Source organism: Exiguobacterium sp. R-17 (assembly GCF_049913315.1).
In the GTDB taxonomy this organism is placed as follows: domain Bacteria; phylum Bacillota; class Bacilli; order Exiguobacteriales; family Exiguobacteriaceae; genus Exiguobacterium_A.
The window spans coordinates 1,806,753-1,922,095 of record NZ_CP184372.1 but is presented as its reverse complement, the minus strand read 5'-3'; the positions used below and the strand labels follow the sequence as shown (position 1 = coordinate 1,922,095).

Sequence of the window (115,343 nt, the reverse complement as noted above, 5' to 3'; positions counted from 1 at the left end):
TGGCACGTGCCGTCGAAGCAGCAGGTGCAGACGGGCTGACGATGATCAACACACTCGTTGGGATGCGAATCGATGTCCGAACGGGACAGCCAATCCTTGCCAACCGGATTGGTGGATTATCCGGTCCATCCATCAAGCCAGTCGCGATTCGGATGATTCATGATGTCGCACAAGCTGTCTCGATTCCTATTATCGGGATGGGTGGCGTGATGGAAGTCGATGACGTCTTAGAAATGATATACGCTGGGGCTTCCGCTGTGGCCGTCGGTACCGCAAACTTCGTCAATCCATATATCTGTCAAGAATTAATCCAGCAGTTACCGGATCGCATGGATGAACTCGGCATCGACCATATTTTAGACATCAGGGGGAAAGCATATGAATCAACTTTACATCGCGCTTGATTTTCCGACCGAAGCAGAAGCGTTTTCGTTCCTCGAACAGTTCGAAGAGACACGACCAGCCGTAAAAGTTGGGATGGAATTATTTTATGCTGCAGGGGGATCGTTCGTCCAAAAACTCGTCGAGCGTGGGCACGCTGTATTCCTCGATGTCAAAGTCCATGACATTCCAGAGACGGCGCGCCGGACGATGCGCATCATCGGGCAATTAGGTGTTGAATTGACGAACGTCCATGTTGCCGGTGGGAAAGAGATGATGATCGCAGCGCGAGAAGGACTTCGTGAAACGAATGCTAAGACACAACTAATCGGCGTGACGCAGTTGACATCGACGGATGAAGCGATGTTACGCGACTTAAAGGTTGAAGGAGCGATGCCAGCAGTCGTTCGTGAGTATGCGCAACTGGCAGAAGCAGCCGGACTAGATGGTATCGTCTGTTCGGCGCTCGATCTTCCTGAACTAATCGAAGTTTGCCGAACGGACTTCCGTTTTGTCACACCAGGTATTCGTCCTTCTAGTAATGAAGCAGATGATCAAAAGCGAGTCGCGACCGTTCTTGATGCGCGTCGAAATGGAGCGACGGATTTAGTGATTGGTCGCCCGATTACACGTGCCAAACAACCAGAACAGGTCTATCAGGCGTTACTCGAAGAATGGAAGGGGCAATTATCATGGTAAATCCAATTGCAAATGCATTACTCCATATCAAAGCCGTCACGTTATCTCCAAACGATCCGTATACGTGGGCGAGTGGGCTCCGTTCTCCGATCTATTGCGATAATCGGTTGACACTTTCGTACCCAAAAGTCCGCTCTTTGATTGCCGATGCCCTCGCTGAGAAAGTGAAGGATTTAGGAATCGAAGTCGTTGCCGGAACAGCGACAGCAGGTATTCCTCACGCGGCATTCGTCGCGGAACGATTAGGGTTACCGATGGTCTACGTGCGTAGTGGCAGTAAGAAACACGGGAAAGGTAATCAAATCGAAGGTGTTATTCAACCAGGCCAACGCGTCGTCGTCATCGAAGACTTATTATCAACGGGGATGTCTGCGATCGAGGCAGCGGAAGCACTCCAAGCAAAGGGAGCGAACGTCATTCGGATTCAAGCGATTTTCTCTTACGGGATGGAACGCTTGAAGAACAATCTCCGAGACGCGAAGATTGACGCGGATGCATTATTGACGTTCGAAGCGTTACTCGAAACGGCACAACAACAAGGGGATATCACGGTAGAAGAACAGGAACAATTGGCAGATTGGTCGAAGGACCCAGTTGCTTGGAGCGAACGTTTTACCGCAAACGTGTAAAAACAGATAGATTCCGTCGGACGACCTACGATTTCTAGTGAATGATTTGGTACACTATAGAAATAAAGGAGGTCGTCGACTATGGTGACGCATTATCGTGATTATGAACAATTCAAAATGGTCGTCCTCCCGTTTCTGCTTGAACGTCCAGATACGCATCAGTTGATTCTAGGTATATTAGAACGTGGGGATGAACCGCTCTTGATGGCAACGGCACAAGAAGGCGATCATCGTCTCGTCATATTGCAAACGATACCGGAGCAAGTCATCGTCGCAGGGGATATGTTCTCGCAAGAAGGGATTCGAAAGCTTGCGCGAATTCTGGATAGTCCAGGATTCGTCGGAGAACAGGCCATCTTAGCGCCGCTTTTACTCCCACATTCCATGTATGAGGTACATATGGAACAAGGGATGTATGCATTGACGAAGGTCGAGATGCCACATGTTCCGGAGAACGTCGTCTTCCGACCGGTTTCGAACGATGAAGGACAACAAGCCTTAGAATTTGCGTCCGGATTTTTATATGAGGTCGAAACGCGTCCATCTGATCGACAGCTTACGCAACTCCATCAGTCAATGACGCGACACATTCAGCAAGGAAGCTTGTTCGGATTGTTTAGCGGAAATACGCTCGTAGCGATGGCGGCAGCGACACGTCCCACGCAAACTGGGATTACGATTTCTTATGTCTATACGCCGAAAAAACTACGTGGGAATGGATATGCTTCTTATCTTGTCGCAAAACTATCTGAACACCTCCTACAGTCTTATCCGGTCGTGACGCTCTATACCGATTGGTCGAACCAGACAGCGAATAAAATCTATCAGCATGTCGGTTTCGAGTTAGTCGGACGATCCTTACATATCAAAAAACAAGAACGCTACCGGTGAACATGGCTGATGCTTTTTCAGTCAACGTTCAGGAATTAAAAAATAGAGTACGACAGCAGCCGACCGTCCTATTATCTAAGGACAGTCGGCTGTTTTGTGCCGCGGCAAGTATTAGTTAAATTTAGCGATGATTTTACCACGGACGTGACGTTCAGATAGACGTTGTAATCCTTTGACGATGTCCGCTGCTGGAATCTCCTCTGTGACGAGTGGATCGAGTTCTTTCGTTGCGACGAGTTGTAATAATTCACTTGCCATATGACCAAGGTTTCGGATCGCGCGGTCATCTTCGCTTGCATAAGCAGCCGCAAGTGCTACTTCATGGATCGAAGGGGAGAGCGTGAATGGCTTGACGACCGATTGATCAGGACCGCCGGCGATGAAGGCGAGTTGACCCGAGAAGGCAAGACGTCCGAGATCTGCTGTTGCTTCATTTCGACCGACCGTATTGAAAATCAAGTCAGCGCCGCGATCATTCGTCCAATCGCGAATGACCTCGGTTACATTTTCTTTTTTGTAGTCGATGGCAAGATCGGCACCGAGTCGCTTGACCCACTCATGGTTTTCCGTTGAAGCAGTCGTCGCGACCTTAAGACCCAGGCGTTTTGCGAGTTGAATGCCGATGCCACCCACACCACCTGCACCAGCATGGATGAGAATCGTCTCTTTACCTGTCGTATTCATCTTTTGGACGATCGCTTCATAAGCTGTCATGCCTGCGCAAAGAATCGCAGCGGCTTCAGCGAATGAGACGTCTTCTGGAATCGGGGCAAGAGCACGTGTATCAACAAGTACGTATTCAGCAAAAGCACCATCGCGTTGCAGGTTCGTATGAATCGCTACACGATCGCCGATTTTCACTTCTGCGCCGGGTCCGATTTGTTCGACGACACCCGCTAGGTCAACGCCCGGAATATGCGGGAACGTCCAAGCTGGATTTTTGGTTGCCTTATAGTCGACGGGATTCAGTGCGACCGTCTTGACGCGAATCAAGGCTTGTCCTTCTCCTGGCGTCGGTGTCTTGACCTCTTCGAATGTCCATTGATCAATGGCTGTACCTGAGTGGTTTAACCATGCTTTCATGTTTAATAAGCTCCTTTCGAATACGTGAGTTAATATGAGTGAGAGTAAATTTCGACGAGATTACCAAATGGATCCTCACAGTAGACTATCCGGTAAGGTTTGTCTCCTGGATAGTATTCGCAGATCGACATCCGTTGTTTACCGCCGTGAGGACGATTTTTTCGACGAACCCTTCGACATCTGGGCCTTGAACCGTATAATGCAAGATACCTGTTTCAGGAATTCGCAATTACTCTCGGATTGTTCATTGTTCGGGAATTCAAACAACTCGATGTCGATGCGATCATCTGACGCCATGTGGGCGATCCGGAACTTGTCCCATCATGTACCAAAGACGTCTGTGTACATGACACCGATGGTAGAATCATCTTCGAGGACATCAAATGGTTCCATGATAATATACCAGTCCTTCATCTCTTGATAAAAACGAACAGCTTCGTCGAGATTCGGCACGGAAAGACCGATGTGCGAAAAATTATATGGATACGTCATGTCTAACACTCTTTTTGCAAAATGATTTAAGCATACTTTAACCTGCGCTACACTCCATTTCATAGTACGCACTTTGAAGTAACGACTTTGGGGGAGAGAACAACATGTCGACTGAACAATTTCCGGTCAATCGGGAGCTCGCCATCATCGGCGGAAAATGGCGTTCACAATTATATTGCACGTTAGAGAAAGATACGAAATATTTTTAAGTTACAACGTGCCATTCCCGGGATTTCTCGGAAAGTCTCGACTGATCAGTTGTAGGAACTTGAACGACTCAAAATAATTGAGCAGATTGAGTATGATGAAGCCGTTCTGCACGTCGAATACAAATTGACAGAGGCGTCATTTACACTACAACCGGTTATGAAAGGTTTATGTGCATGGGGGGAAGGGAATCAATTATCCGAATCCTAATCGAGAGGCAGTGAACTAGATGAAGCTAACTTATCATGGACAGTCAACAGTAACGATTGAAACGAATGGTCACCATCTCGTCATCGATCCCTTCTTTAGTGGTAACGATAAAGCGACGACGAATCCCGATGACGTCAAGGCGGACTTCATTCTTTTGACGCATGCGCATGCCGATCATATGCTTGATGCAGAGCGGATCGCGAAAGCAACGGGGGCGACGATCATCGCTACGCATGAGTTGGCAACGTATTTAAGCTTCAAAGGATTGAATGTCCACCCGATGAACCTTGGCGGACAGTTTGAATTCTCGTTTGGTAAAGTAAAGATGACACAGGCATTCCATTCATCAAGCATCATCGATGAAGAGAAACAAACCATTACGTATATGGGGATGCCGGCTGGATTCTTGCTGACAATCGAAGGCAAAGAAATCTATCACGCAGGCGATACGGCACTGTTCGGGGATTTAGCCCTTTATGGCGCTCATCACGCAATCGATTTAGCCTTCTTACCGATCGGTGATAACTTCACGATGGGTCCGGATGATGCGTTGATCGCTGCAGATATGTTGCAAGCGAAAGCAGTCGTACCGATCCACTACGATACATTTGATTTAATCAAACAAGATGCGAACGCATTCTGTGAACAAATTGAAGCGCAAGGTCAAACTGGTCATTTACTCGCGATCGGCGAGTCACTCGAATTATAATCCGTTCTTAAGCAAAGGAGAGGAAACGTCAAGGTTCCTCTCCTTTTTGTCGATTATTCTTCTGGAATATCTGTAGTTCATCCGATTATGCTTCCTTCTTCCGCCCGATGGCGAAACGGTGAACTTCTTCTATGATAAGAAGGGGCTGTTGACAGCCGATTCAGATATTCGGAATAATGGTAGACATGAGATGGAGGGACTGACATGGAAGAGCATAACAGTAGGAGTGTGCGGAAACGAAAACAATCGTCGTTCACACGCTTAAAAAATAAACAAAAACAAAAGATGGATGCACGGTTGAACCGCATTGGAGAAAAAGGACCAGTGAAGCGACCGCTTTATTTATACGGTGGTGTCGTTCTCGGACTTGTCGTCATCTATTCGATTACATTGCTCGTCTCAACGGAATTGTTATCGCGCGGCGAAACATTCAAGACGACGAATCGCTATAAGTCTCTCGCCATCGAGGCACCGCACGCAACGGTACAATTCGTTCGAAGCACAGACGGAAACGTCCAAATCAAACTCGTCGATAGTGCATCGAGTGGAAAACGACTGAAAATCAGTACATCGACGAATACGGTAACGGTGACAGGACGAGATGGTTGGCTGTCTCGACTCGGCAATCGTCCGAGCGAAAAAACAGCAGACTATACGATTCAAGTGGGACTACCGAGTTATATGAACCGTGTCGATGTCGATGCAGGAACACTTAAAGGAATGGGCATCTACGCAAAAACGATCGAGATGGACGGAGAAGCAATGAGTCTCGATAAAGTAAAAGGTGATGAGATTACACTGAATGCAACACGTGCGATTTCCATCAAAGAGATGGATGCCGTCCATGCGCAAGTGATAGGTGAAAGTGTTTCTCTTGCGGAATATGTGGCGAAGTTGAGTCTCGACGTCACAACGATTGACGGCGCGACGAAGCTAAAACCAAATAAATCAGCCGGTACGATTACGATTGACACAGGAGGCGATATTAAAGCCTCTGACCGATATACGAAACAAAAGAATAAGGATGAGACAATTTATGAACTGTCGAAACAAGAAAAACCGGAAGTGACAGTCAATAGTGAAGTCGGGCAGGTGACGCTCGAGTGAAATTAAAGTTTCGGATTGGACTACGAACGGTCAAGACCGGTATCGCGGTAGCTCTTGCGCTTAGTATCTCCTGGTATGTGTTCGATATTTATTCGGGAATGGGGGCTGTCGCAGCAATTGTTGCCATGCAACCGACGATTCATCGGTCGTTTAAAATCGTCTTCAACCGGATTTTCGGAACAGTACTTGGATTAATGTGTGGTCTTGCGATTGTTGCGACACTTGGGGCGAATCCGCTGACGATTGGACTCGCCGTAATTGTCTCGCTCGTCCTTAATTCGATGATTGGAAGAACGGATATGTCGACGTTCGCGGCCTTTGCCATCGTGTTGATGTTCGAGAGTCCGACCGCCGACTACGTCCACTATGCATTATCACGTTCGTTGTTGACTGTCGTCGGTGTGTTATCTGCTGTCCTCATCAATTACATCGTCTTCCCGCCACATTATGAGGATCGTTTACTCTTGCTTGTCAAAAAAACGACGCAACAGTTGATGGAAGATTGGCGGAGTCTTGTGCAAGATGATACGAGGCTGCTTGCCGTTCGGAAACAAATTCTCAAACATGAAGAAATGATGTTGATGCTTCAAGAAGATCAAAAATATCCATTGATGGCAAGCGGTCAAAGTGAAGCGTTCATCCGACTGAAGGAGCTTGTCGATCTTGAAGACAAGTTGCTCGTCTTGCTTGAAAGCATTGCCAGTCATCGGGATATCCCGATGACAGAAGAACAGGAAAAGACGCTCGGCCAGGAAATTGATTTCTTACTCAGCCATCATTACGATGTCATCTTCTCCCACGAACGAAAACAAGCGATGTTCTCATTCGATCAAGAATTAAGCGAGGCGAAGGATATCATCCATGGGCATTTGCTCGATTACCGGGAACAGTTAGAAAAAATGAAGTGAAGATGAAAAAGCGCTGTCTCTCCTAAGTGATATTTAGGAAAAACAGCGCTTTTTTGTGTAGCGTCATTGACGTAAGGATTGGACGACATCTGGATCAGGTGTGACGTAAAGTGTCGTTTGATCCGTATAGATGACGAAGCCGGGTTTTGCACCACTCGGTTTTTTGACATATCGTAACTCCGTAAAATCGACCGGGACTTGGCTCGATTCACGTGCTTTCGAGTAGTAGGCGGCAACAATCGCTGCTTCTTTTAACGTTGTCTCATCCGGTGCATCACTTTGAATGATGACGTGCGATCCTGGGATATCCTTCGTGTGTAACCACGTATCGGACCGACGTCCAAACTTGAACGTCGCGTAATCATTTTGTTTATTGTTCTTTCCGACGAAGAATGGAAGGCCGGTCGAAGAACGATATTCTTCGAGTTGTGGGAGTTGTGGTTTCTTTTTCTTCTTTTGTCGTTCGCGCAGATAACCTTCTTCGACGAGTTCCTCGCGCATTTCCCGGATATCTTCCGGGGATGCGACATCGAGTTGGGCAAGCAAACCTTCGAAGTACGCAATCTCGGCTTGGTTCTTCTCAAGCTGGCGCGCGACTTCGACTTTGGCGGTTTTTAATTTGTTATACCGTTTGTAATAACGCTGTGCGTTCTCGTTTGGCGAGAAGCGGGGATCAAGCGAGATCGTGATTTCAGCACCGTCTGGATCATAGTAATCGACGACGGTTGCTTCCTTCATCCCGCGTTCGAGCTGATAGAGATAAGTCGTCAGCAGTTCTCCTTTATGCTTCCATTCATCCATTCGTAACGTCGCTTCTAAATCTTTTTCGAGTTTTGAGCGCTTTAAGATATTCTTATCGTACTCACTCTTGATGAACCGTTCGAGATCGGCCGCTTGTTGTTTGACACGATCGCGGTTTGCTTTTTGATGGAAGAATGCGTCGAGGACTTGACCACTCGTCGCGAACGTCTTTTCGTCAATGATTGAACCTTCCGTTAAGCGGACCGGTGCAAAGCGTTCCTTGCCGCCTTCCATCCGTTGCAATACATAAGGACCGTTTAGTTCTTTTAAGACGTCCTGGAAAGCGGTAGCAAGATTCGTCCGGTTCGCAAGACCTGCCCGCGTGACGACTTCCTTAGCAATTTGTGGAGACAGACCACTGAAGAGACCAAGTAACTGGCGATCCAGTTTCCCAGCGTTCCAGTCGATTCGGTGGAGTGCCTTTTCGATATCTCCTGTGAGTGGATCCACTTTATCCTGTGCTGGTGGAAGTTGATAGGTCATCCCTGGCATGATCGTCCGGAATGTATTTTGACTGAGTGGTAAGTGTTTGATCGCATCGAGGATCTTATCTTGTCCATCGGTCAAAATGATGTTCGAGTGTCGTCCCATCAACTCGACATAGATTTTTTTCGCTTCCTCATCGCCAAGTTCGTTGCGGGAACGGACACGTAAGACAATGATCCGGTCGCGTTCGAGTTGTTCGATCGATTCGATGAATCCGCCTTCGACATGCTTGCGAAGCATCATACAGAAGAGTGGGGGTTCACTCGGGTTGCTGACCGCTTCCGACGTAATGTGCATCCGTGCATACATGGCATTCGCAGAGGCGAGCAACAATACGTTTTTTCGCTCGGCCCGGACCTGGAATACTAAATCCAATGTATATGGTTGGTATACCTTATTGATCCGTCCTCCGACGAGCGGTTGGAGTTCTTTGACGACGCGTGTCGTCATCAATCCGTCAAAAGCCATACGATTACCTTCTTTCTTGATTTCGTTCTCACTTTCTAAAGGTAACAGAAATGGCATCGTTATGGTATGATAAAGCAGTCGAGCTAAAAAAGATGACTTGCGAACTTCCTATCTCTACTGCTAATATGAAACAATGTGAAGTTTGTGAGATGGAGGGGTTTTGAAGTGATTTTCAAAGAGCGTGGCTTATTACTCGTATTATCTGGTCCAAGTGGTGTCGGAAAGGGAACGGTCTGTCGTGCCTTGCGCGAAGATCAGGATAACGATCTGCATTACTCGGTATCCTGTACGACGCGCCAACCGCGTGAAGGAGAAGTAGATGGTGTCCACTATTTCTTTAAATCGCGTGAAGAATTCGAAGAGATGATTGCGAACAATCAACTCTTGGAATATGCTGAATTCGTAGGGAACTACTATGGAACACCTGTCGAATGGGTGAACCAGATCCTAGATGAAGGAAAAGACGTCATTCTCGAAATCGAAGTTCAAGGGGCCATGCAGGTCAAAGAACATTTTCCGGAAGCTGTCTTCTTATTCCTTGCACCTCCAAGCCTCCAAGAATTACGGAACCGCCTCGTAGGGCGTGGAACGGAATCGGAGGAAGTCATTAAGCAACGTCTTCTCGTCGCTAAGGAAGAGATCGAGATGATGGATGCCTATGACTATGTCGTGACGAACGACGAAATTCATAAAGCCTGTGACCGGATCCAAGCGATCGTCACGGCGGAACATTGCAGTCGGGAACGTGTCGCGTCCCTATATAAAAAAGCCATGGAGGTTAAGTGATATGTTATATCCATCAGTTGATAAGCTTCAAAAGAAAGTACCGTCGAAATATACAATCGTTACAGTTGCCGCTAAGCGTGCGCGTCAAATCCAAGACGGGAAACGCGTGAAAGTCACGAACCCAAAATCGCATAAACCGGTCGGGAAAGCTTTAGAAGAGCTTTATTTCGAAGAAGTATCCGTCACGAACCAACCGCAAGACTAATTTTGAAGCAGCCACTTGTCATCGTGGCTGTTTTTTTCAATAAGGAGGACACCTACATGTTAACCAACCGAAACATTCTACTGTGTGTCGGCGGTGGAATCGCTTCCTACAAATCAGCAGCACTCGCTTCAAAGCTTGTTCAAGCAGGCGCACATGTTCAAGTCGCGATGACGCGTAATGCGCAACAATTCGTCGGTAAGACGACGTTTGAAGCACTGACGCGAAAAGCGGTCTATGATGACGTCTTCATCGAGCATGATCCGTCAAAGATCGCCCATATCGATTTAGCGGACGAAGCGGACCTGATCGTCGTCGCACCAGCGACCGCGAATTTGATTGCAAAACTCGCGCACGGGATCGCGGATGATTTCATCACGACGACGATCCTTGCAGCGACATGTCCCGTCATCGTCGCACCAGCGATGAATGTCAACATGCTCGAACATCCGGCGACAGTCCGCAACATCGAACAACTGAAGCAGGACGGTGTCCAGGTGATTGCACCGGGAGTCGGAAATCTCGCATGTGGTTGGGTCGGGAAAGGTCGTTTACCTGAACCGGAAGACTTAGTCGCAACACTCTCAACGTTCTTTGAAGAGAAGTATCTAGCCGGACGAAAAGTCTTGATCAGTGCGGGACCGACCGTGGAACGGATTGATCCGGTTCGTTACTTGACAAATGATTCTTCCGGAAAGACAGGAATTGCGCTAGCAGAGGCGGCAAGAGACGCAGGTGCCGATGTCACGCTCGTCCATGGACCACTTCGGATCGGATTACCGACCGGGATAGCGACGATTGCTGTTGAATCAGGAGAAGAGATGCTTGAAGCCATGTTACGTGATTATGAAACGCAAGACATCGTCATCATGTCCGCTGCCGTAGCTGACTATCGACCGTCTATCCAGTACGATCAGAAGCAGAAAAAAATCCACGGACCACTTCGAATTGAACTCGAAGAGACGACCGATATTCTGAAGACGCTTGGTGAGCAGAAACAACATCAGCTATTAGTCGGATTTGCGGCTGAGACGACGGATGTCGAGACGTTCGCTAAACAAAAACTCGTCCGAAAGAAAGCCGATTTCATTGTCGCGAATGATGTGTCACGATCTGATATCGGATTCGTCAGTGATGAAAATGAAGTCGTCGTTTTTGGAAAGAACGATTCCGTTACGCGATACGATCAACAATTGAAATCGACGCTCGCCAAATCGCTCATGCGCCAATTCGCGGAGGCATTGGCATGATAGCCGAAGTCATCGTTGACGTCGCAGCAGCAACGGTCGATCGTCCGTTCGATTATGCCGTTCCAGAACTCTGGCAAGAGCTGATCGTTCCCGGTATGCGCGTCGAAGTACCATTTGGTCCACGGGCGTTGCTTGGAATCGTCGTCGGAACGAAAGCAACGTCTGATCTGACGAACGTCAAATCGATCGTCCGTGTCTTAGATGAGACCCCGACCTATACACAGGAATTACTCGAGTTATCGGCGTATCTATCGGAAACGACTTTGTGTTTTCAAGCGACGGCATTGCTTGCGATGCTGCCGGCTGCCTTAAAGGTGAGTTATGATAAACTGGTCATAGTCGAGTCGGGCCCACTTCGGGCATATCATGGCAAGAAAATGAGTCAATTGCCAACGGAAGTCCAACAAATCGTCTTAACAGCGGCGAAACAAGCTGACGTGACGCTTCAACCGGTCATTCGCGAGAAAAAGACGTCTAAGATCGATAAACGGATTCGTCTTCTAGAGGAGCAAGCAACTTTTACGAAACAAGCGAGCCAACAAGCGGCACTTTACTCGTATATTCAAGAATTTCCGGATGCGCTTTGGAGTGAAGTCAAGCAGGCAACGGGCGCAACGAGCGCGACGTTGAACGCCCTCGAGAAAAAGAGCATCATTCAAGTCGAGACGATCGATGTTCGGCGAAATCCTTATGAACATCTCGTCCAAGACATCTTTGTGCCGTCCTCTTTGACGGAAAAGCAACAGGAAGCTGTCTCGGCGATTACGGCTGAAGCTGAGACCGGAACGTTTTTGTTACATGGCGTAACAGGAAGCGGTAAGACGGAAGTGTATCTTGAATCGATTCATGCACAACTCGAACGCGGTAGACAAGCGATCTTGCTCGTCCCAGAGATCAGTCTGACGCCGATGATGGTCAAACGGTTTAAACGCCGTTTCGGAGAACGGGTCGCTGTCTTGCATAGCGGTCTATCGCTCGGAGAAAAGTATGATGAGTGGCGCAAAATCGCCCAAGGCGAGGTCGATGTCGTCGTCGGTGCACGGTCTGCTGTGTTTGCGCCGCTGACGAACATCGGAATCATCATTCTCGATGAAGAACATGAAACAACTTATAAGCAGGAAGAGAATCCGCGCTATCATACGCGCGACGTCGCAAAATGGCGGGCAGCCTATCATCGTTGTCCCGTCGTGCTCGGAAGTGCAACACCGTTACTCGAGACGTATGCACGGGCACAAAAAGGGGTTTATCGTTACTTACCGCTTCGTGAACGATTCGGTGGGGAACTGCCTCCAGTCGACATCGTTGATATGCGTAAGGAACTCGAACGGGGCAATCGTACGCCGTTCAGCCTCGCGCTAGTCGAAGGCATCAAAGAACGCATCGAACGTGGGGAACAGACCGTCTTACTCCTGAACCGTCGCGGATATACGACCTTCGTCTTATGTCGGGATTGCGGGGAGACGCTACAATGTCCGCATTGTGCCGTGAATTTAACCTATCACCAACATGAAGATCGCTTGAAATGCCACTACTGTGGGTTTGAAGCCGCAATGCCGAAAACTTGTCCGTCCTGTGAATCGACGAAAATTCGTCAGTTCGGAACGGGTACGCAAAAGATTGAGGAAGAATTGGCACACTTGATTCCGGAGGCGCGAATCATCCGGATGGATCAGGATACGACGTCGCGTAAAGGTGCGCATGAGAAATTACTCGATGCCTTTGAACGCAAGGAAGGAAACATTCTGCTCGGAACACAGATGATCGCAAAAGGTCTCGACTTTCCGAACGTTACACTCGTCGGAGTGATTGCTGCCGATGCGACGCTTGGTATTCCGGATTTTCGAGCAAGTGAGCGCACGTTTCAGTTGATCACCCAAGTGTCGGGTCGTGCCGGACGGGGTCAACTCGCTGGTCAGTCAATTATCCAGACTTACAACCCGGAGCATTACGTCATTCAAACGGCCAAACAGCATGATTTCGAAACGTTTTATAAGCGAGAGATGCAATTGCGAAAGCTCGGTGGGCATCCACCATTTTGGTTCCTTGGTCTGATTACAGTTTCAGCAGCGCATCCGCTCGAAGCACAAGCAGAAGCGCAGCAAATCGCTTCCGAGCTTCGTGCCTTTGAATCTGAGGATTTAGTCGTCAATGGACCGTTTGATGCACCACTCGCTCGACTCAAAAATATGTACCGGCAACAGGTCTTAATTAAACATAAAGGACAGGAGGATGTCCGGACACATCTCCGTGATATCTTATCCCGTCGTCAAAAATCAAAAACACAAGTCGCGATTGACTTGAATCCATTTGTATTCATGTGAGGTGTCTGTATGTATAAAGTAGTAGAAGTACCAAATGATGTATTACGACAGGTGTGTGAACCTGTCACGAAGTTTGATAAAAAACTCGGTAAAATGATCGACCGGATGTTCGATACGATGTACGAATATGACGGGGTTGGTTTAGCCGCACCGCAAATCAACCAGCCGATTCGTGTAGCCGTCGTTCATACCGATGATGAGACGGGACCAATCGAGCTGATCAACCCGGAAATCATCGAAGCGGACGGTTCGCAAATCGATGATGAAGGATGTCTCAGTATGCCGGGCATCTTCGGACCGGTTGAACGGTTCGACCGAATCGTCGTCAAGTCTCAAGATCGTCTTGGGCGGACGGTTAAAATCAAAGCAAACGGTTTTTTTGCACGTGCCATCCAACACGAGATGGATCATTTAGATGGTGTCCTGTTCACGGATAAACTCGTCGAGCAAGAAAAACCGCGCGTCGTTTTCATGGGTACGCCTGAGTTTGCGGCAGGAACGCTGCGTGAAGTCATCGATGCTGGGTATGACGTCGTCGGTGTCGTCTCACAACCAGATAAACCAGTCGGACGAAAACGGGAAGTCAAACCGACGCCTGTAAAACTCGTCGCGATGGAACACGACATTCCTGTGTTGCAACCGAAACGAATTCGAGAGGATTATCAAGATGTTCTCGATTTAAAACCAGATCTCATTATCACGGCAGCTTACGGTCAGATCGTCCCGACCGCTATTCTCGAAGCACCACGTTTTGGGGCGATCAACGTCCATGCGTCACTCTTACCGAAATATCGTGGCGGTGCACCGATTCATCAAGCGATCATCGATGGAGAAAAAGAGACAGGTGTGACGATCATGTATATGGTCGATCGGCTAGACGCAGGTGATATGTTGTCAAAAATCATCGTTCCAATCGAAGAGAACGATACAGCCGGTTCGATGTTTGAGAAGTTAGCGGACGCAGGAGCGCGCCTGTTACTTGAAACGTTACCACGTCTGTTAGCAGGTGAATTGACACCGGAAGCACAAGTCGAGGAAGAAGCGACATTTGCGCCGAACATTTCACGTGAGCGGGAACGACTTGATTTTACGCTACCGGGTGAGACACTCTACGATCAAATTCGTGGGATGAATCCATTCCCGAGTACGTATACGATGCTTGGGAACGATCGCTTAAAAGTCTTTTTCGCAACGAAAGTCTCAGGAACGGGACGACCGGGTGAAATCATCGCATTAGAAGCGGATGGTCCCGTCATCGCGACAGGTTCCGAAACAGCGTTGAAGCTGATCGACTTACAGCCGTCCGGCAAAAAACGGATGGATGGTGCCACGTTCATGCGCGGGATTGGTCAATCGCTTGAACTCGGACAACAAGTAGGTGAGAACGCATGAATGTACGCGACGCAGCAGTAACGACACTGATGAAAATCGGACAAGGTGGCGCCTTCTCAACAATTACGGTCCACCAAATGCTTGAAAAACGCGCCATCTCGGCGTCAGATGTCGGCTTGTTCACGGAACTCGTTTACGGGACGCTCAGTCGTGAATTGACGCTTGATTATATTTTAGAACCATATTTAGCGAAACAGAAAAAACTTGATCCATTCATGCGCCCATTGTTAAGAATGAGTGTCTATCAGTTGTTTTATCTCGATCGTGTACCGGATCATGCCGTCATTCATGAAGCCGTTGAAATTGCTAAAAAACGTGGGAAAGTCCATGTCTCGAAAGTTGTCAACGGAGTGCTACGGAATGTATTACGGGCGGGAATGCCTCATTTCGCTGAAATTGAGCCTGCTGCAAAACGAATCAGCATTGAAACGAGTCACCCGCAGTGGCTCGTCGAACGTTGGATCGAACTGTTTGGTCCGGAAGAAACGCTTCAGATCTGTCAATTAAATAACACACCGGCACCGGTCACGGTCCGCATCAATCGCACGAAAACGACGCGGGAGGAAGCAATCGAGCTTCTACTCGATCAAGGTGTGACGGCAAAACCATCTACGGTCGCGCCGGACGGTCTCGAAATCGAACGAGGAAGCGTCCAAAAAACTGATCTGATTGACCGTGGGTATCTTTCTCTTCAGGATGAGAGCTCAATGCTCGTCGCCCGTGCGCTTGGTGCAGAAGCATCCGATCATGTACTCGACAGCTGTGCCGCACCTGGTGGGAAAGCGATGCATATTGCTGAAGGTTTGACGACGGGTACACTACAGGCACTTGATCTTCATCCACATAAGATTAAATTGATTGAACAGCAAGCGACACGATTAGGTCTTACGACTGTTCGAGCAGAAGCGTTAGATGCCCGTAAAGCAGGGGAACGCTTCGAAAGCGAATCCTTTGACCGGATTCTTGTCGATGCACCTTGTTCAGGACTTGGTGTCATTCGGAGAAAACCGGATATCAAATGGACGAAACGTCCAGAACAACTCGAGCAACTCCCAAAAATTCAACGAGACATCTTGACATCTGTCTTACCACTCGTTAAAAAAGGTGGAATCTTCGTCTATTCGACTTGTACGATTGATCCGACCGAAAACGAGGAGCAGACAGCGTTCATTCTCGATCAGGGTTTTGACTTTGATGCATCTTTCGCGGAACGCATGCCAGAATCCGTGCGACATCTGATTGGGAATCGAGCAGAACTCAAGTTGTTACCGACGACAGTCGGAACGGATGGCTTCTACATTGCCGCGTTTAAGAAACGAGAAGATTGATACGAACGGAGGACTGTCATGGAGTTAGCTCACCTTTCGACCACTGGGAAAGTCAGGACTAAAAATGAGGATACGGTATTACTCATCGGGAACGCTGAACGTGGTCTTGCTGTCGTTGCGGATGGTATGGGAGGTCACGCTGCTGGCGATATCGCAAGTGCGATCGTTCGCGAGGTATTTGAAGCATCCTTTTCCCTCATGCCAAATCGCCCGATGGAATTGTCCGAATGGATAGAACAACGTGTAGCCGAAGCGAATGCCCGGATTCTTCAGTTTTCAAAAGAAGAACAACTTGCGATCGTCGGAACGACCATTGCCTGTGTGTGCTGGGTCGAGGATTTGCTCGTCATCGGTCATGTTGGAGACAGTAGGGTCTATGCTCTTGAAGGTACGGCGTTAAAACAATTGACGGATGATCATTCTTACGTCAACATGTTACGACAAATGGGAGAGCTTTCGGACGAGGAAGTCGAAAATCATCCACGTAAAAATGTCATCACACGATCGGTCGGCTCGAACGAAACGGTCGAAGTCGACATTCAAGTAAGAGATGCTCCAGACTATGACCTCGTCCTTGTGTGTAGCGACGGGTTGACCGATGAAGTGCCAGATGATGTCATTGAACAAATCATCTTACGGGATGATCCGCTTGATGAGATCGTCGGACAATTGGTGAAAGAAGCGAATGCTCGAGGAGGCGCGGATAATATTACGATTGCCGCCATCCGGTTCAAAGAAAGAAAGAGGGTCTGAATATGCGATACGGAGATCGATTAAATGACCGCTACCGCATAGAACGGCTAGTTGGAAGTGGCGGGATGGCGAATGTCTATCAAGCCTATGATGAGATTTTAAAGCGTCATGTTGCCATTAAGATTTTACGGACTGAATTTTCGCATGACGAACAGTTCATTCGTCGATTCGAACGTGAAGCGCATGCTGCTACCAGCTTGAATCATCCAAACATCGTTGCCGTCTATGATGTAGGCGAAGAAGATGCCATCTATTACATCGTCATGGAGTATATCGATGGTATGACATTAAAGACATTTTGTGAAAATCAAGCATTACCTGTGCCGCAGGCCGTCGATATCATCGCTCAAATTTGTGATGCGATCGATCATGCCCATGCACACCGAATCATCCATCGCGATATCAAACCGCAAAACATGTTGATTCGAGAGGATGGTACCGTCAAAGTAACGGATTTCGGAATCGCTGTGGCGATGTCGAATGCGACTCTGACGCATACGATGTCGGTCCTTGGGTCTGTCCATTACTTCTCGCCAGAACAAGCAAAAGGTAAATTTGCCGATGAGAAGTCGGATATCTATTCGCTTGGTGCTGTCTTATACGAACTTGTGACAGGACAAGTCCCGTTTGAAGGTGATTCACCGGTTGCGATCGCTTTGAAGCATCTGCAAGATACACCGCGTCGTCCATCCGTCTTGAATCCGAAAGTGCCACAAGCGCTTGAGAACTGTATCATGCAGGCGCTCGCAAAAGCACCGCATGACCGTCAGCAGTCCGTCGCAGCCTTTAAGGCAGATATGGTGACGGCGTTGTCTGACGAACGAGCAAGTGAAGGCATCCGAGGTGCAGAAGAGGATGAGATGGAAAAGACGATGGTCTTATCACCTGTACAAGTGCCAGAAGAATCAAAAGCGGAACCGGACACACCTGTCGTCACGACCGTTCAACCGAAACCGTCAGAAAAGAAAAAGAAAAAACGCTGGTGGGTCATCCTATTATTACTTGTATTACTCGGTGGAGCGGCTACGACGTTTGCGATGTGGCCGGATCCTACCGTTACGGTACCGTCCGTCGTCAAAACGGATGGAGATGAAGCGGAAACGAAGCTTGAGAAACTTGGATTTGTTGTCGAGACGACAGAACGAAACAGTGATACGGTCGATGAAGGAGACGTGATCAGTCAGACACCGCGTGAAAACGCGCAGGTGAAAAAGGGCTCAACAGTCAATTTGGTCGTCTCAACCGGCAGTGCTCCGGTCGAAGTGCCAGATGTAACGGATGATGTTGAAAAAGAAGCAATTGCGACGTTAAAAGAAGCTGGATTTGCTAAAGTCGAGGTCGAACGTGAAAAGTCGGATGAAATCGAGCGAGGTAATGTGATCCGGCAATCGATCTCGGCTGGTACGGAGGTCATCGCGAAAGAACAAACGATTACGATCACCGTCTCGGAAGGAACATCTTCTTTCGAGTTGAAGGATTTGACGAACTTATCGAGTGACGAAGCAAAAGCCTACCTGGACGAAAAAGGGCTCGATGGAACGTTCGAGCAAGAATTTTCTAGCGACGTGAAACTCGATCAAGTTATCCGTCAATTCCCACAAGCAGGGACTCAAGTCGAACCGAACGACTCCGTGACGGTCTTCATCTCAAAAGGTGAGGAAGAAAAAACGTTGACAGCGACGTTCCCTGAAAAGGTCGTCTATGACGCGGTCAGCGAGAACGAGGACGAGGAACCACCGAAACAAGTCATCCGGATTGAGACGGAAGATGCGAAAGGGAAGCGGACCGTCATCGAGGAATCAATTGACCAAGATGAGACATTCGACGTGCCGGTGACGATTGATCCGGGAGAAGAAGGCAAGATTACGATTTATAAAGACGATACGGTGTATCGTTCAAAAACCATCACGTACAATCAAGCAAAAGACGCACAGTGAATGTGATGAAAAAGGAGTGCATAGGATGACGGAACAACGCATCGAAGAGAATCGAGAAGGAACGATCATACGCCTGCAGGGTGGCTTTTATGATGTCATGACACCAGAAGGAGAGGTCCGTTCACGGGCAAGAGGGAATTTCCGAAAACGCGGCATCAGTCCAGTCGTTGGAGACGAAGTCGTTCTTCATATCGAAAGTGAGACCGGGTATATTCTCGAAGTGAAGGAGCGGGACAACTTTTTAGTACGCCCGCCTGTCGCGAATATCGATCAAGCGTTGCTTGTCGTCTCGGCTGCAGAACCTGATTTTTCAGCGCACTTGCTCGATCGTTTCCTCGTCTTGATCGAAGCGAAGGAAATCCAACCCGTCATCCTGTTAACGAAGATGGACTTGCTTGATGATGTCAAAGGTCCTGCAGTTAGAGAGGCAATTGCCGCTTACCGGAAGATTGGTTATACGGTCATCGAGACATCAAGTGAGACATTGACAGGTGTTGAACAAGTCCGTCCGTTACTGGCCGGGAAAACGAGCGTTCTTGCCGGACAATCCGGTGTTGGGAAAAGTTCGCTCTTGAACGCACTTGAACCAACACTCGACTTAGAGACGAGTGCGATTTCGAAATCACTCGGACGTGGACGGCATACGACACGTCACGTCACGTTGATGCCACTTGCCGAAGGCTTGATTGCTGATACACCAGGTTTCTCGAACCTTGATTTTCCGTATGATATGGAAATCGAGGATGTACGGTGGAGTTTTCCTGAATTCGTGGCTGTACAGGACGAATGTAAGTATCGAGGATGTTTGCACTTGAATGAACCCGGATGTGCCGTCAAGGAAGCCGTCGAAGCACAAGAAATCATGTCCTCTCGTTATGAGAACTATGGTATGTTTATAGACGAAATCAAGAATCGAGCCCGGAGGTATTGAAGATGATTAAAATTGCACCATCTATCTTATCAGCAGATTTTGCGAATCTTGAGCGTGATGTCAAAGCAGTCGAGGCAGCAGGCGCGGACTATATCCATTTCGATGTCATGGATGGTCAGTTCGTACCGAATATCTCGTTTGGACTACCTGTGCTCAGCAGTTTACGTCAAAAGACGGATATGGTCCTTGATGTCCATTTAATGATTGACCAGCCAGAACGTTTCGTTGAAGATTTCGTTAAGGCAGGGGCAGATATCGTGACGTTCCACGTCGAAGCGACGAACCACGTCCATCGTGTTTTACAACAAATCAAGCTAGCTGGTGCAAAAGCAGGGGTCGTCTTGAATCCTCACACGCCATTATCAACGATTGAACACGTCCTTGAGGATGTCGATATGGTCTTATTGATGACGGTCAATCCGGGCTTTGGTGGACAAGCCTTCATCGAGAGTGTCATGCCAAAACTCGCATCACTTGCACAAATGAAAGCAGATCGTGATCTGACATTTGAAATCGAGATTGATGGTGGCGTCAACCCGGCAACAGCAAAACTTTGTATCGAAAACGGTGCGAACGTTCTTGTCGCGGGATCAGCAATCTACAATGCACCAGATTATGCGGAAGCGATCACTAGCATTCGTCAAGGGGCTGCCGTATAATAAGAACGAGAAAACGAAATATGATGACCGCAAGGGGTGTCGCTTGAAAAGCGGCTGAGAGGAGTCTTTTAGACTTTAACCCTTCGAACCTGTTCCGTTCAAACGGACGTAGGGATGTGGCGCACGCAGGCAGTACGGCGTTCGTCGTACTGCCTTTTTGCGTCCTCTCGTACAATGAAGGAGGAAAATAGCATGAAACGGTTACAAATGATGATGGAAATTGCCATCTTCGCCAGTCTCGGAGTCGTCTTTGATTTACTGATTCCATTCAAAATGCCACAAGGTGGCTCGATCAGCTTAGCGATGTTACCGATCTTCGTCATGGCATTTCGCCACGGGGTCGTCGGAGGGGTCGTCACGGGAGCGCTTGTCGGTACGATTCAATTGATGTTCGCTCCACAAGTCTTGACGATCGTTCAACCGATGCTTGACTATACGATTGCGTATGGTGTCGTCGGATTAAGTGGTCTGTTCGCGCGTCAAGTCAGACTAGCCGCACGCAATGGACAAAAGAAAAGCTTGATGGCGTTCGTTCTCCTGGCGACGTTATTAGGCGCAGGACTCCGTTATATCTGTCATGTCATCAGCGGAATCGTGTTCTTCGCGAAATATGCAGAAGGTCCAGTCGTGCCATATTCATTAGTTTATAACGCGACATACATGGTACCATCTTATGTTTTATGCGGTGTCGTCGCGGGTCTCCTCTTTACAACTGCGCCACGTTTACTACGTTATTCAGCACGAGGCGTCTGAGATGCGGACGATTCTCGTGTGCGCCGGTCCTCAAGAAGAAGTGCCGGATTTACGGACGTTTTGTCAGCCAGGTGACTTTATCGTCGGTGTCGACGGTGGTGTTCAGACGATTGAATTGTTTGGGCTGACATGCGACCTGACGATTGGTGATTTTGATTCGCTTGGTTATGTACCTGAAGGGGCAATCGTTCATCCGGCCGAGAAAGATGAAACGGATCTCGAACTGGCACTTCGTACAGTTTCAGAGAAGAAACAGTTTGAGGATACCTTCATTATCGGGGCGACAGGTGGGCGGCTCGACATGACCGTCCAAAATGTATATCTATTGAAGCGATACCCAGAGGCACGACTCGTGACGAAACGAGAAGAGGTACGATACTTGGCTGAGGGAACGTATGCAGTCGAAGCCGAAAGCTATCATTATCTTTCGTTCATTCCACTCGTACCATCGACTTTAAGCTTATCCGGAGTCAAATATCCACTTGATACACATCCAGTACCGGTCGGAGGTTCCTTGACCGTCAGTAATGAATGGAGTACGTCAGAAGCGACAGTAGAGCTCCATCAAGGAGAACTATTGATGATGCGGACGCTTAAGGAATAGAACAATCATACAAAAAGAGGCCGTGGATGACTCCGCGGCCTCTTTTTAGATGAAATTATTCTTCGAGTTGAGAAGGGGCGACACGGATGTCGCTTTGAGCGGATAGATGTTTTCCTTTGACGAAGAGATGATAACTTCCCCACATGACAAGGAAGAAAGGAACACCGATGTATAAAGCAATCCGTTGATCCGCTTGAAACGCAAGACTGACGAGGACGACGACATTAAGTGTCAACGATATCAACGGTAATACTGGATAGAATGGCGTCTTGAACTTTAGTTCGGATAGATCATGTCCGTTTCGGATGAACTGACGGCGGAACGCAAGTTGCGAAGCGGAAATTGAAATCCAACCGACTTGAGCGCCGAGTCCAGCTAAAGACAAGAGCCAGATGAAGACGGTATCCTCTGCGAAAAATGCTGTCAGAAGCGATAACATTGCAAACATCATCGTAAAGAGTAAAGCGCGCATCGGCACACCACGTGCATTAACATAAGATAATTTCTTTGAAATCATCCCTTCTTGTGCCATTGCCCATAACATTCGGGTCGCGGCATACAGTCCCGAGTTCCCGACGGATAATAGTGCTGTCAAGACGACGATGTTCATCAAGTCAGCGGCATACGGGATGCCGATCGCATCAAAGACCATGATGAATGGACTACTGACTCCGCCAGCCGTCTCATACGGAATCAATGCACCGACGATCGTGATCGATAAGACAAAGAAAATGAACGTCCGCCAAACTGTATTCCGGATAGCTTTTGGAATCGATTTTTCAGGCGTGTCAGACTCCCCAGCCGCGACACCGATCAATTCCGTTCCCTGAAAAGCAAAATTGACAGCAATCATCGTCGTCAAGACACCGAGAATTCCGTTTGGAAACCAACCGCTTGCCGTGAAGTTCGCAAACAATGAGGATGGACGATCTGCTTCCATCGGTAACCAGCCAAACCAAGCTGCGCCACCAAGAATGATGAAGAAAAGAATGGCGAGTACCTTTAAACTTGAGAACCAGAATTCCGCTTCCCCGAACGCTTTGGCGGAGACGGCGTTTAAACCGAATAACAAGACCGTAAAGACGGTACACCAGACAACGACCGGCACATTCGGAAACCAACGGTCCATCAAACTACCGGCAGCTGTGATTTCAAGTGCCACCGTCACAGCCCAGCCGAGCCAGTAAATCCAACCGACGGCAAAGCCGATACCTGGTCCGATGAAGCGTGTCGTATACGTTTGGAATGATCCTGAGACTGGCAAGAAAACTGCTAACTCCCCTAAACATAACATCGTCAGATACATGATGGTCCCACCCACGATGTAACTGAGGACCGCCCCGAGAGGTCCTGCTTGTGAAATCGTTAACCCTGATCCTAAAAATAAACCTGTTCCGATAATTCCACCGAGTGAGATCATGAACAGGTGTCGACTCGTCATCTCTCGTTTGAGTTGCATGATGACTTCCCCCAATTCTGACAAAATAAAGTACGTTCCTATCGTAAGCGTTTTCAATAAAAGCGACAATTAGTTTATGAGAAAAATAAATGAGAGAATAAAAAAACCGGAAGGGAAGATTCCCATCCGGTGGTTGCGCCTTATACGCGTTCGACTTTACCTGATTTAAGAGCTCGAGCTGAAACCCAAACCTTTTTCGGCTTACCGTCGACGAGGATACGTACTTTTTGTACGTTGACTCCCCAAGTACGTTTTGTTTTGTTCAATGCGTGTGAACGGTTGTTACCCGACTTTGGCGATTTCCCAGTAACGTAGCATTTACGTGCCATGCGTTCCGCCTCCTTTTATGTTGTTTTGCGTTCGTCCTAATAGACACTTTGCTATCTTAGCATGGTGTCAGGGCGGTTGCAACATAAAAAAAGTAGCTGACAAGAAAAAAACTTGACAGACAACCTCGAAATTTAAAATAATAAATGAGGATGATGGTAAAAGTTCATTTGACCGCTACTATTTTTCACTTATTCATTGTATAGTCAGTACGGCGACTTTTCAATAGTAGGTCCTTATAGTAGAATTATGAGAAGAATACAATATTCAAAGGGGGCTACTCAGGTGGCGATCGAGATGAAAACGACCTATGGAAAGATTGATGTAGATAATGATGTCGTCGCGCAACTTTCGGGCGGCGCAGCAATGGAATGTTTTGGTGTCGTTGGTATGGCATCTCAGTCTCAAATCAAGGATGGTCTTGCTGAACTCTTAAAACGTGAGAACTTTGCACGCGGTGTCATCGTTCGACAGGCTTCAGAGCAGGTCCATATCGATATGCATATCATCGTAAGCTATGGAACGAAAATCTCAGAGGTGGCGAACAACGTACAGAGTCGCGTGAAATACACGCTCAGTCAGGCACTAGGTCTTGACGTGACATCTGTGAACATCTTTGTCCAAGGAGTCCGCTTGACGAATGTCTAAGGCGGGAATAGAGGAGGAAACTTTAGTGAGTGTAGATCGTTTAACAGGAGCGCAGTTAGTCAAGATGATTCAAAATGGCGCGGCGAATCTCTATCAAAACGCAGATTTCGTCGATTCATTGAACGTCTTCCCTGTGCCAGATGGTGATACGGGAACGAACATGAATTTGACGATGACTTCAGGTGCGAAAGAAGCAGGTAAATCCACTTCGGATTCTGTATCGGAAGTCGCAAACGTCTTCGCACGTGGATTATTGATGGGGGCGCGCGGAAACTCTGGCGTCATCTTAAGTCAATTGTTCCGTGGATTCTCGAAATCAATCGAAGGAAAAGCAACGATTGATACGAAAGAGTTCGCTGATGCGTTACAAAAAGGTGTCGATACAGCATACAAAGCAGTCATGAAACCGGTCGAAGGAACGATCTTGACAGTTGCCCGTGAGACAGCTGTCGCTGCTATCGCACAATCTGAAACGACGACGGATTTCTTAGAGTTGATGCGTCAACTCGTCGAAGCATCGAAAGTATCGCTTGACGGAACTCCTGACCTTCTTCCTGTATTAAAAGAAGTTGGTGTCGTTGATTCAGGTGGTCAAGGTCTCGTCTGTATCTATGAAGGATTCCTCGCGACACTCGAAGGAAAAGAACTTGATAAGCCACATGCGCCAGTCATGGAAGCACTCGTCGAAGCAGAGCATCATAAATCGGCTCAAAGCTTCATGTCGACAGAAGAGATCCATTACGGCTACTGTACGGAAATCATGGTTCGCTTCCAAGATGACAAGTTAGCAAATGCGCCGTTCAGTGAAGAAGCATTCCGGAACGAATTAGCGGAATTCGGTGATTCGTTGCTCGTCGTCGCGGACGAAGAGCTCCTTAAAGTTCACGTCCACGTTGAAACGCCAGGAGAAGTCATCACAAAAGGACAACGTTTCGGTGAGCTCGTTGCTGTTAAGATTGAAAATATGCGTCAACAACACTCGACGATCCTCGAAGAAGAGGGCGCGAACCAAGTCACTCCAGTCGCTGCACCGAAGACAAAAGCGAAAGCAGCCCTCGTGACAGTCGCAATGGGTGAAGGTATCAGTGAACTCTTTAAATCACTCGGTGTCAGTGTCGTCATCGAAGGCGGACAAACGATGAACCCGTCAACGGAAGACATCGTCAAGGCGATCGAGGATGCACACGCTGAACATGTCTATGTTTATCCGAACAACTCGAACATCATCATGGCCGCTGAACAAGCAGCTTCTGTTGCGAATTGTGGCGTAACTGTCGTGAAATCAAAGACAGTCCCACAAGGTTTGGCGGCGACGATCGTCTATAATCCGGAAGCGACTGTTGAAGAGAACGAAGCACACATGGAGGATGCGATCGCAGCTGTGAAGTCGGGTCAAGTCACATATGCCGTTCGTGATACGAATATTGATGGTGTTGAAATCAAGAAAGACGATCACATGGCGATTGCTGAAAAACAAATCGTTGCTACGGACACTTCGAGTCTTGGTGCTGTCAAGAAACTGGTCGATACACTCGTCACAGAGGACGACGAAATCATCACAGTTCTTTACGGTGAAGGCGTTTCGACAGAAGAAGTCGACGACCTCGTCGCGTACATCGAATCGGTTAATCCGGATGCTGAAGTGGAAGTCCACGACGGCAAACAACCACTTTATTCGTACATTTTAAGCGTCGAATAAAACCATCATACTGAAAAAGGGCGACTAGCCTTTTCACGAATCCCACCATCTGCGATAATAGAGGTGGGATTTCGTTTGTTTCATAGAGAGGGGAAAAGAAATGAAATATCGTAGCGTCTTTGACATCATCGGACCAGTCATGGTTGGTCCATCGAGCTCGCATACAGCAGGGGCTGCACGGATTGGATTGATGGCGGGTAAATTATTCGGGGAAACGCCTACTGTCATCCACATCACGTTTTACGGTTCATTCGCTGATACGTATCGTGGACATGGAACGGATGTCGCCATCATCGGCGGTGTTCTCGGATACGATACGTTTGACGACCGGATTCCGCAATCGATCGATATCGCGAAGTCGAAAGGGATTGAGATTCATTTCGAGACGAGTGAAGCGTTGACGGATCATCCAAATACGGCTCGTGTCCATTTGACGAATGGAGTAGAAGAGTTTGAATTGGTCGGTATTTCAATTGGTGGGGGAACGATTGAAATCACGGAATTAAATGGCGTACCGCTTCGTTTGTCCGGTGGGGGACCGGCACTTGTCGTCTTACACCATGACCGGTTCGGAGCAATTGCAGCTGTGACGAGCATTTTGGCTGATTACGAAATCAACATCGGGCATATGGAAGTATCACGGCACGAAAAAGGAAAACAAGCACTCATGGCAATTGAGATTGATGACCGGATTACGGCAGATGTGTTAGAAGAAATCGATCGGTTACCTCAAGTCGAGCGTGCCGTCATGATGGGAGAGTGAAGAAATGTTCAAATCCGTTAAAGAACTCGTCGCCATCGCGACGGAACGAAATATTCCAATTTCGGAAGTCATGATCGAACAAGAGATGACGGTTCGTCATTTGGAGCGAGATGAAGTCTATGCGATGATGGAACGAAACCTACAAGTGATGGAAGATGCGGTCGCTCGTTCACTTGATGGCGACGGTGTGCAATCGGTGACAGGTTTAACTGGTGGAGATGCTGTCTTACTCCAGCGGTACCGTGCTTCAGGTAAAGGATTATCCGGTGATTTATTACTGGACGCCGTTAGTAAAGCAATCGGAACGAATGAAGTCAATGCTGCGATGGGAAAAATTTGTGCGACACCAACGGCAGGGAGTGCCGGCGTCGTGCCAGGTACGTTATTTGCGGTCAAAGATCGCTTAAACCCAACGCGTGAGCAAATGCTACGCTTCTTATTCACATCCGGTGCGTTCGGCTTCGTCGTCGCGAACAATGCGTCGATCTCCGGAGCGGCTGGTGGCTGTCAGGCAGAAGTTGGTTCAGCAACAGCGATGGCAGCTGCTGCCATCGTTGAGATGGCGGGCGGAACACCGGATCAGTCAGCACATGCCTTTGCGATCGCACTGAAGAACATGCTCGGACTCGTCTGTGATCCTGTCGCAGGACTCGTCGAAGTGCCATGCGTGAAACGCAATGCGATGGGCGGGGCGAATGCTGTTGTCGCTGCCGACATGGCACTCGCAGGAATCACGTCACGGATTCCGTGTGATGAAGTCATCTCAGCCATGCATGAGATTGGTCAGATGATGCCGTCTGCGCTTCGCGAGACAGCAAAAGGTGGACTCGCGAATACGCCGACGGGTCGCTGGCTCGAAGCGAAAATCTTCGGAGAGTTATCGAATGAATCCATCACGTGACGTCAAGACATTAAAAGGTGTCGGACGGGATTTGGCGAAAAAACTAGAAGAGATGAATATTCTCACCGTTGCGGACGTGCTCGAGCACGTCCCGTTTCGTTATGACGACTTCGTGACGGGAAGTCTAACGGAAGCAATCCATGAGGATAAAGTCAAGTTCACGGGTCAAGTCCAGTCTGAACCACTTGTGCGCTATTATGGCAAAGGAAAGAATCGTTTAACGTTCCGTCTGCTCGTTGAAGAACGGTATAGTGTGACCGTAACGATGTTCAACCGGGCATTCTACAAAGACCAATTGCAACTCGGAGCAGAAGTGACGGTCAGTGGCAAGTGGGATTTACACCGGATGACGATCTCTGCGACGGAATTGCAATTCGGGGCAATCGAAGGCGAATTGACACCAGTCTACTCGCTCCGGGGTGACATGCGGATGAAGACATTCCGACGCGTCGTCGACTTGGCGTTCAAGGAGACTGAGGCATTAGCTGAACGAATCCCGGATAGCATCCGGAAGACGTATCGGTTGCAAGACCGGATGACGATGTTGAAGTCGCTTCATTTCCCAACGAATCGACAAGAGTTGACGGCTGCTCGTCGCAGTTATGTCTACGAGGAGTGCCTCTATTTCCAACTGAAATTACAGGCGTTACGTCTTGGACGACGGAAAGGTCGAGGGATGGCCTTGCCTTTACATGAAACGGATATCGCGAATTTCATCAAGAGCCTGCCGTTTCCGCTGACAGGTGCCCAGCAACGTGTGACAAAAGAGATCCTAGACGACATCGGTCGCGGCGAACGAATGAATCGGTTGCTGCAAGGGGATGTCGGAAGCGGGAAGACCGTCATCGCTGCCATCGCCTTGTTCGCGACGGTTCGTGCGGGAAGACAAGGCGCTTTGATGGTGCCGACCGAAATTTTAGCGGAACAGCATGCAGCGTCGCTCGCCCCATTGCTTGAACCACTTGGAATCCGAGTCGGTCTACTGACGAGTTCCGTTAAAGGGAAAGCGCGTGCTCACTTGCTCGAAGCTCTTGTAACAGGAGAGATCGATGTCTTGGTCGGAACACATGCGCTGATTCAAGACACCGTCCAGTTCAAGGCATTACACCTCGTCATCACCGATGAACAACATCGCTTCGGTGTCGAACAACGGAAACGATTGCGTGCGAAAGCTGAACAGGCAGATGTATTATATATGACAGCGACACCGATTCCGCGTACGCTTGCGATATCGGTCTTTGGAGATATGGATGTTTCGATCATCGATGAGATGCCGGCGGGACGAAAGGAAATCGAGACCTACTGGGCGAAACCGCAACAGATGGAACGCGTTTTCGGGTTCGTCGAGAAAGAATTGTCGCAAGGTCGACAAGCCTACGTCATCACGCCATTGATCGAGGAATCCGAATCACTCGAAGTTCAAAATGCGATCGAATTACATGCGACATTGACTGAGCGGTTCAAGCCCTATCATGTCGGTTTGATGCATGGGCGCTTGACTTCTTCAGAAAAAGACGAGGTCATGCAGGCATTCAAGGAGAATACCGTTCAAATCCTTGTTTCGACGACGGTCGTCGAGGTCGGTGTGAACGTTCCGAATGCATCGATCATCGTCATTCATGATGCAGAACGCTTCGGTCTTGCGCAATTACACCAATTAAGAGGACGCGTCGGTCGAGGCGATGCCCAGTCTTACTGTATTCTAATCGCCGATCCCTCTTCCGATACGGGAAAAGAACGGATCAAGACAATGACGGAGACGAACGATGGCTTCAAGCTAGCGGAAAAGGATTTAAAACTGCGCGGAGCCGGAAATTTCTTCGGTACCGAACAAAGTGGATTACCGCGCTTCGTCTTGACTGATCCTGCGCTCGATATACAAGTCATGGAAACCGCGCGACAAGATGCAGTCCGATTACTGCGATCGGATGCTTTTTGGCAAGCGCCGGAATACGATGTCTTACGTGAATATATCGAACGGCAAGGGCTTCTTGAAGGAGAAAGAATCGAATAATACTTGAAAGTGAACAACAAGGGATATATACTACTGTTAGTACCAGGTAATAATAGTAGTCATCCTTCTTGTGGGAGGAACGTACATGCGGGTACCTAAAAAACAGAGACAACAAGAATTATTACAGACGATCGAGCAAAATCCGTTCATCACGGATGAAGCGCTGGCGACACGATTTCGTGTCAGTATCCAGACGATTCGTCTGGACCGGATGGAATTAAAAATTCCGGAATTACGGGAGCGAATTAAACATGTCGCGACTGAACGCCTGGATGATGTGCGTACGTTGACTGAAAATGAAGTCATTGGTGATATGATTGACCTGAAACTTGATACATCTGCCATCTCGATCCTTGAGGTTTTGCCGGAACATGCGTTTAGTCGAAATGCAATCGCCCGTGGACATATCTTGTTCGCACAGGCGAACTCGCTTGCGATTGCGCTCATCGATGATGAACTCGCGTTAACGACCCGTGCGAACGTTCAGTTCACACGCTCCGTCCACGTCGGAGAACGCGTCGTCGCGAAGGCATTCGTCAGTTCCCATCGCCAAGATGGGCGTTCTGACATCACGGTAGAGAGTTATGTCGGTGAAGAATGTGTCTTCATCGGCGAATTCACAGTGTATCGAAGTAGTAAGGAGGAATCGAAATGATTTTAGCAGTTGACGCCATGGGGGGCGACCATGCACCCCGTGCCATCGTAGAAGGGGTCGTTGCCTATCTGGCAGAACGTCCAAACGACAACATCGATATCCGACTAGTCGGAGATGAGTTGAAGTTACGCTCATACACAATCGAGGATCCGCGCGTGACGATCGTCCACGCAGCATCCGTCATCACCGGAGAAGATGAACCGGTACGTGCCATTCGCCGCAAGAAAGATAGCTCACTCGTTGTGGCTGCAAACCTGGTGAAATCAGGAGAAGCAGATGCCTTGATTTCAGCAGGCAACACGGGAGCGCTCATGACTGCCGGATTGTTCGTCATCGGTCGGATCGAAGGAGTTGACCGTCCTGCACTGGCCCCGACTTTCCCGACACGTAATGGGAAGGGTGTCGTCATCTTAGATGTCGGCGCCAACCCGGATGCGAAGGCAGAGCATTTGCTCGATTATGCCATCATGGGGTCTGTCTACGCAGAACAAGTTCGCGGCATCACACGTCCTAAAGTCGGGCTCCTGAATATCGGATCAGAAGCCGGTAAAGGGAATGCATTGACGAAGGAAACGTATCCGCTACTTGAGACAGCACCGATTCATTTCGTTGGGAACGTCGAGGCGAGAGAAGCGATGAGCGGTGACGTCGATGTCATCGTTACGGAAGGTTTTGCCGGCAACACGTTACTTAAGAGTACTGAAGGGGCAGCCAGTATGATCATGGGTGTCATGAAAGAACAATTCATGAGCTCGTGGACATCAAAGCTCGCCGCTCTCGTACTTAAACCGAAGTTGAAAAAAATGAAGCAGTTGCTCGCCTATGAAGAATATGGTGGTGCCGGACTATTCGGTATTGCGGCTCCGGTCATCAAGGCGCATGGATCAAGTAATGCCTATGCATTCAGCAGAGCGCTCGTTCAAGCTGAAAAGATGGTCGAACAAGAAGTCGTTGCCAAAATCGTTCAGGCGAAAGCAACTGAAGCACGTTAAGAAGGAGTGAGACGAGATGGGGAAAACAGTTTGGATGTTTCCGGGACAAGGGTCACAGACGCCTGGAATGGGACAGACGCTCATCACGCAAGACGAGACACGCCAAGCACTCGCTGACCTCGGAACGCGAATTGGTCTGGATCTGACGACGCTGATGACGACAGGGACGAAGGATGAATTGAAAGCGACGGATATCGCTCAACCAGCCATCGTCGCACACAGTGCATTACTCGCACAGCAGTACGCAGCACAAGGACATACACCTGATTTCGTACTCGGACACAGTGTTGGAGAATATAGCGCGCTCGTCGCAGCTTCTGTCATCACACCGTCTGAAGCCGTCTATCTCGTCCGCGAACGCGGAAAACTCATGAATCAAGTCACGGGTGGAACGATGGCAGCAGTCATTGGCATGAATGATGTCGAGGCAGCCCATCACGCGGTTGAATCAATTGCGGCAACGGGAGAAATCGTTCAAATCGCCAACTACAACTGTCCTGGACAATTCGTCATCTCTGGACAAATCGCGGCGGTCGAATCTGCCACAGCGAAGTTAAAAGAGCTCGGAGCAAAACGTGTCTTACCGCTTGATGTATCAGGTGCGTTCCATTCGTCGCTCATGACACCATTCGCACCACGATTCGAAGATATTCTCGTCTCGTCACCGTTTGAAGCGGCGAAGACGAAATTCATCTCGAACGTCGACAGTTCGTTCCATGATCAACCAGACGAATTGATTCGTTTGCTCGTTCAACAGCTCTATTCGCCGGTCCGGTTCGAATCATGCGTCGAGCGTTTAATCGAAGAGGGTGCGGATACATTCATCGAGTTTGGTCCATCATCTCCACTTAGCGGTCTCGTGAAACGAATCAAAAAAGATGCGAAGATCATCAGCATCACGACACTTGAGCAATTGGAAGCGGAGGGAATTCGTTGAGTAAAGTAGCACTCGTCACTGGCGCGTCACGCGGCATCGGAGCTGCCATCGCGAAGCGATTGGCAACGGATGGTTTCCGTGTCGTCGTCAACTATGCAGGAAGCACGGACAAGGCGGAAGCTGTCGTCCGTGAAATCAAGGAAGCAGGCGGTGAGGCACTCGCGATTCAAGCGAATGTCGCTGAAGCGGATGCTGTCAAACAGATGATCAAACAAACGATTGATGCGTTTGGTCAACTGGATTGTGTCGTCAATAATGCCGGCATTACGCGTGATGGTTTACTGATGCGTATGAAGGAAGCAGACTTTGATGCCGTCGTCGATACGAACCTGAAAGGGGCATTCCTGGTCACACAAGCCGCGACACGTCCTTTGTTAAAAACAAGCGGTCGTATCATCAACATCGCATCAGTCGTCGGTATTTCCGGAAATCCAGGGCAAGCGAACTATGTCGCAGCGAAAGCAGGTCTGATCGGGCTGACGAAATCCGTCGCACGTGAACTCGCTAGTAAGGGCGTCACAGTCAATGCCATCTGTCCAGGCTTCATCGAGACGGACATGACGGATGAATTGACAGAAGAACAGCGGAACCTGTCACTCGGGCAAATTCCGTTGAAACGCTTCGGTCAAACCGACGATATCGCTTCACTCGTCAGCTTCATTGCTTCAGATGAAGCACGATACATCACAGGTCAAACTCTAGCCGTCGATGGCGGCATGACGATGTAACACAACTAACGGTAGTACTTTGCCAAATCGGCAATCATCTTATATACTCAACTCATGGAGGGATTTTAAAATGACAAAAGAACAAATCTTAGTAGACGTACAAGAAGCAATCGCAGAAAAATTAGGTAAAGAACAAAGTGAAATCACACTTGATAAATCGTTCAAAGACGATCTCGGTGCTGACTCTCTCGAAGTCATGGAACTCGTCATGGACTTAGAAGACAAGTTCGAAATCACGATCGAAGATGAGCAAGCAGAAAACTTGAAGACTGTCGGCGATGTCGTCAACTACATCGAAACACAAGTCTGATCATTGAAGCTGACCCACCGCAATTTGCGGTGGGCTTTAGCTGTTTAGGAGGAACTATGACGAATCAAAAAGGACGTCGTGTCCGAAAAGGACCCTATGTAAAACGACGCAAGGATGCTCGGACGCTCGCTCAGATCGAGCAAAAATTTGAAGCGTTACAAGAGCGTCTGAATATCAGGTTTTCTAATGTTGAGCTATTGAAACAAGCCTTCACGCACTCTTCGTTCGTCAATGAACAACGTGAGTCGGAAGGGGATAACGAACGCCTAGAATTTTTAGGGGACGCTGTCTTAGAGTTGACGGTGTCACGCTATCTATTCGAACACTACCCGGAACGTTCCGAGGGGGAATTAACGAAATTGCGAGCGGCGATCGTCTGTGAACCGTCACTCGTCCAATTTGCGAATCACTATCAGTTTTCCGATATGATTCTGTTAGGTAAGGGGGAAGAACTGACCGGTGGTCGGAATCGTCCAGCCTTACTTGCGGATGTCTTCGAATCCTTCATTGGCGCCTTGTATCTTGACCAAGGCATCGAAGCAGCCGAACGATTCCTCGCCGAAGCGGTTTTTCCGAAAGTGGCGACAGGCTTTTTCGAAGAACAGACAGATTTCAAGAGTCAATTACAGGAAGCGATTCAACGTGTCGGTTTAGGTGTCATCGAATATGAAATCATCGAGGAACGCGGTCCGGCGCATAGTCGGGAGTTCATCTCTCGTGTTCAAGTCGCGGATGAGCTCGAAGGGATTGGAACGGGGCGTTCGAAAAAAGAGGCAGAACAACAAGCGGCAAAACAAGCCTTACTTGAATTAAAAAAACAGTTTTAAGCAACAAAAGGCCGACCATCTCTCGAACGCACAAGAGATGATCGGCTTTTATCGTGTGGTGCTTACTCGATTAAACAGTCTTAAGGGATTTCAGTTCGTCGACGATCGCGTCGACCTCTGCAAGTGATAGCGAGTCTCGCATCATGACGAACTCATAAATCTCTTTTAAGTCCTCATTTTTTGAGCCATCGAACTGTTCTGCTTTAATGACCCCTTTGTTGATGATATTCAATTTATCTAAGATTGCTTCAATCATTTGTTCAATCGTCATCGTGTTATTCGCTCCTCTTCTTCTTGTTTCGCATGATACTACCTTAAAACCTATCATGTTGCTAGCGTTTCGGCTATGGTAAACTGAAAGAAATTCAAAAGAAATTTAAACATACGGGTGATCAAGATGTACTTAAAACGAATTGAAATCAATGGCTTCAAATCATTTGCCAATCGAACTGAACTAGAATTCCTTCCGGGTGTCACGGCAGTCGTCGGACCGAACGGAAGTGGAAAATCAAATATATCGGACGCTGTCCGTTGGGTGCTCGGAGAACAATCTGCGAAGTCACTACGTGGGGCGAAGATGGAAGACGTCATTTTTGCCGGCAGTTTGTCTGAACACCGAAAACAATTTGCAGAAGTGACGCTCGTCTTAGATAACGAGTCGGGAACGGTCGCGTTACCTTATCAGGAGATCAGTGTTACACGTCGTGTCAGCCGTAATGGCGATAGCGATTATTTTTTAAATAAAAAACCATGTCGCCTGAAGGATGTCCTTGATTTGTTCATGGACACAGGCTTGTCGCGTGATGCTTTTGCGATCATCGGACAAGGGCGAGTTGAACAAGTCATCTCCGGTAAACCGGAAGAACGCCGTGCTGTCATTGAAGAAGCAGCAGGCGTCTTGAAGTATCGTCATCGCAAAAAGCAAGCCGAGCGGAAATTAAGTGATACGGAAGCGAATCTATCGCGTGTCGATGATATTTTATATGAACTTGGTGGACGAATCGAGCCGTTACGTGAACAAGCGGCGCTTGCGAAAGAGTATCTCGTCGCTCGAGAACGGCATGATGTACTGGAACGTGGCATCTTGGCGCATGAAATCACGACGTATCAGACGGAGCTCGAAACACTGGCGCGTGATATCGCACAATGTGAAGAACGTCTTGCATCTCAAAAGACAACTCACGAAGAGACCGTCGTGTCCCGGGAGAAACAAGAAGCGACGCTTGAAGAAGAACGACAACAAGAAAACGCTTTGCAGGAGCAACTTCGACATGTCTCGACGCGACTTGTTGAGATCCAAGGTGCCCTTAACCTAGCGAAAGAACGTGAAAAACACGGTACCGAGACGAAAGAGCGACTCGAACAAGAGGTCGCGATCGTCGAAGAACGCGTCAAGGAACTAGAACTCGAACTAACCGCTTTACAGGAACGCCAAGCAGAAGTCGATCAGGAAGCAAAACGGATTACGGCTGAGCGAGAACGAGCTGATCAAGCGTTGACACAAACTGATCGTGATTTTGATAAGGAAGCCGAAGCATTACGTTCGGAAGCCTTTGAAGTGGCGAGTCGATTGGCTGCGACGAATAATGCCTATAATCGGGCGAAGCAAGATCTCATGCAGGCAGAAGAACAACAACGTTCCTTTACGGTGGATAGCGGTACGAAGCAGTCGACCCATCGTCAACTTGAGGAAGACGTCGCTCGATTAGAAGCGGACGTTGCTTCGATCCGGACAGAATTAGATCAAGTGACTGAGGAAGAGGCAACGGCACTCGCAGCACGAGACGAACAACAACATGCGTTACGCCAAGTTGAACAGTCCGTTGCGGATTTAGAGCGACGTCGTCATAAGACGGAAGATCGGATTGAATTTCTTGAATCCGTCAAAGCCGACTATAGCGGTTATTTCGGTGCCGTTAAGACGATATTAAAACAACGAGATCATTACCCAGGTATTCACGGAGCGGTCGCGGAGTTGATTTCGGTTCCTGCGCGATTTGAAGCGGCAATCGAGACGGCGCTTGGTGGGGCAATGCAAAACATCGTCGTTGATACCGATGCGACAGGACGTCGTCTAATCCAGGAACTGCGACGCTTAAATGCCGGTCGAGCGACGTTCATGCCGCTCGCCTCACTCCAAACACGTGAAGTCAACCGTTCGGTGCGAGAACAAGTCGGGGAGATGTCTGGATTCGTCGGGATCGCAAGTGATCTTGTGACGACAGACGAGACGCTGACGAAATTAAAGATGAACTTACTCGGTACGACACTCGTCGTCGAATCACTTGAACAAGCGAACCAAATTGCCCGTTCGACAGGACATCGCTATCGTCTCGTCACGCTCGAAGGAGATGTCGTCAACGTCGGTGGAACGATGACCGGCGGAAGTCGGAAAAAAGGCACACCATTGTTCAGTCAATCGCGCGAGCTCGACGAGTTAAAAGAGGGACTGACGCGAGGGCAAGCGGTCATTCGGGAGCAGATGCGCCGCTTGGAAGATCTAAGAGCGGCGATTCAGACGCTTGATGCTACTGCTCGGACGCGGACAGAAACGATTCAAGAATTACAAGGACAACTCGAGCAATCGCGGGATACGTTGGCAGATGCGAAGCGTCACCTCGCCGTCATGACGTCCGAATTATCGGTTGAAGATCGGCAGATGGCACGTGTGCTCGAACAAGAACAGGAAGCACGCCGTATCATCGAAATGTCAGAAGTCGAGATCGCGAAATGGACGGAACGTCAAACAGAGCTCAGACAAGCACTTGATCGTCTTAAGGATGCTCAAGCTCGTGGTGCCGTCACGATGGACGAACTGAAGAAGGAACAAGCAGAAGCAGTTCTTGAAGAGCGGACGATTCAAATGAAACAAGCGCAACTCACGCAAGAGATCGAGCGTCTGACGGAACAGGTCAGTCACGCGAAGCTTGAACGTGGTCATAAACGCCGTGACTTGCGTCATGTCCTTGAAGGCTTCGATGAAGCGAAAATCGATGCCTTGCACGGCGAGCAGCGCGAACAGGAACAGGAACAACAACGGGTCGAGACCGAAATTGTCGCGATTGGACAACGGATTCAAGTGCAGGCAGAATCCTTGCGCTTAATTCGAATTCGCGAAGCGAAGACGAAGGACGATCAACATACGACGAAACAGGCACTTGAGCAACTACGACTCTCACAAGGGAAAACGAGTACACGCCTTGAGACAAGACAAGAAATGCTCGAAGAGATGGGATTACTGCTCGAGTTGATCGCTCCGCTCGATCAATCGTATGAAGAGGCGAAAGAGGAAATTCATCTGCTCAAGCGACAACTCGAAGAAATCGGCATCGTCAATATCGGTGCAATCGAAGAATTCGCGGAAGTCGATGAACGGTTTACGTTCCTATCGGCGCAACGAGACGATCTCGTCGCCGCTAAAACGGATCTCTATGGTGTCATTGAAGAGATGGACCGGGAAGTCATTCGGTTGTTCCGACAAACGTATGATGCCGTCCGTGAGCATTTCCTAGAAACGTTCCGGGAGTTGTTCGGGGGTGGAGAAGCCGACCTTGTACTCGTCGATCCGACTGATCTACTGACGAGCGGAATCGATATCGTCGCGAAACCGCCAGGCAAAAAGCTACAAAATTTGTCGCTCTTGTCAGGTGGAGAGCGTGCCTTGACGGCGATCGCTCTCTTGTTCGCGATTCTAAAGACCCGTCCTGTCCCATTCTGTGTCCTCGATGAAGTCGAGGCGGCACTTGATGAAGCGAACGTCGCGCGATTCGGCGAATTCGTCCATCAGCTAGCGCGCGAGACACAGTTCGTCATCATCACCCATCGGAAAGGAACGATGGAGGCGGCAGACGTCTTGTACGGCGTCACGATGCAGCAAAACGGGATATCTGAAGTGTTATCCGTTAAACTAGAAGAGGCACGACGTACATTAAGTGAAGAACCAAAGGAGATTAAACAATGAGTTTCTTTAAAAAACTGAAAGACCGCTTGACGACTTCGACGCAAGAAGTCACGACGAAATTCACACAGGGACTGACGAAGACACGCGATGGGCTAGCAAGTGCCGTCAATGATCTCGTCTATCGTTTCCGCGAAGTCGATGAGGATTTCTTCGAAGAATTAGAGGAAGTATTGATTCAAGCCGACGTCGGCGTGACGACGACAATGGATTTGGTCGAGGAGTTAAAGACAGAAGTTAAACGACGTAACGTCAAGGATCCAAAAGAAGTACGTGATGTCCTCGTTGAAGTCGTCGCGAAGATGTTAGTTGAAGAGGAAGAGACAGCACTTGATCTCGATCATGAGCTGAACGTCATTCTCTTCGTCGGTGTTAATGGGGTCGGGAAGACGACGACGATCGGGAAACTTGCGAACCGCTTGAAACAAGAAGGCAAGAGCGTCATGTTAGCAGCGGGTGATACGTTCCGTGCGGGTGCAATCGATCAACTGCAAGTCTGGGGCGAACGCTCCGGTGTACCGGTCATCCGTCAAGGAGAAGGATCGGATCCGGCCGCTGTTGTTTACGACGCTGTCCAAGCAGCTAAAGCACGTAAGGTCGATGTCCTGATTTGCGATACGGCAGGACGCCTTCAAAACAAGGTCAACCTAATGAACGAACTTGAAAAGGTCAAACGTGTCATCGAACGTGAAATTCCAGGCGCTCCTCACGAAGTATTGCTGGCGCTTGACGCGACGACTGGACAAAACGCGATGGTGCAGGCGAAAGCCTTCAAACAAGCGACGAACGTCAGCGGGATCGTCTTGACGAAGCTTGATGGAACGGCAAAAGGTGGAATCGTCCTTGCGATCAAGAACGAATTGAACCTCCCGGTCAAGTTCGTTGGTCTTGGTGAAAAAATCGATGATTTACAACCGTTTGATGCAGAACAATTCGTGTATGGATTGTTCGGTGATGTCTTTGAAGAAAAAGAAAACGTTGACACGGAAGAAAGCGCAGAATAAGCGACGTTTCATGTAAAGAAAAAAACTTGACAACACACTGTGAGGGCTGTACTATACTATCTGTAAAGGAATTTCACTTAACATTGCGGAGGTGCTCGGATGACACTTGATAAAACGAACCGGATGAACTATCTGATTGACTTTTATCAGGAGCTTTTGACGCCAAAACAACGGAATTACATGTCACTCTATTACTTAGATGACTTTTCCTTAGGTGAGATCGCCGATGAGTTTGAAGTCAGCCGACAAGCAGTCTACGACAACATAAAACGCACGGAAGCCATGCTCGAGCAGTATGAAGAACGACTATCCCTGTTCAAGAAACACGAACGGCGAAAGCAGTTACTCGATCAGCTGAAGCAATGCGACCTTCCGGGTGAAGCCCTAGTGATCATTGAGACATTGGAGCAATTAGAGTAGGAGGCATTCTTAATGGCATTCGAAGGATTATCGGAACGGCTTCAAGCCAGTCTCGCTAAAATGCGAGGTAAAGGTAAGATTTCTGAAGCAGACGTCAAAGAGATGATGCGCGAAGTTCGCTTAGCGCTACTTGAAGCCGACGTCAACTTCAAGGTCGTCAAACAATTCGTAAATGATGTAAAGGAACGTGCCGTCGGACAGGACGTCATGACATCTTTGACGCCAGGGCAACAAGTCGTCAAGATCGTCCATGATGAATTGACGAATCTGATGGGTGCGGAAGTGTCACCATTGACGCTTGCGAACCGTCCTCCGACCGTCATCATGATGACAGGTCTGCAAGGGGCAGGTAAAACAACGACAACGGGTAAGCTTGCCAATCATTTACGTAAAAAACATAATCGTAGTCCTTTGCTTGTTGCGGCGGATATTTATCGTCCGGCAGCAATCAAACAATTAGAGACACTCGGGAAACAATTGGAGTTGCCGGTCTTCTCAATGGGAGATCAGGTCAGTCCGCAAGAAATCGTTACCGGTGCACTCGATTATGCAAAAGAGCATCATCACGATATCGTGTTGATCGATACGGCAGGTCGTCTGCACGTCGATGAGGAACTAATGCAGGAACTCGTTGATGTTAAAGAGATCGCCAAACCGCATGAAATCTTCCTTGTCGTCGATTCGATGACGGGTCAGGACGCCGTCAACGTCGCAGAAAGCTTCAACGAGAAGCTTGGCGTGACGGGGGTTGTTCTGACGAAGCTCGACGGAGATACGCGAGGTGGTGCAGCACTCTCCATCAAGGCAGTCACCGGAGCACCGATTAAATTCGTCGGTCTTGGAGAGAAGCTCGATGCCATCGAACCATTCTATCCCGAGCGGATGGCGTCTCGGATTCTAGGCATGGGAGACATGCTGACACTGATTGAAAAAGCAGAGTCACAAATGGACGCTACGCGTGCCAAAGAGTTAGAAAGCAAAATGCGCGATGCATCGTTTACATTCGATGATTTCATCGAGCAGTTGCAGCAAGTGAAACAGATGGGTCCACTCGACGAACTGTTGGGAATGATCCCTGGGGCAGGTAAAGGGAAGATGAAGGGGTTGAAAAACGCCCAAATCGATGAGAAGCAACTCGTGTATGTCGAAGCGATTATCCAATCGATGACGAAACGAGAGCGGACTGAACCTGAAATCTTGAATGCGAGTCGTCGGAAGCGGATTGCCCGTGGTAGCGGACGCAGTATCCAAGAAGTCAACCGTCTCATTAAACAGTTCGAAGACATGCGGAAAATGATGAAACAATTTTCCGGACAGATGGGCAAAGGGAAAAAGAAAGGCTTTGGCCTTCCATTCTTTTAAAAGTCTTTTCTCTTTTGCTGTAACGTTGTATACTAATGAAGTTGTCAATTTGACTAAACGAAAAAATCATCTATTATTTGGAGGGACTTACGAATGGCAGTTAAAATTCGTCTTAAGCGCATGGGCGCAAAAAAATCACCTTTCTACCGTGTGGTAGTAGCAGACTCACGTGCACCACGTGATGGTCGTTTCATCGAGCAAATCGGATACTACAATCCAGTTGCTAAACCAGAAGCAGAAGTTAAAATCAACGAAGAGCTAGCTCTTAAATGGCTCTCTGAAGGTGCTAAACCTTCGGACACAGTTCGTAACCTCTTCTCACAAGCTGGTATCATGGAGAAATTCCACAACGCGAAACTCGCGAAGTAAGACGTTAGGAGGTGAGCAAAAGCTTACCTCCTTTTTTTAATTCAAGAAAGGAAGTGAAATGAATGGAATGGTTGGAAATTGCGAAAATCGCCAATACACATGGTCTAAAAGGTGAATTAAAGTTACTCGCGAGCACGGATTTTCCGGAGGAACGCTTTAAAGTCGGGAAGGAAGTTTTTCTTGGATCTGACGGAACGTACACACCGGTGACAATCAGTGGTTACCGAAAACACAAACAATTCATCATGGTGACGTTCAAAGGGATGCACCATATCAATGACGTCGAGAAGTATAAAGGATTGAAACTCTATGTCCACGCAGAAGATTTACAAGACTTAGACGAGCATGAATTTTACTATCATGAGATCATCGGTTGTACGGTTTATGACGGTGAGACGAAAATCGGAGTCGTATCCGACATTCTTGAAACAGGCGCAAATGACGTCTGGACGATCAAACGCGATGGGAAAAAGGATGTCCTGATCCCGTATATCGAGCAAGTCGTTGCTTCCGTCGATGTCGAGCAAAAACGTATCCAAATCACACCGCTTCCAGGATTGATTGAAGAATGAACATCCGAGTGTTGACGCTGTTTCCGGAAATGTTTTCAGCGCTCGATCATTCAATAGTCAAACGAGCGCAAGATGATGAACGTGTCAGTCTTGAAACAATCAATTTTCGAGACTTCTCGACGAATCGTCATGGTAAAGTCGATGATTATCCGTATGGTGGGGGAGCAGGCATGCTGTTGACCCCTCAACCCGTCTTCGACGCGATGGCGAGTCTGCCGGAAGGAAAACGACGAATCATCGTCATGACACCGACCGGTAAACGTTTTTCGCAACGGATGGCAGAAGAGTGGGCACAAGAAGAAGAACTGGTCTTCCTATGTGGTCATTACGAAGGATTTGATCAGCGGATTCATGATCACCTTGTAACGGATGAGGTCTCGCTTGGGGACTTCGTCTTGACGGGAGGGGAACTGGCTGCGATGACAATGATTGACGCTGTCGTCCGTCTCTTGCCAGACGTCCTCGGTGCGTCTGAGAGTCACGAAGACGATTCCTTTTCGACGGGACTTCTTGAATATCCACACTATACACGTCCTGCTGAATATGCCGGATACCAGGTACCCGACGTCTTGTTATCAGGCAACCATGCCCGGATTGCAAAATGGCGACGGGAACAGTCGCTGAAGCGGACATTTGAGCGTCGTCCGGATCTGTTGGCTGACGCTCCATTAACCGAGGATGATCGTCTTTATTTAGAATCGATTTCAGGATTGTCAAACGATTGAATCTATGATAAGTTAAAACATGTGGCAAAAGCCACCCATTAACGATGTTCCGCTGTCGGATGCTGAAAGCAAATGAAGATAAGAACATTGGTGAAAAAAGGAGAAATCATTCATGAACACACAACAATTGTTCCGTGAACTTACACAAGAACAAATCAAGTCAGACGTCCCTGCGTTCCGTCCTGGGGATACAGTCCGTGTACACGTTAAAGTCGTCGAGGGTACGCGTGAGCGTATTCAGCTCTTCGAAGGCGTAGTCATCAAACGTCACGGTGGCGGCATCAGTGAAACATTCACAGTCCGTAAAATTTCTTACGGAGTTGGCGTTGAGCGTGCTTTCCCGCTCCACTCACCACGTGTTGCACAAATCGAAGTTGTTCGCTACGGTAAAGTCCGTCGTGCGAAACTTTACTACCTCCGTAACCTTCGTGGTAAAGCGGCGCGTATTAAAGAAATTCGTCGTTAATCATGTGAAAAAGTGGCTTGTCTCCGGACAAGCTTCTTTTTTTTGTTGTTTATGCGTATACTAGTCCATAGGAAGAAATTGCGTTAATCAAGGGAGTGGAATTCGTGAAGGAGTTATTCAGTTGGGTAAAAGCGCTCGTCGTAGCGCTTGTCATCGCGTTCATCATTCGAACGTTCCTGTTCGTACCCGTCATCGTCGATGGGGAATCGATGATGCCGACCTTACACAATGCGGATCGGATGATCGTCAATAAGATTCCGTATTATTTTAATGAACCAGAAAGAGGCGATATCGTCGTCTTTCATGCAACGGAAACACGCGACTATATCAAACGAGTGATCGCTGTTCCGGGAGATACGATGTATTATAAAGACGATACGTTGTACGTCAACGATAAGAAAGTAGCTGAACCGTATTTAAAAGAGTACAAAGCTCAGATGAATGGTGTTCCATTGACGGAGGACTTTACACTTGAGGAACGGACAGGAAAAACGACTGTTCCAAAAGGGAAGGTATTCGTCATGGGAGATAATCGTCAAAATTCAAAAGATAGTCGTGATATCGGTTTTGTGGATGAGGATCAAATCGTCGGAACGACGAACTTCGTATTCTATCCATTCAATGATTTACGCTCTGTCGATTAAAACGAAAGAAGATGAGACGCTTACCGTGAAAAGTAAGTACCTCATCTTCTTTTCTTGTCTTAAGTTGCGTATACTAGAGAGTGGATGTTTTTTCAAGTATCGTATGATCAGCAAGAAGTCCAGGAATATATGAACGAGGTGAAGGATATGACGATTCAATGGTTCCCCGGTCACATGGCCAAAGCACGGCGGGAAGTTACAGAAAAATTAAAGTTGATCGATGTCGTGATCGAACTTGTCGATGCACGTCTTCCAATGTCGAGCCGTAACCCGATGGTCGAACAAATCACGGCAGGTAAGCCACGATTGATCGTCCTCAACAAAGCGGATATGGCGGACAAACGAGTGACCGAACAGTGGATGCACGCATTACGGGCAGATGGTGTTGATGTCGTCGCGGTCGACGCGAAGCACAATAAAGGATTGAATCAAATTCATGAAGGTGCTTTACGACTAATGAAAGAAAAACATGCACGAATGCGGGAGAAAGGTCGGAATCCGAGTGCGATTCGTGCCTTGATCATCGGCATTCCAAACGTTGGGAAGTCGACACTCATCAATCGACTCGCCGGTCGGAACATTGCGATCACGGGTGACCGCCCAGGTGTGACGAAACGCCAGCAATGGATCAAGATGAAGACAGGTGAGATGGAATTACTCGATACACCAGGTATCCTCTGGCCGAAGTTCGACGATCAAGTCGTCGGGTATCGGTTGGCAGCGACAGGAGCGATCAAGGATGATATCTTAAACATCGACGATATCGCGCTGTTTGCCCTTCGTGAGCTAAAGACGCGTTATCCGGAGCAGTTACGTGAGCGTTATCGTCTCGACGAAGTATCAGGAGAAGCGGTTGATGTACTCGAAGCCATCGGTAAAAAGCGCGGATTCGTTTCAGGTGGCTACGTCGATTTCGAACGGACGAGTGAAATGCTTCTGCATGAACTACGGACGGAAAAGCTAGGGCGTGTGACGCTCGAAACAGTGGAAGAATGGGAAACGCATGCATAACGGACTTGGACATCCTTCGATGTCCAAGTTTTTTTCAAAGGAGCGAAACAGATGAAGATTACGGAATTAAAGGAACGTCTACACAACATCACGATCGAGGAGTTTTCACAATTGAAGCAGGAACTCGCATCGGACGCGCGAAAAGGGGTGCATACACTGTTTCGTCAGACAGAACGACGATTTGCCCTCGAAGAGCAACAACGGATCGATTTCAAGGAGCGGTTCACGTTCGAAGAACAGTATCATCAGCAAGGATATAGACGGATTGCCGGAGTGGATGAAGTGGGACGGGGACCGCTTGCTGGTCCAGTCGTCGCGGCAGCTGTCATCTTACCAGAAGGGTTCTATCATCCAGGACTAACGGATTCAAAACAAATGAGTAAAATACAACGACAAGCGGCATTTAAACACCTACAAGACGTTGCAGAGATTGCGGTCGGCATCATCGAACCAGCTGAAATTGACGAGATCAACATCTATCAAGCATCGAAACGGGCAATGCAAGTCGCGGTTCGTCAACTCAAACCTGAGGCCTTGCTGGTTGATGCGATGACACTCGACGACGACACACCACAACTCTCTCTCATCAAAGGAGATGCGAGAAGTGTCTCCATCGCTGCAGCAAGCGTCGTCGCAAAAGAGACACGAGATGCGATGATGGAACAATACGCGATCGAGTATCCGGGATACGGATTTGAAACTCACGCAGGTTACGGGACTGCGACGCATTTACAAGCACTTGATACACTGGGCGTCACACCGATTCACCGAAAAACATTCCGTCCTGTCAAAGAACGTCTCTAGGAGGGATCGAGCATGCACATCGAACATCGTGCCTTACTACCATTTAAAATCATCGATCATGCGAACTTACCGTTACGGGAAGGCGCAAACATCGTCGGCAAAGTATTAAAACTGTTGCCGGACGGATTAATGGAACTACAGGTCGGTCAACGCGTCTTGACGGCAGGGACGACGGCTGAACTAAAAGAAGGGAGCATGTATCGCTTTCAAGTCGTTTCAGCAGAAGGACAACCGGTCTTAAAAATCATCTCGACTGAGTCTGTCCCGCAAAAATCAGCATTACCCCAGTTACTCGATTCCTTTTTACAGCGCCAGATGGTACCGACTGCGGAAACACGGGAACTACTAAGGCAAATCGGTCAACCCGTGACGGAAGGAGAAGCGAAGCAGTTAAAACACGCTCTTACTGAACTCGTTCAATTGGCAAAGGGCGACGAGGCAGGTCGATCGCTTGATCGAAAGACGAGTGATCAAATTTTAGCGCAACAACTCGTTCAAGCAACAAATGAAGTAGGAAAAGGAGTATATTTATTTCAATTACCTCAATTCGGACCTTTCGAAGATGTTGATCTCATGATGGAAGCACCGTTCGAACGAACGTTTGATCGAAATCATGCCCGTATCGTCTTATACTTACAATTACCGACGCTTGGTGAGGTCGCAATTGATGTCTTGATCGTAGACCGGAACGTTTCGATTTCCGTCTTTCATCCAAACGCACACGTCAATACGTTCATGCAAGCCTATACGCCTCAGATTCAAGCACGACTCGAGGAACAGGGCTATGCGTTGACGCGATTCGATTGGGTCGAACAGACGAAAGAACGCATACCACATGATATCTCGACGCGTAATGGAAGGGTGGATCTCCATATATGAAAAAAGCGATTGCTCTATCATACGAAGAACAAATGCATGCGCCGAAAGTCGTCGCTAAGGGATCAGAACATATCGCGGAACGGATTTTAGAAGAGGCATTAAAGCACGATATTCCGATCCGGCAGGACGAAACGCTGATGACGTTACTGGATGCTGTTCAAGTATCAGAACAGATCCCAGAAGAACTATATGGTGTCATTGCCGAATTATTCGCCTTTTTATATCGTCTTGATCAAGATGGAATTCTGAAAAAATAAAGCTTTCGGTCGATAACGATAGACAGCGCTTCCAATTTTAACTACAATGAAAGAGCCGAAACTAAAGGGGTTAAGGGGGATTTTTTCATGAATGTACATGAGTATCAGGCAAAAGAATTACTTCGTTCGTACGGGGTACCCGTACCAAACGGAATCGCAGCCTTCACCGTCGAAGAGGCGGTCGATGCATCAGAACAATTGTCAGGCCCGATTAAAGTCGTCAAAGCTCAAATTCACGCGGGGGGACGCGGTAAAGCAGGTGGCGTCAAGCTTGCGAAATCGCAAGAAGAAGTGAAGGAATATGCGACGGAGTTACTCGGCAAAACGCTCGTCACGCACCAAACAGGTCCCGAAGGAAAAGTCGTTCAACGTCTTCTCGTCGAAGAAGGCTGTGCGATTGATAAAGAATACTATCTTGGAATCGTACTTGATCGTGTGACAGGACGTGTCGTCATCATGGGATCAAGCGAAGGTGGTATGGACATCGAAGAGGTGGCGGAAGCGACACCGGAAAAAATCATTAAAGAAGTCGTCGATCCTGCAGTTGGTCTTCAAGGATTCCAAGCGCGTAAACTTGCGTTCGCAATGGGTGTTCCTGTGAAGCTCGTCAACAAGTTCGTCGGTATGGTCACGAAACTTTATAATTTCTTCGTCGACAAGGATTGTTCGATCGCAGAAATTAACCCACTCGTTACGACGAAGGATGGCGAAGTTCTCGCGCTGGACGCGAAGTTGAACTTCGACTCGAACGCATTATATCGTCATGCGGACATCGTGGCGTTACGTGATGAAACAGAAGAAGATCCACGCGAAGTCGAAGCATCGAAGAGTGATTTGAACTACATCGCGCTCGATGGAAATATCGGCTGCCTCGTCAATGGTGCTGGTCTTGCCATGGCAACGATGGATATCATCAAACACTTCAGTGGTGATCCTGCGAACTTCCTTGATGTCGGTGGTGGTGCGACGAAGGAGAAGGTAACAGAAGCCTTCAAACTGATCTTGTCGGATGAGAACGTTAAAGGGATTTTCGTTAACATTTTCGGTGGAATCATGAAATGTGACGTCATCGCAGAAGGTATCGTTGCGGCGACAAAAGAAGTCGGTCTCGAATTGCCGCTCGTCGTTCGTCTTGAAGGGACGAATGTTGATGCAGGAAAACAAATTCTCAAAGATTCAGGTCTAGCGATTACAGCAGCTACATCAATGGCAGACGGCGCAGAAAAAATTGCTGCGCTCGTGAAGTAAGGGGGAGCTAAAGATGAGTATTTGGGTGAACGAATCGACGAAAGTCATTATTCAAGGGATTACAGGTAATCAAGGGATGTTCCATGGTGAACAGATGATCGACTACGGAACAAACCTCGTAGGTGGTGTCACACCAGGAAAAGGCGGTACGGAAGTACTTGGTGGTGTTCCGGTCTTCGATACGGTCGCACAAGCGGTCGACAAAACAGGTGCGAACGCATCGATTATCTACGTGCCACCAGCATTCGCAGCAGATGCGATCATGGAAGCAGCAGATGCGAACATCGCATTGATCATCTGTATCACGGAAGGTATTCCAGTTCTTGATATGGTTAAAGTAAAACGTTACCTTGAGGGCAAGCCAGTTCGTCTTATCGGACCAAACTGTCCAGGCGTCATCACTCCAGGTGTCGCAAAACTTGGTATCATGCCAGGATACATCCATACACCGGGACATGTCGGAATCGTTTCGCGTTCTGGAACGTTGACGTATGAAGCCGTTCATCAATTGACGACGGCAGGCATCGGTCAATCGACAGCTGTCGGTATCGGGGGCGACCCAGTCAATGGAACAGACTTCATCGATACACTAAAAGCGTTCAATGAAGATCCAGAAACAAAAGCCGTCATCATGTTAGGTGAAATCGGTGGAACAGCGGAAGAAGAAGCGGCTGAGTGGGTCAAAGCGAACATGACGAAGCCAGTCATCGGTTTCATTGGTGGTCAAACGGCTCCTGCCGGTAAACGGATGGGTCACGCAGGTGCGATCATTTCCGGCGGTAAAGGAACAGCTGCTGAAAAAATCAAGACACTCCGTGCAAACGGAATTGAAGTGGCAGAAACACCAGCTGTCATTGGTGAGACGTTAATCCGTGTCATCAAAGAAGCAGGGATCTATGACGAGTGCGTGACGAACAGCACAGTCAAATAAATCAAAAAAAGAGCTGTCCTGATCAAATCAGGACGGCTTTCTTCTATATAAATAAGAAGCTTAAAGAAGGAGCGTTGATCTCATGAATCGAGAACTGTATGTCCGCTTCGCCATGTGTCAGGTACCGTATCCGATTGTTCAATTGATTGAACGGTTCGGAATCGTTCCAAGTCATGAATTACCCGTTTCAAATCGGCTTCGAAAACGATATGAACAAGCACTGCAACTTGATCGGATCGAAGAGTCGATTCTAGTTAAAGGAGATCCACTGTTTCCAACCGTACTACTGACGATTCCTCAACCTATCTATGCCCTCTTTTACCGCGGTGATCCGTCCCGCCTAACTCTTCCACGCATCAGTATCATCGGTAGTCGAACTCCCTCACCGCAACACCTTTCCCGCATGCATTTTCTACAACCCTTCTTTCATCCAGATCTCGCCACCGTTTCCGGAGGCGCATATGGCATCGATGCCCTCGTCCATCGTCTATCCTTAAAACATCAACAGACAACGATTGCGGTTCTGGCCGGCGGACTTGATCGTCTATATCCTACTTCCCATGCTGCTCTTTTTGAACGTATCTTCTCGAATGGTCTTCTTCTCTCCGAATATCCACCTGGCACACCCATTCAAAAATTTCAATTTCTAGAACGAAATCGGATTATTGCCGGCTTGTCCTCGTCGTTGATCATCGTCGAGGCAGCAAAACGAAGTGGTACGATGAACACAGCAAGTCACGCGCTTGATCAAGGAAAAGATGTCTATTGTTTACCGGGGTGTCCGACTGAAACGTTCTTTGCCGGAACGAATCAATTGATCGCAGAAGGAGCGATTCCACTCCTTGATCCGGAAGAAGTTTCAAAAACTATTCGGCTGAACGTTGACAAATGGGAATCGAGACTACTATGATAAGTGAGATTAAAATACGGAGTACGCCTCTAATAGGGAGCGATTGCAATGGCAAAATATCTAGTAATCGTCGAGTCACCCGCTAAGGCAAAAACCATTAAACGTTATCTCGGATCCAACTATACCGTGAAAGCGTCGATGGGGCACGTCATTGACTTGCCGAAAAGCCAAATGGGAGTCGACGTCGAACATGACTATGAACCGAAATATATCACGATCCGTGGTAAAGGTCCGGTCTTAAAAGAACTCAAGACAGCTGCGAAAAAAGCACAAAAAATCTATCTCGCAGCCGACCCCGACCGTGAAGGGGAAGCGATCGCATGGCATTTAGCCAAAGCATTAGGCGTTGATGAATCAACAGAGTGCCGCGTCGTTTTCAATGAAATCACGAAAGATGCCATCAAGGATTCGTTCAAGCGACCACGCAAGCTCAATTATGATCTTGTGGATGCACAGCAAGCACGTCGTATCTTGGACCGCCTTGTTGGTTATAGCATGAGTCCGTTATTATGGAAGAAGATCAAAAAAGGTTTATCTGCAGGACGTGTACAATCGGTTGCCGTTAAGATGATTATCGACCGGGAACAAGAAATCAATGCGTTCATGCCAGAAGAATACTGGACGATCAAACTCGAACTCGATGCAAACGGTGAAAAGCTCGAAGCAAACTTCTACGGAGTGGATGGTAAGAAACGTGAACTTCATTCGCAAGAAGAAGTCGATCAAATCTTGAATCAACTCTCAGAAGACTTCACAGTTGATTCCGTCACGAAAAAAGAGCGGAAACGGAATCCAGCGTTACCGTTTACGACTAGTTCTTTGCAACAGGAAGCAGCACGTAAACTGAATTTCCGAGCGAAGAAGACAATGATGATCGCACAACAGCTATACGAAGGAATCGAGATCGGAAAAGAAGGTACGGTCGGTTTGATCACGTATATGCGTACCGATTCAACACGGACGTCTGAATCGGCGAACCTCGAAGCACACGGGTTCATCGAGCAGGCGTATGGAAAAGAATACATCGCAAGTGAAAAACGCAAAGAAAAAAAATCAGCGAACTCACAGGATGCGCACGAAGCGGTTCGCCCGACTTCGACAATGCGTGAACCACAATTCGTTAAATCGTATCTATCGCGTGACCAATTCCGTTTATATAAACTGATCTGGGAACGATTCGTCGCAAGTCAGATGGCGCCAGCAATTCTCGATACCGTCAAAATCGACCTTGTCTCGAACGATGTTATGTTCCGTGCGAACGGATCAACTGTTAAATTCCCAGGCTTCATGAAGGTTTACATCGAAGATACCGATGATGAGGCCGTCACCGACGTCAAGGAAGGATTACTTCCTCCACTTGATAAAGGGGAAGAGTTGAAACAATCAGCAATCGAACCGAAGCAACACTTTACTCAACCACCACCACGTTATACGGAAGCGCGTCTTGTCCGGGCGATGGAAGAACTCGGAATTGGTCGTCCGTCGACGTATGCGCCGACACTTGATACGATTCAAAAACGGGGTTACGTGACGCTTGAAGAGAAGAAATTCTTACCAACGGAACTTGGTGAACTCGTCATCGATATGATCAGCGACTATTTCCAAGAGTTCATCACTGTCCAGTTCACGGCAGACATGGAAGCTTTACTCGATGCGATCGAAAAAGGCGACATGCAGTGGACGGAAGTCGTCGATCCAATCTATAAATCCTTTGCGAAACGTCTGACACGAGCGGAAGCAGAGATCGAGAAGATTGAAATCAAAGATGAACCAGCTGGAGAAGATTGTGAAGTCTGCGGTCATCCGATGGTCATAAAGATGGGACGTTATGGTAAGTTCATGGCGTGCTCGAATTTCCCAGAGTGTCGTAACACGAAACCGATCCAAGTCGAGATTGGTGTGAAGTGTCCGACATGTGGAACGGGCGATATCGTCGAACGACGAAGTAAAAAAGGACGTTTGTTCTACGGTTGTTCGAACTATCCGGAATGTGAGTTCGTTTCGTGGGATAAACCGGTCGAAGAACCATGTCCGGTATGTAGCAGTATGATGGTACAAAAGAAAATCAAGAACGGTGTGAAAGTAGAATGTACATCTTGTGGACATCATGAAACACGCATCGATCAGGAGCAAGAGGAGGAATGACCGTTGAAACGTGTAACGGTAATCGGCGCGGGACTTGCAGGTTCTGAAGCAGCATGGCAACTTGCAAAACGCGGCGTACAAGTAGATTTATATGAAATGCGGCCAGTCAAACAGACACCCGCGCACCATACAGACCAATTCGCAGAACTCGTCTGTTCGAACTCACTTCGGGCAAATCAGCTGACGAACGCAGTCGGTGTATTAAAGGAAGAAATGCGTCAGCTCGATTCCTTGATCATGAAGGCGGCAGACTTAGCGAGCGTCCCAGCAGGTGGAGCACTTGCTGTCGATCGGCATGACTTTGCAGGATACGTGACGGAAACGTTGAAAAACCATCCAAACGTTACAGTCCACCATGAAGAAATCGAAGCGATTCCAGATGGTCCGACGATCGTTGCGACGGGTCCGTTGACGAGTGCGGCATTATCGGAATCACTTAAACAATTCACAGGCGAAGATTACCTGTACTTCTTCGATGCAGCGGCACCGATTCTCGACGGGGATACAATCGATCGTGAGAAGGTGTACCTAAAATCGCGTTACGATAAAGGGGAAGCTGCCTACTTGAATTGCCCAATGACGGAAGAAGAATTCCAACTCTTCTATGACGAGCTAATCAATGCGGAAGTCGTTCCGTTGAAGGAATTCGAAAAAGAGATTTACTTCGAAGGATGCATGCCTTTTGAAGTACTCGCTTCTCGTGGTCCGAAAACGCTCTTATTCGGACCAATGAAGCCAGTCGGACTCGAAGATCCGAAAACAGGAAAACGACCATATGCTGTCGTTCAACTGCGTCAAGACAATTCAGCAGGGACACTGTTTAATCTCGTCGGCTTCCAGACACATTTAAAATGGGGCGAACAAAAGCGGATCATTCGTTTGATTCCAGGTCTTGAAAATGCAGAAATCGTCCGTTATGGTGTTATGCATCGGAACACGTTCGTCAACTCACCGAACTTGTTGAAACCGACTTATCAAACACGTACGCGTGACGACTTGTTCTTTGCTGGTCAAATGACAGGGGTCGAAGGATACGTCGAGTCAGCAGCATCCGGCTTGACTGCCGGAATCAATGCGGCGCGTCTTGTTAACGAGGCAGAACCGGTTACATTCCCGCAAGAGACGATGATGGGTGCAATGTCGCATTACATCACGACGACGGAGGGGAAAAATTTCCAGCCAATGAATGCCAACTTCGGTTTGGTTCCGGCACTTGTCGGTCACCCGGTTCGGATGAAAAAACCAGAGAAGTATGCGCTCTATGCAGAGCGAGCGCTTGAAGCGATCAAAGATTTCACGGATATGTGATTGTTGATGGGGAGAAAGGCGTGATTCAGCGCTCTTTCTCCCCATTTCTTAATTTGTCATAAAAGCGTGATAATTTCGTTAATTTTTCGGTTTTTGGTCTATTGTCAGACTACTTGGTCTGTGCTATGCTAAGGGCGATTCGAGAATGAAATGGTCAGAAGGGGGCGCATTCATGGGGATAGACACTGCTTTTGAGCGACTGCTAGAAGATTTCATGCGGTATGTTCATATTGAACGTCAATTATCTCCGAATACAGGTCGCTCTTATGATCAAACACTTCGACAATACGCCGCTTTTTGCCGCGATCATCAATTACGATCGATTGAATTGGCAAGTGCACGGCGTTATTTGTATGCTCTTTACGATCAGGAGCTGGCGCGAGCAACGATTGCGCAAAAAGTTTCCTGCCTCAAACAATTTGGTCGTTTTTTGACACGTGACACCGATGAACCTAATCCATTTGATGGATTAAAAGCACCAAAACGACAACAAGGACTTCCGACATTCCTTGTCCCAACGGAATATGAACGTTTCCTCGATGCATTTCGATCGAGTGATACGCTTGGTAACCGGAATGTCGCGTTAGTGGAACTTTTATATGCGACGGGTATGCGAGTCAGCGAGGTCGTTCAACTGGATCTTCGTGATCTCGCAACTGATCATTCCTACGTCCATGTGTATGGAAAAGGTGGGAAAGAGCGCATTGCGCCAATTGGAACCTTTGCGAAAGATGCATTAGAACTGTACTTACCATCACGAGATCCAGTTGCAGGTCATGAGCAAGCATTGTTCTTGTCTCATTCAGGACGTCGATTGACGACGGATGCGATTCGGAAAATCATGAAAAAAGGAGAACAACTCGTTGGGAAACATGTGACACCCCATGCGCTTCGTCATAGTTTCGCGACGGATTTGCTAGAAAGAGGAGCCGATTTGCGAGCGGTCCAGGAGCTACTTGGACATGCATCTCTTTCGACGACCGGTCAGTATACACACGTAACAACGGAACGATTACGACATGTTTATCAACAAGCACATCCTCGTGCCTAAGGGAGGAAACATTGATGTTTCATGCAACGACGATTTTTGCGATTCAACATAACGGACAATCCGCGATGAGTGGAGACGGACAGGTGACTTTCGGAAACCAAGTCATCATGAAGAAAAGTGCGAAAAAAGTACGGCGCCTCTATGGTGGCAAAGTCATTGCCGGATTTGCTGGAAGTGTCGCGGACGCGTTTACACTCTTTGAAAAATTCGAAGCGAAGCTTGAAATGTATAACGGGAACTTACAACGGGCAGCTGTTGAACTGGCGAAGGAATGGCGAGGCGATAAGATGTTGCGTCAACTAGAAGCACTCTTACTCGTCATGGATGGAACACATCTGTTACTTGTATCCGGAAACGGAGAAGTCATCGAACCGGATGACGGCATTCTTGCGATCGGTTCAGGTGGTAATTATGCGCTTGCTGCAGGTCGCGCGTTAGCTCGACACGCAAGTCATCTCACGGCAGAAGAAATCGCTCGTGCGGCGCTTGAGACGGCTGGAGAACTCTGTGTCTTTACGAACGATCAAATCATCTTAGAAACGATCGGAGGCAATGACCATGCATGAATTGACGCCAAGACAAATCGTCGAGAAGTTGAATGAACATGTCATCGGACAAGCTGATGCTAAACGTGCGGTGGCGATCGCTTTACGTAATCGATACCGTCGACAATTACTCGATGCATCGATGCGGGATGAAGTCACGCCAAAAAATATCCTGATGATCGGACCTACCGGTGTCGGAAAAACAGAGATTGCGCGACGTCTCGCGAAACTCGTCCGAGCGCCGTTCGTCAAAATCGAAGCGACGAAGTTCACGGAAGTAGGATATGTCGGTCGCGACGTAGAATCGATGGTACGAGATCTTGTGGAAGCGTCTCTACGTCTTGTCAAAGATGAGAAAAAAGAAGCGCTTAAAGATCGGGCGGAGGCAGTGGCGAACGAACGAATCGTTGATGCGTTGTCTGGCAAAAAAGCGTCATCTGGTCTCGGTGGTGGAACGAATCCGTTTGAGATGTTGTTCGGTGGGAACCAAAAGCAACAAGAGCCAGATACATCGGAAGCAACAGCTGATCGTTCGCTACTCCGTCAGCAATTGCTGACAGGTCAACTCGAAGATCGAATGATCGAGGTCGATGTTGAAGAACGTCAAGTTGATTTATTCTCCGGACAACAAGGCATGGAGGGGCTCGCAAATCTTCAGGATATGCTTGGACAAGTCATGCCGAAGAAAACGAAGAAGCGCCAGCTCACGGTTAAAGAAGCACGTCCGATTTTGACCGCAGAAGAAGCGGAACGATTGCTTGACTTAAATGAAGTTCATGACGAAGCGGTCCGCCGTGCAGAACAAATGGGCATCATTTTCGTTGATGAGATTGATAAGATTGCGACAAAGGGACATGATTCAGCAGGTGTTTCACGAGAAGGTGTTCAACGAGATATTTTGCCGATCGTTGAGGGATCGACGATCGTCACGAAATATGGACCAGTCAAGACGGATCATATCTTGTTTATCGCTGCCGGTGCATTCCATATGGCGAAACCGTCTGATCTAATTCCTGAACTCCAAGGTCGTTTCCCGATCCGTGTCGAACTCGACAGTTTGACGGAAGATGACTTTGTTAAAATTTTAACTGAACCGAATCAAGCATTACTCAAACAATATAAAGCATTACTAGGGGCAGAGCACGTTCATGTCACCTTTACAGAAGAGGCCATTCGTGAAATTGCACGGATTGCTGCACAGGTAAACGATGAGACGGATAATATCGGAGCGCGGCGCTTGTATACGATCATGGAGCGCGTACTTGAAGAATTATCCTTCGAAGCAGCAGACATGCCTGAAACGGATGTAACGATCACGCCACAATACGTGACGGATCGTGTTGGAAAAGTAGCAGATGATCGAGACTTAAGTCAGTTCATCTTATAAAGTGGAGGAAGAAAAAATGAATTTATTGGCGAAAACGCGGAAGCTGAATACGATGTTACAACAAGAAGCAAGCACACATGTTGATTTCAAGGTCATGGCTGATCGGCTCAGCGAAGTCATGGAATCGAACACATTCATCGTAAGTCGACGCGGTAAGTTACTAGGTATCGCAATTAAGCAACAAATCGAAAATGACCGGGTCCGTGGTTTCTTGGAAGAACGCCAATTCCCGGAAGATTACACGAAAAAATTATTTAACGTCACTGAAACGACAGCAAACATTGCCATCGATAGCGAACACACGGCATTCCCAGTCGACAACCGTGATACGTTCGAAACGTCGAAAACGACGATCGTACCAATCATCGGTGGTGGAGAACGCCTTGGTACGCTTGTCCTAGGCCGTATGGTAGAAGATTTCAACGAAGAAGATCTCGTGCTTGCAGAGTATGGGGCGACAGTCGTTGGGATGGAAATCCTTCGTGAGAAGGCTCATGAAGCGGAAGACAAGGCACGTAAGAAAGCAGTCGTTCAGATGGCGATCAATTCGTTATCTTATTCAGAACTCGAAGCAATCGAACATATCTTCGAAGAACTCGAGGGTAATGAAGGACTACTTGTCGCTTCAAAAATTGCCGATCGTGTTGGTATTACGCGTTCTGTTATCGTCAATGCACTTCGTAAACTCGAAAGTGCAGGAGTCATCGAGTCACGTTCGCTTGGTATGAAGGGAACGTATATTAAAATCTTAAATGATAACTTCCTATATGAATTAGAGCGAATTAAATCAAACTAAAAATAGAAAATGGATATTAATAAATAAGAGACCTAGTAAAGTACTAGGTCTCTTTTGTTTGACTAGGTATTATTTATCATTTTTATAAGAAAAGGGAATAAAAAACAGAATATTAGCATCTCATTACCCTATTTTTTAAAAAACTTCTTTTCAAACATTGACCTATTTGTTTCAATTATTTCAGATGTGTTACTAATGACTTAATATTTGTCGCAAATTCGAATACTAGTTCCATGAGTGGAGGAAAGAACATGAATTGGTTAGGGTCTGACTACAGTTTGATGACGCAAGCCGTCAATCGAACGGTCATGGCACAAGAAGTTATTGCTAAAAATATCGCGAATGTCGATACACCGGGTTATAAGGCGAAGCGAGTGGCGTTTGGAGATGTTCTCGATTCAGAGATGAAGATGAGCCTGAAACGTCATGCAACAATCGGAACGACCGGTAGTATCGTCGATCGACCAAATACGATGCGTAATGATGGAAACGGTGTCGATATCGATCTTGAGATGTCTGAATTATCACGCAATCAAATTGAGTATGAGGCGCTCGTGGAGCAATTAAATCGTAAGTTCTCGGGTATCCAGTCTGTCATCCGGGGAGGAAAATAATCGATGAGTATGTTCAATGGCTTTCATACATCTGCGTCTGGGCTTACTGCCCAGCGTTTACGACTGGATACTGTCTCAGCAAACATCGCCAATGCTCAAACGACACGTGGTGAGCTTGTCAACGGTCAATGGCAACCCTATGCAAGGAAACTTGCTGTTTTAAAAGAAACTGCTAATGGGGTCACGGTCAGCGAATTGAAGAAAGATCCTGAACCATTCAAATTAGAATATAATCCGACGCATCCAGATGCGGATGAACTTGGATACGTCAAGATGCCGAATGTCGATCTATTGAAAGAAATGGTCGACATGATGGGAGCGACACGTTCTTACGAAGCGAACGTAACGGCCTTAAATGCAACAAAAGCGATGCTCGTCAAAGCGATGGAGATCGGTAAATAAATAGAGGAGATGACGGGATGGCAATTCAACCTATTCAAAACATGCAAATGGTCTTACCCACTCAGACAATCGCGAAGACGACACCAAGTGATTTCAGTGAGGTGCTCAGCGAGGCGATGAACGGACTGAATGCAACACAGCAAGCCTCATCTCAAGCGCGTGTCGACCTAGCGACAGGGAAGACGACGGATCTACATAACATCATGATTAAAACAGAAGAGGCATCGCTTTCTATGCAACTCGCCCTTGAAGTCCGAAACAAAGGCATCGAAGCATACCAAGAAATGATGCGTATGCAACTGTGACTGTTAAGGAAAGCGTGGGAGATGTTGAATGAACGAACGAATAAAAGCTCGATTCGGAGCTATGAATACGACATGGAAAGAGTGGTCACTTGCGAAAAAAGCGATGATTCTTGGAAGCATCGTCGTCGTTTTAGCAGCGTTGATTGTCGCCACTATCTGGTTATCTAAACCAACGATGACGCCACTTTATTCGAAATTGTCACCTCAAGAGGCAGGGCAAGTAACAGAAAAGCTAAATGAGGATGGAATCGCGTCGGAAGTCGTCAGCTCAGCAAACGGTGTGACGATTCTCGTTCCGGAAGCAAACGTGGAAAACTTGAAAGTCGAATTAGCAACGGCAGGTATTCCGAAGTCTGGTCAGATTGATTATTCCTTCTTTAGTGAGAATGCTGGATTTGGTACGACAGATAAAGAAATGAATATTCTTGAACGCGATACGATGCAGACAGAACTTGAAAACTTGATTACACAAGTTAACGGAATCGAGTCTGCAAAAGTCATGATTACTCTTCCAGAAAAGAGCGTCTTTCTCTCCGATGAAAAAGAATCTTCAACGGTTTCTGTCGTCTTGACTTCTAGTGCGGGTAGTAATCTGAACAATCAAACAGTCCAAGGTCTTTACCATCTGATTGCAAAGAGTATCCCGAACTTAAAAGAAGAAAATATTACGATCATGGATCAGTACTTTACGTACTACGAGCCAGGTAACGCTACGCAAACAGCGGGCGGGACAGATCCGATGGCGCTGAAAAAAACGACGGAAAACGATTTACGTAAACAGATTCAACAAATGTTGTCTGTCGTTCTCGGTCCACAAAAAGCACTCGTTTCGGTTACGGCAGATGTCGATGTCACGAAACGTCAGGAAGAACAAAAGCTTGTTGAACCAGTAGATCCCGATAAAATCGAAGGGATTGTCACATCGGCAGAAAAAGTAGCAGAGGCGTATACAGGGTCTGCGAATGCCGGAACAGCAGGTACGGGACAAAATGAGACGACGAACTTCCCAGCAGGTACTGGAACGACCGGTGATACGAGTGAGAAGACGCACGACATCATCAACTATGAAGTCAATCGCATCACGAAACAGATTACAGGTGCTCCTTATGAAATTCGGGATTTAGGAATTCAAATCATCGTCGAGCCGCCAAAAGGTCAAAATCAAATCGATCCGCAATTACAGACGGATTTACAAACGATGATGTATTCCATCATCCGGACGTCGTTAACGAAGACGGATGCGAAAACGACGCTGACGGATGCAGAACTTGCTAATAAAGTCGTTGTCATGTCTCGACCGTTCGCTAAAACAACGACGGCGACGAAAACGACGACAATGACACCGATGTGGGTATGGTTCGCGCTTGGTGGTGCAGCAATCCTCGTCATTGGAGCAGTCATTCTCCTCATGCGTCGACGGAGAGCGAATGAAATCGAAGAACTTGAGGAATGGACGCCGATCGAAACCGAAATTCCTGAACTCTCAACAGAAGATACAAGCGATGGTGCGGTCAAACGCAAACAGCTTGAGAAACTCGCCGCGTCTAATCCGGATGAGTTCGCAAAATTATTACGTACTTGGTTAGCGGAGGATTGATGAGATGAAGAAGCTAGAAATGAACAGTCGTGAAAAGGCTGCGATTCTCATGATTTCGTTAGGTCCTGAAGTCGCTGCCAGTGTATATAAACATTTATCGGAAGAAGAGATGGAATGGTTAACCCTTCAAATCTCTAGCATGAAACGGATTGATCCAGAAGAGAAGTTAGTCGTCCTTGACGAGTTTCATGAACTAGCGATGGCGCAGAACTATATCACGCAAGGTGGAATCGGATTTGCTAAATCTGTCCTTGAAAAAGCACTTGGCGAAGAAAAAGCGATGGAACTCATCTATCGCCTGACGTCGACGTTACAAGTCCGTCCGTTTGAGTTTGCACGAAAGGCAGATCCGAAACAGCTTCTGAACTTCATTCAAAATGAACATCCACAAACGATCGCACTTGTTCTTGCCCATCTCGATCCTGCAAAATCAGGTCAGATTCTCTCGGAGCTCCCGGCAGAAGCACAGTCCGATGTAGCAAGACGGATTGCGACGATGGACCGGATGAATCCGGAAATCATCAGCGAGGTAGAACAAATTCTTGAACGGAATCTATCACAAGCAGGGATGCAAGATTTTGCTCAATCGGGAGGCATCGAGGCTGTCGTTCAAGTATTAAATGGCGTCGACCGCACAACGGAACGAACGATTCTCGATACGCTCGAGATTCAGGATCCAGAGCTTGCGGAAGAAATCAAAAAACGGATGTTCGTCTTCGAAGACATCGTCACACTCGATGCGCGGGCGATACAGCGAATCATTCGCGAAGTCTCAAACGAGGATTTACTATTGGCACTCAAAGTATCGTCAGACGATGTCAAGGACATGGTCTATCGCAACATGTCACAACGGATGGTCGAGTCGTTCAAAGAGGACATGGAATTCATGGGTCCTGTGCGTCTCCGAGACGTCGAAGAAGCTCAAAGTCGAATCGTCGGAATCATCCGCCGCTTAGAGGACATGGGTGAGATCGTCGTTGCTCGTGGTGGAGGAGATGATATTGTTGTCTAACGTCATCAAGAGACAAGCAGTAATTGAACGACAGGAGCGAACGCTCGTGCAGGTTCGGACTAGTCAGGAAGAGCCTACGATCGTTCCAGATACATTCTACGAAGAGCAGATGGCAGAAGGACACGCTGAGTTAGAGCGCCTTCGACAGGCAATGCTCCTAGATTTCGAACAGCGTCAACAGCAGTTCGAGCAAGAACGCCTTCAAGCGTTAGAAGAAGCACGTCAACAAGGGTATCAAGCTGGATTTGAAACAGGACATGCGGAAGGACAAGCAACGTTTGAAGAGCAGATTGCCAAAACGAATTCGTTTGCTGATCGCCTAGAAGAACAGAATCAAGAACGATTGATGCGACTAGAACATGAACTATGTGTCCTCGGACTCCAAGTGACACATCAATTTTTAGAACAGTTACATGATGAAGAGGAAGAAGCGTTATACCAATTGTTACATCAATTGATCATTCAGTTCCGAGATCGTGAAAAAATCATCATCTATGCGTCACCGACTGATTTTGAACGGGTCGTGTTACTTGAAGAACGACTACAAGGCGTTCTAGGTGCCAACGCAACGATTCAATTGCGATTTGATCCAGCGTTAAAGGCACGCGATTATCGGATTGATTCGGAGAATGGAGCAATCACTGGCGGTTTAAACAGTGGCTTTGAAGCATTGCAAACCAAAATCAATGAGGTTTTACATCATGTTTAATCTCAATGCGATGCAGGCCGCGGTTCGAGAAATTCGCTCAGAAGAACTTGTACAGCACTCTGGTAAGGTCGTCCAAGTGATCGGGTTGATGATCGAATCGCGAGGACCGACAGCAGTGGCAATCGGTGAGCGGTGTTTAATCCAAATCCAACAACGTCAGACAATCGAAGCAGAAGTCGTCGGATTTAGAGAAGGGCATGTCCTACTCATGCCATACGGTGAAACGACATCGATTGCTCCAGGCTCGATTGTTCTTGCGACAGGAAAACCACTCCACGTTCCAGTAGGGAACGAACTGATTGGTAAGGTGCTTGATGGTCTAGGAAGACCACTAGATGGTGAGTCATTAGAAAATTTACGCACGACATCGATCGTTCGTAAACCACCTAGTCCACTCGAACGTCCTCGCATCAGTGATGTTCTCTCGACTGGCATTCGTGCCATTGATGGACTGTTGACAGTCGGTCAAGGACAACGTGTGGGTTTGTTCGCAGGATCAGGTGTCGGAAAATCGACATTACTCGGGATGATCGCGAAACGATCGACAGCAGACATCAATGTCATCGCTTTGATTGGTGAACGAGGACGTGAAGTCAAGGAATTTGTAGAGGCAGAACTTGGTGAAGAGGGGATGAAACGATCTATTTTAGTCGTAGCAACGAGCGATCAACCTCCACTTGTTCGTCTAAAAGGTGCCTATACGGCAACGGCAATCGCTGAATATTTTCGAGATCAAGGGAAAAATGTGGTCTTGATGATGGACTCAGTTACTCGTTTTGCGATGGCACAGCGGGAAATCGGTCTTGCAACAGGTGAACCCCCTGCGTCGAAAGGATATACACCAAGCGTATTCGCTCTGCTTCCTCAGCTACTTGAACGGAGCGGGAAATCACAAGACGGTTCGATTACTGCTTTCTACACAGTCCTCGTCGATGGTGACGACATGAATGAACCAATCGCCGACGCCGTACGAGGGATCTTAGACGGTCACTTCGTTCTGGATCGTAACCTTGCGAACAAAGGGCAGTTCCCAGCGATTCATGTCTTACGGTCCATCAGCCGTGTCATGAACCAAATTACGACATCTGAACAAAAGACCGCTGCTGTCGCATTTCGACAATTGTTATCGACGTATCTTGATTCGGAAGACTTAATCAATATCGGTGCATACAAAACAGGAACGAACCCGGAAATTGACCGTGCCGTCGATACATATCCGGAGCTGATTCGTTTCTTGAAACAACAAATTCATGAAGACAGTGATTTCGAAGCGGCTTGTCATCAACTCATGGCAACGATTCAGTAAGGAGGACGAATGATGAAGACGATCTATGAACGAATCATTCCTTTAGCTGAAGCGGAGAAGGATCGCGTCGCTAAAGAACTGAGCCTTCATAAAAAGCAATATGAGCTTGAAGTCGAAAAATTATATCATCTGCTCGTTCGATATGAGTCCTTTCTGAAGGCACAAGATGAGATTGGCGTCGTGGAACTGACGTCTTCGCAATATCGAGAACGCGCTCGGGATGTCGTGAAGCAGGAAATCGAACGACAGCAATTGTACGTGACACAATCGAAAAATCGTTACGAACGTACACAAGAAGCACTCGAACGAGCGTTAATCGAAGAGAAGAAATTTAGTCGTCTCCAAGAGAATCATACAGTCGAAACGAAACGAATCGAAGCATTGACGGAACAAAATCAATTAGATGAACTGGCATTGTTACAGTTTGGAAGAGGACGGATGATATGAGTGAAAATAAAACATCAAAAGGGTGGATTTTACCTTTATTGGTCATTCCTTTGATTTTAATCTTGTTGACGGCTTATTTCGTATTGAATTATGCGAATGGACGTCCACTACTATCCTTACCGTTCGCAACCGAAAAAACGACTACGAATCAGGCGAATCCATCAGCAGAACTCGAACGTCGTCTGAAAGTAGCGAATCAAGAGATCAAAAAATTACGCAATCAAAGTAAGGAACAATCGGATACCTTAAAAGCGAAAGAGCAGGAAGTTGAACGTTTGATTGCTGAGAGGGATCAGTTAAAACAGACACCTGCGCAAACAACGGATCAAACAAAAACGACGAAGAAAAAAACAGCATCCGTGACGGATGTATATGCTGAAATGGCACCAAAGGATGCTGCGCTGATTTTAAATGAACTCAGTCCGACCGAAGTCGTACCAATCATCGAGGACATCGATGCGGAACAACAGGCGGCGATCATTGCCAAGATGGATGCTAAGAAAGCAGCCGCCTTGACACAGTTACTCGCGACGAAGTAAGGAGGGAAGCCTGATGAACATGACGGAAGTAACACAACCATCCTTCCCGACCTTAAATACAGGATCAGGAAAAAAAGGAGAGATGACTACGGTTGGTGGTCAATTCGCCTCATTACTTGATTATCTGACAAAACTGCCGACGGCGTTACCGTCATCAGTCTCAGCGGATGCGATGACACTCGAGCCGGAAACGGAGACGCAACCCTTCCCGGACTGGATGCAACAACTTGTAGACCAGCCGGATGAGATTCTCTCCTTACTGAAACAACCAGAAGTAGAGGCGTTAAAACAAGACCCAAAGAAAATGGAGCAACTTCTAGCGTTCGTCAAACAATTGCTCGAAGGAAATATGGAGCAGGCGAAAGGTCAGTTCGATCAATTGCCACCATCACTTCAACAGTTCGTCTTGCAGACAATGACGAATGATACGATCAAAGTAAAAGATTATGACACGAACATGTTAAAGCAGTCGCCAGTTTCAACAATGGACGGAGTGGTTTCTGCGATGCCAGTGAAACAGACACTCCCGCAAACTGGTTCTGTTGTCGAAACGATCAAGCCGGACACTGTAGCTGTAGCCGAGCAGGCAAAAGGAAAAACACCGCTTCCGTTAGCATTCGCTTCACTCATGCGAAAAGCGACCATGCCCGTTGATCCAGAAGGAAAAGCCGCACCGCCTCCGATGAGTATGCCGATTTACAGAGGCACTCCGTTGCAAACGATTCGTCCAGTGCCGCTACCTGTCTCAGAACAGATTCAACAACGGATTGAAGCCGCACTGCAGCAAGCACCATTCATAAAAGGTGCGGATGGGTCCACACGATTGTCGATTCGCCTGTACCCAGAGCAACTTGGTGAGGTTGTCGTTCAACTCGATCGTAAAGAAGGGGCATTGACTGTCAAACTATTTGCGAGCACCGAGCAAGCAAAACAATCAATCGAGCAACAACTTGGGAAATTACAAACCGTCTTGCATCAACAGACGCCAGTCGTAAAGATCGAGACGGGGATGACTGCTTCGAGTGCGCGGGAGTTCCAACAATCTTTCACACGTGATCAGCAGGAGCATGAGTCACCGTATCAAGAGACACCCGTTCCAGTAGACGAAGAAGAGGAGGAAGACGATGACTGACGCAATCAAAACGGATAGTAGTTCATACCAGCTTCCTGAAAAATCACAGGTACCGACGAATAAAGCGATGGATAAGGATATGTTCATGAAAATTCTGATTGCCCAGCTTTCGAATCAGGATCCAACAGCACCGATGGAAGACAAGGATTTCATCGCTCAAATGGCCCAGTTTTCTTCGTTGGAACAGATGCAAGCAATCGGGAAGACGATGGATACGATGGTCTTGAACCAACATGCAACAGCATTGCTGTCCTACAGCAATCTGATTGGTAAAAAAGTCAGTTATGAAGCGGAGTCGAAGACGACGGATGCTTCAGGTGCTGAGCAGACGACCACCGTCGAAGAGACAGCCAGTGTCGTTAGTGTAAAACGGGATGGGCTGGATATCATGGCCGAACTATCGAACGGAAAACAGATCAGTGTTTACGAGTTGACGCAGATTCAATCAAAGGAGGAAAAATAATGTTACGTTCAATGTATTCAGGAATCAGTGGGCTTAAGAACTTCCAGACAAAACTGGATGTCGTCGGGAATAACATCGCGAACGTCAACACGTTCGGTTATAAAAAAGGACGGGTGACGTTTAAAGACCTCGTCAGTCAATCGGTCGGCTCATCATCTGGTGCAGGCGGCAATGTCGGTGGGACGAACCCGAAACAGGTCGGTCTTGGAGCATCGATGTCAACAGTCGATAATGTGTATAACCAAGGTGCGCTTCAGAATACAGGTCGCGTCCTCGATGTCGGGATCTCTGGGGAAGGATTCTTCCAGGTCGTCACGGCGGAAGGGATTCGTTATACCCGTTCAGGTAACTTCTATACGGATCTTGATGGAAACTTAGTTACAGGTGACGGAAACTACTTAATCGGTACCGGGACACAAGCAGCTGCAAACGGTACTCCGCCAGTACCACTCCCGGAAGCAGGTGGTGCAGGATTCCAAAAACTAAAAGTACCAACGGATGCACGTAACTTATCGATTGGTAAAGACGGTCTCGTCACTTACGTCGATACGACGGGAGCATTGCAAAACGTCGGTTATATCACGATCGCGAACTTTGCTAACCCGGGTGGTCTAGAAAAATCAGGTGTCAACGTATTCGCCGCATCACAGAACTCAGGTCCACCGGTACTCGGAACACCGAGCTTGAACGGAATGGGACAGTTGACGTCGGGAACGCTTGAGATGTCGAACGTCGACTTATCAGAAGAATTCACGGAGATGATCATTGCTCAACGTGGTTTCCAGGCGAATACACGAATCATCACGACATCGGACCAGGTTCTTGAGGAACTGGTCAATTTGAAACGATGATCACGTTAACGACGTTACGTAACGCACCACTCGTACTGAACGCCGTGTTGATCGAATCCGTCCGTTCTACACCGGATACGACGATTCAACTCATCGGAGGACAGATTTATGTCGTGAAGGAATCAATGGAAGAGGTCAAAGCAATCGCAATCGCTTTTTATCAACAAATCGGATTAGCGGGCTTGAACAGTGTAAGGAGGCTCGAAGATGGCCGAGGAAAAGAAGAAGAGTAAACTGAAAATCCCCTTGATCATGATCATTGTTGCAGCATTGATGATCGGGGCAGGATACATGATCATGAATTATTTTTTAGCAAATGACACGACGGAAGCAAAAGTTGAACAACCGACAGGTGAAGAACTTGATGCACGAAGTCTGCAAACGGACGACTTGACAACGAACATCGCTGACGAACGTTTCTTAAATGTCCAGTTCACGATCGTCACCGATGATCAAGCAACGCGTGACGATTTAGAATTACGAAAGTTTCAAATCAATAACATCATCTTGGGTGACCTTTCGGCTATGAAAAAGTCGGACTTAGACTCAAAAGCGGATATGGAGAAGCTTGAAGAGCGGTTACGGATGCAATTCAAAAAGCTCATCCAAGAAGGCGATGTCCAGCGTGTCTACACGACGAAAAAAATCATCCAGTGAGGTGGCAGCATGAGCGAAGTATTATCCCAACATGAAATCGATGCCTTGCTATCAGCCATTTCAAGCGGAGATATGGAAGTCGAGGAAATCCGAAGTCAAGAGGAGCAGCGTCGAGTCAAGGTCTATGACTTTAAACGAGCACTCCGTTTCTCAAAAGATCAATTACGGAATTTGACGCGTATTCATGAACAGTTCGCCCGAGTCTTGACGACACATTTTTCTGCACAACTTCGGACATATGTTCAGTTCACGGTTAATACGGTCGAACAACTTCCGTATGATGAATTCATTCATTCCATTCCGAACATGACGTTGATTAATCTAGTGAATCTTCATCCGCTCGATGGAAAAGTCTTATTTGAAGTCAATCCGAACATCGCCTATGCGATGCTCGATCGTTTACTTGGGGGACCAGGTGAAGGAATGAACAAGATCGAGAATTTGACGGAAATCGAGACACGTATACTAACACAACTGTTCAAGCGTGCCTTCGTTCAATACGGGGCGGCTTGGGAGTCGGTAACAGAAGTCGAAGCGGAATACGATGATTTGGAAATCAATCCGCAGTTTCTGCAACTGGTCTCTCCAAATGAGACAGTCATTCTCGTCTCGATTTACGTAACGGTCGGAGAAGTGAGCGGTACGTTGAATGTCTGCTTGCCGTTCGTGACCCTTGAATCCGTTCTTCCGAAATTATCAAGTCATTATTGGATGCAACAAGAAAAGCGAACGACAGCAGATAATCAAGAGTCTGAACACATGCAAACGCAGTTGATGAGTTCCGTCGTCGATTTAAAAGCAGTGCTCGGCCAAACAGAGCTTTCGTTTGGTGAATTGTTACACCTCGAAGTAGGCGATTGTTTATCCCTGAAGACACGAGCCTCGGATGCCGTCGATGTATTCGTCGACGACCGGAAGATGTTCAAGGCGCGACCGGGATTAAACGGGAAACACCTCGCTTTGCAAGTCTTACAACGAATTGAGGAGGAATAACATGAGCGATATGCTTTCGCAAGATGAAATCGATGCGTTATTACGCGGAACGCCATCCACCGATGAACCGCAAGAGCCAGACGTAAAGGAAATACTAGATGACATGGAGATTGATGCATTAGGGGAGGTCGGAAATATCTCACTTGGTAATTCGGCAACGGCCTTATCGGCATTGTTGAATCAAAAAGTAGAGATTACGACACCGCACGTCCGAATGATCTCCATGGAAGAATTACGCAGTCGTTATCCGATTCCGCACGTCGCGCTACGTGTCGGTTATACGGAAGGATTCAAAGGAGAAAACGTCCTGATCCTGACACAGCGAGATGCTTCCGTCATCGCGAACCTGATGATGGGAGGCGATGGCGTCATCGACGAGTCACTGGAGATGGACCCGATTGCTCTATCTGCCGTACAGGAAGCGATGAACCAGATGATGGGAGCAGCTGCTACCTCGATGTCGACTGTATTCTCGATGCGAATCGATATTTCGCCGCCAGCAGTTGAAATCTTCGACTTTTCTCAAGATAAGAGTATCGTCGATAGCTTTTCTCTTTGGGAGAACATGGTCATCATCGAGTTTGATCTTAAGATTGGCACGATGATCGATTCAAAAATCGTTCAATTAGCACCACTGGACTTCTCGAAACAATTGATTCAAAAACTCTTTAGCGCGAGTACGACTCAACAAGCAGAGCCTGCACCACAAGTAACGGAGCAAGCACAACCATCACCATCACCACCATCGGCGCCAGCAATGGCACAACAAACTACAGTTGCATCACCTGAACCGAAAGCAACGCCAGTCGGTGTCAGTCCGGTTCAATTCAGCCAATTAGGTGAGATGGAAGTAGAGGGTACGCCAGGAAATATTGGGATGTTATATGACGTTCCGTTGAACGTCACGGTTGAGTTAGGACGGACACGTCGCTCCGTTCGTGACATATTGGAATTGACACAAGGTTCCGTGATTGAGCTGGATAAACTGGCAGGAGAACCGGTTGACGTTCTCGTCAACAATACATTGATCGCAACAGGTGAAGTGGTCGTCATCGAAGAAAACTTCGGTGTACGCATTACAGAAATCGTAAATACAAAAGAACGTCTTCGGATGTTCTAAGGAGGAACTAATATGAGTGCAAAAGTATTAATCGTAGACGACGCCGCTTTCATGCGGATGATGATCAAGGAAATCTTATCGAAGAACGGCTATGATGTCGTCGGTGAAGCAGAAAACGGACGCGAAGCGGTCTCTAAGTACAAGGAATTGACACCGGACCTCGTCACGCTAGACATTACGATGCCTGAAATGGACGGAATCTCTGCGCTTAAAGAAATCAAAGCATTTAACCCTGCCGCTAAAGTCATCATGTGTTCAGCGATGGGGCAACAGTCGATGGTCATCGATGCGATTCAAGCAGGTGCAAAAGATTTCATCGTTAAACCGTTCCAAGCGGATCGCGTGCTTGAAGCGGTCTCGAAAACTGTCTCGTCATGAAAAAAGTGACTTTGCTGATTTGTCTCCTGTTTCTGCTTGCGCTTCCTGTGCAAGCGGAAACAGTCGAAGAAAAATTGAATCCAACTCAGAGCGATACACCAACGACTCAGCAAGTCGATGAGAGTCCTTCCATGGCGTTGACTATCTTCAAAGGAGTCGTCGTTCTCGTCGTTTTGATCGGCGGATTCATCCTTGTGACACGATTCATTCATGAACGGACACGAGGTGTGAGACATTCTGGTCGATTGACTCACCTAGGTGGTGTACCACTAGGAAAGGATCGATCCGTCCAGTTAGTGAAGGTGCAGGACAAGATTTATGTCGTAGGTGTTGGAGAGAACGTACAGTTGTTAGATACACTTGATGATTTAGAGGGATATGAGCCGATGGATCTTGAAGAGTCTTCATCTAAAACGGGATCTTCACCGTTTCTTGAGACATTCAAACAACAACTCGAACAATTGCAAAAGAATCGAGGACGCTCATGAACACGATTGAAAATCTAATCTCACTTGATACTCCTTCAGGAACGGCGACATCGATCAAACTACTCGTATTGCTGACATTATTGTCGTTAGCCCCTTCATTACTGATCTTGATGACTTGTTTTACGCGTGTCGTCGTCGTGTTGTCTTTTGTCCGTTCTGCCCTTGGAACACAACAAACGCCGCCGAACCAGCTACTCGTTGGACTGGCACTGTTCATCACGCTGTTCGTCATGTCACCCGTTTTATCAGAATTGAACACGACAGCCTTGAAACCGTATATGGCAGATAAAATCAGTCAAGATGAGGCATTTGATAAAGCTGGGGATACGATGAAGCGATTCATGTCAAAACACACGCGAACGAATGATTTAGAGTTGTTCTTAAAATACGGCAATTATGAAAAACCGAAAAAGATTGAAGATATCCCACTCGTCGCACTCGTTCCAGCATATGCGATTAGTGAATTGAAGACGGCTTTTCAAATCGGATTCATGATCTTCATTCCATTCCTTGTCATTGATATGGTCGTCTCGAGTGTCTTGATGTCGATGGGGATGATGATGTTACCGCCGGTCATGATTGCCTTACCGTTTAAACTTTTGTTATTTATTTTAGTCGATGGCTGGCACCTGATCGTTGAATCACTGCTCGTCAGTATGCGTTAGGGGGAGAGAAGATGACTCAAGAAATGATTATTCAGTTGGCAAGCTCTGCTGTCTGGACATTACTAAAAGTATCAGCTCCCTTATTACTGGTCTCGCTCGTCGTCGGTCTGCTCGTCAGTATTTTGCAGGCGACGACACAGATTCAGGAACAGACGCTATCGTTCGTTCCAAAGATCGTTGCCGTATTTTTAGCACTCGTTTTTTTCGGACCATGGATCATGCAGGAATTACAGACCTTTACGATTGACTTATTTAAGCAAATCGCTGAGGTTTCCCGCAAATGACGTTACTATCTTTCCTGAGTGTTTTTTTGCTCGTCTTTGGACGAATCGTCGGTTTTCTTGTCGCGGCTCCATTGTTTTCCTCAAAGCAATTACCAGCGCAACATAAATTAGCGCTTGCGGCCGGTCTTGCTTACTTTGCGAGTTACGCTGTAAAGACAGACGTTCGAGTAGAAGACTTCGATTTTTTCTTTCGGATGGGAACGGAAGTTTTAGTGGGTCTAGCGCTTGGCTTACTTGCTAGTTTTTTATTGTATGCGCCACAAATTGCCGGTTCGATCATCGATTTGCAGATGGGTCTCGCGATGGCTTCCGCTTATGACCCGATGTTTGGTGGACAGTCACCGATCGTCGGACGATTTTATTACATGTTGACGTTACTTGTTCTACTCGCTTCTGATATGCATTTAATCCTGCTTGACGGAATCTACACGAGTTTTCAAATCTTTCCGCCGGGCAGTCTGCTTGCGGTATCGGGCGACGCTGGGATGAGTCTTGTCATTCGGGTCGTTGGGCTTGCCATGTTAACTGCGTTACAAATGGCGATGCCACTTGTCGTTTCCCTATTTTTAGTGGATCTCGCACTCGGATTCCTCGCGAAGACGGCACCTCAGTTCAACATTTTTGCAATTGGTTTTTCCGTCAAACTGCTGATGGGATATGTGATTCTATTTTTATTAGCAGGTGCAACGATCACAGGAATCGGTCGATTCGTTCCGTTGTTGCAGGATGTACTTGCAGATGCCATTCGATTACTAGGAGGTTGAGGACATGCATTCATATCGATTACGCCTTGATCTTCAGTATTTCGCTGGTGAAAAGACGGAAAAGGCGACACCTCGAAAGCGGGATGACTCCCGTAAGAAGGGACAAGTCGCAAAATCAGCAGATTTAACAAGCAGTTTCATGTTGTTCGCCATGTTTCTCGTCCTCTATTTTTTTGGTCCGTTTCTAGGACGGCGTTTCGTTCTCGTCCTGCAAGATGGTCTTAGTGCTAGTCAAGTCCTGCAAGCGGTCGAAGAAGGACGAGTTGAACAGATTCTCATCGAGATGCTGATGCAAATGGGGATTTTAGTCGCACCTTTCTTTTTAACAGCGGTCGTGATTGGTATTCTCGGAAACTTCGTCCAAATCGGTGTGCTCTTAAGCGGTGAGGCGATTCAGCCGAAACTGGACCGGATCAATCCGCTTCAAGGCGTCAAACGGATCGTGAGCGTCAAAGCACTTGTCGAGTTTTTGAAATCGGTCTTTAAATTGCTGGTGATCGGTGTAACAAGTGGAACAGTCTTATGGAACAACAAGGTCGAGATCTCGAGATTGACCTCGGAACCGATTGGCGATGCGTTAGCTATCATTGGTCATTTAACATTTTTACTCGGTTTATCGGTCAGTATCGCCTTGATTGCATTAGCCATTCTTGATTTTGCCTATCAGAAATTTGATTTCGAGAAGTCGATCCGAATGAGTAAGCAGGATTTAAAGGATGAGCATAAAAACACAGAGGGTGACCCTCAAATCAAAGGAAAGATTAAACAACAACAACGGGAGATGGCGATGCGGCGGATGATGCAAGAAATACCAAATGCCGACGTCGTTATCACGAACCCGACCCATTATGCGGTAGCGATCCAATACGATGACGGTAAACATATGGCACCGATCGTCGTTGCGAAAGGCGTAGATGCTGTCGCGTTCCGGATTCGGGAGAAGGCGACAGCAGCTGAGGTCCCGATCGTTGAAAACCGTCCGCTCGCGCGGGCGTTGTTCGCTCAATCAGAAATTGGTATGGCAGTGGATGAAACGTTCTATCAGGCGCTCGCTGAAACACTCGCCTTTGTCTATCAACTGAAACAAGCAAAATGAAAGGATGAAGCATCATGAGTATATCAACAAGAGATTTAACGGTCCTGCTAGGCGTCATCATGATCGTCTTCATGCTCGTCATTCCACTGCCCGCTATCATGCTCGATTTTTTAATCATCATCAATATTCTCATTGCCTTGATGGTATTGCTCGTTGCGATGAATGCCAAAGAGGCACTAGAGTTTTCTGTCTTTCCAACATTGTTATTGATCGTTACCTTGTTTCGTCTTGCGCTTAACGTTTCGACGACACGGGCAATCCTGTCAAACGGAAACGGTGGCGAAGTCATTGAAGCATTTGGTGATTTCGTCGTCGGCGGAAATGCCCTCGTCGGCTTCGTCGTCTTCTTGATTCTCGTCTTAATCCAGTTCCTCGTCATCACGAAGGGTTCGGAACGGGTCTCAGAAGTGTCGGCACGTTTTACGCTTGATGCGATGCCAGGGAAACAGATGGCAATCGATGCTGACTTGAATTCCGGTATGATCGATGAATTACAAGCTCGGACCCGCCGCCAAAAAATCCAATCTGAAGCAGACTTTTACGGTGCGATGGATGGTGCCTCGAAGTTCGTTAAAGGAGATGCGATCGCCGGGATCATCATCGTCATCATCAATTTAATCTTCGGTATGATCATCGGTGTCGTTCAGCAAGGTTTACCGATGGCGGACTCAGTCAAACTGTATACGTTACTGACGGTCGGAGACGGACTTGTCAGTCAGATTCCAGCCCTTTTAATTTCGGTGGCGACCGGGATCATCGTCACGCGCTCGACTTCAGACGGAAACCTCGGTGAAGATGTCATCGGTCAATTGGCACGGACACCTTTACTTGTCGGAATCGCAGCTGGGGCGATCTTCTTACTCGGATTGTTCACGGCGATTCCCGATTACGTCACGATGCCGATTGCAATCCTGTTCGGCTTCTTCGCTTGGCGGATGAAGCAGACGACGAAGACGATGCAAGAAGAAGTTGCGGTTGAAGAAGCACCGAGTGAAAACTTACGATCAAGCGAATCAGTCATTTCCTTACTCAATGTCGATACGATTGAATTCGAATTCGGTTACGGATTGATTCCACTCGCTGATGAAGCCCAAGGCGGCGATTTACTCGATCGTGTCGTCATGATTCGTCGGCAACTAGCGCTTGAACTTGGATTCGTTCTACCGACCGTTCGGATTCGCGATCATCTGCAGTTATCCCCGAACCAGTATCGAATCAAGATTCGCGGAAGTGAGATGGCAAGTGGTGAGCTTTTACTGGATCATTACTTAGCGATGAGCCCAGGTGTCGATGATCCAGAAATTCGAGGTATCGAAACGGTCGAACCAGCCTTTGGTATGCCAGCACTCTGGATTGATGAACAGACACGTAGTCGAGCAGAGATGTCAGGGTATACGGTCGTTGATCCACCATCTGTCGTCGCGACACATTTGACGGAGCTCTTGAAGAAACATGCCGCTGAATTACTCGGACGAGAAGAGACGAAACAATTGGTCGACCATTTGAAGGAATCGCATCCGATTCTAGTCGAAGAAGTCACACCACAGCTGTTATCGATCGGTGAACTTCAAAAAGTATTCGTTCAATTACTAAAAGAAAAAGTCTCGATTCGAAATCTACCATTGATTTTCGAAACGCTCGCAGACTATGCAGCTGTGACGAAAGACAGCGAATTGCTCGCGGAATATGTTCGTCAATCCTTATCGCGTCAAATTACGGAACAGGTCATGCAAGGAGATGTCTTGCACGTCGTGACGATCTCAAGTGAGATGGAGCTGGATATCCAGTCGGCCATCCAAAAGACTGAGTTCGGTAATTATTTAGCGCTTGATCCCGAAAAGGCTACACGTTTCATCGAGACGTTGCAAGAGCGAGCAATGGAATTCGAACGATACGGGGCGCATCCGATCATCCTGACTTCTCCAAGTATCCGGATGTTCGTTCGTCAATTGACAGAACGCTATTTTCCAGATATTCCGATTTTGTCCTATAACGAATTAATGCCGACGATCGAAGTCAAGAGTATTGGGGTGATTTAAGAGATGATAGTCAAAAAAGTCACGGCGGATTCTGTTAGCGAGGCCATGGAACGGATCAAACGCGAACTCGGGAACGATGCCATTATATTAAATACTCGCCACATCAAAGTGGGCGGATTCTTTGGTTTATTTGCGAAGAAAAAAGTGGAATTGGTTGCATCGGTGGATGAACATGTCTCAAGCGAACCTGTCGTCTCGAAGCAAGCAACGAGTCGACAGGAGGTTGTGGAAATTATCCAACCAGTACCAGTGCGTCCGACGATTGTTACGGTCGGCGAGCGACCATTGCCAAAAGAATTGCGACATTATGCGCCGTTACTGGCTGAACCAGCGTTACAGCAGGTATCTGAACGATTACACGAACGGTTATTGACTGCGTATTATCAAACACAACAAACGGAGTTAACGGATCTCTTGACGGAAGAAGTGAAAGCGTCATTACGCGTCACACCGTCGACTGCACGGTATGTCATGTTGACAGGACCGACTGGTGTCGGAAAGACAACGACCATCGCTAAGCTTGCTGCTCACCATGCTCTCATTAAAAATCAACGAGTTGGACTCATCACGACCGATACATACCGGATCTCAGCGATTGAACAATTAAAAACATATGCAGACATATTAGGCATTCCGATTCATGTCGCATATGACTTGGATGATTTCGAACGAGCCAAGCAGGCGTTAGCATCGTGTGACATCGTACTTGTCGATACAGCGGGGCGAAATTTCTTAGACGAAGCGTATGTGGAGCAGTTACGAAGTCGGCATGATTTTGCGGATACGGATGTATTTTTGGTTCTTAGTTTGACCTCGAAATACCGAGATTTATTACAAATCCACGACCGTTTCGGCAAGATTCCTTTATCCGGAATCGTCTTTTCGAAAGCAGATGAAACAAGTGAACTCTGGTCGATATTCGGACTCGCGACCGAGACGAAGTTGCCGATCTATTGTGTGACGACGGGGCAAGAAGTGCCGGAAGACATCACGTTCGCTACGGCGGATGAGTTATCCCGAATGATTGTCGAGAGAGGGATGAGATGATGCGAGAAGATCAAGCACGTGTCTTACGATCTAAAGTGACCGTCAAGGAAACGAAGACGATTGCCATCGTGAGTGGAAAAGGTGGCGTCGGAAAAACGAATGTCGCGGTGAATCTTGGCGTGGCATTATCGTTGCAAGAAAAACGAGTGCTTTTGATTGATCTTGATATTGGAATGGCGAACATCGGGATTCTATTCGGTAAATCGTCGAAGTCATCTTTAATGGAATGCGTCAAACGACGAGAATCACTCCAGCACGCAATCGTGGAACAGTCTCCGTCTCTTCATTTCATTCATGGCGGAAGTGGTTTTGCAGAATTGACGAATCTGACGAAGGAAGACGTGATGTTCCTTCTACGGGAGTTCCAATTTTTCTATGAATATGACTATGTGTTACTCGATTTAGGAGCCGGTGCGAATCATCAGACATTTGATTTCATCAGTAGTGCAGACGAAGCATGGTTGATTGTCACGCCAGAGCCGACTTCGATCATGGACGGATATGCGTTTGTCAAACTGGCACACCATCATGCGACGGATCTTCCGATTTCCGTTGTCGTCAATCGGGCGACGAATGGTGGGGAAGCGCTTGAAACGTTTGATCGATTAGCACTTGTCAGCCAACAGTTCTTGCAAAAACCTCTTCGCTTTACCGGTTTTTTACCAGAAGATCCGACAGTCGTTAAAGCAGTCAAGGCACAGATGCCATTTTATTTAATGGATCGAACGAGCGACGTCAGTTGGCGGCTCGATCACATCACGACATCGTTAACAGGTGTACAAGTCAAGGAACGGAAGTTTTTAGATCGATTGTTACATCGTCTGAAAAAAAGAAAAGATCATGTCCGTTAAGATTAAAGGAGGGTATCAGTCATGGACTTAAATGAATATGTAGGGTTGTTCCTCGATGAGTCGATGGAGCATTTACAAGCAATCAATACAAGCTTATTAGTTTTTGAGGAGCGGCGAGACGACGAGGCGGTCATCGATCAAATTTTCCGTTCTGCCCATACGTTAAAAGGAATGGCAGGAACGATGGGATACGACGCAATCGCTGATTTAACGCACGAGATGGAGAGTGCCCTTGATTTAGTCAGATCGAAAAAACAACCTGCTACTGCTGAACTGATCGATGTTCTCTTCGTAGCCGCCGAGCAACTAGAGACGATGGTAGAAGACATCAGTCGAGGTGGGAAAGGAAAGCTTGACGTCACTGAAACAGTGAGACGTTTACAGCAGTTCATTCGTCCCGAGCAAGAAGAAATCGTTCCAGTTACACCTATAGTTGCTTCACAAACCTTTGAGTGCGACGTTTACTCGGAGGCAGTCGTCAAACAATCGATTGCATCCGGTTATCAAGCGTATATCGTCCACGTCGAACTCTCGGCGGACGTCATCTTAAAAGCGGCACGCGTTTATATGGTGTTTGATCGTTTACAACAACTCGGAGATGTCATCTTATCGAACCCGACATCTGATGAACTGGAGCAGGAGCATTTTGAGACGACGTTCTCAGTCTTGTTCGTGACGCAACAAGATCAGGTGACGATTCAAGAAGCGATTGCTTCTGTATCCGAAGTTGCGACAGTAACGATCGACACATTCGAGACAACACCTGAAGCGGAGGTGGCGACGTCCACACTGCCGCAGGAAGTTCCTGTGCCGACATCTGTCTCTGCATCAGTAGCTTCACCGGAATCATCCGACCAGACAGACATATCTGCGCCTGTCGCTTCGAAAACGATTCGTGTTAACCTCGAGCGAATCGATCGTTTGATGAACCTGTTCGAAGAGTTCATCATCGATCGCGGACGTTTGGAGCGTATTGCAGCAGAAGTCAGCTCACCTGAATTGACAGATACGGTCGAACGGATCAAACGAGGTACGAATGAATTGCAATCGCTCGTCCTAACGTTACGGATGATGCCGATCGAACAAGTGTTCAACCGATTCCCACGAATGGTGCGTTCCGTTTCGAAAGATGTCGGAAAACATATCAAATTACACATTACGGGTGCCGAGACGGAACTTGACCGTACAGTTATCGATGAGATCGGTGATCCACTCGTCCACTTGATCCGAAATGCCATTGATCATGGGATTGAGAACAAGGCAGAACGTATTTTAGCAAATAAGCCGGTCGAAGGAAATCTTTCGCTACGTGCTTATCACTCAGGAAACCGGGTCTTCATCGAGATTGAAGATGATGGAGCCGGTATCAATCACGAACGTGTCACACGGATCGCGATTGAAAAAGGATTGATCACGGAAGAAGAAGCAATGCAATTAACGATGGAAGAGGCTTCGATGCTGTTATTTGCACCTGGTTTCTCAACGGCAGAAGAAGTCACCGACTTGTCTGGTCGTGGTGTTGGTCTCGATGTCGTCAAATCGAAGATCGAGTCACTGGGCGGAGAAGTGTTCGTCGAGACACGTCGAGGAGAAGGAACGATTTTCCGAATCAGTTTACCACTGACGCTATCGATCATCTCAGCCATGCTCGTAGAACTCGGACAAGAGACGTATGCGATTCCATTGACTGCCATCATCGAAACAACCTCTTTACGTAAATCAGCCATTCTACAAGCACACCGGGAAAAAGTATTTGATTTCCGTGGGCAGTTGGTTCCGCTTATTTCGTTAAATGAGGTTTATGGGTTGCCGCAACATGAGGCAGAAGCCTATTCGGTCGTCGTCGTCCGGAGTGGTGAAAAATTAGCTGGTTTGATTGTATCTGAATTGATTGGTCAACAAGAGATCGTCATGAAACCACTTGGCAGTTATCTTGAAGGAATCCGTGCCATTTCTGGTGCGACGATTCTTGGAGACGGGCAAGTCGCGTTGATCATTGACAGCAATGCACTATTACGGAAGTGAGGGGAACGAAGATGGAACAAAAATGGGTTGTTTTTCAATTAGAAGATAATGCATACGGTATTGATGTACAGTCTGTTCGTTCAATCGAACGGCTCATCCCGATCACGCGGATTCCGAACGCTGCATCTTATGTCAAAGGAGTCATCAATTTACGCGGTGTCGTTACGCCCGTGATTGATTTGCGTGCTCGTCTTGGATTCGAGTTAGCGAAAGAGACAGAAGAGACACGCATCATCATCGCCACTTTAGAGCATGGAGATGCTGGATTCATCGTCGACCGGGCAAACGAAGTCGTCGAATCAACGGATGTTCGCATTGAACCGCTCAGTGAACAAAAGCAGGAGGATGCCTCATATTTGACTGCAGTCGCCAAAGGCGATCAGCAATTGTTCTCGTTGATTGAACCGAATCGCTTATTTGAGGACATCGTTCATGCTTAACCCAAACGAACGTGACATCTTAAGAGAAGTCGGCAACATTGGAGCCGGTCACGCGGCAACGGCACTTTCTACTTTACTCGGACAGCCGATTGAGATCGAAGTCCCTTCCGCTGAGCTGGAGGATTTCACGACGATCGTCGAGCGAAGTGGAGGAGCTGAGACGTATACTGCTGGTGCATTATTACGTTTTTCTGGAGACATTCAAGCCACGTTACTCTTTTTGATGCCACTACGCGATGCAGAAAAACTTGTGAGTCAATTGATGCAGACGGAATTCCACTTTTTTTCCGAGTCCCACGAAATGGGGGTTTCCGCATGGGAAGAAATTGGGAATATTTTAATAGGAGCGTATGCTCGGGCTATCTCCGATTGGCTTAACTTATCGTTACATGTCAGTGTTCCTGCATCGGCGTTTGATATGGTAGGTGCGTTACTTGAAGTAGCCTTACTTGAATCAACGACTCCTGGAAATATGGCTGTCTATATTGACACGCACTTGTCTAGTGCAGGAAACGATTTGACCGGACATTTACTTTTGTTGCCTGAAGCTAACGCCTTTCAGACGGTCTTTGAACGATTGGGTGTGGACATGAATGGATGAAATCGTACGGATTGGCATTGCGGAGTACGCCATCAGTAAGCACCCCGTCATTTTACGAACGGCAGGTCTTGGATCGTGTGTAGGCGTTGTCATCTACGACCTGGAACAAGGGTTATCGAGTATGGCGCATGTCATGTTACCTGATTCAGCTATCAGTCGGAATCGGGAGCTTGAAGTCGGGAAGTTTGCCGATACGGCAATTCTAGAAGTAGCCCGCCAACTTCGAGCAAGTGGTGCCATCCGATTACGTGCGAAGATTGCTGGTGGGGCTCAGATGTTTCAATTTAAATATGAACATGAATCAATGCGGATCGGTGAGCGAAACATCGCTGCGGTCAAAGCAATGCTTCAACAAGTCAAAATTCCACTCGTTGCTGAAGATGTTGGCGGCACGAATGGACGAACGATCGAGTTCCACTCACAATCAGGGCGTCTCGTCATCCGGACGGTGAATGTCGGGACGCTGGAAATCTAGAGGAGGAATGGTCATGCGTGAGGAATTACAACAACTTTGGGATCGATGGCTGACCACACGCGATATTGCGGTGGCAGACCTGTTACTTCACAATTATGAACCACTTGTTCAATACCACGTTCAGCGTTTAAGTGCGACATTGCCTAAAAGTGTCGATCGAGACGAGTTGAAAAGTTTAGGGATGATGGGATTGTACGATGCGCTTCAAAAATTCGATCAAAATCATAATAATAAATTCGACACGTATGCCGCCTTTCGGATTCGAGGAGCTATTTTAGATGGGCTTCGTAAAATCGATTGGTTACCACGTTCCTTACGCGAAAAAGCAAAGCGGGTCGAGGCAGCTGTCGAGATCCTAGAACAATCCTTGCAACGGACGCCGACGATAGAAGAAGTCTCTTCTATCGTCAATATGACACCAGACGAGGTCAAGGGTGCGTTAGCAGAAAGTTATTTCGCGAATGTATTATCGATCGATGAAGCAGTCACGTTACAAGATGAGGGAAAAGCGATGACCGTCTCCTATCTTGATCCGGATACCGCTACACCAGAAGATATGTTGTTAATGCGTGAGTTGATTGCTAAACTGGCAGAGGAAGTCGAAGGGTTATCAGAAAAAGAACAACTTGTCGTTTCTTTGTTCTACTATGAGGAATTGACGCTTACTGAAATTGGTGAAGTTCTCGGACTCTCGACTTCCCGTATTTCGCAAATCCATTCCAAAGCGCTTCGTAAGTTGAAAAACGCGCTCGGAAGTGCCTATTTAGCAGATCGTGTCGCCATGTGAAAGGGAGAATTATGACTGTCGTTTATATCTTATTAGCTGCACTCGTCTGTTATGCCCTGCTAGTTTTATTTCGTCAGCAGGCGGCGCTCAAAGACCGGATCACACATTTAGAACGCGAAAAAAACGAGACGGAGCAAGTGTTATTACATTTCATGGAGCACGTCAACGCCATGACGGATACATCTATATATGAGACAACCGAACCCGTTGATCAAGTACCGGATGCGTCTTTACAAATAGTGCAGGTTGCTACAAATGAGAAGCCAGAAACCGTCGAAGTCGAACGGTCCGTTTCAAAGGAACCATCGTTAACGGATATCAAGCAGGCGCTACGAGAAGGAGCAGATCTTGAGACGCTTGCACGATCTTTGAATCGGGGGACCGGCGAGGTGGCTTTGATTGCTAAACTTTCTCATCAAACGAAGGTTGCCCCTCGGTAATCTTTATGCTATATTAGTCTACGGTGTTAATTACGCACGCATGTATCGCCAGCTGCGGTGCCTTTAATAGGTTAGCTGGACAGACGATCATCGCGGAGGACATCCAAAACCCAAAAGGAGGAATTCATCATGGCAGTAATCTCGATGAAACAATTGTTAGAAGCTGGTGTACACTTCGGTCACCAAACACGCCGTTGGAACCCAAAAATGGCAAAATACATCTTCACAGAACGGAACGGAATCTACATCATCGACCTTCAAAAAACGGTCAAAAAAGTAGACGAAGCATATAACTTCATCCGTGAAGTAGCGTCTGAAGGCGGAAACGTTCTTTTCGTTGGTACGAAAAAACAAGCTCAAGACACTGTGAAAGAAGAAGCGATCCGTGCAGGTCAATACTTCATCAACGAACGTTGGTTAGGTGGAACTCTCACGAACTTCTCTACAATCAAAAAACGTATCAACCGTTTGAAACAACTCGAAAAAATGGAAGAGAACGGTACATTCGAAGTTCTTCCTAAAAAAGAAGTCATCATTCTTAAAAAAGAAATGACTCGTCTTGAGAAATTCCTCGGCGGTATCAAAGATATGCCAGGCGTTCCGGATGCACTCTTCATCGTTGACCCACGCAAAGAGCGTATCGCGATTGCAGAAGCACACAAACTCAACATCCCAATCGTTGCGATTGTTGATACTAACTGTGATCCAGACGAAATCGACTACGTCATCCCAGCGAACGACGATGCGATCCGTGCAGTCAAATTGCTCACTGGTAAAATGGCTGACGCAATCCTCGAAGTTAAACAAGGCGAAGATAACGTAGCACCTGAAACTACTGAAGAAGTAGTAGCAGACGCTGAGTAATTCGTGATGCCAGGTGATAAAGGGAATCGACCTTTTATCACCTTTTTTTTGAAACTAAGGATGTTATAAGGAGGAATATCGAATGGCTATTACAGCAGCAATGGTTAAAGAACTTCGTGAAAAAACAGGTGCAGGGATGCTCGACTGCAAAAAAGCACTCGTTGAAACTGACGGTGACATGAACGCAGCAGTAGATTTCTTGCGTGAAAAAGGGATCGCTAAAGCAGCAGCAAAAGGCGATCGTATTGCAGCTGAAGGGTTGACTGCAGTTGCAGTTGACGGCAACAAAGCGGCACTCGTCGAAATCAACTCAGAAACAGACTTCGTTGCGAAAAACGAACGTTTCCAAACACTCGTTCAAAATATCGCAGACGCTGTTCTCCGTAACGGTTCTGAGACTGCTGAAGCAGCTCTTGCTTCTGAATACGAAGCAGGTAAAACAATCGACACATACATCTCAGAAGAAGCTTCAACAATCGGAGAGAAAATCTCACTCCGTCGCGTAGCACTCTTCACAAAAGCAGATGACGCAGTCTTCGGTTCTTACCTCCACATGGGTGGACGCATCGGTTCAGTCGTCGTCATCGAAGGTACGACAGACGAAACAGTTGCAAAAGACGTTGCAATGCACATCGCAGCAGCACGTCCACTTTACGTTGACCGTACTTCTGTCACAGAAGAAGAAAAAGCGCGTGAAGAAAAAGTCCTCACTGAGCAAGCGTTGAACGAAGGAAAACCAGCTAACATCGTTGAAAAAATGATCGTTGGTCGTATGAACAAGTTCTTCGAGGAAATCTGCCTCGTCGATCAAACGTTCGTCAAAGATCCAGACTTCAAAGTTGGTAAATATGTAGAATCTAAAGGCGGTAAAGTCGTGTCATTCGTACGCTTCGAAGTTGGAGAAGGTATGGAAAAACGCGAAGAGAACTTCGCTGAAGAAGTTATGAACCAACTTAAAAAATAAGAATCGGGATCATCCTGATGACAAGAGAAGGAACACGTATGCTTCAATCCACTTTCGTGTGGAAGTGGTTCGTGTTCCTTTTTTACGGAATTTAGCAAGGGGGACATAGTCATGCAACCGAAATATAACCGGATTGTGTTAAAATTGAGCGGAGAAGCGCTCGCAGGAGATCAAGGGTTTGGAATCAATCCTGTCATCGTCAAATCTATCTCGGAACAGATTCGCGAATTAGTTGAACTGAACGTTGAAGTAGCGGTCGTCGTCGGAGCTGGAAACATTTGGCGTGGCAAAACAGGTGCAGAACTTGGGATGGACCGGGCCAACGCCGATTATATGGGGATGTTAGCGACAGTCATGAACTCGCTTGCGCTTCAAGACAGCTTGGAAGATGTAGGTGTCGAGACACGCGTCCAAACATCTATCGAGATGCGCCAAGTAGCAGAACCGTACATCCGCCGCCGTGCGATGCGTCACCTTGAAAAAGGACGCGTCGTCATCTTTGCAGCAGGTACAGGGAACCCGTATTTCTCGACAGATACGACAGCTGCTCTTCGTGCAGCTGAAATCGAAGCAGAGGTCATCTTAATGGCGAAAAACAACGTCGATGGTGTGTACTCAGCTGACCCGAATGTTGATCCAGAAGCGAAGAAATTCGAGACGCTCTCTTACTTGGACGTCTTAAAAGATGGACTTCAAGTTATGGATTCTACAGCAACTTCACTTTGTATGGACAATGACATCCCGCTCATCGTCTTCTCGTTGATGGAAGAAGGTAACATCAAACGTGTCGTCATCGGTGACGAAATCGGGACAATCGTAAGGGGGAAATAATATGTCAAAAGAAATCTTAAAACAAGCCGAAGAACGGATGGAGAAAGCACATCTTTCACTTAAGAAAGAACTTGCGACGCTCCGCGCAGGTCGTGCAAACGTTGCGATTTTGGATCCCGTTCAAGTCGAATACTACGGTTCACCGACACCGCTCAATCAAGTAGCGAACGTCAACACACCAGAAGCACGTCTGATCTTGATCACTCCTTGGGATAAATCAATGGTCAGCGAAATCGAAAAAGCGATTCAACGTGCTGATCTTGGTCTTGCGCCGTCGTCTGATGGTACGGTCATCCGTCTTGCGATTCCACCATTAACGGAAGAGCGCCGGAAGGAACTCGTCAAACTCGTCAAGAAGTATACGGAAGAAGGTAAAGTTGCCCTCCGTAATATTCGTCGTGATACGAACGAGCAGTTAAAGAAACAAGAAAAAGATGGTGCATTGACAGAAGATGATCTGCGTGGATACACAGAAGATGTTCAGACGTTGACAGACAAGTTCGTTAAACAACTTGATCAGACGGCAACGGAAAAAGAACAAGAAATCATGGAAGTATGACGCGACGGATCGTCATGGGGGGGACTCTTTGTCACACGAAGAGTCCCTTTCTTCATAATTGAGAGAGGAGGAAGTGCGGATGTTTCAATGGTTGAATCAGACGAAAGAAACCGAAACCTATGACCGGGTACCAGAGCATGTCGCTATCATCATGGACGGAAACGGTAGATGGGCACAAAAACGCGGACTTCCGCGTATCATGGGACATCGCGAAGGTATGAAATCGATTCGTGAAGTCGTTCGGGTTGCAAATGAACTCGGCATTAAGAGTCTGACATTATATGCTTTCTCGACGGAGAATTGGACGCGTCCGGAAGAAGAAGTGAGTTTTCTCATGAAGCTGCCGGCGCAATTCTTAGAGTCGGATTTAAAAGAGTTAGACGCGCAAAATGTTAAAGTCGAGGTAGCAGGAGAAGTATCACGCCTCCCTCATTTCACACGTGAGGCAGTGGAACAAGCGAAACTGGATACGCAACATAATACAGGACTTCGTCTGATTTTCGCTCTGAATTATGGAGGACGCGATGAACTCGTTCAAGTCATGCAAAAACTGGGCGAACAGGTTCAGGCAGGAACACTGTCACCGGATGCGATTACAACGGAGACGATTGAACGCGAGTTGATGACAGGATCCGTAACCGACGTCGATTTCGTCATTCGAACGAGTGGGGAACAACGGTTATCGAACTTTTTACTTTGGCAAGCGGCATATGCGGAGTTTTATTTCACAGACGTCTTGTGGCCAGAATTTCGCCGAAATGCTTTCTTAGCAGCAATTGAAGATTACAATCAACGGACACGCCGATTCGGTGGCGTCTGATTAAATGAGGAACTAGCTTATGAAAACTCGAATCATCACAGGGATATGGGCTGGTGCTATCTTTTTGGCACTTCTGTATCTCGGCGGACTTCCCTTTTTAGCATTTATGGCAATCTTAACGCTTCTCGGATATACCGAGCTCGTTCGGATGCGACAATGGAGCGGCTCACGCGTTCCTCGGATTCTGTTTGGTATTGGGACGTTATTGCCTTTCGTTGGTATTTATGAAGAAGCAGTCGATCAGACGCTTCCGATCGGACTTTCGCCAATCGCTTGGGCAATGATCATTTTATTGATCGGTCTCTTCTGGAACGTATTCTCAAAAAATGTCTTTACGTTCGATGATGTTGCGTTTTTACTGCTGACGGCCGTGTATGTCGGTGTCGGTTTTGCATCATTCGCCTATATCCGCTTACTCGAACACGGATTAACGTGGTCACTGTTGATTATCCTCTTGATCTGGTTCACGGATTCAGGCGCTTACTTCGTCGGGAAACGATTCGGTAAGAATAAACTGTGGCCGTCGATCAGTCCCAACAAAACGATCGAAGGGGCAGTCGGTGGCGTACTGCTTGCCATCTTACTCGGTGTCGTATTTGAAAGTATCGAACCGACAGTCGGTATTGGGAAAGTCATTGTCCTTGCCATCATCGTTGCCGTCGTTGGGCAACTTGGTGACTTGGTCCAGTCTGCTTACAAACGCCATTATGGTGTGAAAGATTCTGGAACGTTACTACCGGGTCATGGTGGTATTCTAGATCGGTTCGACAGCATGATGATCGTCTTTACGGTCCTCGTCGTACTTGATATCTTTGCTTGAGGAGGCACTTCATTATGAAGAAAATCAGTATCATCGGTGGTACAGGATCGATTGGTACGCAGACGCTCGATGTCATTGCGGCTAATCCAGACCTTTTTGAATTGACGAGTTTTGCATTTGGTCGAAACACGACGGTCGCCATACCGTGGTTGAACCGTCTGCAACCGATGCTTGTCGGCGTCCAAGATGAGACGACACGTCAAGAACTCGAGCAACACTTGACTTATCAGCCAACGATCGTTGTCGGTGAAGAAAAATTGCTTGATGTCGTGACGCATCCCGAAGTCGATACGGTCATTACAGCGGTCGTAGGAGCTGTTGGCTTACGTCCAACGCTTGCTGCAATCGAGGCGGGTAAGACGATTGGTCTTGCGAATAAGGAGACACTCGTCACGGCAGGTCATCTTGTCATGAAGTTGGCACGTGAGAAAAACGTGACGATCTTACCAGTTGACAGTGAACATGCGGCGATTTTCCAATGCTTAAACGGGGAACGTCGTGAAGATGTGCGTCAAATCATCTTGACGGCTTCAGGTGGTAGCTTCCGCGACCAAACGCGGGATGAGTTAGCGAATGTTACGGTCGAACAAGCACTAGCGCATCCAAACTGGTCGATGGGAGCAAAAATCACGATTGATTCTGCGACAATGATGAACAAAGGGTTCGAAGTCATTGAAGCACACTGGTTATTTGATGTCGATTATGCAGATATCGATGTCGTCATTCACCGTGAATCCATCATCCACTCGATGGTCGAATTCAACGATGGTGCGGTCATGGCACAACTTGGTATGCCTGACATGCGAGAACCGATTCAGTACGCTCTTACATATCCGTCCCGCCTTGAAATTCAAGGGGGAGAACGGTTAAACTTAAAGGAAATCGGACGCCTACACTTTGCTGATGCTTCATTTGAGCGTTATCCGTTGTTGCGACTTGCTTTTGAAGCAGGTCAAGCCGGCGGATCGATGCCATCAGTACTCAATGCTGCGAACGAACAAGCGGTGGATCGCTTCTTAAAAGGAGACATTCGCTTTTTAGAAATCGAAGCGAGCGTTGAGGCGGCGCTTCAAGCTCATGAACTTATCGAGGAGCCTTCCTTGGATCAAATCCTTGAGGCTGATCGATGGGCGCGTGAGTTCGTATCGTCTCTTACATTCGCTAACTAAGGATGGGATAAGTAATGACGACCTTTATTTCAATCGTGCTGATGTTCGGTGTACTCGTCGCCGTCCATGAATGGGGTCATCTCGTGATGGCGAAACGGGCAGGTATTCTCTGTCGGGAATTCGCGATTGGATTTGGACCGAAGATCTTTTCAGTGTTTAAGAATGAGACGTTGTATACGGTACGTCTGTTGCCAATCGGCGGTTACGTCAAGATGGCGGGTGAAGAACCGGAACTCGTTGAGATCAAATCAGGTCAAACCGTCGGATTACAGTTAAAGGACGGCGTCATCGAGACGATTTATTTCGATGCGGATCAGCCACAAGTCGACCAAGTCGTTACTGTCGAACGGATTGACTTATTGCGTCAACTCGAACTCGTTGGATTACAAGACGAGACATCGGTTCGCTACCCCGTTTCACCGACAGCATTTCTCGTTGAAGGTCAGACACGGACACAAATTGCACCGTACGATCGTACATTCGGTTCGAAATCCGTGTGGAAGCGCGTCCTTGCGATCGCTGCAGGACCGTTCATGAACTTTGTCCTCGCGTTCGTTATCCTGTTCGGTCTTGCCTTATATAATGGCTCTCCAACGGGGGACAGCGTCATCGGAACAGTTCAAAAGGGTTCTCCGGCCGATCAAGCTGGACTTGTTGAAGGTGACCGGATTGTCTCGGTCAACGGTCAGGATACAGCCAAATGGACTGATTTACGTGCTGGATTCCAAGATCGTGCCGGTAAAGCGACAGAAGTGAAATACGAACGTGATGGGAAAGAAACGACAACACAAATCACGCCAAAAGTACAACAGCAAGGAGAACAGAAGGTCGGCATCATCGGCGTCACGAATGAGACAGAAAAATCATTCGGGACAGCACTCCAAACCGGAGTTTCAGAAACATGGCGGATGTCGACGCTCATTGTCGGAGCTGTTGGAGATCTCGTGACGGGTGTCGTCGGCGTCGATCAATTATCAGGACCAGTTGGGATCGTCAAAATGACCGATCAGGTCGCAGATAGTGGGTTCTCGATGCTATTGACATGGACAGCATTGTTGTCCGTCAACTTAGCAGTCTTCAACTTATTGCCACTTCCAGCACTTGACGGAGGACGATTGTTGTTCCTCTTCCTTGAAGCCTTACGCGGTAAACCAGTTGATCCTCAAAAAGAAGGATTGGTTCACTTCGTCGGTTTCGCGCTTTTGATGCTACTCATGCTCGTCGTCACTTGGAACGACATTCAAAAATTCTTTTAATTAATCACTCAGTCAAAGGAGTTCGTGACTCATTATGAAACAATCAAAACTATTCATGCCAACGTTGCGTGAAGTACCATCTGATGCAGAAGCCATCAGTCACCAACTCTTGCTTCGTGCAGGATTCATGCGTCAAAATGCCGCTGGGATCTATTCGTATCTACCACTCGCAAAACGAGTACTCGCAAACATCGAGACGATCATCCGCGAGGAATTAGAAGCGGCGGGTGCGCAAGAATTGCTCATGCCAGCGATTCAGCCAGCTGAACTATGGGAAGAGACGGGACGTTGGGATATCTATGGACCTGAATTAATGCGCTTGACGGATCGTCATGATCGTCGGTTCGCGCTCGGTGCGACACACGAGGAACTGATCACTTCGATCGTTCGTGATGAATTGAACTCGTACAAAAAGTTGCCGGTCAACCTCTTCCAAATTCAAATGAAGTACCGTGACGAACGTCGTCCACGCTTCGGTTTATTACGCGGTCGTGAGTTTATCATGAAAGATGCTTACTCGTTCCACTCGTCACAAGAGAGCTTAGACGAAGAGTATCAAAACATGTTTGATACGTACTCGCGGATCTTTACACGTGTCGGTCTTGAGTTCCGTCCAGTCGTCGCTGACTCAGGTGCGATAGGTGGTAGTGGAACACATGAGTTCCATGCGTTAGCAGCAATCGGTGAAGATACGATCGTCTATTCGGATCAGTCGGACTATGCGGCAAACTTAGAGATGGCAGAGTCGATCGACGCCTATCCGAAGCAAGACAAAGCACCAGAAGCACTTGAAGAAGTGCATACGGCAGATGCGAAGACGATCGAAGCGGTCAGCGCACATTTGAATTTACCAGCAAACGAATCAATCAAGACCGTCATCTTCAAGACGGAGCAAGGGCTTGTCATGGCACTCGTCCGGGGCGATCACGAAGTCAACGATATCAAGTTGAAAAACTATCTCGGTGCACTCGACATCACGATGGCGAGCGACGAAGAGATTGAAGCAGCGCTTCACTCAACGCCTGGAACACTTGGACCAATCGGGGCAGATATGAAGGTCGTCGCGGACTACGCGATTCGTGCCTTGACGAACGCTGTCTGTGGTGCAAATAAAGCGGAAACGCATTATATCCATGTCGACCCAAGCCGTGATTTCGAAGCAGAATATACAGACTTGCGCTTCGCAGAAGAAGGTGACGCGTCACCAGACGGTAACGGTCAAGTCAAGTTCGCTCGCGGGATTGAAGTCGGTCAAGTCTTCAAACTCGGAACACGTTACTCAGAAGGAATGGGAGCGACGTTCCTCGACGAGGGCGGTAAAGCACAACCTCTCATCATGGGTTGTTACGGCATTGGTGTCTCGCGGACATTGTCGGCAGTCGTTGAACAACATTATGATGAGCGTGGAATCATTTGGCCAAAAGCAATCGCGCCATACGATGTTCATTTAATCGTCGTCAACGGTAAAAATGCAGAACAGCTCGAACTCGGAGAGACACTATACCGTGAGTTAACGGCTGCAGGATTTAGCGTCTTGCTTGACGACCGGAAAGAACGAGCAGGTGTCAAGTTCGCCGATGCTGATTTGATCGGTCTACCGGTTCGCTTGAACGTTGGGAAAAAAGCGACAGAAGGAATCGTCGAATTAAAAGCCCGTCGTGGTGGCGATGCAGAAGAAGTTGGACAGGAACAAGTCGTTGAGGCTGTTCGTTCACTCTATGAAGGTTTAGAATAAAGAATGGAGACGGTCACTTTTCATAAAGTGACTGTTTTCTTGTCTCACACCCATTCGCCCCTTGGGCAATCCGCAAGAGGAGGAGGAGTTGCTGTCACGGTGTGAAGCGATCAGACAGCACAATTGCGAGTGGATACACAACAACGCATGTCACTGTTGCTCAGTGACTTGGAATTACCGAACGGTATCATTGAAGAATACTTTCACGAAGCAGTTCTCGAGAAGCTTCGCGTCAATAAAGCAAAGGCAACCTGGACATTTGAAATTCGCTTGCCACATGTTTTACCCCAAAACGTCTATCAACTCTTTACGAGTCGTTTGACAAGTCGGTATCAGCAATTTGCCGAAGTCAAAATCATATTACACGCAGATAGCCGTCCAGATGAACGGATGTATCATGATTACTGGCCATATGTCGTGCAGGATCTCGCAGATGTCTCATCGGCAATGCGGACACAACTCGGGCGTGTCTTACCGGAGTTTAAAGAACAGAAACTATTCATTCCGGTCCGAAGTGAACCGGAAGCAGGTTTCTTAAAGAGTAGCTTATGTGGGGAATTACAATTACTCTATAGTGCTTACGGATTCCCAAAATTCAACTGTGAACCGATTGTTCAGATCAACGAATCGAAACAAGAAGCGTTGCGAAATCAGGTGAAACAGGAAGACATGGAAGAAGCAAAACGGATGCTCGAGTTGCAATTCAAACGGGAACAATCGCGAGATGACGATGATGGCCCTGTCGAAATCCGGATCGGGAAACCGATTCAAGATGAGATCGTTCCGATCAAGACGATTCAAGATGAGGAACGACGGATTGCGATCCGTGGTCTTGTTTTCTCAGCTGAGAGTCGTGAACTACGAAGTGGGAAGACAATTTTTACGTTCAAGATGACAGATTATACAGACTCGCTCGTCGTCAAAATGTTTGCGCGTGACGAAACAGACGTCAAAATCCTCTCAGCCATCAAAAAAGGCATGTGGATTCAAGCAGCAGGTCGTGTCGAGTTCGATACGTTCCTGCGCGATCTCTGTATGATGATTGCCCAACTGTCAGAAGTGAAGATGGAAGCCCCTGCTGACCCTTGGGCAGGCGAGAAACGTGTCGAGTTACATGCGCACTCGCAAATGAGTCAGATGGACGCCGTCATGAACGTGACAAAATACGTCGAGCGTGCCGCAAAATGGGGTCACCCTGCTGTCGCGATCACGGATCACGCCGGTGCACAAAGTTTTCCGGATGCCTACTATGCCGGAAAGAAAAACGATATCAAGGTACTGTACGGAATTGAAGCAAACGTCGTCAATGACGGGGTGCAAGTCGCCTACCATCCGGTGGAGCGCAATTTGGATGACGCGACATTCGTCGTCTTTGACGTCGAGACAACGGGTTTATCGGCGATGTACAACAAGATCATCGAACTTGCAGCTGTTAAAATCCACGATGGTGATATCATCGATAAATTCGAAGCATTTGCGGATCCGAAGCATCTATTGTCGGCGACGACGATTGACTTGACAGGGATTACCGATGATATGGTCCGGGGAAAACCAGACCCGGAACAAGTCGTCAAGGAATTCATGGACTGGGTCGGCGACTCGATTCTCGTTGCTCACAATGCCTCGTTTGATATTGGATTCTTGAATGCGACACTCCGGTCTGGTGGTCACGATGAATCAGTCTTACCGGTCATTGATACGCTTGAGTTAGCCCGTGTCCTGATGCCGACACTTAAAAACCACCGATTGAACACACTTGCGAAACGATTTGACATCGAATTAACGCAGCATCACCGCGCCATTTATGATGCGGAAGCGACAGGCTATTTGATGGTCAAGTTGCTGCAAATGGCAGATGAGATGTTCAACATGAGGACACATGCCTCACTCAACCGAGAGATGGGAAAAGATATCTCGCGGGCACGACCATACCACGCGACGGTCTATGCGAAGAACCGGACGGGCTTGAAGAATCTGTACCAATTGATTTCGATTGCTCACACAAAACACGTGCACCGTGTCGTCCGCACACCACGCTCGCAACTCATCGCACATCGGGATGGATTGATCATCGGGTCAGCTTGTGATAACGGCGAGGTATTTGATGCCGCCTTGAATAAGTCGGACGAAGATTTAGCAAAAGTGATGCAGTTCTATGATTTCATCGAGATTCAGCCACCCGCAATGTATAGTCATTTGATCGAACGGGAAATCGTTCAGAATGAACTCGAACTGCGCGAACTGATCAAAAAGATCATCCGCGTCGCGGAAGAACATGATATCTTACCAGTCGCGACTGGTAACGTACATTACCTCGATCAACATGACGCGACGTACCGGGAGATCTTGATCCGGACGCAAGGTGGAGCGAACATGCTGAACATGCGAAAACAATTGCCACCGGCGCATTTCCGGACGACGAAGGAAATGATGGACGACTTTAAGTTCCTCGGACCAGATGTGTCGGAACGTCTCGTCATCACGAACAGTCAAGCCGTCGCGGAACAGTTCGAGAACATCGATATCATTCCAAAAGATCTTTATACACCGAAGATCGAAGGGGCAGACGAAGAAGTTCGGAATCTATCGTACGATATGGCGCACCGGATTTACGGCGAGACGTTACCGGAGATCGTCGAAGCCCGACTCGAAAAAGAGTTGAAGTCGATTATCGGTCACGGATTCGCTGTCATCTATTTGATTTCCCATAAACTCGTAAAAAAATCACTCGACGACGGCTATTTGGTCGGTTCACGGGGATCGGTCGGATCAAGTCTCGTTGCGACGATGACCGAGATTACGGAAGTCAATCCATTACCACCGCATTATGTCTGTCCGAATTGTAAGGAATCGGAGTTCTTCGATGATGGTTCCGTTGGTTCGGGATTCGACTTACCGGATAAATCCTGTTCGAAATGTGATATCCCGTTGTTTAAGGATGGTCATGATATTCCGTTCGAGACGTTCCTTGGATTTAAAGGGGATAAAGTACCGGATATCGATTTGAACTTCAGTGGAGAATACCAACCGCAAGCCCATGCCTATACGAAAGTCTTGTTCGGTGACGATTACGTCTATCGTGCCGGAACGATCGGAACGATCGCCGAGAAGACGGCGTATGGCTATGTCAAAGGGTATCAGTCGGAGAATGAGCTGACGTATCGGAATGCGGAAGTCGATCGTCTTGTCAGTGGTGTCACTGGCGTCAAACGGACGACTGGTCAACACCCGGGAGGGATCATCGTCGTACCGGACTACATGGATATCTATGATATCAGTCCGATTCAGTATCCGGCAGACGATATGGGTTCTGAATGGAAGACGACACACTTCGACTTCCATTCGATTCACGATAACTTACTCAAACTCGATATTCTCGGTCACGATGATCCGACGATGATCCGGATGCTACAGGATTTATCGGGACGTGATCCGAAGACGATTCCGGTCGATGACCCGGAAGTCATGAAAATCTTCAGTTCGACGGAATCAATCGGTGTGACGCCGGAACAGATTGATTCAAAAACGGGAACGCTCGGTATTCCGGAGTTTGGGACGAAGTTCGTTCGCCAAATGTTAGAGGAGACGAAACCGACGACGTTCTCAGAGCTCGTTCAGATTTCAGGACTCTCGCACGGAACGGATGTCTGGCTTGGAAACGCCAGCGAATTGATCTACAACGGAACGTGTGAACTAAAAGATGTCATCGGTTGTCGAGATGACATCATGGTCTACTTGATCTACGCCGGTCTTGAACCGTCACTTGCCTTTAAAATCATGGAGTCGGTCCGTAAAGGGAAAGGACTCTCGATTGACATGGAAGAGGCGATGATTGAGAACGATGTGCCGCTCTGGTATATCGATTCCTGTAAGAAAATCAAGTACATGTTCCCGAAAGCCCATGCTGCCGCTTACGTCTTGATGGCTGTCCGGATTGCTTATTATAAAGTCCATCATCCGATGTATTACTATGCTTCGTACTTTACGGTACGTGCGGGTGACTTTGACATCGGTGCGATGAATAAGGGCTCTGCTGCTGTTCGGAAAGTTTTGCAAGACATCAAGGATAAAGGATTCGAGGCAACGGCGAAGGACAAAGGGTTGTACACGGTTCTTGAAATCGCGCTCGAGATGATTGAACGCGGCTTTACGTTCCAAAAGGTCGATCTCTATCGCTCAAGTGCAACGGAATTCCTCATTGACGGGGATACGTTGTTACCACCTTTTAACGCCGTGACAGGTCTAGGGACGAATGCTGCGAAGCAAATCGTCGAAGCACGTAAAGGCGGCGAATTCCTCTCAAAGGAAGATCTCCAAAAACGCGCCAAGTTATCGAAATCCATCATCGAGACGCTCGATAACCTAGGCTGTCTCGAAGGGTTACCAGACGAGAATCAGCTCTCCTTGTTCGACTTGTAAGCCCTTAGGAACACTTGCTTTGAGCGCTTTCCTATGCTATATTGAGTGAGGAAATGTTTTTTATACTACGACTTGGAAGGAGTAGGGGGACCTGCTCCTTTCTTGTTTGTTTTTTGAAGGAGGATGAAGATGACGAACGTAACGGAAAAGGTCGAAGCGCTCGCAAAACCAATCGTCGAACGAGAGGGGATGGAGCTAGTCGACGTTGAATTCGTCAAAGAAGGGGCGGATTGGTTCCTACGTGTCTCCATCGACAAAGAGGGTGGCGTAGATCTTGAAGACTGCGTCAAAATCAATGAACAGTTATCGGAAGCATTGAATGACAATGATCCGATCGACGAGCCGTATTACCTCGACGTCGCTAGTCCAGGAGCGGAACGTCCACTGAAGAAAGACGAGGACTTCGAAAAGGCGATTGGGAAACATGTGTACATCAAAACGCACGATCCAGTAAAGAATGCGGTTGAATTCGAAGGAACGTTGCTCGCGTACACACCTGAGATGCTTGAAATCGAAGTGCGTGTCAAAACAAGAAAATTGAAAATTGAGATACCGGTCGACAAGATTTCACTTGCGCGACTTGCGGTAATGTTCTGACGGAAAGGAAGAGAACGATGGGACCACAGTTACTCGAGGCGATCAATCAAATCGCGAAAGAGAAGGAAATTGACAAGAACATCATCATCGATGCGCTCGAACAGGCATTGATTTCAGCGTACCGACGCAACTTCGGAAAAGAGTCGGAGGCTGTAAAGGTCGAATTCGACCAGCAGACAGGAGACATTCGTGTCTTCGCGCTCAAGGAAGTCGTCGAACGATTGACGCAACCAGAGGAACAACTCTCGCTTGAAGAGGCGCACGAGATCGATCCGACATATGAACTCGGCGATTTCCATAAAGTCGAAGTGACGCCAGGCGATTTTGGTCGCGTTGCGGCACAAACAGCAAAACAAATCGTCACACAAAAAATGCGTGAAGCAGAACGCGAACGCATTTACAATCACTTCGCGGATCGTGAAGACGAGATCATGACAGGTATCGTCGAGCGTCAAGATGCACGCAACTTGTACGTCAACCTAGAAGGTATCGAAGCTGTCTTGACGACACACGAGCAAATGCCGAACGAGCGTTTCGGGATTCGTGATCGCATCAAGGTGTACGTCACGAAGGTTGATCCGATGGTCAAGGGATCAGGGGCATCGATTCTCGTATCACGGACACATCCAGGTCTCTTAAAACGTCTCTTCGAAATCGAAGTACCAGAGATTTCAAGTGGCGAAGTCGAAGTCAAGTCTGTGGCGCGTGAAGCGGGCGACCGTTCGAAAATCGCAGTCGCAGCGGACGACATCGATCCAGTCGGTGCATGTGTCGGACAAAAAGGGGCGCGTGTTCAACGCATCGTCAATGATTTGAACGGGGAAAAAATCGATATCGTCCGTTACTCGGATGATCCGAAAGAATATGTCGCGAACGCACTCAGCCCAGCTCAAGTCGTTGCGGTCTATGTCAACGAACCAGCGAAAGCGACAATCGTCGTCGTTCCAGATTTCCAACTGTCGCTTGCAATCGGGAAACGTGGTCAAAACGCGCGTCTCGCAGCAAAATTGACTGGTTGGAAAATTGATATCAAGAGCGAGTCTGAAGCGGAAGCGATGGATCTCGAAGATGTCTTCGCGACGGAAGAGCCGGCAGTAGAAGCGGTCCAAGTTGAAGGCGAGGAATAATTCGTGCAAAAAAAGGTACCATTACGAAAGTGTGTCATCACACAAGAAATGAAACCGAAAAAAGAGTTGATTCGTGTCGTCCGAACACCTGAACAAGAAGTCGTCATCGATTTAAATGGTAAGATGAACGGGCGGGGTGCCTATTTATCGAAAGATGCGGCAGTTATTGCGACGGCGAAGAAAAAACGGACGCTTGATCATCATTTAAAGGTCAAGACGACAGATGCCTTATACGATGAATTGCTTGAAATCGCGGGAGGTACAAATGAGTAAATGGGAATCCCTTCTCGGTCTCGCGAATCGAGCTAGAAAAGTGACGACGGGAGAAGAACTCGTACTGAAAGAAGTACGAGGAGGGCAAGCGAAGCTTGTTCTTTTAGCAGCAGATGCGGGGGCTGCCACGCGTAAGAAAGTCACAGATAAATGTACGAGTTATCAGGTTCCTTACCTAGAAGTCGCCGACCGTACGATTCTCGGTCAAGCATTAGGAAAGGATGCGCGTGTTGTCGTGTCAGTCAATGAAGCCGGATTTGCGAAAAAGCTAACTGAACTCCTCTCGAACGACTAATTGGAGGTGGATCCTTTGGGTAAACGTGTATACGAATTCGCCAAGGAACAAAATGTAACAAGTAAGCAGGTCATCACCCAGCTTGAAAAGCTGGAGAAACCAGTCAAGAATCATATGGCAGTATTAGATGAACAGACAGTACAGCAACTCGATCAAGTATTTAATCCCGAGAAATATCGGGCTCAAAAGACGGAGGCTCCAAAACAAGTGAAATCAGATAATAAACCGAACCGACCAGGAAGTACAAACAAACCAGCAGGTAACCAATCACGTAACAGCAAAGGCGGACGCCCAGAATTCGGCAACCGTAACAACCGTGGCGGCAAACGTCGTCCGAACCAAAAGAAAGCAGAACCGCGTAAACTTGAAGTAGCGGATCCGAACTCGAAGTCGAGTCAACGTAAAGCTGCTCGCCGTGCACAAGAAGAGGCGATGGCAAACGTCGTTCAATACTCTGACAACTTGACAGTCGGTGAACTCGCTGAAAAAATGGCGAAAAAACCGAATGAACTGATCATGAAATTGATGGGTCTCGGTGTCATGGCGAACATCAACCAAGATCTTGATGACGAGACAGTGGAACTTCTCGCGACAGAGTTCGGCTTTGAAGTCGAGAAGACAGTCCAAGTCGATGAGACGGACTTTGATCAGTACGAATTGAATCTCGACCAGTACGAATTGTCTGAGCGTCCACCGGTCGTTACGATCATGGGACACGTTGACCACGGTAAAACGACATTGCTCGATTCGATTCGTAACACGAAGGTTACTGCAGGCGAAGCTGGCGGGATCACACAGCACATCGGTGCTTACCAAGTTGAGATCGACGGCAAGAAAATTACGTTCCTTGATACACCAGGTCACGCGGCGTTTACGACAATGCGTGCACGTGGAGCAGATGTCACGGATATCGCGATCATCGTCGTTGCAGCGGATGACGGTGTCATGCCACAGACGGAAGAAGCGATCAGCCACGCGAAAGCAGCTGGCGTTCCAATCATCGTTGCTGTCAACAAGATGGATAAAGAAGGCGCAAACCCAGACCGTGTCAAACAAGAATTGACAGAGTTCGAACTCGTTGCAGAGGACTGGGGTGGCGATACGATCTTCGTACCCGTTTCAGCACTTAAAGGTGACGGTATCGATGAATTGCTCGAAATGATTCTTCTCGTTTCAGAAGTACAAGAATACAAATCAACACCAGAAATGAACGGTCGCGGAACAGTCATCGAGGCGAAACTCGATAAAGGACGCGGTCCAGTCGCGACGCTTCTTGTACAACACGGAACACTTCGTGTTGGGGATCCAATCGTTGTCGGTCACACGTTCGGTCGTATCCGGGCAATGGTCAACGATATCGGTCGTCGTGTTAAAGAAGTTGGACCATCGACGCCAATCGAAATCACAGGTTTGAACGACGTACCGAAAGCAGGCGATCAATTCTTCGCATTCGAAGATGAGAAAAAAGCCCGCCAAATCGGTGAAGCGCGTTACCAGCGTGAAATCGAAGCACAACGTCGTGATTCGGCGAAAGTCAGCTTAGAAGATCTCTTCGATCGTATTAAAGAAGGCGAAGTCAAGGACCTCAACATCATCATCAAAGGTGACGTACAAGGTTCAGTTGAAGCCTTAGCCGGTTCATTGAAGAAAATTGATGTCGAAGGTGTTAAAATTAACATCGTACACTCAGGTGTCGGTGCCATCACGGAAGGTGACGTCATCCTTGCTTCGGCAGCGAATGCAATCATCATCGGATTCAACGTTCGTCCGGATGGTAACGCGAAATCAATGGCGGATCAGGAGAAAGTCGAAATTCGTCTTCACCGGATCATCTATAACGCAATCGAAGAAATCGAGCAAGCGATGAAAGGTCTTCTTGATCCTGAATTCGTTGAAAAAATCATCGGTCAAGCTGAAGTCCGCGATGTCATCAAAGTATCGAAAGTCGGTACGATCGCAGGTGGATATGTCACAGAAGGTAAGTTGACGCGTGATGCAGGCGTCCGTGTCGTTCGTGACAGTATCGTCATCTACGAAGGAAAACTCGATACACTTCGTCGTTTCAAAGATGATGTCAAAGAAGTCGCTACTGGCTATGAGTGTGGAATTAAGATTGAAAAATATGATGATATCAAAGTCGATGATGTCATCGAAGCGTTCATCATGGAAGAAGTCAAACGGAAGTAACAGAACGGAATCCATTCTTCCGAACTGGAGGGAATAAATATGAGTTTACGCTCGAATCGTGTCGCCGAACAGATGCGTAAGGAAATTACGCAATTGCTCATCAAAGATGTCAAGGATCCTCGCGTCAAGACGATTACCGTCACAGGTGTCGAAGTGACAGGAGACTTACAACAAGCGACGATCTTCTACTCGGTCCTCGGTGACGAAAAAGCACGTGAGGATGCGCGCATCGGTCTCGAAAGATCAAAAGGCTTCATGCGCAAGGAAATCGGATCGCGGATTCGTCTACGGAAAACACCTGAACTATTGTTCGAGGTCGATTCTTCTGTCGAATACGGATCACGCATTGATGAGTTGCTTCGGAATTTGAACAAAGATTAACATCTAAGGCAACCACGTGTGTGGTTGCCTTTTTTCAAGGAGGAACTAACGTGGAACCCATCGGAGTATTACCGTTAGATAAACCAGCGGGTATGACGAGTCATGATTGCGTCTTTCGTCTACGTCGCTTGTTTCAAACGAAAAAAGTCGGACATACAGGTACGCTTGATCCGGAAGTAACGGGTGTCTTACCGATTTGTCTCGGTCGAGCGACGAAGCTTGCCCGCTTCATCACGGATGAAGGAAAGCGCTACGCGGCGGAAGTGACGATTGGCTTTGCAACGACAACGGAAGATGCGCACGGGGAAACAGTTCGCGAAACAGCGGTTGAACCGGGAGCTATTACCGAGGAAGCAATTGCAGACATCTTGACTCAATTGACAGGAGAGATCGAGCAGACGCCACCGTATTATTCAGCTATTAAAGTGAATGGGAAAAAACTATATGAATATGCACGAAAAGGCATTGAAGTCGAACGACCGACACGAATCGTCCGCATCGATCGATTAGAACGGACATCGGACCTTGTGTTTGAAGGTGGTCTTTGTCGTTTCCGTCTCGATATCGCTTGTGGAAAAGGAACGTATATTCGGACATTAGCAGTAGAAATCGGAGAACGACTTGGTTACGCGGCACACATGAGTGAACTACGCCGGACAGGCTCTGGTGCGATTGCTGAGACGGATACAGTGACTCTTGAGACACTCGAATCGTATGAGACGGTCGAAGAACGGATGCAACACGTTCTACCGATTGAACACGTCATCCAAAAATGGCCACGCTTGACGGTCGATGCGTCAACAGCGCAACGTGTCTTGAACGGAGCAAAGCTAACAAGCATTCCAGTCGAATTCGAGCTGTTTACTGTCTATAATGAAGAAGACGTACCTTTAGCGCTATATCGACGTCTTCCAGAAGAACAGGTAGCACGCGTCGAGGTCATGCTACAAATCGATTAAGATCGGAGAGAGCATTATGGACATCATACATTTAACATATCCGGAACAACCTCAAAAAGACCCTGCTGTCATCGCACTCGGCTTTTTTGACGGTGTACATCTCGGACATCAGCAAGTCATCGCAGCAGCACGGAAAGAGGCGGAGGCTCGTCGCCTGCCTTTGGCTGTCATGACCTTTGATCCCCATCCGAAACAAGTGCTTGGTAAAGGGGATGAACCAGTCCACTACATCACGCCGCTTGAACGCAAATTAGAGAAACTCGAGCAGCTTGGTGTCGATCGTGTTTATGTGATTGAGTTTACGATTCCTTTCTCGGAATTATCACCGCAAGCTTTCGTCGACGAATATCTGATTGCGTCTGGAGCAGAACACGTCGTTGCTGGATTCGATTATTCCTACGGTCGCTTCGGAGCCGGCAAAATGGCGACGCTTGATTTTCATAGTCGTGGCACATTTACGCATACCGTTGTAGCAGAATTCCAAGAAGAAGCTGAAAAGATCAGCTCAACCCGGATTCGTCGTTTACTTGCTGCAGGAGAAGTCGAACCGGCTGCACGTTTGCTTGGAGAATCCTACCAAATCAAAGGCACGATCATTCACGGTGACGCACGCGGACGGCAAATCGGTTTCCCGACAGCCAACATGCGACCGGAATTCGCCTACGTCATTCCGAAACTTGGTGTGTATGCGACATTCGTTCGCTTAGCAGACGGTCGCCGGTTCAAGGCGATGACGAATGTCGGGAGACGCCCAACGTTCTATGAGACGGGAGACGTCAGTATCGAGACGCATCTTCTTGACTTTGATGAAGATCTTTATGGTCAAGAATTGACGCTTGAATGGATCGCTTACTTACGCGATGAAAAAGCCTTCAACGGTATCGATCAATTGAAAGAACAATTGGCACGGGACCGCGAAGAAGCAAATGTACAATTAAGCGTTTGACAGTACGGACAGGGTTCGTTATGATAGGTCAGTACGATCACGTACAGCCGATTCACTTGGCATCTGGTCTCACCATCCGATGCTCGGGAATACGGTCATTTATAAGATGGAGGTGGAGTGACAATGGCACTCACAAAAGAACGTAAAAACGAAATCATCGAAGCATATGCTACGAAACAAGGCGATACTGGTTCGCCGGAAGTACAAGTTGCTGTTTTAACTGAACAGATCACAACTTTGAACGATCACTTACGTACACACAAAAAGGATCACCACTCACGTCGTGGTCTCTTGAAAATGGTCGGTCGTCGCCGTAACTTGCTCACATACCTTCGTAACAAGGATGTTGCACGTTACCGTTCGTTGATCGAGCGTCTTGGTCTCCGTCGCTAATCCCGACGAGAACGAGGTAGGGAAGCAGGAGCATCGTCTCCTGTTTCTTTTTTTTGCCGATTCATGGACTTTTTGCGCAAGAACCTACATAATTAGATTTGAATGAAAAAACGGATAGCAGTGAGAGGAGATTTGTGCATGTCACAAACAAAACAGACGTTTTCGACCGAACTCGGTGGACGTCCATTAACGATTGAAATCGGTCAATTAGCAAAACAGGCGAACGGAGCAGCATTGATTCGCTACGGTGATACAGCCGTTCTTGCTACGGTCGTTGCATCAAAACAACCAAAGGACTTAGATTTCTTCCCATTAACAGTGAACTATGAAGAAAAATTATATGCGGCAGGGAAAATCCCAGGTGGATTCCTTAAACGTGAAGGACGTCCTGGAGAGAGCGCGATCTTGACTTCGCGTCTGATCGACCGTCCAATCCGTCCATTATTCCCGGATGGTTTCCGTCACGACGTACAAGTGGCGACGACGGTTCTTTCGTCAGATGCTGACAATTCACCAGAAGTCGCTGCGATGATCGGGGCTTCGATTGCGCTTTCGATCTCGGATATTCCATTCGACGGTCCAATCGCAGGCGTGACGATCGGTCGCGTCGACGGAGAATTCGTCGTGAACCCGACTTCAGCGCAAATGGAAGTCAGCGACATCGACCTTCAAGTTGCCGGAACAAAACATGCCGTCAACATGGTTGAAGCAGGTGCGAAGGAAGTATCGGAACAAGCAATGCTTGAAGCGATTTTACTTGGACACGATGTCATCAAGGAAATGATCGCGTTCCAAGAAGAAATCGTCGCACAAGTCGGTAAAGAGAAGTTCGAATATACGGTATCAAGCTTCGATGAGACAATCGTCAATCGCCTGAAAGCAGAAGCATTGGCAGAAGTCACACAAGCGGTTCAAGTTGAAGAAAAACAAGCGCGTGACGTTGCTATCAACGAAGTCATCGCAAAATACATCGAGTTGTATGCAGCTGACGAGTCCGTCACAGCAGAGCAACTGGCAGAAGTATCAGGCGTGCTCAACAAGTTCGTCAAAGACGAAGTCCGTCGTCTCATCACGGAAGACAAAGTTCGTCCAGATGGTCGTGGTCTTGCTGAGATCCGTCCGCTTGATTCAGAAGTCGGTCTCTTGCCACGTGCACACGGTTCAGGTCTGTTCACACGCGGTCAGACACAAGTCTTGTCTGTAGCGACACTTGGTGTTGCGGGTGACGCTCAAATCATTGATGGACTTGGTCTGAAGGAAGAGAAACGTTTCATGCACCATTATAACTTCCCACCATTCTCAGTTGGGGAAGCACGTCCGATGCGTGCACCAGGTCGTCGTGAAATTGGTCATGGGGCACTCGGAGAACGCGCACTTTTACCAGTTCTTCCGAATGAAGTTGATTTCCCGTACACGATTCGTCTCGTGTCAGAAGTGCTTGAGTCGAACGGTTCTTCATCACAGGCTTCCATCTGTGGTTCGATCCTTGCCATGATGGATGCGGGTGTTCCATTAAAAGCACCTGTCGCTGGTATCGCGATGGGCTTGATCATGGAAGGCGAAAATTACTCGATCTTGACAGATATCCAAGGGATGGAAGATCATCTCGGAGATATGGACTTTAAAGTCGCTGGAACTCACGAAGGTGTCACAGCTCTCCAAATGGATATGAAAATTGGCGGAATCACGCGTCAAATTCTTGAAGAAGCACTTGAACAAGCACGTCTTGGTCGTCTGCATATTCTTGAGCATATGCAATCTGTCATTGCTGAACCGCGTGTCGAATTGTCGCAATACGCGCCGAAAATCGTCACACTTAAAATCAATCCAGATAAAATCCGTGATGTCATCGGACCTGGTGGTAAAGTCATCAACGGTATCATCGATGAGACAGGCGTTAAGATCGACATCGATCAAGACGGAACAGTCTTTATCGCTTCGACGGATCAAGCTGGCATCGATCGTGCCCGTCAATTGATCGAAGATATCGTCCGTGAAGTCGTCGTCGGTGAAGAATTCGATGGAACGGTCCGTCGCGTTGAGAAATTCGGTGCATTCGTCGAATTGTTCAAAGGAAAAGACGCACTCGTCCACATCTCGGAACTCGCACTTGACCGTGTTGGTCAAACGGAAGATGTCGTTAAACTTGGAGATAAGCTAAAAGTCCGTGTCACAGAAATCGATGACAAAGGACGCGTTAACGCGTCGCACAAAGTCCTGCTCGTCGAAGGATTAAGCGAAGAAGACCGTGCCGCATACGAAGAAAAGAAAAAGACAGAGCGTGAGAACCGCCCGCCACGCCGGGATCAGGGTTCACGCCCACCACGTGACGGACAACGTCCACCACGTCGTAACTAATGAATCCAAGGTGGCTCGACGGTGCAGAGAATGCAACGAGAGCCACCTTGTTTCCTATATTTGGAGGAATTACTATGATCGAACGGATACAACTAGAAAACGGGGTTCGACTAATCGTTGAACGGATGCCAGAAGCACGCAGCGTCGCGACCGGAATCTTCATTCAAGCAGGAAGTCGGACGGAACAGGTCGAGGAGCATGGTATCAGTCATCTCATCGAGCATATGATGTTCAAAGGAACAAAACGCCATACGGCAAAAGAGATTGCGGTTTATTTTGACCGACTTGGTGGAAATATTAATGCGTTCACGAGTAAGGATCAAACGTGTTATTACGTCAAGACATTAGATGAACATGCAGGTGAAGCCTTTCAAGTGTTGGCGGACATGTTCCTCGAATCGACGTTCGATGCGGAGGAACTAGAAAAAGAGAAAAAGGTCGTCATTGAAGAGATTAAAATGTACGATGACACACCAGATGATCTCGTCCATGAGTTATTAGCTGTTGCGGCTTACGGAGAGGATGTCATGGCTCGTCCGATTCTTGGAACGGAAGAGAGTGTACTTCGGATTGATCGTACAATGATTGAACAGTATCTCGAAGAAGCATATGCTCCGGATCAAATCGTCATTTCCGTTGCCGGAAACGTCTCAGACGAGTTGATTACGCAGATTCAAGAGCGGATGTCGATCCTCATATCACGATCGAAGACCCGTGAGACAGCGTCACCAAGGTTACAAAATGGTGTGATTCGTAAGGAAAAGGATACGGAACAGGCACATATTTGTTATAATTTCCGTGCGATTCCTTCTGCTGATCCACGATTGCCTGCCCTCGCCTTACTCAACAATGCATTCGGTGCGACGATGTCGAGTCGCTTGTTCCAATCAATCCGAGAGGAACGCGGTCTTGCTTATTCGCTCTTTTCCTATTACACGACGTTTGACGATCATGGCACGTTCACGATCTATGTCGGTACGTCTCCGGAATCAGTCGAAGAGGTCGAACAGGTTCTCGCTGCTGAGATTGATCGCTTGAAGCGAGACGGACTATCCGCTAAGGAACTCGAAGATGGCATTGAACAGCTAAAAGGTTCTCTGATTTTAGGAAACGAAGGCACATCGAGCCATATGAACCGAAATGCCCGAAATGAGTTGCATCTGCATCGTCACCCGTCACTCGAAGAAGTACTAGCGGATGTAGAACGAATTCGTCCATCGGACATCGAAGGGCTGATTGAGCACATCTTTTCGGAGGAACCGGCAAAGGCCTATATTCTTCCGGCAGACCAAGAAGAGGAAGCATGACAGCAGAACGGAATAGATGAAACATATGAAATGACGATGTCGAGAAAGAAGGAATACCGTTGAATTTAGCTGAACTGATTCAAGTCATACAGACGCAAAAAATCGAACGAATGGTAGAAGTGGACGTCACGTCCATCACGACCGATTCACGGGATGTTAAACCGGGAACATTGTTCGTCGCCATCAAAGGGTATACTGTTGATGGACACGACTATGCCAAACAGGCAGAAGCACAAGGAGCGGTCGCAATCGTTGCGGAACAACCGGTCAATGTGTCGATTCCTGTCATTCTCGTTCGTAGTACATCACGTGCCATTGCCGAATTGGCTGGCAAATTCTATGATTATCCTTCTGAAAAGATGCGGATGATTGGTATTACAGGAACGAACGGGAAAACGACGACGACGACGATTGTCCGTGATATATTAGCGCACCTTGGTCGGAAAACGGGTATCATCGGAACGGTCGAAGTCAAGATTGGTGACCGCGTCGTACCAAGTCGCAATACGACACCACAAAGCTCCGAATTACAAGCATTTTTGCATCAAATGCATAAAGAAGATGTCCAAGACGTCATCATGGAAGTCTCTTCGCATGGACTAGAGCTTGGTCGAGTAACGGGTGTCGATTACGACATTGCGGGATTCACGAATCTGACGCATGATCACCTCGATTTTCACAAAACGTTTGAGAACTATGCACGTGCCAAAGGATTGTTATTCGCACAGCTCGGACAACGGCTGTCGACAGAGAAAGTCGCGGTCTTGAATGCCGATGATCCGACGAGCGAACTGTACGAAATGATGACAGGTGCTCGTGTCATGACGTACGGTATCGACAACGCAGCTGACCTCCGAGCAACGGCGATTGAACAGTCACTTCAACAAACGACGTTCACGATGATGTACAAAGAAGAACAAGTCGACGTCACGGCGAATTTCATCGGTCGCTTTAACGTCTACAATCTGTTGCTTGCGACAGGGATCCTCTTGTCTTGCGGATACGACCTAACGACGATTGCAGGAGCGATTTCAGCAATCCGTCCGGCAAAAGGTCGGATGCAACGCTTACCAATCGAAGGATATAACGTGTATGTCGACTACGCGCATACTCCTGACGGCATTGAACAGTGTCTGAAAGCACTCGTTGACGTACCGAAGGAAAAGATCGTCTTCCTGATCGGGACAGGTGGAAACCGCGACGTGACGAAACGACCGAAGATGGGCGAACTGGCTTCGACCTACGCAGGAACCGTCGTCATCACGACGGATGATCCACGATATGAAGCATATGAGTCAATTACATCCGGCATCGCCAAAGGGATGACCCACGATCAGTTCGTTGAAATCGGTGATCGGGAAGAGGCCGTGCGTTATGCAGCACGACTCGCACGACCAGATAATATCGTCATCTTAGCCGGTAAAGGTCATGAAAAATATCAAATCATTGGGGATGAGAAAATCCCTCTCGATGAGGAAGTCATCGTCAAAGAGATGATACGGCAAATGGAGGAACAGAAGTGACTTATCAACCAATCGTTGTAACCATAGATCAATTTGAAACATTCGTAAAAACACATCCAAAAGGCGACTTACTCCAGCTTCCAGCATGGGGAGAAGTCAAAAGCGCGACAGGATGGACACATGAACGGATCGCGGTCGGAACAACTACTGGTGAGATTGCCGGAGTTGGTCTGCTCTTGTTTAAGAAAGTACCGAAGCTACCGTTCACGCTTTGTTATGCACCGCGCGGTTTCGTCGTCGATTATACGGATACGGACGCACTTCGTGCTCTTCGTGATGAAGCGATACGTGTCGCAAAACAACAGAAGGCGATTGCGATTAAATTCGATCCGAACGTCGAGCGGGAAGAATATCCAGGTCTGTTACAGGAGATGCAAGGACTTGGCTTCAAACATAACGGTTTTGGCGGCGGTTTTGATTACGCGCAACCACGCTTTACGATGGAGACGAATCTTGAAGGAACAGAAAAAGAGATCTTCGACGGTTTCCATTCGAAGTTCCGCTACAACGTCCGTCTTGCTGAACGCAAAGGGATCGTATGCGAACAAGCGGATCGTGAAGGACTCAAGACATTCGCGAAGCTGATGGTCGAGACGGGCGAACGGGATGGGTTCTCGATCCGCGGTCTGGATTATTTCGAGAATCTGTATGATCATCTCCATCCAAAGGGTGATGCGGTCTTGTTTTTGACGAAACTTGATGTCGTACGTGCTCTTGAGAATACGGAAGCCTTATTACTTCAAGCCGATAAGGAACTTTCGAAGATTCACCGTCAGCTTGAGAAAGAGACGGCTGAGAAGAAGCTAAAAAGCTTAAACAATCGCTTGGAGCAGACGACAGCACAAATCGAAAAAGCAGAAAAGTCGAAAACGGAACTGATGACGATTGCTGCCAAACATCCAAACGGTGTCATCCTGTCTGGTGGTCTTTTGACGCTTGCTGGTCGTCGTTCCTATTACTTATATGGAGCCTCATCGAACGAGTACCGGGAATTCATGCCGAACCATTTGATGCAATGGACGATGATGCAATATGCGAAAGAACATGGTGCGCTCTCCTATGACTTCGGTGGAGTCAGTGGTTCGACCGACCCGGATGATCATTACGCGGGACTCTATGCCTTTAAATCTGGGTGGGGCAGCCGAATGATTGAAAAAATCGGTGAGTTTGATTATGTACTCAATCGTCCGCTCTATCTGTTGCTTGAGACGGGGTTACCGATTCTACAAAAACTTCGGAAGAAGCTTCGCCGCTGATGAAACGGGGAACAATCTTCGGTTGGATCGTATTTTTATTGACGATGTTTGCGATTGGATTGTTTCTTGCGGCATCCATGAACCGGATGCCGACGATTTTGATGGACCAACCGGAACTCGGGATTGATAGTTGCCCACGAGACGTAGCAGGGGAAAACCGTTTGATCAATGCAAGCGAGGCGAACCTGAAGCGTCTCCATCCAGCTGTCGAGGCAGGGGCAAAGGATCTGATCCGTGTTGCACATTCTTGCTACAATATCGATATCAAGATCACGCAAGGGTACCGCTCGATCCAGCAACAGAACGCACTTTTTGAACAAGGGCGTTCTGAGGCAGGTGAAGTCGTCACGAATGCACGAGGCGGTGAATCGATGCATAACTACGGACTTGCAATTGATTTCGTGCAACTCGTAAATGGACAGATTTCGTATGATCTTGAGTATGATGGGAATCGGTCAGGGAAAAGTGATTGGCGTGAAGTCGCTGATATCGGGAAAGCACTCGGTTTTGAATGGGGAGGCGATTGGAAGCGATTCGTCGATTACCCTCATTTTGAGATGACGTTCGAGTATTCGCTCGACGAACTGAAGGCTGGTGAACGTCCAAGCCGTTCGGAAAAAGCGAAACGAACAGAAGAAGTCGAAGATTTGTTGAATACATGATTAACGTCATTCCTGGAGTAATGTGGCAGGAATGACGTTTTTTTTAGATTTCCTAGTCCGATTGTTGGCAGATTGTGAAAATTCGGCTAGAATAGTGATAGTGATAAGTGGACGGCTCACGAAAAGTGAATATGAATTATAGGAGGTCATGTCGTGTCAAAGAAGAAGACGGAAAAAGTAAGCGTCTTTGCTCTTGGTGGCGCCGGTGAGATCGGTAAGAACATGTACGTCGTCGAACTCGACGAGGACATCTTCGTCATCGATGCCGGGTTAATGTTCCCAGGAGATGAGATGCTTGGAATCGATAAAGTCATTCCAGACATCAGTTATTTAAAAGAAAACAAAGAGCGGATTCAAGGGATTTTCATTACCCATGGTCACGAGGATCATATCGGGGCACTCAGTTACGTCTTGCGTGACTTGAAGGTACCTGTTTACGGAACACGTTTGACGCTCGGTTTGATTGAACACAAATTAAAAGAAGCCGGTTTATTGAAAAAGGCAGATCTTCGTCCAATTGATGCCAAGACGAAATTAACCGTTGCAGGTCATTTTATTACGTTCTTCCGGGTCAACCACTCGATTCCGGATGCAGTTGGGGTTTGTATTCAAACGTCTCAAGGTGCCATCGTTCATACGGGGGATTTCAAGTTCGATTACACACCAGTCGATGGAAAACAAGCAGACTTCGGGAAAATTGCAGCGATTGGTCAACGGGGCGTACTGTGCTTGCTGTCTGACTCGACGAATGCAGAGCGACCAGGGATGTCTGGGTCAGAATCGATTGTCGGTTCTGAATTGAACGACGTCATTTATGAAGCACCGGGTCGTGTGATTGTAGCTTCATTCGCTTCGAACATTCATCGTCTACAACAAGTGTTTGCAGCAGCAGAAGCGAACAATCGAAAAGTAGCGGTCGTCGGTCGTAGCATGGTCAACAACGTTGAAGTGGCACAGCGTTTGAATTACTTACGCTTCAAGCAGAAAACATTGATTGATCTATCTGACATCAATCGCCTCGATGATAACCAAGTCGTCATCTTGACGACAGGATCTCAAGGTGAGCCAATGGCAGCCTTGACACGAATGGCACGTAACGCACACAAGCAAGTCAATATTCGCTTGAATGATACGGTTGTCGTCGCGGCTTCCCCAATTCCAGGTAACGAGAAGTCGGTTTCGAAAACGATCGATCTCTTATTCCGTGCGGGTGCGAATGTTATCTACAACCAACGGAAAGTACACGTTTCCGGTCACGGTCATGCGGAAGATCTGAAGCTGATGCTCAACTTGATCAAACCGAAATTCTTCCTACCGATTCACGGAGAATTCCGGATGCAAAAGGCACACAGTCGTCTCGCACAGACGGTTGGCGTCAATGCGAACAATATCTTCATTATCGAGAATGGAGATGTCGTTGAGTTTGAGAAGCGTAAAGCACGGATGTCACGCAAAGTGAACGCCGGAAACGTCTTGATCGACGGAATCGGTGTTGGTGATGTCGGAAACATCGTCCTTCGTGATCGTCGCTTGTTGTCACAAGATGGTGTCGTCCTCTGTGTCATTACGATTAGCCGGAAAAACAAAATGATCGTCTCGGGACCCGAAATCATTTCTCGCGGATTCGTCTATATGCGTGAATCAGAAGATATGATCAATGAAGCGAACCGAATCGTCGCGAAACAACTACAAGGTAAATTAAACGGAGAATTGGATTGGACGGAGATGAAGTCGTTGATTCGAGATAAACTCAGTGCTTATCTCTATGAACAGACGAAACGCCGCCCGATGATTCTTCCAATCATCATGGAGATTTAACAAACGAGCGGCTCAGATTGACCAATACCTGGTCCACTGAGCCGTTTTTTTATCAGGAGGGATGACGTATGGCGACGACGAAACGAAAAACCGTACGAAAAAAAACGCCGCCACGGAAACGACCGGCAGCGAAGAAACAACGTCAGCCGATTGCGTATCGTACATATGCGACCATCATCGCAATCGTTTCACTACTTGCCTTCGTTCTCGCATTTGGGGAATTCGGGAAAGTCGGACTGACGCTAGCTGATGGAGGAGAACGATTAATCGGTCAGTTCGGTTCCTTATTATACGGCGGGATAGGTGCCGTGCTACTCTTGCTACTATCGAACGCGTCACGGGCTCAGAAATGGGCATGGTCGATGCTACTAATGGGTTCAGTCGTCTGGATTGATCTAATGCTCGGAGCACCGCGTGGTATTCTCAATGGATGGCTCTATCAAAACGCAGCATATTACATTTCAAGTAGCGGTGCCTTCTTGATTGGTCTGTTCTTCATCGGCGCAGCTGTTCATCTACTACACCCTTCGTTTTATGGAGAACTATGGCTTGGACTGCGGGAACGCGCAGAAGAATTTCGTAATCGTGAACGGACACCTCGTCCTCGGATCGAAAAAGACCTGACACCGAAACCGGTCCGCGAGAAAAAAGCAAAGACGTTGCGACCAGCAACTGTTGAGGAACCAATCGAAACAGAGCAAGAAGCAGAGGATCCTTCGGTCAACATTCAAGACGTTCCAATTATCGGCTTTACGGATCACGTTGAACCGCAAGCAGCGGAGACACAAGGACCACTGACGATGACAGAGACACCGGACGGATATCAATTGCCGTCGCTTGATTTATTAGCAGAGCCGACGTCCAAAGACTTATCGGGTGAGAATAAGCGACTAAAGGATAATGCGACGAAATTGATTGCGACCTTAAAATCGTTCGGGATCGGAGCGAAAGTGTTGAAGATTCATCTCGGACCAAGTGTCACGAAGTATGAGATTGAACCAAAACAAGGTATCAAGCTTAGTCGGATCACAGGACTCGCCGATGATTTAGCGCTTGCGTTAGCGGCGAAAGATATTCGAATCGAAGCACCGATTCCTGGTAAAGCGGCTGTCGGAATCGAGGTGCCAAACCGTGAAGTCGCCATGGTATCACTTCGAGAAGTGTTAGGAGCGGAGAGCGTTCAATCCGACAATGATCGTTTGCTCGTCGCACTCGGACGAAGCATTTCTGGTGAGACGGTGACAGCAAAGCTGAATAAGATGCCACACGTCTTAGTTGCCGGTTCGACCGGTTCCGGTAAATCGGTCTGCATTAACGGGATGATCGTCTCAATTTTGATGCGAGCTCGACCGGATGAAGTCCGCCTGATGATGATTGACCCGAAAATGGTCGAATTAAACGTCTACAACGGTATTCCTCATCTTTTGGCACCGGTCGTCACCGATCCGAAAAAGGCGGCGCAGGCGTTAAAACAGGTCGTCTCGGAAATGGAACGTCGTTATGAGATTTTCAGTCAAAACGGAGCGCGCAACATCGAAGGCTACAATGCACTAATCGATAAGATGAACGCAGAGGAAAAAGTGCATCAACGATTACCGTATATTGTTGTCATCGTTGATGAGTTAGCCGACTTGATGATGGTCGCGTCAAACGAAGTTGAAGATGCAATCATGCGACTTGCACAAATGGCGCGAGCAGCTGGGATTCACATGGTTATCGCGACCCAGCGACCAAGTGTTGATATCATCACTGGTGTCATCAAAGCGAATATTCCGTCACGTATCGCCTTCAGTGTGTCGAGTGCGACGGATTCACGGACGATCCTTGATACGGGAGGCGCTGATAAATTGCTTGGACGAGGGGATATGTTGTTGCTCGGTAACGGCATGAACAAACCCGTCCGTGTACAAGGTGCGTTCTTATCAGACGAAGAAGTCGAGAAGGTTGTCAATCATGTCATCAGTCAACAAAAAGCGCAGTATGTTGAAGCGATGATTCCAAAAGATGTACCTGAAGGTGAAACAGAGGTCGATGACTCACTCTATGATGAGGTCGTCCAGTTCATTCTGACCCAAGAGACGGCATCGACGTCGATGATTCAACGAAAGTATCGTATCGGCTACAACCGAGCTGCCCGGTTGATTGATGCTCTAGAAGAAAATGGTCTGATTGGTCCTTCTGAAGGATCAAAACCACGCCGCGTCATGGGACGTTAATCAAGAATCACGGTATCCACCGTGATTCTTTTTTATTAAAATAATGGATATATATGGATGAGCGTATAATGTGCTCAAAAAAATGATACAGGAGTCGTATATGAGATGAGAAAATTAGAAATGAAAGGAAGGAAAAAAGACAAAAATAAAATAAAATCGCTTTCATGAAAATAGTTGTCAGACGTCTGTTGATTTTCAATATTTTTTTTGGCATACTCAGACATATGAGTGACCGACCTTCAACATGAGGGCTGGGAGCGACTTTTTCACAAATAGATAATGAAAGCGCTCTCATAAATGCAGAGGAGATGGATGATATGAAGAAAAAACAGGTAATCGTATCGATGATGTCAGTAGCAACAGTTGGACTTGCAGCCTGCGGCGGTTCAGGTGAGAAAGCTGACCAAAAAGATCAGTTCTCTGTCGCTATGGTAGCGGATAAAGGTGGAATCGATGATAAATCGTTCAACCAATCAGCTTGGGAAGGTCTGCAAGCGTACGGTAAAGATAACAAACTCAAGCAAAATGAAGGGTTCTCTTATTTACAGTCTAAATCACAACAAGATTATCAACCGAACTTGTCACGTCTTGCACGTGGTGGAGAAGATCTCGTTTTCGGTATCGGGAATACATTCAATGAAGATGTTAAAACCGTAGCAGATCAATTCAAGGATACACAATTTGCAATCGTTGATAATGTCGTTGAAGGGAAAAACGTCACATCGATCACATTTAAGGAAAATGAAGGGGCGTATCTTGCAGGGATCGTTGCTGCTATGGAGACGAAAAAAGATCACATTGGTTTCGTCGGTGGCATGAAAATGGACGTCATCGAGCGGTTCCGAGCTGGTTTCGAAGCTGGAGCGAAATCCGTCAATCCAAAAATCAAAATCGATGTTCAGTACGCAGAGGACTTCGCAGCACCTGAAAAAGGTCAAGCCATCGCAGCCGGCATGTACGGTAAAGGAGCGGATATCATCTTCCCAGCAGCAGGCGGTACAGGAAATGGTGTCTTCACAGAAGCGAAGAACCGTAAGAAAAATGGAGAAGATGTATCGGTCATCGGTGTCGACCGTGATCAAAAAGAAGAAGGTATGCCGGAAGACGTGACGTTAACATCGGTCATCAAACGTGTCGACCGCGCAGTTGAAGATACAGCTAACGCAGCGAAAGATGGAAAACTCGAAGGTGGTAAAACGGTTCGTTATGGTCTGAAGGAAGACGGCGTTGATATCGTCCCATCTGAAAAAATCTCGAAGAAGACGATGACTGCGCTTGAGAAAGCAAAAGCGGCTGTCGTTTCAGGGAAAATCGAAGTACCTGAGCAATAAGCGTTGAAAAGATAAAGGGCATTCTTAGGTAGAATGCCCTATTTTCTTCCATTATTGATTACGTTATGAAAAGGGTTACAAAAGCGCCAGAAGTCAGACTTCTAACCTGTTACAAAATGATTGCAGGATTGTGTTAAGCGTCATATACTTATCTTGGCTGGAGTTCTCATACGTCAGAAGTCTGAGCACTGGTTACAACTAGATAGAGGATGGAGATGCGTCATGTCGATTAAACTAGATCATCGTTTGCTTTATTTACGTGTGATTGAAAAAATCAAGTCAGACATCGATGACGGCGTTTACAAGGAAGGCGAGAAGCTCCCTTCAGAGTTTGAACTTTCAAAGCAACTTGGCGTCAGTCGAGCTACTCTTCGAGAGGCATTACGAATTCTTGAAGATGAGAACATTGTCATCCGTAAACACGGTGTCGGTACGTTTATCAATGCAAGACCACCGTTTACTTCTGGTATCGAGGAGTTGTACAGCGTGACAGAGATGATCGCGCGCGCAGGCATGATTCCGACCTCAGAAGTGCTATCATCCGAGATGGTCCAACCGACTGAGCGCGACCGAGAACGCTTTCAACTTGGTCCGGATGAATTGGTATATCGAATCGAACGAATCCGACTCGCAGGAGATGTTCCTGTCGTCTATTGTATCGATAAGATTCCAAGCCATTATATTAAAAATGAAGAGCAGTTCACCTCTTCG

General features: G+C 47.6%; 117 protein-coding genes, 2 pseudogenes and 1 riboswitch (2 of these 120 cut by a window edge). Of the genes and pseudogenes, 113 read left to right on the top strand and 6 right to left on the bottom strand.

The window, feature by feature from the left end; translation table 11 throughout:
* The 4 genes from ACN9MT_RS10315 to ACN9MT_RS10300 all read left to right on the top strand — a co-directional run.
* Positions 1-404: the 3' end of a dihydroorotate dehydrogenase gene (locus tag ACN9MT_RS10315; protein ID WP_426273510.1), read on the top strand. 526 nt of this gene lie to the left of the window's left edge; the window shows 404 of its 930 coding nt (coding positions 527-930); the start codon falls outside the window, past its left edge; its stop codon occupies positions 402-404.
* Positions 379-1,080 carry an orotidine-5'-phosphate decarboxylase gene (pyrF, locus tag ACN9MT_RS10310; protein WP_035406852.1) on the top strand — a complete coding sequence of 234 codons (702 nt, stop codon included), beginning with the start codon at positions 379-381 and terminating at the stop codon, positions 1,078-1,080. Before ACN9MT_RS10315 ends, pyrF begins: the two co-directional genes overlap by 26 nt.
* Entirely contained in the window at positions 1,068-1,709 is a 642-nt protein-coding gene (pyrE, locus tag ACN9MT_RS10305; RefSeq protein ID WP_426273508.1) for an orotate phosphoribosyltransferase, read from the top strand. Before pyrF ends, pyrE begins: the two co-directional genes overlap by 13 nt.
* An 81-nt stretch (positions 1,710-1,790) precedes the next feature.
* Complete coding sequence (locus ACN9MT_RS10300) at positions 1,791-2,600, top strand: GNAT family N-acetyltransferase (RefSeq protein WP_035406859.1); 810 nt, start codon at positions 1,791-1,793, stop codon at positions 2,598-2,600.
* Between the two features lie 111 nt (positions 2,601-2,711).
* Here the strand turns inward: ACN9MT_RS10300 and ACN9MT_RS10295 are convergent, their stop codons facing one another.
* Together ACN9MT_RS10295 and ACN9MT_RS10290 are read right to left on the bottom strand one after the other, a co-directional pair.
* Positions 2,712-3,683 (bottom strand): zinc-binding dehydrogenase, encoded by a 972-nt coding sequence (locus ACN9MT_RS10295; protein ID WP_035406862.1) that lies wholly within the window; start codon positions 3,681-3,683, stop codon positions 2,712-2,714.
* Positions 3,684-3,712: 29 nt separating this feature from the next.
* Positions 3,713-4,175: pseudogene (locus tag ACN9MT_RS10290) on the bottom strand (VOC family protein).
* A 282-nt stretch (positions 4,176-4,457) separates the two neighbouring features.
* Between ACN9MT_RS10290 and ACN9MT_RS10285 the strand changes: the two are divergent.
* The 4 genes from ACN9MT_RS10285 to ACN9MT_RS10270 all read left to right on the top strand — a co-directional run bounded on the left by ACN9MT_RS10285 (position 4,458) and on the right by ACN9MT_RS10270 (position 7,316).
* Positions 4,458-4,592, top strand: coding sequence for a winged helix-turn-helix transcriptional regulator (locus ACN9MT_RS10285; RefSeq protein ID WP_349677888.1), 135 nt, complete (start codon positions 4,458-4,460; stop codon positions 4,590-4,592).
* Positions 4,593-4,611: 19 nt separating this feature from the next.
* Complete coding sequence (locus ACN9MT_RS10280; protein WP_290775270.1) at positions 4,612-5,301, top strand: metal-dependent hydrolase; 690 nt, start codon at positions 4,612-4,614, stop codon at positions 5,299-5,301.
* Positions 5,302-5,505: 204 nt separating this feature from the next.
* Positions 5,506-6,408 (top strand): DUF4097 family beta strand repeat-containing protein, encoded by a 903-nt coding sequence (locus ACN9MT_RS10275; RefSeq protein ID WP_426272153.1) that lies wholly within the window; start codon positions 5,506-5,508, stop codon positions 6,406-6,408.
* Positions 6,405-7,316 (top strand): FUSC family protein, encoded by a 912-nt coding sequence (locus ACN9MT_RS10270; protein WP_035406871.1) that lies wholly within the window; start codon positions 6,405-6,407, stop codon positions 7,314-7,316. Before ACN9MT_RS10275 ends, ACN9MT_RS10270 begins: the two co-directional genes overlap by 4 nt.
* A 63-nt stretch (positions 7,317-7,379) precedes the next feature.
* On the opposite strand, the gene ACN9MT_RS10265 is transcribed toward ACN9MT_RS10270, so the two are convergent.
* The gene (locus tag ACN9MT_RS10265) at positions 7,380-9,071 is read right to left on the bottom strand and encodes an Rqc2 family fibronectin-binding protein (RefSeq protein WP_035406875.1); all 1,692 of its coding nucleotides are present in this window, start codon (positions 9,069-9,071) and stop codon (positions 7,380-7,382) included.
* Positions 9,072-9,239: 168 nt separating this feature from the next.
* Between ACN9MT_RS10265 and gmk the strand changes: the two genes are divergently transcribed.
* The 13 genes and pseudogenes from gmk to ACN9MT_RS10200 all read left to right on the top strand — a co-directional run bounded on the left by gmk (position 9,240) and on the right by ACN9MT_RS10200 (position 21,987).
* The gene (gene gmk, locus ACN9MT_RS10260; protein WP_174316772.1) at positions 9,240-9,857 is read left to right on the top strand and encodes a guanylate kinase; all 618 of its coding nucleotides are present in this window, start codon (positions 9,240-9,242) and stop codon (positions 9,855-9,857) included.
* 1 nt (position 9,858) lies between these two features.
* Positions 9,859-10,062 carry a DNA-directed RNA polymerase subunit omega gene (gene rpoZ / locus ACN9MT_RS10255; protein WP_029342114.1) on the top strand — a complete coding sequence of 68 codons (204 nt, stop codon included), beginning with the start codon at positions 9,859-9,861 and terminating at the stop codon, positions 10,060-10,062.
* Positions 10,063-10,118: 56 nt separating this feature from the next.
* A complete protein-coding gene (coaBC, locus tag ACN9MT_RS10250; RefSeq protein ID WP_035406877.1) occupies positions 10,119-11,309 on the top strand; it encodes a bifunctional phosphopantothenoylcysteine decarboxylase/phosphopantothenate--cysteine ligase CoaBC in 1,191 nt (396 codons plus the stop codon).
* Positions 11,306-13,630, top strand: coding sequence for a primosomal protein N' (priA, locus tag ACN9MT_RS10245; protein WP_035406880.1), 2,325 nt, complete (start codon positions 11,306-11,308; stop codon positions 13,628-13,630). The genes coaBC and priA overlap by 4 nt, the downstream gene beginning before the upstream one ends.
* A gap of 9 nt (positions 13,631-13,639) precedes the next feature.
* A pseudogene (def, locus tag ACN9MT_RS10240) lies at positions 13,640-14,077 on the top strand (peptide deformylase); the annotation flags it as partial.
* Between the two features lie 24 nt (positions 14,078-14,101).
* On the top strand, positions 14,102-15,022 hold the full coding sequence (gene fmt, locus ACN9MT_RS10235; RefSeq protein ID WP_035409509.1) for a methionyl-tRNA formyltransferase: 921 nt from the start codon (positions 14,102-14,104) through the stop codon (positions 15,020-15,022).
* Positions 15,019-16,350: a 16S rRNA (cytosine(967)-C(5))-methyltransferase RsmB gene (rsmB, locus tag ACN9MT_RS10230; protein WP_035406883.1), complete on the top strand. Its 1,332-nt coding sequence runs from the start codon at positions 15,019-15,021 to the stop codon at positions 16,348-16,350. Before fmt ends, rsmB begins: the two co-directional genes overlap by 4 nt.
* An 18-nt stretch (positions 16,351-16,368) precedes the next feature.
* Positions 16,369-17,103 carry a Stp1/IreP family PP2C-type Ser/Thr phosphatase gene (locus ACN9MT_RS10225; RefSeq protein WP_290751472.1) on the top strand — a complete coding sequence of 245 codons (735 nt, stop codon included), beginning with the start codon at positions 16,369-16,371 and terminating at the stop codon, positions 17,101-17,103.
* Between the two features lie 2 nt (positions 17,104-17,105).
* Positions 17,106-19,040 carry a Stk1 family PASTA domain-containing Ser/Thr kinase gene (pknB, locus tag ACN9MT_RS10220; protein WP_426272152.1) on the top strand — a complete coding sequence of 645 codons (1,935 nt, stop codon included), beginning with the start codon at positions 17,106-17,108 and terminating at the stop codon, positions 19,038-19,040.
* A gap of 25 nt (positions 19,041-19,065) precedes the next feature.
* Positions 19,066-19,971: a ribosome small subunit-dependent GTPase A gene (rsgA, locus tag ACN9MT_RS10215; protein ID WP_035406891.1), complete on the top strand. Its 906-nt coding sequence runs from the start codon at positions 19,066-19,068 to the stop codon at positions 19,969-19,971.
* Positions 19,972-19,973: 2 nt separating this feature from the next.
* Positions 19,974-20,630: a ribulose-phosphate 3-epimerase gene (gene rpe / locus ACN9MT_RS10210; protein ID WP_426272151.1), complete on the top strand. Its 657-nt coding sequence runs from the start codon at positions 19,974-19,976 to the stop codon at positions 20,628-20,630.
* Positions 20,631-20,652: 22 nt separating this feature from the next.
* A riboswitch (TPP riboswitch) is annotated at positions 20,653-20,762 on the top strand.
* 60 nt (positions 20,763-20,822) lie between these two features.
* Entirely contained in the window at positions 20,823-21,383 is a 561-nt protein-coding gene (gene thiT, locus ACN9MT_RS10205; RefSeq protein WP_035406897.1) for an energy-coupled thiamine transporter ThiT, read from the top strand.
* A gap of 1 nt (position 21,384) precedes the next feature.
* A complete protein-coding gene (locus tag ACN9MT_RS10200) occupies positions 21,385-21,987 on the top strand; it encodes a thiamine diphosphokinase (RefSeq protein WP_426272150.1) in 603 nt (200 codons plus the stop codon).
* A gap of 55 nt (positions 21,988-22,042) precedes the next feature.
* Here the strand turns inward: ACN9MT_RS10200 and ACN9MT_RS10195 are convergent, their stop codons facing one another.
* Both ACN9MT_RS10195 and rpmB read right to left on the bottom strand, forming a co-directional pair.
* On the bottom strand, positions 22,043-23,446 hold the full coding sequence (locus ACN9MT_RS10195; RefSeq protein ID WP_329468779.1) for an amino acid permease: 1,404 nt from the start codon (positions 23,444-23,446) through the stop codon (positions 22,043-22,045).
* A gap of 140 nt (positions 23,447-23,586) precedes the next feature.
* Positions 23,587-23,775 carry a 50S ribosomal protein L28 gene (rpmB, locus tag ACN9MT_RS10190; RefSeq protein ID WP_023468758.1) on the bottom strand — a complete coding sequence of 63 codons (189 nt, stop codon included), beginning with the start codon at positions 23,773-23,775 and terminating at the stop codon, positions 23,587-23,589.
* 283 nt (positions 23,776-24,058) lie between these two features.
* Here rpmB and ACN9MT_RS10185 point away from each other — a divergent pair, with 283 nt between their 5' ends.
* From ACN9MT_RS10185 to rnc, 11 genes are all read left to right on the top strand, one after another.
* The gene (locus ACN9MT_RS10185; RefSeq protein ID WP_426272149.1) at positions 24,059-24,421 is read left to right on the top strand and encodes an Asp23/Gls24 family envelope stress response protein; all 363 of its coding nucleotides are present in this window, start codon (positions 24,059-24,061) and stop codon (positions 24,419-24,421) included.
* Positions 24,422-24,446: 25 nt separating this feature from the next.
* Positions 24,447-26,120, top strand: coding sequence for a DAK2 domain-containing protein (locus ACN9MT_RS10180; RefSeq protein ID WP_375091899.1), 1,674 nt, complete (start codon positions 24,447-24,449; stop codon positions 26,118-26,120).
* Positions 26,121-26,220: 100 nt separating this feature from the next.
* A complete protein-coding gene (gene sdaAB, locus ACN9MT_RS10175; RefSeq protein ID WP_035406910.1) occupies positions 26,221-26,883 on the top strand; it encodes an L-serine ammonia-lyase, iron-sulfur-dependent subunit beta in 663 nt (220 codons plus the stop codon).
* Between the two features lie 4 nt (positions 26,884-26,887).
* A complete protein-coding gene (gene sdaAA / locus ACN9MT_RS10170; RefSeq protein WP_035406913.1) occupies positions 26,888-27,784 on the top strand; it encodes an L-serine ammonia-lyase, iron-sulfur-dependent, subunit alpha in 897 nt (298 codons plus the stop codon).
* Positions 27,768-29,798, top strand: coding sequence for an ATP-dependent DNA helicase RecG (gene recG, locus ACN9MT_RS10165; RefSeq protein WP_426272148.1), 2,031 nt, complete (start codon positions 27,768-27,770; stop codon positions 29,796-29,798). Before sdaAA ends, recG begins: the two co-directional genes overlap by 17 nt.
* Positions 29,799-29,883: 85 nt before the next feature.
* Positions 29,884-30,453: a transcription factor FapR gene (gene fapR, locus ACN9MT_RS10160; protein WP_035406919.1), complete on the top strand. Its 570-nt coding sequence runs from the start codon at positions 29,884-29,886 to the stop codon at positions 30,451-30,453.
* On the top strand, positions 30,450-31,445 hold the full coding sequence (gene plsX / locus ACN9MT_RS10155) for a phosphate acyltransferase PlsX (RefSeq protein WP_035406922.1): 996 nt from the start codon (positions 30,450-30,452) through the stop codon (positions 31,443-31,445). The genes fapR and plsX overlap by 4 nt, the downstream gene beginning before the upstream one ends.
* A gap of 16 nt (positions 31,446-31,461) precedes the next feature.
* Positions 31,462-32,382: an ACP S-malonyltransferase gene (gene fabD / locus ACN9MT_RS10150; RefSeq protein ID WP_035406924.1), complete on the top strand. Its 921-nt coding sequence runs from the start codon at positions 31,462-31,464 to the stop codon at positions 32,380-32,382.
* On the top strand, positions 32,379-33,110 hold the full coding sequence (fabG, locus tag ACN9MT_RS10145) for a 3-oxoacyl-[acyl-carrier-protein] reductase (protein ID WP_056062260.1): 732 nt from the start codon (positions 32,379-32,381) through the stop codon (positions 33,108-33,110). The genes fabD and fabG overlap by 4 nt, the downstream gene beginning before the upstream one ends.
* A 70-nt stretch (positions 33,111-33,180) precedes the next feature.
* On the top strand, positions 33,181-33,420 hold the full coding sequence (gene acpP / locus ACN9MT_RS10140) for an acyl carrier protein (RefSeq protein ID WP_029342095.1): 240 nt from the start codon (positions 33,181-33,183) through the stop codon (positions 33,418-33,420).
* A 56-nt stretch (positions 33,421-33,476) separates the two neighbouring features.
* A complete protein-coding gene (gene rnc / locus ACN9MT_RS10135; protein ID WP_035406932.1) occupies positions 33,477-34,247 on the top strand; it encodes a ribonuclease III in 771 nt (256 codons plus the stop codon).
* Between the two features lie 70 nt (positions 34,248-34,317).
* Here the strand turns inward: rnc and ACN9MT_RS10130 are convergent, their stop codons facing one another.
* Entirely contained in the window at positions 34,318-34,518 is a 201-nt protein-coding gene (locus tag ACN9MT_RS10130; RefSeq protein WP_023468746.1) for a DUF1128 family protein, read from the bottom strand.
* 126 nt (positions 34,519-34,644) lie between these two features.
* Here ACN9MT_RS10130 and smc point away from each other — a divergent pair, with 126 nt between their 5' ends.
* The 81 genes from smc to ACN9MT_RS09725 form a co-directional block, all read left to right on the top strand.
* On the top strand, positions 34,645-38,208 hold the full coding sequence (smc, locus tag ACN9MT_RS10125) for a chromosome segregation protein SMC (RefSeq protein ID WP_426272147.1): 3,564 nt from the start codon (positions 34,645-34,647) through the stop codon (positions 38,206-38,208).
* Positions 38,205-39,209 carry a signal recognition particle-docking protein FtsY gene (gene ftsY, locus ACN9MT_RS10120; RefSeq protein WP_035406938.1) on the top strand — a complete coding sequence of 335 codons (1,005 nt, stop codon included), beginning with the start codon at positions 38,205-38,207 and terminating at the stop codon, positions 39,207-39,209. Before smc ends, ftsY begins: the two co-directional genes overlap by 4 nt.
* A gap of 99 nt (positions 39,210-39,308) precedes the next feature.
* The gene (locus ACN9MT_RS10115) at positions 39,309-39,629 is read left to right on the top strand and encodes a putative DNA-binding protein (protein WP_023468743.1); all 321 of its coding nucleotides are present in this window, start codon (positions 39,309-39,311) and stop codon (positions 39,627-39,629) included.
* A 12-nt stretch (positions 39,630-39,641) separates the two neighbouring features.
* Positions 39,642-40,991: a signal recognition particle protein gene (ffh, locus tag ACN9MT_RS10110; RefSeq protein WP_023468742.1), complete on the top strand. Its 1,350-nt coding sequence runs from the start codon at positions 39,642-39,644 to the stop codon at positions 40,989-40,991.
* 93 nt (positions 40,992-41,084) lie between these two features.
* Positions 41,085-41,360, top strand: coding sequence for a 30S ribosomal protein S16 (gene rpsP, locus ACN9MT_RS10105; RefSeq protein WP_023468741.1), 276 nt, complete (start codon positions 41,085-41,087; stop codon positions 41,358-41,360).
* 62 nt (positions 41,361-41,422) lie between these two features.
* Complete coding sequence (rimM, locus tag ACN9MT_RS10100; protein WP_056062252.1) at positions 41,423-41,932, top strand: ribosome maturation factor RimM; 510 nt, start codon at positions 41,423-41,425, stop codon at positions 41,930-41,932.
* Positions 41,929-42,657: a tRNA (guanosine(37)-N1)-methyltransferase TrmD gene (gene trmD, locus ACN9MT_RS10095; protein ID WP_035406944.1), complete on the top strand. Its 729-nt coding sequence runs from the start codon at positions 41,929-41,931 to the stop codon at positions 42,655-42,657. The genes rimM and trmD overlap by 4 nt, the downstream gene beginning before the upstream one ends.
* Before the next feature lie 112 nt (positions 42,658-42,769).
* The gene (gene rplS, locus ACN9MT_RS10090; protein WP_023468738.1) at positions 42,770-43,123 is read left to right on the top strand and encodes a 50S ribosomal protein L19; all 354 of its coding nucleotides are present in this window, start codon (positions 42,770-42,772) and stop codon (positions 43,121-43,123) included.
* A 104-nt stretch (positions 43,124-43,227) separates the two neighbouring features.
* Positions 43,228-43,767: a signal peptidase I gene (lepB, locus tag ACN9MT_RS10085; protein WP_290775247.1), complete on the top strand. Its 540-nt coding sequence runs from the start codon at positions 43,228-43,230 to the stop codon at positions 43,765-43,767.
* A gap of 147 nt (positions 43,768-43,914) precedes the next feature.
* Positions 43,915-44,778 carry a ribosome biogenesis GTPase YlqF gene (gene ylqF, locus ACN9MT_RS10080; RefSeq protein ID WP_035409511.1) on the top strand — a complete coding sequence of 288 codons (864 nt, stop codon included), beginning with the start codon at positions 43,915-43,917 and terminating at the stop codon, positions 44,776-44,778.
* 51 nt (positions 44,779-44,829) lie between these two features.
* On the top strand, positions 44,830-45,582 hold the full coding sequence (locus ACN9MT_RS10075; protein WP_426272146.1) for a ribonuclease HII: 753 nt from the start codon (positions 44,830-44,832) through the stop codon (positions 45,580-45,582).
* Positions 45,583-45,594: 12 nt separating this feature from the next.
* Positions 45,595-46,461: a flagellar hook-length control protein FliK gene (locus ACN9MT_RS10070; RefSeq protein ID WP_426272145.1), complete on the top strand. Its 867-nt coding sequence runs from the start codon at positions 45,595-45,597 to the stop codon at positions 46,459-46,461.
* Positions 46,458-46,718, top strand: a complete 261-nt coding sequence (locus tag ACN9MT_RS10065) for an EscU/YscU/HrcU family type III secretion system export apparatus switch protein (protein WP_035406955.1) — start codon at positions 46,458-46,460, stop codon at positions 46,716-46,718. The genes ACN9MT_RS10070 and ACN9MT_RS10065 overlap by 4 nt, the downstream gene beginning before the upstream one ends.
* Positions 46,719-46,805: 87 nt before the next feature.
* Positions 46,806-47,966: an ADP-forming succinate--CoA ligase subunit beta gene (gene sucC / locus ACN9MT_RS10060; RefSeq protein ID WP_023468732.1), complete on the top strand. Its 1,161-nt coding sequence runs from the start codon at positions 46,806-46,808 to the stop codon at positions 47,964-47,966.
* 13 nt (positions 47,967-47,979) lie between these two features.
* Positions 47,980-48,897, top strand: a complete 918-nt coding sequence (gene sucD, locus ACN9MT_RS10055; protein WP_035406957.1) for a succinate--CoA ligase subunit alpha — start codon at positions 47,980-47,982, stop codon at positions 48,895-48,897.
* Positions 48,898-48,979: 82 nt separating this feature from the next.
* Complete coding sequence (gene dprA / locus ACN9MT_RS10050; RefSeq protein WP_035406959.1) at positions 48,980-49,807, top strand: DNA-processing protein DprA; 828 nt, start codon at positions 48,980-48,982, stop codon at positions 49,805-49,807.
* Positions 49,808-49,855: 48 nt separating this feature from the next.
* A complete protein-coding gene (topA, locus tag ACN9MT_RS10045) occupies positions 49,856-51,952 on the top strand; it encodes a type I DNA topoisomerase (protein ID WP_426272144.1) in 2,097 nt (698 codons plus the stop codon).
* A 3-nt stretch (positions 51,953-51,955) separates the two neighbouring features.
* Entirely contained in the window at positions 51,956-53,260 is a 1,305-nt protein-coding gene (gene trmFO / locus ACN9MT_RS10040) for an FADH(2)-oxidizing methylenetetrahydrofolate--tRNA-(uracil(54)-C(5))-methyltransferase TrmFO (RefSeq protein ID WP_023468729.1), read from the top strand.
* Between the two features lie 145 nt (positions 53,261-53,405).
* The gene (locus tag ACN9MT_RS10035; protein WP_231496840.1) at positions 53,406-54,311 is read left to right on the top strand and encodes a tyrosine recombinase XerC; all 906 of its coding nucleotides are present in this window, start codon (positions 53,406-53,408) and stop codon (positions 54,309-54,311) included.
* A gap of 14 nt (positions 54,312-54,325) precedes the next feature.
* Positions 54,326-54,877 carry an ATP-dependent protease subunit HslV gene (gene hslV, locus ACN9MT_RS10030; protein WP_023468727.1) on the top strand — a complete coding sequence of 184 codons (552 nt, stop codon included), beginning with the start codon at positions 54,326-54,328 and terminating at the stop codon, positions 54,875-54,877.
* Positions 54,870-56,243, top strand: coding sequence for an ATP-dependent protease ATPase subunit HslU (gene hslU / locus ACN9MT_RS10025; RefSeq protein WP_035406964.1), 1,374 nt, complete (start codon positions 54,870-54,872; stop codon positions 56,241-56,243). Before hslV ends, hslU begins: the two co-directional genes overlap by 8 nt.
* Positions 56,244-56,259: 16 nt before the next feature.
* On the top strand, positions 56,260-57,039 hold the full coding sequence (gene codY, locus ACN9MT_RS10020) for a GTP-sensing pleiotropic transcriptional regulator CodY (protein WP_023468725.1): 780 nt from the start codon (positions 56,260-56,262) through the stop codon (positions 57,037-57,039).
* Positions 57,040-57,290: 251 nt separating this feature from the next.
* A complete protein-coding gene (flgB, locus tag ACN9MT_RS10015) occupies positions 57,291-57,653 on the top strand; it encodes a flagellar basal body rod protein FlgB (protein ID WP_035406967.1) in 363 nt (120 codons plus the stop codon).
* Between the two features lie 3 nt (positions 57,654-57,656).
* Positions 57,657-58,055 carry a flagellar basal body rod protein FlgC gene (gene flgC, locus ACN9MT_RS10010; RefSeq protein ID WP_035406970.1) on the top strand — a complete coding sequence of 133 codons (399 nt, stop codon included), beginning with the start codon at positions 57,657-57,659 and terminating at the stop codon, positions 58,053-58,055.
* A gap of 17 nt (positions 58,056-58,072) precedes the next feature.
* On the top strand, positions 58,073-58,360 hold the full coding sequence (fliE, locus tag ACN9MT_RS10005) for a flagellar hook-basal body complex protein FliE (RefSeq protein ID WP_035406973.1): 288 nt from the start codon (positions 58,073-58,075) through the stop codon (positions 58,358-58,360).
* Between the two features lie 28 nt (positions 58,361-58,388).
* A complete protein-coding gene (gene fliF / locus ACN9MT_RS10000; protein WP_290751392.1) occupies positions 58,389-59,957 on the top strand; it encodes a flagellar basal-body MS-ring/collar protein FliF in 1,569 nt (522 codons plus the stop codon).
* A 4-nt stretch (positions 59,958-59,961) separates the two neighbouring features.
* The gene (gene fliG, locus ACN9MT_RS09995) at positions 59,962-60,969 is read left to right on the top strand and encodes a flagellar motor switch protein FliG (protein ID WP_035406978.1); all 1,008 of its coding nucleotides are present in this window, start codon (positions 59,962-59,964) and stop codon (positions 60,967-60,969) included.
* A complete protein-coding gene (locus ACN9MT_RS09990) occupies positions 60,953-61,678 on the top strand; it encodes a FliH/SctL family protein (protein WP_426272143.1) in 726 nt (241 codons plus the stop codon). The genes fliG and ACN9MT_RS09990 overlap by 17 nt, the downstream gene beginning before the upstream one ends.
* 10 nt (positions 61,679-61,688) lie before the next feature.
* Positions 61,689-62,984 carry a flagellar protein export ATPase FliI gene (gene fliI, locus ACN9MT_RS09985; protein WP_426273505.1) on the top strand — a complete coding sequence of 432 codons (1,296 nt, stop codon included), beginning with the start codon at positions 61,689-61,691 and terminating at the stop codon, positions 62,982-62,984.
* Positions 62,985-62,996: 12 nt separating this feature from the next.
* Entirely contained in the window at positions 62,997-63,431 is a 435-nt protein-coding gene (locus tag ACN9MT_RS09980) for a flagellar export protein FliJ (protein WP_035406985.1), read from the top strand.
* Positions 63,428-63,970, top strand: coding sequence for a magnesium transporter MgtE N-terminal domain-containing protein (locus ACN9MT_RS09975; RefSeq protein ID WP_056062230.1), 543 nt, complete (start codon positions 63,428-63,430; stop codon positions 63,968-63,970). The genes ACN9MT_RS09980 and ACN9MT_RS09975 overlap by 4 nt, the downstream gene beginning before the upstream one ends.
* Before the next feature lie 13 nt (positions 63,971-63,983).
* Positions 63,984-65,102, top strand: coding sequence for a flagellar hook-length control protein FliK (locus ACN9MT_RS09970; RefSeq protein ID WP_426272142.1), 1,119 nt, complete (start codon positions 63,984-63,986; stop codon positions 65,100-65,102).
* A complete protein-coding gene (locus tag ACN9MT_RS09965) occupies positions 65,095-65,565 on the top strand; it encodes a flagellar hook capping FlgD N-terminal domain-containing protein (RefSeq protein ID WP_035406995.1) in 471 nt (156 codons plus the stop codon). The genes ACN9MT_RS09970 and ACN9MT_RS09965 overlap by 8 nt, the downstream gene beginning before the upstream one ends.
* Complete coding sequence (flgG, locus tag ACN9MT_RS09960; protein WP_035406998.1) at positions 65,565-66,416, top strand: flagellar basal body rod protein FlgG; 852 nt, start codon at positions 65,565-65,567, stop codon at positions 66,414-66,416. Before ACN9MT_RS09965 ends, flgG begins: the two co-directional genes overlap by 1 nt.
* Positions 66,413-66,649, top strand: a complete 237-nt coding sequence (locus tag ACN9MT_RS09955) for a flagellar FlbD family protein (RefSeq protein WP_035407001.1) — start codon at positions 66,413-66,415, stop codon at positions 66,647-66,649. Before flgG ends, ACN9MT_RS09955 begins: the two co-directional genes overlap by 4 nt.
* Entirely contained in the window at positions 66,624-67,073 is a 450-nt protein-coding gene (locus ACN9MT_RS09950; RefSeq protein WP_035407004.1) for a flagellar basal body-associated FliL family protein, read from the top strand. Before ACN9MT_RS09955 ends, ACN9MT_RS09950 begins: the two co-directional genes overlap by 26 nt.
* Positions 67,074-67,082: 9 nt before the next feature.
* Positions 67,083-68,066, top strand: coding sequence for a flagellar motor switch protein FliM (gene fliM, locus ACN9MT_RS09945; RefSeq protein WP_029342065.1), 984 nt, complete (start codon positions 67,083-67,085; stop codon positions 68,064-68,066).
* A 1-nt stretch (position 68,067) separates the two neighbouring features.
* On the top strand, positions 68,068-69,186 hold the full coding sequence (gene fliY, locus ACN9MT_RS09940) for a flagellar motor switch phosphatase FliY (protein WP_035407007.1): 1,119 nt from the start codon (positions 68,068-68,070) through the stop codon (positions 69,184-69,186).
* A 12-nt stretch (positions 69,187-69,198) separates the two neighbouring features.
* Positions 69,199-69,564 carry a response regulator gene (locus ACN9MT_RS09935; RefSeq protein WP_035407009.1) on the top strand — a complete coding sequence of 122 codons (366 nt, stop codon included), beginning with the start codon at positions 69,199-69,201 and terminating at the stop codon, positions 69,562-69,564.
* Positions 69,561-70,052 carry a flagellar biosynthetic protein FliO gene (locus ACN9MT_RS09930; protein WP_056062223.1) on the top strand — a complete coding sequence of 164 codons (492 nt, stop codon included), beginning with the start codon at positions 69,561-69,563 and terminating at the stop codon, positions 70,050-70,052. Before ACN9MT_RS09935 ends, ACN9MT_RS09930 begins: the two co-directional genes overlap by 4 nt.
* Positions 70,049-70,717: a flagellar type III secretion system pore protein FliP gene (gene fliP, locus ACN9MT_RS09925; protein WP_035407016.1), complete on the top strand. Its 669-nt coding sequence runs from the start codon at positions 70,049-70,051 to the stop codon at positions 70,715-70,717. The genes ACN9MT_RS09930 and fliP overlap by 4 nt, the downstream gene beginning before the upstream one ends.
* An 11-nt stretch (positions 70,718-70,728) precedes the next feature.
* Positions 70,729-71,001: a flagellar biosynthesis protein FliQ gene (gene fliQ / locus ACN9MT_RS09920; RefSeq protein ID WP_023468705.1), complete on the top strand. Its 273-nt coding sequence runs from the start codon at positions 70,729-70,731 to the stop codon at positions 70,999-71,001.
* The gene (gene fliR, locus ACN9MT_RS09915; RefSeq protein WP_035407018.1) at positions 70,998-71,765 is read left to right on the top strand and encodes a flagellar biosynthetic protein FliR; all 768 of its coding nucleotides are present in this window, start codon (positions 70,998-71,000) and stop codon (positions 71,763-71,765) included. The genes fliQ and fliR overlap by 4 nt, the downstream gene beginning before the upstream one ends.
* 4 nt (positions 71,766-71,769) lie before the next feature.
* The gene (gene flhB, locus ACN9MT_RS09910) at positions 71,770-72,861 is read left to right on the top strand and encodes a flagellar biosynthesis protein FlhB (protein ID WP_035407021.1); all 1,092 of its coding nucleotides are present in this window, start codon (positions 71,770-71,772) and stop codon (positions 72,859-72,861) included.
* A gap of 14 nt (positions 72,862-72,875) precedes the next feature.
* On the top strand, positions 72,876-74,900 hold the full coding sequence (flhA, locus tag ACN9MT_RS09905; protein ID WP_035407024.1) for a flagellar biosynthesis protein FlhA: 2,025 nt from the start codon (positions 72,876-72,878) through the stop codon (positions 74,898-74,900).
* Positions 74,901-74,903: 3 nt separating this feature from the next.
* Positions 74,904-75,947, top strand: a complete 1,044-nt coding sequence (locus tag ACN9MT_RS09900; RefSeq protein WP_035407027.1) for a flagellar biosynthesis protein FlhF — start codon at positions 74,904-74,906, stop codon at positions 75,945-75,947.
* Positions 75,944-76,798, top strand: a complete 855-nt coding sequence (locus tag ACN9MT_RS09895; protein WP_052018993.1) for a MinD/ParA family protein — start codon at positions 75,944-75,946, stop codon at positions 76,796-76,798. The genes ACN9MT_RS09900 and ACN9MT_RS09895 overlap by 4 nt, the downstream gene beginning before the upstream one ends.
* Positions 76,799-76,819: 21 nt before the next feature.
* Complete coding sequence (locus tag ACN9MT_RS09890) at positions 76,820-78,823, top strand: chemotaxis protein CheW (protein ID WP_426272141.1); 2,004 nt, start codon at positions 76,820-76,822, stop codon at positions 78,821-78,823.
* A gap of 11 nt (positions 78,824-78,834) precedes the next feature.
* On the top strand, positions 78,835-79,263 hold the full coding sequence (locus tag ACN9MT_RS09885) for a chemotaxis protein CheW (RefSeq protein WP_035407036.1): 429 nt from the start codon (positions 78,835-78,837) through the stop codon (positions 79,261-79,263).
* Entirely contained in the window at positions 79,256-79,864 is a 609-nt protein-coding gene (locus ACN9MT_RS09880) for a chemotaxis protein CheC (protein WP_035407039.1), read from the top strand. The genes ACN9MT_RS09885 and ACN9MT_RS09880 overlap by 8 nt, the downstream gene beginning before the upstream one ends.
* The gene (locus ACN9MT_RS09875) at positions 79,857-80,339 is read left to right on the top strand and encodes a chemotaxis protein CheD (protein WP_035407042.1); all 483 of its coding nucleotides are present in this window, start codon (positions 79,857-79,859) and stop codon (positions 80,337-80,339) included. Before ACN9MT_RS09880 ends, ACN9MT_RS09875 begins: the two co-directional genes overlap by 8 nt.
* Positions 80,340-80,352: 13 nt before the next feature.
* Positions 80,353-81,126: a FliA/WhiG family RNA polymerase sigma factor gene (locus ACN9MT_RS09870; RefSeq protein ID WP_035407044.1), complete on the top strand. Its 774-nt coding sequence runs from the start codon at positions 80,353-80,355 to the stop codon at positions 81,124-81,126.
* 11 nt (positions 81,127-81,137) lie between these two features.
* A complete protein-coding gene (locus ACN9MT_RS09865) occupies positions 81,138-81,566 on the top strand; it encodes a hypothetical protein (protein WP_035407047.1) in 429 nt (142 codons plus the stop codon).
* A 129-nt stretch (positions 81,567-81,695) separates the two neighbouring features.
* The gene (gene rpsB / locus ACN9MT_RS09860) at positions 81,696-82,430 is read left to right on the top strand and encodes a 30S ribosomal protein S2 (RefSeq protein ID WP_012370721.1); all 735 of its coding nucleotides are present in this window, start codon (positions 81,696-81,698) and stop codon (positions 82,428-82,430) included.
* 82 nt (positions 82,431-82,512) lie between these two features.
* Entirely contained in the window at positions 82,513-83,394 is an 882-nt protein-coding gene (tsf, locus tag ACN9MT_RS09855) for a translation elongation factor Ts (RefSeq protein WP_023468693.1), read from the top strand.
* A gap of 111 nt (positions 83,395-83,505) precedes the next feature.
* Positions 83,506-84,225 carry a UMP kinase gene (gene pyrH / locus ACN9MT_RS09850; RefSeq protein WP_029342047.1) on the top strand — a complete coding sequence of 240 codons (720 nt, stop codon included), beginning with the start codon at positions 83,506-83,508 and terminating at the stop codon, positions 84,223-84,225.
* Between the two features lies 1 nt (position 84,226).
* Complete coding sequence (gene frr / locus ACN9MT_RS09845) at positions 84,227-84,784, top strand: ribosome recycling factor (RefSeq protein ID WP_023468691.1); 558 nt, start codon at positions 84,227-84,229, stop codon at positions 84,782-84,784.
* A gap of 79 nt (positions 84,785-84,863) precedes the next feature.
* The gene (locus ACN9MT_RS09840; RefSeq protein WP_035407050.1) at positions 84,864-85,604 is read left to right on the top strand and encodes an isoprenyl transferase; all 741 of its coding nucleotides are present in this window, start codon (positions 84,864-84,866) and stop codon (positions 85,602-85,604) included.
* Between the two features lie 19 nt (positions 85,605-85,623).
* Positions 85,624-86,424: a phosphatidate cytidylyltransferase gene (locus tag ACN9MT_RS09835; protein WP_426272140.1), complete on the top strand. Its 801-nt coding sequence runs from the start codon at positions 85,624-85,626 to the stop codon at positions 86,422-86,424.
* A 14-nt stretch (positions 86,425-86,438) separates the two neighbouring features.
* On the top strand, positions 86,439-87,593 hold the full coding sequence (locus ACN9MT_RS09830; RefSeq protein ID WP_035407056.1) for a 1-deoxy-D-xylulose-5-phosphate reductoisomerase: 1,155 nt from the start codon (positions 86,439-86,441) through the stop codon (positions 87,591-87,593).
* A 14-nt stretch (positions 87,594-87,607) separates the two neighbouring features.
* Positions 87,608-88,849 (top strand): RIP metalloprotease RseP, encoded by a 1,242-nt coding sequence (gene rseP, locus ACN9MT_RS09825; RefSeq protein WP_056062204.1) that lies wholly within the window; start codon positions 87,608-87,610, stop codon positions 88,847-88,849.
* 34 nt (positions 88,850-88,883) lie between these two features.
* Positions 88,884-90,584: a proline--tRNA ligase gene (locus ACN9MT_RS09820; protein WP_035407061.1), complete on the top strand. Its 1,701-nt coding sequence runs from the start codon at positions 88,884-88,886 to the stop codon at positions 90,582-90,584.
* A 147-nt stretch (positions 90,585-90,731) separates the two neighbouring features.
* The gene (locus ACN9MT_RS09815; RefSeq protein ID WP_426273503.1) at positions 90,732-95,003 is read left to right on the top strand and encodes a PolC-type DNA polymerase III; all 4,272 of its coding nucleotides are present in this window, start codon (positions 90,732-90,734) and stop codon (positions 95,001-95,003) included.
* Between the two features lie 129 nt (positions 95,004-95,132).
* The gene (rimP, locus tag ACN9MT_RS09810) at positions 95,133-95,600 is read left to right on the top strand and encodes a ribosome maturation factor RimP (protein ID WP_023468684.1); all 468 of its coding nucleotides are present in this window, start codon (positions 95,133-95,135) and stop codon (positions 95,598-95,600) included.
* 17 nt (positions 95,601-95,617) lie between these two features.
* Positions 95,618-96,727 (top strand): transcription termination factor NusA, encoded by a 1,110-nt coding sequence (nusA, locus tag ACN9MT_RS09805; protein WP_023468683.1) that lies wholly within the window; start codon positions 95,618-95,620, stop codon positions 96,725-96,727.
* A 3-nt stretch (positions 96,728-96,730) separates the two neighbouring features.
* Positions 96,731-97,000 carry an RNase P modulator RnpM gene (rnpM, locus tag ACN9MT_RS09800; RefSeq protein ID WP_023468682.1) on the top strand — a complete coding sequence of 90 codons (270 nt, stop codon included), beginning with the start codon at positions 96,731-96,733 and terminating at the stop codon, positions 96,998-97,000.
* Positions 96,993-97,295 (top strand): YlxQ family RNA-binding protein, encoded by a 303-nt coding sequence (locus ACN9MT_RS09795; RefSeq protein ID WP_023468681.1) that lies wholly within the window; start codon positions 96,993-96,995, stop codon positions 97,293-97,295. Before rnpM ends, ACN9MT_RS09795 begins: the two co-directional genes overlap by 8 nt.
* A gap of 15 nt (positions 97,296-97,310) precedes the next feature.
* Positions 97,311-99,482, top strand: coding sequence for a translation initiation factor IF-2 (infB, locus tag ACN9MT_RS09790; protein WP_035407064.1), 2,172 nt, complete (start codon positions 97,311-97,313; stop codon positions 99,480-99,482).
* 39 nt (positions 99,483-99,521) lie between these two features.
* Positions 99,522-99,863, top strand: a complete 342-nt coding sequence (gene rbfA, locus ACN9MT_RS09785; protein ID WP_035407069.1) for a 30S ribosome-binding factor RbfA — start codon at positions 99,522-99,524, stop codon at positions 99,861-99,863.
* Between the two features lie 50 nt (positions 99,864-99,913).
* A complete protein-coding gene (truB, locus tag ACN9MT_RS09780; protein WP_426272139.1) occupies positions 99,914-100,822 on the top strand; it encodes a tRNA pseudouridine(55) synthase TruB in 909 nt (302 codons plus the stop codon).
* A gap of 16 nt (positions 100,823-100,838) precedes the next feature.
* The gene (locus tag ACN9MT_RS09775) at positions 100,839-101,768 is read left to right on the top strand and encodes a bifunctional riboflavin kinase/FAD synthetase (RefSeq protein ID WP_426272138.1); all 930 of its coding nucleotides are present in this window, start codon (positions 100,839-100,841) and stop codon (positions 101,766-101,768) included.
* A gap of 123 nt (positions 101,769-101,891) precedes the next feature.
* Entirely contained in the window at positions 101,892-102,161 is a 270-nt protein-coding gene (gene rpsO / locus ACN9MT_RS09770) for a 30S ribosomal protein S15 (RefSeq protein ID WP_023468676.1), read from the top strand.
* Between the two features lie 138 nt (positions 102,162-102,299).
* The gene (gene pnp / locus ACN9MT_RS09765; protein ID WP_426272137.1) at positions 102,300-104,519 is read left to right on the top strand and encodes a polyribonucleotide nucleotidyltransferase; all 2,220 of its coding nucleotides are present in this window, start codon (positions 102,300-102,302) and stop codon (positions 104,517-104,519) included.
* 74 nt (positions 104,520-104,593) lie between these two features.
* The gene (locus ACN9MT_RS09760) at positions 104,594-105,826 is read left to right on the top strand and encodes a M16 family metallopeptidase (protein ID WP_426272136.1); all 1,233 of its coding nucleotides are present in this window, start codon (positions 104,594-104,596) and stop codon (positions 105,824-105,826) included.
* Positions 105,827-105,885: 59 nt separating this feature from the next.
* Positions 105,886-107,349 (top strand): UDP-N-acetylmuramoyl-L-alanyl-D-glutamate--2,6-diaminopimelate ligase, encoded by a 1,464-nt coding sequence (locus ACN9MT_RS09755; protein ID WP_035407085.1) that lies wholly within the window; start codon positions 105,886-105,888, stop codon positions 107,347-107,349.
* Complete coding sequence (locus tag ACN9MT_RS09750; protein WP_035407088.1) at positions 107,346-108,605, top strand: lipid II:glycine glycyltransferase FemX; 1,260 nt, start codon at positions 107,346-107,348, stop codon at positions 108,603-108,605. The genes ACN9MT_RS09755 and ACN9MT_RS09750 overlap by 4 nt, the downstream gene beginning before the upstream one ends.
* Positions 108,605-109,267: a M15 family metallopeptidase gene (locus tag ACN9MT_RS09745; RefSeq protein ID WP_290751306.1), complete on the top strand. Its 663-nt coding sequence runs from the start codon at positions 108,605-108,607 to the stop codon at positions 109,265-109,267. Before ACN9MT_RS09750 ends, ACN9MT_RS09745 begins: the two co-directional genes overlap by 1 nt.
* A 153-nt stretch (positions 109,268-109,420) precedes the next feature.
* Complete coding sequence (locus tag ACN9MT_RS09740; RefSeq protein ID WP_426272135.1) at positions 109,421-111,085, top strand: ribonuclease J; 1,665 nt, start codon at positions 109,421-109,423, stop codon at positions 111,083-111,085.
* Positions 111,086-111,153: 68 nt separating this feature from the next.
* Entirely contained in the window at positions 111,154-113,301 is a 2,148-nt protein-coding gene (locus ACN9MT_RS09735) for a DNA translocase FtsK (protein ID WP_035407095.1), read from the top strand.
* Between the two features lie 317 nt (positions 113,302-113,618).
* Entirely contained in the window at positions 113,619-114,632 is a 1,014-nt protein-coding gene (locus ACN9MT_RS09730) for a BMP family lipoprotein (RefSeq protein WP_290751301.1), read from the top strand.
* Positions 114,633-114,854: 222 nt separating this feature from the next.
* A protein-coding gene (locus tag ACN9MT_RS09725; protein WP_035407101.1) for a GntR family transcriptional regulator crosses the window boundary here: on the top strand, positions 114,855-115,343 show its 5' portion. The gene runs 231 nt beyond the window's last position; the window shows 489 of its 720 coding nt (coding positions 1-489); it begins with the start codon at positions 114,855-114,857; its stop codon lies beyond the right edge, outside the window.

Bases quoted from the DNA above. Each gene is read 5' to 3' on its own strand.
- ACN9MT_RS09975 (WP_056062230.1), top strand. From the start codon at position 63,428: ATGAGTGAAAATAAAACATCAAAAGGGTGGATTTTACCTTTATTGGTC.
- ACN9MT_RS10280 (WP_290775270.1), top strand. From the start codon at position 4,612: ATGAAGCTAACTTATCATGGACAGTCAACAGTAACGATTGAAACGAAT.
- tsf (WP_023468693.1), top strand. From the start codon at position 82,513: ATGGCTATTACAGCAGCAATGGTTAAAGAACTTCGTGAAAAAACAGGT.
- fliY (WP_035407007.1), top strand. From the start codon at position 68,068: ATGAGCGATATGCTTTCGCAAGATGAAATCGATGCGTTATTACGCGGA.
- sdaAA (WP_035406913.1), top strand. From the start codon at position 26,888: ATGTTCAAATCCGTTAAAGAACTCGTCGCCATCGCGACGGAACGAAAT.
- ACN9MT_RS10275 (WP_426272153.1), top strand. From the start codon at position 5,506: ATGGAAGAGCATAACAGTAGGAGTGTGCGGAAACGAAAACAATCGTCG.
- ACN9MT_RS09935 (WP_035407009.1), top strand. From the start codon at position 69,199: ATGAGTGCAAAAGTATTAATCGTAGACGACGCCGCTTTCATGCGGATG.
- ACN9MT_RS09965 (WP_035406995.1), top strand. From the start codon at position 65,095: ATGACTGACGCAATCAAAACGGATAGTAGTTCATACCAGCTTCCTGAA.
- dprA (WP_035406959.1), top strand. From the start codon at position 48,980: ATGAATCGAGAACTGTATGTCCGCTTCGCCATGTGTCAGGTACCGTAT.
- ACN9MT_RS09745 (WP_290751306.1), top strand. From the start codon at position 108,605: ATGAAACGGGGAACAATCTTCGGTTGGATCGTATTTTTATTGACGATG.
- sucC (WP_023468732.1), top strand. From the start codon at position 46,806: ATGAATGTACATGAGTATCAGGCAAAAGAATTACTTCGTTCGTACGGG.
- nusA (WP_023468683.1), top strand. From the start codon at position 95,618: ATGGGACCACAGTTACTCGAGGCGATCAATCAAATCGCGAAAGAGAAG.
- ACN9MT_RS09795 (WP_023468681.1), top strand. From the start codon at position 96,993: ATGAGTAAATGGGAATCCCTTCTCGGTCTCGCGAATCGAGCTAGAAAA.
- fliR (WP_035407018.1), top strand. From the start codon at position 70,998: ATGACGTTACTATCTTTCCTGAGTGTTTTTTTGCTCGTCTTTGGACGA.
- rbfA (WP_035407069.1), top strand. From the start codon at position 99,522: ATGAGTTTACGCTCGAATCGTGTCGCCGAACAGATGCGTAAGGAAATT.
- ACN9MT_RS10035 (WP_231496840.1), top strand. From the start codon at position 53,406: ATGAAATGGTCAGAAGGGGGCGCATTCATGGGGATAGACACTGCTTTT.
- fliI (WP_426273505.1), top strand. From the start codon at position 61,689: ATGCAGGCCGCGGTTCGAGAAATTCGCTCAGAAGAACTTGTACAGCAC.
- ACN9MT_RS09835 (WP_426272140.1), top strand. From the start codon at position 85,624: ATGAAAACTCGAATCATCACAGGGATATGGGCTGGTGCTATCTTTTTG.
- ACN9MT_RS09735 (WP_035407095.1), top strand. From the start codon at position 111,154: ATGGCGACGACGAAACGAAAAACCGTACGAAAAAAAACGCCGCCACGG.
- fliP (WP_035407016.1), top strand. From the start codon at position 70,049: ATGAACACGATTGAAAATCTAATCTCACTTGATACTCCTTCAGGAACG.
- codY (WP_023468725.1), top strand. From the start codon at position 56,260: ATGAATTTATTGGCGAAAACGCGGAAGCTGAATACGATGTTACAACAA.
- fliG (WP_035406978.1), top strand. From the start codon at position 59,962: ATGAAGAAGCTAGAAATGAACAGTCGTGAAAAGGCTGCGATTCTCATG.
- ACN9MT_RS09890 (WP_426272141.1), top strand. From the start codon at position 76,820: ATGGACTTAAATGAATATGTAGGGTTGTTCCTCGATGAGTCGATGGAG.
- ACN9MT_RS09970 (WP_426272142.1), top strand. From the start codon at position 63,984: ATGAACATGACGGAAGTAACACAACCATCCTTCCCGACCTTAAATACA.
- ACN9MT_RS09730 (WP_290751301.1), top strand. From the start codon at position 113,619: ATGAAGAAAAAACAGGTAATCGTATCGATGATGTCAGTAGCAACAGTT.
- ACN9MT_RS09870 (WP_035407044.1), top strand. From the start codon at position 80,353: ATGCGTGAGGAATTACAACAACTTTGGGATCGATGGCTGACCACACGC.
- plsX (WP_035406922.1), top strand. From the start codon at position 30,450: ATGATTTTAGCAGTTGACGCCATGGGGGGCGACCATGCACCCCGTGCC.
- flgG (WP_035406998.1), top strand. From the start codon at position 65,565: ATGTTACGTTCAATGTATTCAGGAATCAGTGGGCTTAAGAACTTCCAG.
- fabD (WP_035406924.1), top strand. From the start codon at position 31,462: ATGGGGAAAACAGTTTGGATGTTTCCGGGACAAGGGTCACAGACGCCT.
- pyrH (WP_029342047.1), top strand. From the start codon at position 83,506: ATGCAACCGAAATATAACCGGATTGTGTTAAAATTGAGCGGAGAAGCG.
- priA (WP_035406880.1), top strand. From the start codon at position 11,306: ATGATAGCCGAAGTCATCGTTGACGTCGCAGCAGCAACGGTCGATCGT.
- ACN9MT_RS09980 (WP_035406985.1), top strand. From the start codon at position 62,997: ATGAAGACGATCTATGAACGAATCATTCCTTTAGCTGAAGCGGAGAAG.
- sucD (WP_035406957.1), top strand. From the start codon at position 47,980: ATGAGTATTTGGGTGAACGAATCGACGAAAGTCATTATTCAAGGGATT.
- ACN9MT_RS10115 (WP_023468743.1), top strand. From the start codon at position 39,309: ATGACACTTGATAAAACGAACCGGATGAACTATCTGATTGACTTTTAT.
- rpsB (WP_012370721.1), top strand. From the start codon at position 81,696: ATGGCAGTAATCTCGATGAAACAATTGTTAGAAGCTGGTGTACACTTC.
- rpoZ (WP_029342114.1), top strand. From the start codon at position 9,859: ATGTTATATCCATCAGTTGATAAGCTTCAAAAGAAAGTACCGTCGAAA.
- thiT (WP_035406897.1), top strand. From the start codon at position 20,823: ATGAAACGGTTACAAATGATGATGGAAATTGCCATCTTCGCCAGTCTC.
- trmD (WP_035406944.1), top strand. From the start codon at position 41,929: ATGAACATCCGAGTGTTGACGCTGTTTCCGGAAATGTTTTCAGCGCTC.
- rsgA (WP_035406891.1), top strand. From the start codon at position 19,066: ATGACGGAACAACGCATCGAAGAGAATCGAGAAGGAACGATCATACGC.
- flgB (WP_035406967.1), top strand. From the start codon at position 57,291: ATGAATTGGTTAGGGTCTGACTACAGTTTGATGACGCAAGCCGTCAAT.
- ftsY (WP_035406938.1), top strand. From the start codon at position 38,205: ATGAGTTTCTTTAAAAAACTGAAAGACCGCTTGACGACTTCGACGCAA.
- ACN9MT_RS09865 (WP_035407047.1), top strand. From the start codon at position 81,138: ATGACTGTCGTTTATATCTTATTAGCTGCACTCGTCTGTTATGCCCTG.
- rnc (WP_035406932.1), top strand. From the start codon at position 33,477: ATGACGAATCAAAAAGGACGTCGTGTCCGAAAAGGACCCTATGTAAAA.
- pknB (WP_426272152.1), top strand. From the start codon at position 17,106: ATGCGATACGGAGATCGATTAAATGACCGCTACCGCATAGAACGGCTA.
- ACN9MT_RS10300 (WP_035406859.1), top strand. From the start codon at position 1,791: ATGGTGACGCATTATCGTGATTATGAACAATTCAAAATGGTCGTCCTC.
- flhB (WP_035407021.1), top strand. From the start codon at position 71,770: ATGCATTCATATCGATTACGCCTTGATCTTCAGTATTTCGCTGGTGAA.
- pnp (WP_426272137.1), top strand. From the start codon at position 102,300: ATGTCACAAACAAAACAGACGTTTTCGACCGAACTCGGTGGACGTCCA.
- flhA (WP_035407024.1), top strand. From the start codon at position 72,876: ATGAGTATATCAACAAGAGATTTAACGGTCCTGCTAGGCGTCATCATG.
- rpmB (WP_023468758.1), bottom strand. From the start codon at position 23,775: ATGGCACGTAAATGCTACGTTACTGGGAAATCGCCAAAGTCGGGTAAC.
- hslV (WP_023468727.1), top strand. From the start codon at position 54,326: ATGTTTCATGCAACGACGATTTTTGCGATTCAACATAACGGACAATCC.
- ACN9MT_RS09775 (WP_426272138.1), top strand. From the start codon at position 100,839: ATGGACATCATACATTTAACATATCCGGAACAACCTCAAAAAGACCCT.
- rsmB (WP_035406883.1), top strand. From the start codon at position 15,019: ATGAATGTACGCGACGCAGCAGTAACGACACTGATGAAAATCGGACAA.
- fliF (WP_290751392.1), top strand. From the start codon at position 58,389: ATGAACGAACGAATAAAAGCTCGATTCGGAGCTATGAATACGACATGG.
- frr (WP_023468691.1), top strand. From the start codon at position 84,227: ATGTCAAAAGAAATCTTAAAACAAGCCGAAGAACGGATGGAGAAAGCA.
- ACN9MT_RS09930 (WP_056062223.1), top strand. From the start codon at position 69,561: ATGAAAAAAGTGACTTTGCTGATTTGTCTCCTGTTTCTGCTTGCGCTT.
- ACN9MT_RS09815 (WP_426273503.1), top strand. From the start codon at position 90,732: ATGTCACTGTTGCTCAGTGACTTGGAATTACCGAACGGTATCATTGAA.
- ACN9MT_RS10070 (WP_426272145.1), top strand. From the start codon at position 45,595: ATGCACATCGAACATCGTGCCTTACTACCATTTAAAATCATCGATCAT.
- ffh (WP_023468742.1), top strand. From the start codon at position 39,642: ATGGCATTCGAAGGATTATCGGAACGGCTTCAAGCCAGTCTCGCTAAA.
- ACN9MT_RS10295 (WP_035406862.1), bottom strand. From the start codon at position 3,683: ATGAAAGCATGGTTAAACCACTCAGGTACAGCCATTGATCAATGGACA.
- fliQ (WP_023468705.1), top strand. From the start codon at position 70,729: ATGACTCAAGAAATGATTATTCAGTTGGCAAGCTCTGCTGTCTGGACA.
- pyrF (WP_035406852.1), top strand. From the start codon at position 379: ATGAATCAACTTTACATCGCGCTTGATTTTCCGACCGAAGCAGAAGCG.
- ACN9MT_RS09875 (WP_035407042.1), top strand. From the start codon at position 79,857: ATGGATGAAATCGTACGGATTGGCATTGCGGAGTACGCCATCAGTAAG.
- fliM (WP_029342065.1), top strand. From the start codon at position 67,083: ATGAGCGAAGTATTATCCCAACATGAAATCGATGCCTTGCTATCAGCC.
- fmt (WP_035409509.1), top strand. From the start codon at position 14,102: ATGGGTACGCCTGAGTTTGCGGCAGGAACGCTGCGTGAAGTCATCGAT.
- ACN9MT_RS09760 (WP_426272136.1), top strand. From the start codon at position 104,594: ATGATCGAACGGATACAACTAGAAAACGGGGTTCGACTAATCGTTGAA.
- rseP (WP_056062204.1), top strand. From the start codon at position 87,608: ATGACGACCTTTATTTCAATCGTGCTGATGTTCGGTGTACTCGTCGCC.
- sdaAB (WP_035406910.1), top strand. From the start codon at position 26,221: ATGAAATATCGTAGCGTCTTTGACATCATCGGACCAGTCATGGTTGGT.
- rimP (WP_023468684.1), top strand. From the start codon at position 95,133: ATGACGAACGTAACGGAAAAGGTCGAAGCGCTCGCAAAACCAATCGTC.
- topA (WP_426272144.1), top strand. From the start codon at position 49,856: ATGGCAAAATATCTAGTAATCGTCGAGTCACCCGCTAAGGCAAAAACC.
- ACN9MT_RS09955 (WP_035407001.1), top strand. From the start codon at position 66,413: ATGATCACGTTAACGACGTTACGTAACGCACCACTCGTACTGAACGCC.
- ACN9MT_RS09895 (WP_052018993.1), top strand. From the start codon at position 75,944: ATGATGCGAGAAGATCAAGCACGTGTCTTACGATCTAAAGTGACCGTC.
- ACN9MT_RS10195 (WP_329468779.1), bottom strand. From the start codon at position 23,446: ATGCAACTCAAACGAGAGATGACGAGTCGACACCTGTTCATGATCTCA.
- ACN9MT_RS10225 (WP_290751472.1), top strand. From the start codon at position 16,369: ATGGAGTTAGCTCACCTTTCGACCACTGGGAAAGTCAGGACTAAAAAT.
- recG (WP_426272148.1), top strand. From the start codon at position 27,768: ATGAATCCATCACGTGACGTCAAGACATTAAAAGGTGTCGGACGGGAT.
- ACN9MT_RS09840 (WP_035407050.1), top strand. From the start codon at position 84,864: ATGTTTCAATGGTTGAATCAGACGAAAGAAACCGAAACCTATGACCGG.
- smc (WP_426272147.1), top strand. From the start codon at position 34,645: ATGTACTTAAAACGAATTGAAATCAATGGCTTCAAATCATTTGCCAAT.
- ACN9MT_RS10265 (WP_035406875.1), bottom strand. From the start codon at position 9,071: ATGGCTTTTGACGGATTGATGACGACACGCGTCGTCAAAGAACTCCAA.
- ACN9MT_RS09820 (WP_035407061.1), top strand. From the start codon at position 88,884: ATGAAACAATCAAAACTATTCATGCCAACGTTGCGTGAAGTACCATCT.
- ACN9MT_RS10075 (WP_426272146.1), top strand. From the start codon at position 44,830: ATGAAGATTACGGAATTAAAGGAACGTCTACACAACATCACGATCGAG.
- ylqF (WP_035409511.1), top strand. From the start codon at position 43,915: ATGACGATTCAATGGTTCCCCGGTCACATGGCCAAAGCACGGCGGGAA.
- rplS (WP_023468738.1), top strand. From the start codon at position 42,770: ATGAACACACAACAATTGTTCCGTGAACTTACACAAGAACAAATCAAG.
- ACN9MT_RS09900 (WP_035407027.1), top strand. From the start codon at position 74,904: ATGATAGTCAAAAAAGTCACGGCGGATTCTGTTAGCGAGGCCATGGAA.
- ACN9MT_RS09990 (WP_426272143.1), top strand. From the start codon at position 60,953: ATGATATTGTTGTCTAACGTCATCAAGAGACAAGCAGTAATTGAACGA.
- ACN9MT_RS09885 (WP_035407036.1), top strand. From the start codon at position 78,835: ATGGAACAAAAATGGGTTGTTTTTCAATTAGAAGATAATGCATACGGT.
- flgC (WP_035406970.1), top strand. From the start codon at position 57,657: ATGAGTATGTTCAATGGCTTTCATACATCTGCGTCTGGGCTTACTGCC.
- fliE (WP_035406973.1), top strand. From the start codon at position 58,073: ATGGCAATTCAACCTATTCAAAACATGCAAATGGTCTTACCCACTCAG.
- ACN9MT_RS10065 (WP_035406955.1), top strand. From the start codon at position 46,458: ATGAAAAAAGCGATTGCTCTATCATACGAAGAACAAATGCATGCGCCG.
- hslU (WP_035406964.1), top strand. From the start codon at position 54,870: ATGCATGAATTGACGCCAAGACAAATCGTCGAGAAGTTGAATGAACAT.
- rpsO (WP_023468676.1), top strand. From the start codon at position 101,892: ATGGCACTCACAAAAGAACGTAAAAACGAAATCATCGAAGCATATGCT.
- ACN9MT_RS10200 (WP_426272150.1), top strand. From the start codon at position 21,385: ATGCGGACGATTCTCGTGTGCGCCGGTCCTCAAGAAGAAGTGCCGGAT.
- ACN9MT_RS10130 (WP_023468746.1), bottom strand. From the start codon at position 34,518: ATGACGATTGAACAAATGATTGAAGCAATCTTAGATAAATTGAATATC.
- ACN9MT_RS09950 (WP_035407004.1), top strand. From the start codon at position 66,624: ATGGCCGAGGAAAAGAAGAAGAGTAAACTGAAAATCCCCTTGATCATG.
- rpe (WP_426272151.1), top strand. From the start codon at position 19,974: ATGATTAAAATTGCACCATCTATCTTATCAGCAGATTTTGCGAATCTT.
- ACN9MT_RS09880 (WP_035407039.1), top strand. From the start codon at position 79,256: ATGCTTAACCCAAACGAACGTGACATCTTAAGAGAAGTCGGCAACATT.
- rimM (WP_056062252.1), top strand. From the start codon at position 41,423: ATGGAATGGTTGGAAATTGCGAAAATCGCCAATACACATGGTCTAAAA.
- rpsP (WP_023468741.1), top strand. From the start codon at position 41,085: ATGGCAGTTAAAATTCGTCTTAAGCGCATGGGCGCAAAAAAATCACCT.
- coaBC (WP_035406877.1), top strand. From the start codon at position 10,119: ATGTTAACCAACCGAAACATTCTACTGTGTGTCGGCGGTGGAATCGCT.
- acpP (WP_029342095.1), top strand. From the start codon at position 33,181: ATGACAAAAGAACAAATCTTAGTAGACGTACAAGAAGCAATCGCAGAA.
- fapR (WP_035406919.1), top strand. From the start codon at position 29,884: ATGCGGGTACCTAAAAAACAGAGACAACAAGAATTATTACAGACGATC.
- ACN9MT_RS09830 (WP_035407056.1), top strand. From the start codon at position 86,439: ATGAAGAAAATCAGTATCATCGGTGGTACAGGATCGATTGGTACGCAG.